Source organism: Flavobacterium sp. LC2016-13 (assembly GCF_009707955.1).
Classification (GTDB): Bacteria; Bacteroidota; Bacteroidia; order Flavobacteriales; family Flavobacteriaceae; genus Flavobacterium.
The window spans coordinates 173,015-288,357 of the sequence record NZ_WMDQ01000002.1; the positions used below are offsets into that span (position 1 = coordinate 173,015).

Annotated in this window: 114 protein-coding genes (1 of these 114 cut by a window edge); 72 read left to right on the plus strand and 42 right to left on the minus strand. The window is 33.4% G+C overall.

Annotated elements, in window-relative coordinates:
- Positions 1-279 precede the first annotated feature (279 nt).
- Together GKZ86_RS04500 and GKZ86_RS04505 are read left to right on the plus strand one after the other, a co-directional pair.
- Complete coding sequence (locus tag GKZ86_RS04500) at positions 280-1,116, plus strand: sulfite exporter TauE/SafE family protein (RefSeq protein WP_154781916.1); 837 nt, start codon at positions 280-282, stop codon at positions 1,114-1,116.
- A gap of 4 nt (positions 1,117-1,120) precedes the next feature.
- Entirely contained in the window at positions 1,121-1,510 is a 390-nt protein-coding gene (locus GKZ86_RS04505; protein ID WP_228526533.1) for a DUF1634 domain-containing protein, read from the plus strand.
- An 18-nt stretch (positions 1,511-1,528) separates the two neighbouring features.
- Here the strand turns inward: GKZ86_RS04505 and GKZ86_RS04510 are convergent, their stop codons facing one another.
- Entirely contained in the window at positions 1,529-1,894 is a 366-nt protein-coding gene (locus GKZ86_RS04510; protein ID WP_154781918.1) for a helix-turn-helix domain-containing protein, read from the minus strand.
- 115 nt (positions 1,895-2,009) lie between these two features.
- Here GKZ86_RS04510 and GKZ86_RS04515 point away from each other — a divergent pair, with 115 nt between their 5' ends.
- A complete protein-coding gene (locus GKZ86_RS04515; RefSeq protein WP_154781919.1) occupies positions 2,010-2,621 on the plus strand; it encodes an FMN-dependent NADH-azoreductase in 612 nt (203 codons plus the stop codon).
- A 77-nt stretch (positions 2,622-2,698) separates the two neighbouring features.
- Here the strand turns inward: GKZ86_RS04515 and GKZ86_RS04520 are convergent, their stop codons facing one another.
- On the minus strand, positions 2,699-3,979 hold the full coding sequence (locus tag GKZ86_RS04520) for an acetyl-CoA C-acetyltransferase (RefSeq protein ID WP_154781920.1): 1,281 nt from the start codon (positions 3,977-3,979) through the stop codon (positions 2,699-2,701).
- Between the two features lie 34 nt (positions 3,980-4,013).
- On the minus strand, positions 4,014-6,257 hold the full coding sequence (locus tag GKZ86_RS04525) for a histidine kinase dimerization/phosphoacceptor domain -containing protein (RefSeq protein WP_154781921.1): 2,244 nt from the start codon (positions 6,255-6,257) through the stop codon (positions 4,014-4,016).
- A gap of 474 nt (positions 6,258-6,731) precedes the next feature.
- On the opposite strand from GKZ86_RS04525, the gene GKZ86_RS04530 reads away from it, so the two are divergent.
- From GKZ86_RS04530 to GKZ86_RS04585, 12 genes are all read left to right on the plus strand, one after another.
- Positions 6,732-8,627, plus strand: coding sequence for an amidohydrolase (locus tag GKZ86_RS04530; RefSeq protein ID WP_154781922.1), 1,896 nt, complete (start codon positions 6,732-6,734; stop codon positions 8,625-8,627).
- A 12-nt stretch (positions 8,628-8,639) separates the two neighbouring features.
- Positions 8,640-9,068 carry a DoxX family protein gene (locus GKZ86_RS04535; protein WP_154781923.1) on the plus strand — a complete coding sequence of 143 codons (429 nt, stop codon included), beginning with the start codon at positions 8,640-8,642 and terminating at the stop codon, positions 9,066-9,068.
- A 193-nt stretch (positions 9,069-9,261) separates the two neighbouring features.
- Entirely contained in the window at positions 9,262-9,735 is a 474-nt protein-coding gene (locus GKZ86_RS04540; protein WP_154781924.1) for a Dps family protein, read from the plus strand.
- A gap of 5 nt (positions 9,736-9,740) precedes the next feature.
- Positions 9,741-10,424: a YoaK family protein gene (locus GKZ86_RS04545; RefSeq protein WP_154781925.1), complete on the plus strand. Its 684-nt coding sequence runs from the start codon at positions 9,741-9,743 to the stop codon at positions 10,422-10,424.
- Positions 10,425-10,529: 105 nt separating this feature from the next.
- Positions 10,530-11,351, plus strand: a complete 822-nt coding sequence (locus GKZ86_RS04550) for a sensor histidine kinase (RefSeq protein ID WP_194632446.1) — start codon at positions 10,530-10,532, stop codon at positions 11,349-11,351.
- Between the two features lie 7 nt (positions 11,352-11,358).
- A complete protein-coding gene (locus GKZ86_RS04555) occupies positions 11,359-12,714 on the plus strand; it encodes a sigma-54 dependent transcriptional regulator (protein ID WP_154781927.1) in 1,356 nt (451 codons plus the stop codon).
- 265 nt (positions 12,715-12,979) lie between these two features.
- Positions 12,980-13,915 (plus strand): ring-cleaving dioxygenase, encoded by a 936-nt coding sequence (locus GKZ86_RS04560; protein WP_154781928.1) that lies wholly within the window; start codon positions 12,980-12,982, stop codon positions 13,913-13,915.
- An 11-nt stretch (positions 13,916-13,926) separates the two neighbouring features.
- The gene (locus GKZ86_RS04565; RefSeq protein ID WP_154781929.1) at positions 13,927-14,217 is read left to right on the plus strand and encodes a GNAT family N-acetyltransferase; all 291 of its coding nucleotides are present in this window, start codon (positions 13,927-13,929) and stop codon (positions 14,215-14,217) included.
- A gap of 175 nt (positions 14,218-14,392) precedes the next feature.
- The gene (locus GKZ86_RS04570) at positions 14,393-15,340 is read left to right on the plus strand and encodes a ring-cleaving dioxygenase (RefSeq protein WP_154781930.1); all 948 of its coding nucleotides are present in this window, start codon (positions 14,393-14,395) and stop codon (positions 15,338-15,340) included.
- A gap of 7 nt (positions 15,341-15,347) precedes the next feature.
- Complete coding sequence (locus GKZ86_RS04575) at positions 15,348-15,962, plus strand: alpha/beta hydrolase (protein WP_154781931.1); 615 nt, start codon at positions 15,348-15,350, stop codon at positions 15,960-15,962.
- A gap of 37 nt (positions 15,963-15,999) precedes the next feature.
- On the plus strand, positions 16,000-17,571 hold the full coding sequence (locus tag GKZ86_RS04580; RefSeq protein WP_154781932.1) for a sigma-54-dependent Fis family transcriptional regulator: 1,572 nt from the start codon (positions 16,000-16,002) through the stop codon (positions 17,569-17,571).
- 196 nt (positions 17,572-17,767) lie between these two features.
- Positions 17,768-18,088 (plus strand): phosphoribosylpyrophosphate synthetase, encoded by a 321-nt coding sequence (locus tag GKZ86_RS04585; RefSeq protein WP_154781933.1) that lies wholly within the window; start codon positions 17,768-17,770, stop codon positions 18,086-18,088.
- Positions 18,089-18,106: 18 nt separating this feature from the next.
- On the opposite strand, the gene GKZ86_RS04590 is transcribed toward GKZ86_RS04585, so the two are convergent.
- Complete coding sequence (locus GKZ86_RS04590) at positions 18,107-18,472, minus strand: helix-turn-helix domain-containing protein (RefSeq protein ID WP_154781934.1); 366 nt, start codon at positions 18,470-18,472, stop codon at positions 18,107-18,109.
- A gap of 80 nt (positions 18,473-18,552) precedes the next feature.
- Between GKZ86_RS04590 and GKZ86_RS04595 the strand changes: the two genes are divergently transcribed.
- Complete coding sequence (locus GKZ86_RS04595; protein WP_154781935.1) at positions 18,553-19,431, plus strand: NAD(P)H-binding protein; 879 nt, start codon at positions 18,553-18,555, stop codon at positions 19,429-19,431.
- Between the two features lie 71 nt (positions 19,432-19,502).
- Here the strand turns inward: GKZ86_RS04595 and GKZ86_RS04600 are convergent, their stop codons facing one another.
- The 4 genes from GKZ86_RS04600 to GKZ86_RS04615 all read right to left on the minus strand — a co-directional run bounded on the left by GKZ86_RS04600 (position 19,503) and on the right by GKZ86_RS04615 (position 24,237).
- Complete coding sequence (locus GKZ86_RS04600) at positions 19,503-21,893, minus strand: mechanosensitive ion channel domain-containing protein (RefSeq protein ID WP_154781936.1); 2,391 nt, start codon at positions 21,891-21,893, stop codon at positions 19,503-19,505.
- A gap of 164 nt (positions 21,894-22,057) precedes the next feature.
- Entirely contained in the window at positions 22,058-22,444 is a 387-nt protein-coding gene (locus GKZ86_RS04605; RefSeq protein ID WP_154781937.1) for a DUF5367 family protein, read from the minus strand.
- A 10-nt stretch (positions 22,445-22,454) separates the two neighbouring features.
- Positions 22,455-23,288 (minus strand): NAD(P)H-binding protein, encoded by an 834-nt coding sequence (locus GKZ86_RS04610; RefSeq protein WP_154781938.1) that lies wholly within the window; start codon positions 23,286-23,288, stop codon positions 22,455-22,457.
- Between the two features lie 70 nt (positions 23,289-23,358).
- On the minus strand, positions 23,359-24,237 hold the full coding sequence (locus tag GKZ86_RS04615; RefSeq protein WP_154781939.1) for an AraC family transcriptional regulator: 879 nt from the start codon (positions 24,235-24,237) through the stop codon (positions 23,359-23,361).
- 414 nt (positions 24,238-24,651) lie between these two features.
- On the opposite strand from GKZ86_RS04615, the gene GKZ86_RS04620 reads away from it, so the two are divergent.
- The 4 genes from GKZ86_RS04620 (at position 24,652) to GKZ86_RS04635 (ending at position 28,473) form a co-directional block, all read left to right on the plus strand.
- Positions 24,652-24,891, plus strand: coding sequence for a hypothetical protein (locus GKZ86_RS04620; protein WP_154781940.1), 240 nt, complete (start codon positions 24,652-24,654; stop codon positions 24,889-24,891).
- 43 nt (positions 24,892-24,934) lie between these two features.
- A complete protein-coding gene (locus GKZ86_RS04625; RefSeq protein ID WP_154781941.1) occupies positions 24,935-27,304 on the plus strand; it encodes a hypothetical protein in 2,370 nt (789 codons plus the stop codon).
- Positions 27,305-27,469: 165 nt separating this feature from the next.
- The gene (locus tag GKZ86_RS04630; protein WP_154781942.1) at positions 27,470-27,682 is read left to right on the plus strand and encodes a hypothetical protein; all 213 of its coding nucleotides are present in this window, start codon (positions 27,470-27,472) and stop codon (positions 27,680-27,682) included.
- A gap of 5 nt (positions 27,683-27,687) precedes the next feature.
- Complete coding sequence (locus GKZ86_RS04635; RefSeq protein ID WP_154781943.1) at positions 27,688-28,473, plus strand: Fic family protein; 786 nt, start codon at positions 27,688-27,690, stop codon at positions 28,471-28,473.
- Positions 28,474-28,481: 8 nt separating this feature from the next.
- Here the strand turns inward: GKZ86_RS04635 and GKZ86_RS04640 are convergent, their stop codons facing one another.
- The 7 genes from GKZ86_RS04640 to GKZ86_RS04670 all read right to left on the minus strand — a co-directional run bounded on the left by GKZ86_RS04640 (position 28,482) and on the right by GKZ86_RS04670 (position 34,018).
- Positions 28,482-29,192 (minus strand): AAA family ATPase, encoded by a 711-nt coding sequence (locus GKZ86_RS04640; protein WP_154781944.1) that lies wholly within the window; start codon positions 29,190-29,192, stop codon positions 28,482-28,484.
- Between the two features lie 101 nt (positions 29,193-29,293).
- Complete coding sequence (locus GKZ86_RS04645; protein ID WP_154781945.1) at positions 29,294-29,860, minus strand: cysteine hydrolase family protein; 567 nt, start codon at positions 29,858-29,860, stop codon at positions 29,294-29,296.
- A gap of 76 nt (positions 29,861-29,936) precedes the next feature.
- Positions 29,937-30,899, minus strand: coding sequence for a GlxA family transcriptional regulator (locus GKZ86_RS04650; RefSeq protein ID WP_154781946.1), 963 nt, complete (start codon positions 30,897-30,899; stop codon positions 29,937-29,939).
- 13 nt (positions 30,900-30,912) lie between these two features.
- Positions 30,913-31,800: a dienelactone hydrolase family protein gene (locus tag GKZ86_RS04655; RefSeq protein ID WP_154781947.1), complete on the minus strand. Its 888-nt coding sequence runs from the start codon at positions 31,798-31,800 to the stop codon at positions 30,913-30,915.
- 135 nt (positions 31,801-31,935) lie between these two features.
- Positions 31,936-32,229 (minus strand): DUF3861 domain-containing protein, encoded by a 294-nt coding sequence (locus GKZ86_RS04660; RefSeq protein WP_154781948.1) that lies wholly within the window; start codon positions 32,227-32,229, stop codon positions 31,936-31,938.
- 14 nt (positions 32,230-32,243) lie between these two features.
- The gene (locus GKZ86_RS04665; RefSeq protein WP_154781949.1) at positions 32,244-32,975 is read right to left on the minus strand and encodes a LytTR family DNA-binding domain-containing protein; all 732 of its coding nucleotides are present in this window, start codon (positions 32,973-32,975) and stop codon (positions 32,244-32,246) included.
- Positions 32,975-34,018, minus strand: a complete 1,044-nt coding sequence (locus GKZ86_RS04670; protein ID WP_154781950.1) for a sensor histidine kinase — start codon at positions 34,016-34,018, stop codon at positions 32,975-32,977. Before GKZ86_RS04670 ends, GKZ86_RS04665 begins: the two co-directional genes overlap by 1 nt.
- Positions 34,019-34,282: 264 nt before the next feature.
- On the opposite strand from GKZ86_RS04670, the gene GKZ86_RS04675 reads away from it, so the two are divergent.
- The 5 genes from GKZ86_RS04675 to GKZ86_RS04695 all read left to right on the plus strand — a co-directional run bounded on the left by GKZ86_RS04675 (position 34,283) and on the right by GKZ86_RS04695 (position 42,413).
- A complete protein-coding gene (locus tag GKZ86_RS04675; RefSeq protein ID WP_154781951.1) occupies positions 34,283-35,437 on the plus strand; it encodes an efflux RND transporter periplasmic adaptor subunit in 1,155 nt (384 codons plus the stop codon).
- Positions 35,438-35,443: 6 nt separating this feature from the next.
- On the plus strand, positions 35,444-38,608 hold the full coding sequence (locus GKZ86_RS04680; RefSeq protein ID WP_154781952.1) for an efflux RND transporter permease subunit: 3,165 nt from the start codon (positions 35,444-35,446) through the stop codon (positions 38,606-38,608).
- A gap of 22 nt (positions 38,609-38,630) precedes the next feature.
- Positions 38,631-40,034: an efflux transporter outer membrane subunit gene (locus tag GKZ86_RS04685; RefSeq protein WP_154781953.1), complete on the plus strand. Its 1,404-nt coding sequence runs from the start codon at positions 38,631-38,633 to the stop codon at positions 40,032-40,034.
- Positions 40,035-40,181: 147 nt separating this feature from the next.
- On the plus strand, positions 40,182-40,658 hold the full coding sequence (locus tag GKZ86_RS04690) for a hypothetical protein (protein ID WP_154781954.1): 477 nt from the start codon (positions 40,182-40,184) through the stop codon (positions 40,656-40,658).
- Between the two features lie 153 nt (positions 40,659-40,811).
- Complete coding sequence (locus GKZ86_RS04695; RefSeq protein ID WP_154781955.1) at positions 40,812-42,413, plus strand: Na+/H+ antiporter; 1,602 nt, start codon at positions 40,812-40,814, stop codon at positions 42,411-42,413.
- A 56-nt stretch (positions 42,414-42,469) separates the two neighbouring features.
- Here GKZ86_RS04695 and GKZ86_RS04700 read toward each other — a convergent pair whose 3' ends face one another.
- Together GKZ86_RS04700 and GKZ86_RS04705 are read right to left on the minus strand one after the other, a co-directional pair.
- Positions 42,470-43,492 (minus strand): LLM class flavin-dependent oxidoreductase, encoded by a 1,023-nt coding sequence (locus GKZ86_RS04700; protein ID WP_194632464.1) that lies wholly within the window; start codon positions 43,490-43,492, stop codon positions 42,470-42,472.
- A 114-nt stretch (positions 43,493-43,606) separates the two neighbouring features.
- The gene (locus GKZ86_RS04705; RefSeq protein ID WP_154781957.1) at positions 43,607-46,531 is read right to left on the minus strand and encodes a PQQ-dependent sugar dehydrogenase; all 2,925 of its coding nucleotides are present in this window, start codon (positions 46,529-46,531) and stop codon (positions 43,607-43,609) included.
- A gap of 212 nt (positions 46,532-46,743) precedes the next feature.
- Between GKZ86_RS04705 and GKZ86_RS04710 the strand changes: the two genes are divergently transcribed.
- The 8 genes from GKZ86_RS04710 to GKZ86_RS04745 all read left to right on the plus strand — a co-directional run bounded on the left by GKZ86_RS04710 (position 46,744) and on the right by GKZ86_RS04745 (position 51,908).
- Positions 46,744-47,847, plus strand: coding sequence for a fatty acid desaturase (locus tag GKZ86_RS04710; protein ID WP_154781958.1), 1,104 nt, complete (start codon positions 46,744-46,746; stop codon positions 47,845-47,847).
- A gap of 96 nt (positions 47,848-47,943) precedes the next feature.
- Positions 47,944-48,435, plus strand: coding sequence for a GNAT family N-acetyltransferase (locus GKZ86_RS04715; RefSeq protein WP_154781959.1), 492 nt, complete (start codon positions 47,944-47,946; stop codon positions 48,433-48,435).
- 2 nt (positions 48,436-48,437) lie between these two features.
- Entirely contained in the window at positions 48,438-48,926 is a 489-nt protein-coding gene (locus GKZ86_RS04720) for a MarR family winged helix-turn-helix transcriptional regulator (protein WP_154781960.1), read from the plus strand.
- Between the two features lie 84 nt (positions 48,927-49,010).
- Positions 49,011-49,562: a hypothetical protein gene (locus GKZ86_RS04725; RefSeq protein WP_228526534.1), complete on the plus strand. Its 552-nt coding sequence runs from the start codon at positions 49,011-49,013 to the stop codon at positions 49,560-49,562.
- A gap of 54 nt (positions 49,563-49,616) precedes the next feature.
- Positions 49,617-49,787 (plus strand): hypothetical protein, encoded by a 171-nt coding sequence (locus GKZ86_RS04730; RefSeq protein WP_154781961.1) that lies wholly within the window; start codon positions 49,617-49,619, stop codon positions 49,785-49,787.
- A 188-nt stretch (positions 49,788-49,975) separates the two neighbouring features.
- The gene (locus GKZ86_RS04735; RefSeq protein WP_154781962.1) at positions 49,976-50,404 is read left to right on the plus strand and encodes an SRPBCC domain-containing protein; all 429 of its coding nucleotides are present in this window, start codon (positions 49,976-49,978) and stop codon (positions 50,402-50,404) included.
- Position 50,405: 1 nt separating this feature from the next.
- The gene (locus GKZ86_RS04740) at positions 50,406-50,732 is read left to right on the plus strand and encodes a helix-turn-helix transcriptional regulator (protein WP_154781963.1); all 327 of its coding nucleotides are present in this window, start codon (positions 50,406-50,408) and stop codon (positions 50,730-50,732) included.
- A 204-nt stretch (positions 50,733-50,936) separates the two neighbouring features.
- Positions 50,937-51,908 carry a hydrogen peroxide-inducible genes activator gene (locus GKZ86_RS04745; RefSeq protein ID WP_154781964.1) on the plus strand — a complete coding sequence of 324 codons (972 nt, stop codon included), beginning with the start codon at positions 50,937-50,939 and terminating at the stop codon, positions 51,906-51,908.
- 77 nt (positions 51,909-51,985) lie between these two features.
- Here the strand turns inward: GKZ86_RS04745 and GKZ86_RS04750 are convergent, their stop codons facing one another.
- Entirely contained in the window at positions 51,986-52,753 is a 768-nt protein-coding gene (locus tag GKZ86_RS04750; protein WP_154781965.1) for an alpha/beta hydrolase, read from the minus strand.
- Positions 52,754-52,981: 228 nt separating this feature from the next.
- Positions 52,982-53,398, minus strand: coding sequence for an OsmC family protein (locus GKZ86_RS04755; protein WP_154781966.1), 417 nt, complete (start codon positions 53,396-53,398; stop codon positions 52,982-52,984).
- Positions 53,399-53,633: 235 nt separating this feature from the next.
- Here GKZ86_RS04755 and GKZ86_RS04760 point away from each other — a divergent pair, with 235 nt between their 5' ends.
- Complete coding sequence (locus tag GKZ86_RS04760; RefSeq protein WP_154781967.1) at positions 53,634-54,365, plus strand: SH3 domain-containing protein; 732 nt, start codon at positions 53,634-53,636, stop codon at positions 54,363-54,365.
- 9 nt (positions 54,366-54,374) lie between these two features.
- Here GKZ86_RS04760 and GKZ86_RS04765 read toward each other — a convergent pair whose 3' ends face one another.
- The 3 genes from GKZ86_RS04765 to GKZ86_RS04775 are packed head-to-tail and all read right to left on the minus strand — an operon-like array spanning position 54,375 to position 58,324.
- On the minus strand, positions 54,375-54,638 hold the full coding sequence (locus tag GKZ86_RS04765; protein ID WP_154781968.1) for a hypothetical protein: 264 nt from the start codon (positions 54,636-54,638) through the stop codon (positions 54,375-54,377).
- A 21-nt stretch (positions 54,639-54,659) separates the two neighbouring features.
- The gene (locus tag GKZ86_RS04770; RefSeq protein ID WP_154781969.1) at positions 54,660-55,919 is read right to left on the minus strand and encodes an McrC family protein; all 1,260 of its coding nucleotides are present in this window, start codon (positions 55,917-55,919) and stop codon (positions 54,660-54,662) included.
- Between the two features lie 2 nt (positions 55,920-55,921).
- On the minus strand, positions 55,922-58,324 hold the full coding sequence (locus GKZ86_RS04775) for an McrB family protein (RefSeq protein WP_154781970.1): 2,403 nt from the start codon (positions 58,322-58,324) through the stop codon (positions 55,922-55,924).
- A gap of 346 nt (positions 58,325-58,670) precedes the next feature.
- On the opposite strand from GKZ86_RS04775, the gene GKZ86_RS04780 reads away from it, so the two are divergent.
- Genes GKZ86_RS04780 through GKZ86_RS04805 form a run of 6 tightly spaced genes read left to right on the plus strand, consistent with a single transcriptional unit; the run spans position 58,671 to position 65,749 of the window.
- Positions 58,671-60,233: a type I restriction-modification system subunit M gene (locus tag GKZ86_RS04780; protein WP_154781971.1), complete on the plus strand. Its 1,563-nt coding sequence runs from the start codon at positions 58,671-58,673 to the stop codon at positions 60,231-60,233.
- Positions 60,233-61,387 (plus strand): restriction endonuclease subunit S, encoded by a 1,155-nt coding sequence (locus GKZ86_RS04785; RefSeq protein WP_154781972.1) that lies wholly within the window; start codon positions 60,233-60,235, stop codon positions 61,385-61,387. Before GKZ86_RS04780 ends, GKZ86_RS04785 begins: the two co-directional genes overlap by 1 nt.
- Positions 61,388-61,430: 43 nt before the next feature.
- The gene (locus tag GKZ86_RS04790; RefSeq protein WP_154781973.1) at positions 61,431-61,949 is read left to right on the plus strand and encodes an ACP phosphodiesterase; all 519 of its coding nucleotides are present in this window, start codon (positions 61,431-61,433) and stop codon (positions 61,947-61,949) included.
- Complete coding sequence (locus GKZ86_RS04795; RefSeq protein ID WP_154781974.1) at positions 61,939-62,409, plus strand: helix-turn-helix domain-containing protein; 471 nt, start codon at positions 61,939-61,941, stop codon at positions 62,407-62,409. The genes GKZ86_RS04790 and GKZ86_RS04795 overlap by 11 nt, the downstream gene beginning before the upstream one ends.
- On the plus strand, positions 62,409-62,840 hold the full coding sequence (locus GKZ86_RS04800) for a hypothetical protein (protein WP_154781975.1): 432 nt from the start codon (positions 62,409-62,411) through the stop codon (positions 62,838-62,840). Before GKZ86_RS04795 ends, GKZ86_RS04800 begins: the two co-directional genes overlap by 1 nt.
- Before the next feature lie 29 nt (positions 62,841-62,869).
- Positions 62,870-65,749: a type I restriction endonuclease subunit R gene (locus tag GKZ86_RS04805; protein WP_154781976.1), complete on the plus strand. Its 2,880-nt coding sequence runs from the start codon at positions 62,870-62,872 to the stop codon at positions 65,747-65,749.
- A 70-nt stretch (positions 65,750-65,819) separates the two neighbouring features.
- Here the strand turns inward: GKZ86_RS04805 and GKZ86_RS04810 are convergent, their stop codons facing one another.
- The 6 genes from GKZ86_RS04810 to GKZ86_RS04835 form a co-directional block, all read right to left on the minus strand.
- A complete protein-coding gene (locus tag GKZ86_RS04810) occupies positions 65,820-66,632 on the minus strand; it encodes an SDR family NAD(P)-dependent oxidoreductase (protein ID WP_154781977.1) in 813 nt (270 codons plus the stop codon).
- A 92-nt stretch (positions 66,633-66,724) separates the two neighbouring features.
- Positions 66,725-67,312: a TetR/AcrR family transcriptional regulator gene (locus GKZ86_RS04815; protein ID WP_154781978.1), complete on the minus strand. Its 588-nt coding sequence runs from the start codon at positions 67,310-67,312 to the stop codon at positions 66,725-66,727.
- Between the two features lie 230 nt (positions 67,313-67,542).
- Positions 67,543-69,093: a DHA2 family efflux MFS transporter permease subunit gene (locus GKZ86_RS04820; RefSeq protein ID WP_154781979.1), complete on the minus strand. Its 1,551-nt coding sequence runs from the start codon at positions 69,091-69,093 to the stop codon at positions 67,543-67,545.
- A 58-nt stretch (positions 69,094-69,151) separates the two neighbouring features.
- Entirely contained in the window at positions 69,152-69,601 is a 450-nt protein-coding gene (locus GKZ86_RS04825) for a PaaI family thioesterase (protein WP_154781980.1), read from the minus strand.
- A 123-nt stretch (positions 69,602-69,724) separates the two neighbouring features.
- Positions 69,725-70,315 (minus strand): TetR/AcrR family transcriptional regulator, encoded by a 591-nt coding sequence (locus GKZ86_RS04830; RefSeq protein ID WP_154781981.1) that lies wholly within the window; start codon positions 70,313-70,315, stop codon positions 69,725-69,727.
- A gap of 87 nt (positions 70,316-70,402) precedes the next feature.
- On the minus strand, positions 70,403-70,747 hold the full coding sequence (locus GKZ86_RS04835; protein ID WP_154781982.1) for a helix-turn-helix domain-containing protein: 345 nt from the start codon (positions 70,745-70,747) through the stop codon (positions 70,403-70,405).
- Positions 70,748-71,005: 258 nt separating this feature from the next.
- Between GKZ86_RS04835 and GKZ86_RS04840 the strand changes: the two genes are divergently transcribed.
- The 14 genes from GKZ86_RS04840 to GKZ86_RS04905 all read left to right on the plus strand — a co-directional run bounded on the left by GKZ86_RS04840 (position 71,006) and on the right by GKZ86_RS04905 (position 83,595).
- On the plus strand, positions 71,006-71,749 hold the full coding sequence (locus GKZ86_RS04840) for an SDR family NAD(P)-dependent oxidoreductase (RefSeq protein WP_154781983.1): 744 nt from the start codon (positions 71,006-71,008) through the stop codon (positions 71,747-71,749).
- Between the two features lie 326 nt (positions 71,750-72,075).
- Positions 72,076-72,648, plus strand: a complete 573-nt coding sequence (locus tag GKZ86_RS04845; protein ID WP_154781984.1) for a Crp/Fnr family transcriptional regulator — start codon at positions 72,076-72,078, stop codon at positions 72,646-72,648.
- Positions 72,649-73,251: 603 nt separating this feature from the next.
- Positions 73,252-73,806 (plus strand): YceI family protein, encoded by a 555-nt coding sequence (locus GKZ86_RS04850; RefSeq protein WP_154781985.1) that lies wholly within the window; start codon positions 73,252-73,254, stop codon positions 73,804-73,806.
- 4 nt (positions 73,807-73,810) lie between these two features.
- The gene (locus GKZ86_RS04855; RefSeq protein ID WP_042564553.1) at positions 73,811-74,029 is read left to right on the plus strand and encodes a 4-oxalocrotonate tautomerase family protein; all 219 of its coding nucleotides are present in this window, start codon (positions 73,811-73,813) and stop codon (positions 74,027-74,029) included.
- A 5-nt stretch (positions 74,030-74,034) separates the two neighbouring features.
- Positions 74,035-74,769, plus strand: coding sequence for an SDR family NAD(P)-dependent oxidoreductase (locus GKZ86_RS04860; protein ID WP_154781986.1), 735 nt, complete (start codon positions 74,035-74,037; stop codon positions 74,767-74,769).
- A gap of 1 nt (position 74,770) precedes the next feature.
- Entirely contained in the window at positions 74,771-75,220 is a 450-nt protein-coding gene (locus GKZ86_RS04865) for a nuclear transport factor 2 family protein (RefSeq protein WP_194632447.1), read from the plus strand.
- An 18-nt stretch (positions 75,221-75,238) separates the two neighbouring features.
- Positions 75,239-76,324, plus strand: a complete 1,086-nt coding sequence (locus tag GKZ86_RS04870; RefSeq protein WP_154781987.1) for a nitronate monooxygenase family protein — start codon at positions 75,239-75,241, stop codon at positions 76,322-76,324.
- Positions 76,325-76,728: 404 nt separating this feature from the next.
- Positions 76,729-78,027, plus strand: coding sequence for an epoxide hydrolase family protein (locus GKZ86_RS04875; protein ID WP_154781988.1), 1,299 nt, complete (start codon positions 76,729-76,731; stop codon positions 78,025-78,027).
- Between the two features lie 178 nt (positions 78,028-78,205).
- The gene (locus GKZ86_RS04880) at positions 78,206-78,616 is read left to right on the plus strand and encodes a cupin domain-containing protein (protein ID WP_154781989.1); all 411 of its coding nucleotides are present in this window, start codon (positions 78,206-78,208) and stop codon (positions 78,614-78,616) included.
- 146 nt (positions 78,617-78,762) lie between these two features.
- Entirely contained in the window at positions 78,763-79,779 is a 1,017-nt protein-coding gene (locus tag GKZ86_RS04885) for an alpha/beta fold hydrolase (RefSeq protein WP_154781990.1), read from the plus strand.
- Between the two features lie 86 nt (positions 79,780-79,865).
- Positions 79,866-80,276 (plus strand): organic hydroperoxide resistance protein, encoded by a 411-nt coding sequence (locus tag GKZ86_RS04890; protein WP_154781991.1) that lies wholly within the window; start codon positions 79,866-79,868, stop codon positions 80,274-80,276.
- Positions 80,277-80,417: 141 nt separating this feature from the next.
- A complete protein-coding gene (locus GKZ86_RS04895) occupies positions 80,418-81,191 on the plus strand; it encodes a thioredoxin family protein (RefSeq protein WP_154781992.1) in 774 nt (257 codons plus the stop codon).
- Positions 81,192-81,830: 639 nt separating this feature from the next.
- Positions 81,831-82,847, plus strand: coding sequence for a sensor histidine kinase (locus GKZ86_RS04900; RefSeq protein ID WP_154781993.1), 1,017 nt, complete (start codon positions 81,831-81,833; stop codon positions 82,845-82,847).
- The gene (locus tag GKZ86_RS04905) at positions 82,828-83,595 is read left to right on the plus strand and encodes a LytTR family DNA-binding domain-containing protein (protein ID WP_154781994.1); all 768 of its coding nucleotides are present in this window, start codon (positions 82,828-82,830) and stop codon (positions 83,593-83,595) included. Before GKZ86_RS04900 ends, GKZ86_RS04905 begins: the two co-directional genes overlap by 20 nt.
- A 48-nt stretch (positions 83,596-83,643) precedes the next feature.
- Here GKZ86_RS04905 and GKZ86_RS04910 read toward each other — a convergent pair whose 3' ends face one another.
- Positions 83,644-84,552, minus strand: a complete 909-nt coding sequence (locus GKZ86_RS04910; protein WP_154781995.1) for a thioredoxin family protein — start codon at positions 84,550-84,552, stop codon at positions 83,644-83,646.
- Between the two features lie 106 nt (positions 84,553-84,658).
- Between GKZ86_RS04910 and GKZ86_RS04915 the strand changes: the two genes are divergently transcribed.
- Complete coding sequence (locus GKZ86_RS04915; protein WP_154781996.1) at positions 84,659-85,462, plus strand: SDR family oxidoreductase; 804 nt, start codon at positions 84,659-84,661, stop codon at positions 85,460-85,462.
- A 119-nt stretch (positions 85,463-85,581) separates the two neighbouring features.
- Here GKZ86_RS04915 and GKZ86_RS04920 read toward each other — a convergent pair whose 3' ends face one another.
- From GKZ86_RS04920 to GKZ86_RS04930, 3 genes are all read right to left on the minus strand, one after another.
- Complete coding sequence (locus GKZ86_RS04920) at positions 85,582-86,394, minus strand: AraC family transcriptional regulator (protein WP_154781997.1); 813 nt, start codon at positions 86,392-86,394, stop codon at positions 85,582-85,584.
- A 253-nt stretch (positions 86,395-86,647) separates the two neighbouring features.
- Positions 86,648-87,526, minus strand: coding sequence for an oxidoreductase (locus tag GKZ86_RS04925; RefSeq protein WP_154781998.1), 879 nt, complete (start codon positions 87,524-87,526; stop codon positions 86,648-86,650).
- A 344-nt stretch (positions 87,527-87,870) separates the two neighbouring features.
- The gene (locus GKZ86_RS04930) at positions 87,871-88,266 is read right to left on the minus strand and encodes a DoxX family protein (protein WP_154781999.1); all 396 of its coding nucleotides are present in this window, start codon (positions 88,264-88,266) and stop codon (positions 87,871-87,873) included.
- A 261-nt stretch (positions 88,267-88,527) separates the two neighbouring features.
- Between GKZ86_RS04930 and GKZ86_RS04935 the strand changes: the two genes are divergently transcribed.
- The 12 genes from GKZ86_RS04935 to GKZ86_RS04990 all read left to right on the plus strand — a co-directional run bounded on the left by GKZ86_RS04935 (position 88,528) and on the right by GKZ86_RS04990 (position 102,164).
- Positions 88,528-89,010, plus strand: coding sequence for a TlpA family protein disulfide reductase (locus GKZ86_RS04935; protein ID WP_154782000.1), 483 nt, complete (start codon positions 88,528-88,530; stop codon positions 89,008-89,010).
- Between the two features lie 3 nt (positions 89,011-89,013).
- Entirely contained in the window at positions 89,014-89,622 is a 609-nt protein-coding gene (locus tag GKZ86_RS04940; RefSeq protein WP_154782001.1) for a thioredoxin family protein, read from the plus strand.
- 229 nt (positions 89,623-89,851) lie between these two features.
- Positions 89,852-90,478 (plus strand): response regulator transcription factor, encoded by a 627-nt coding sequence (locus tag GKZ86_RS04945; RefSeq protein WP_154782002.1) that lies wholly within the window; start codon positions 89,852-89,854, stop codon positions 90,476-90,478.
- Between the two features lie 172 nt (positions 90,479-90,650).
- The gene (locus GKZ86_RS04950) at positions 90,651-92,183 is read left to right on the plus strand and encodes an aspartate aminotransferase family protein (RefSeq protein ID WP_154782003.1); all 1,533 of its coding nucleotides are present in this window, start codon (positions 90,651-90,653) and stop codon (positions 92,181-92,183) included.
- A 6-nt stretch (positions 92,184-92,189) separates the two neighbouring features.
- Entirely contained in the window at positions 92,190-93,521 is a 1,332-nt protein-coding gene (locus GKZ86_RS04955) for a lysine N(6)-hydroxylase/L-ornithine N(5)-oxygenase family protein (RefSeq protein ID WP_154782004.1), read from the plus strand.
- A gap of 4 nt (positions 93,522-93,525) precedes the next feature.
- The gene (locus tag GKZ86_RS04960) at positions 93,526-94,665 is read left to right on the plus strand and encodes a heparan-alpha-glucosaminide N-acetyltransferase domain-containing protein (RefSeq protein WP_154782005.1); all 1,140 of its coding nucleotides are present in this window, start codon (positions 93,526-93,528) and stop codon (positions 94,663-94,665) included.
- A 13-nt stretch (positions 94,666-94,678) separates the two neighbouring features.
- Positions 94,679-97,057, plus strand: coding sequence for a GNAT family N-acetyltransferase (locus GKZ86_RS04965; RefSeq protein WP_154782006.1), 2,379 nt, complete (start codon positions 94,679-94,681; stop codon positions 97,055-97,057).
- Between the two features lie 10 nt (positions 97,058-97,067).
- Complete coding sequence (locus tag GKZ86_RS04970; protein WP_154782007.1) at positions 97,068-97,664, plus strand: GNAT family N-acetyltransferase; 597 nt, start codon at positions 97,068-97,070, stop codon at positions 97,662-97,664.
- 10 nt (positions 97,665-97,674) lie between these two features.
- Entirely contained in the window at positions 97,675-99,468 is a 1,794-nt protein-coding gene (locus tag GKZ86_RS04975; RefSeq protein ID WP_154782008.1) for an IucA/IucC family siderophore biosynthesis protein, read from the plus strand.
- 129 nt (positions 99,469-99,597) lie between these two features.
- Positions 99,598-100,986, plus strand: coding sequence for an MATE family efflux transporter (locus GKZ86_RS04980; RefSeq protein WP_154782009.1), 1,389 nt, complete (start codon positions 99,598-99,600; stop codon positions 100,984-100,986).
- Between the two features lie 59 nt (positions 100,987-101,045).
- Positions 101,046-101,510, plus strand: a complete 465-nt coding sequence (locus GKZ86_RS04985; protein WP_154782010.1) for a plasmid maintenance system antidote protein — start codon at positions 101,046-101,048, stop codon at positions 101,508-101,510.
- Positions 101,511-101,513: 3 nt separating this feature from the next.
- Entirely contained in the window at positions 101,514-102,164 is a 651-nt protein-coding gene (locus tag GKZ86_RS04990; RefSeq protein WP_154782011.1) for a nucleotidyl transferase AbiEii/AbiGii toxin family protein, read from the plus strand.
- Positions 102,165-102,169: 5 nt separating this feature from the next.
- Here GKZ86_RS04990 and GKZ86_RS04995 read toward each other — a convergent pair whose 3' ends face one another.
- Positions 102,170-102,418 (minus strand): hypothetical protein, encoded by a 249-nt coding sequence (locus tag GKZ86_RS04995; RefSeq protein ID WP_154782012.1) that lies wholly within the window; start codon positions 102,416-102,418, stop codon positions 102,170-102,172.
- Positions 102,419-102,811: 393 nt separating this feature from the next.
- Here GKZ86_RS04995 and GKZ86_RS05000 point away from each other — a divergent pair, with 393 nt between their 5' ends.
- Together GKZ86_RS05000 and GKZ86_RS05005 are read left to right on the plus strand one after the other, a co-directional pair.
- Positions 102,812-103,192, plus strand: coding sequence for a nuclear transport factor 2 family protein (locus tag GKZ86_RS05000; protein WP_154782013.1), 381 nt, complete (start codon positions 102,812-102,814; stop codon positions 103,190-103,192).
- 71 nt (positions 103,193-103,263) lie between these two features.
- A complete protein-coding gene (locus GKZ86_RS05005) occupies positions 103,264-103,836 on the plus strand; it encodes a Crp/Fnr family transcriptional regulator (protein ID WP_154782014.1) in 573 nt (190 codons plus the stop codon).
- 27 nt (positions 103,837-103,863) lie between these two features.
- Here GKZ86_RS05005 and GKZ86_RS05010 read toward each other — a convergent pair whose 3' ends face one another.
- From GKZ86_RS05010 to GKZ86_RS05030, 5 genes are all read right to left on the minus strand, one after another.
- Entirely contained in the window at positions 103,864-104,253 is a 390-nt protein-coding gene (locus tag GKZ86_RS05010; protein WP_154782441.1) for a RidA family protein, read from the minus strand.
- 329 nt (positions 104,254-104,582) lie between these two features.
- Positions 104,583-105,146, minus strand: a complete 564-nt coding sequence (locus GKZ86_RS05015; RefSeq protein WP_154782015.1) for a Crp/Fnr family transcriptional regulator — start codon at positions 105,144-105,146, stop codon at positions 104,583-104,585.
- A 25-nt stretch (positions 105,147-105,171) separates the two neighbouring features.
- Positions 105,172-105,735, minus strand: coding sequence for a hypothetical protein (locus tag GKZ86_RS05020; RefSeq protein WP_154782016.1), 564 nt, complete (start codon positions 105,733-105,735; stop codon positions 105,172-105,174).
- 80 nt (positions 105,736-105,815) lie between these two features.
- Positions 105,816-106,148: a hypothetical protein gene (locus tag GKZ86_RS05025; RefSeq protein WP_154782017.1), complete on the minus strand. Its 333-nt coding sequence runs from the start codon at positions 106,146-106,148 to the stop codon at positions 105,816-105,818.
- Positions 106,149-106,260: 112 nt separating this feature from the next.
- On the minus strand, positions 106,261-106,710 hold the full coding sequence (locus GKZ86_RS05030) for a hypothetical protein (RefSeq protein WP_154782018.1): 450 nt from the start codon (positions 106,708-106,710) through the stop codon (positions 106,261-106,263).
- Positions 106,711-106,933: 223 nt separating this feature from the next.
- Here GKZ86_RS05030 and GKZ86_RS05035 point away from each other — a divergent pair, with 223 nt between their 5' ends.
- Positions 106,934-107,335, plus strand: a complete 402-nt coding sequence (locus GKZ86_RS05035; RefSeq protein ID WP_154782019.1) for a helix-turn-helix domain-containing protein — start codon at positions 106,934-106,936, stop codon at positions 107,333-107,335.
- 201 nt (positions 107,336-107,536) lie between these two features.
- Here GKZ86_RS05035 and GKZ86_RS05040 read toward each other — a convergent pair whose 3' ends face one another.
- The 3 genes from GKZ86_RS05040 to GKZ86_RS05050 form a co-directional block, all read right to left on the minus strand.
- Positions 107,537-108,403: a hypothetical protein gene (locus GKZ86_RS05040; protein WP_154782020.1), complete on the minus strand. Its 867-nt coding sequence runs from the start codon at positions 108,401-108,403 to the stop codon at positions 107,537-107,539.
- Between the two features lie 110 nt (positions 108,404-108,513).
- Positions 108,514-109,062, minus strand: a complete 549-nt coding sequence (locus GKZ86_RS05045) for a transposase (protein ID WP_154782021.1) — start codon at positions 109,060-109,062, stop codon at positions 108,514-108,516.
- Between the two features lie 111 nt (positions 109,063-109,173).
- Complete coding sequence (locus GKZ86_RS05050; protein WP_154782022.1) at positions 109,174-110,973, minus strand: hypothetical protein; 1,800 nt, start codon at positions 110,971-110,973, stop codon at positions 109,174-109,176.
- Positions 110,974-111,449: 476 nt separating this feature from the next.
- On the opposite strand from GKZ86_RS05050, the gene GKZ86_RS05055 reads away from it, so the two are divergent.
- Complete coding sequence (locus GKZ86_RS05055; protein WP_154782023.1) at positions 111,450-112,040, plus strand: biliverdin-producing heme oxygenase; 591 nt, start codon at positions 111,450-111,452, stop codon at positions 112,038-112,040.
- On the plus strand, positions 112,041-114,209 hold the full coding sequence (locus GKZ86_RS05060; protein ID WP_228526535.1) for a GAF domain-containing protein: 2,169 nt from the start codon (positions 112,041-112,043) through the stop codon (positions 114,207-114,209).
- Positions 114,210-114,526: 317 nt separating this feature from the next.
- Here GKZ86_RS05060 and GKZ86_RS05065 read toward each other — a convergent pair whose 3' ends face one another.
- On the minus strand, positions 114,527-115,343 hold the 3' portion of the coding sequence (locus GKZ86_RS05065; RefSeq protein WP_154782024.1) for an acyltransferase. Its footprint extends 332 nt past the window's final position; only the last 817 of its 1,149 coding nucleotides appear in the window; its start codon lies beyond the right edge, outside the window; it ends in the stop codon at positions 114,527-114,529.

Here is a 115,343-nt window from a genome sequence, read left to right on the forward strand (position 1 = left end):
GCCTTTAAACAGGCTAATTCCGGTGAATCAATTCATCTAAAAGTATAAACGAATTCCGGAATGAGACTTTCAAAAATGATATTTCTGAAAGCGATATTGTTGTCTAAATAAATTTACATTTTTTATACTAAAGCATTTTTAAGTTCTTTTTAAGATTGGTTTATAATGCTGTAAAATAGTTAGTTATATCGGTATAATACGTTTTTTAAAAGATGTATGAAAATAAAAGTAATCCCGTGCCAATATTCATTCGTAAATTAGTAGCCAAATAAATACCATATGACAGTACTTACATTTACCCTAATTATGATTTTGGGCGCTTTTTTAGCAGGATTTATTGGTTCATTATCAGGATTAGGCGGCGGAATCATTATTATACCGCTTTTAACGGTCGTTCTTGGAGTTGATATTCATTATGCCATTGGAGCAGCTTTAGTTTCAGTAATCGCAACTTCTTCAGGTTCTGCGGCAGCTTATGTAAAAGAAGGAATTACCAATATGCGTCTGGGGATTTTCCTCGAAATTGCCACAACAATTGGCGCCGTTGGCGGAGCATTACTTTCTGCGATTGCACCAACTTCATTTATAGCCGTTTTATTCGGGTTAACATTAATTTTCTCAGCCATTAATTCCCTAAGAAAAAAAGAAGAACATATTGTTTTAGAATCAAGTTCGCTAGCAAAAAAACTAAAATTACAAGGAACGTATCCTACACACGATGGTGAAGTAGTGCATTACGGAACTAAAAATGTAATTGGCGGATTCAGCATGATGGGACTTGCCGGAATGATGTCCGGATTATTAGGAATTGGTTCCGGAGCTTTTAAAGTAATTGCGATGGATAATATCATGAGAATTCCGTTTAAGGTTTCTACCACAACCAGTAATTTTATGATGGGCGTTACCGCAATGGCAAGTTCTGTAATCTATATTCAAAAAGGATATATCGAACCCGGAATATGCATGCCTGTTGTTATTGGTGTATTATTTGGCGCTATGGCCGGAGCTAAAATATTGGTACGAACAAACCCTAAAAAACTTCGAATCTTTTTTGCCTGCTTAATTTTTGTGCTGGCATTAAATATGATTTATAACGGAATTAATGGAAAAATCTAAAACTATGTCACAAGAAAAATTCGGAGAAAAAGATTTTCAAACTATTATAGGAAACTTATTGCGTTACGGCGTATGGATTTCATTATCAGTAGCTTTTATTGGCGGAATCATTTATTTAATGCACCACGGAAAAGACATCGAGGATTATTCTGTATTTAAAGAAAATGACAGAAATATTTTTGAAGTTATCACTGCTGTTTACAACGGCGTTATTCAGGGCAGGGGAGAATCGATTATATTTTTTGGCGTAATACTTTTATTTCTAACGCCTGTATTTCGTGTATTACTTTCGTTATTTTCTTTCCTTTTAGAGAAAGATTATTTGTATGTAGCCATTACAACAATTGTTATCGGAATTATTATACTGAGTATTTCATTCGGTTTCTCTCATTAAAAAACATTAGAAGAGCAATTATTTTCCAATAATTTCTCTTCTGTGTAATGTTCCCCAATCTTTTAATGCCATAATAACATCAGATAATGTTTCACTGTGTTTTGTTCTGGCATACTCAACCGTTGGCGGAAAAGTATCATAAACCGTTCTCGTTACAAGTTTGTTTATTTCCATATCTTTAAGTTCTTTCGAAAGCATTTTATCGGTAATGCCGTTAATGTCTTTAGAAATCTCTTTAAATCGTTTTGGTCTGTCTGATAAAGCAATCAAAATAGGCAATTTCCATCTTCCGCTCAAAACCTCCAAAGCATCTCTTACCGGAAGCAACGCCGCCATGCATTCTTTTGGCTCGCAACCAAATTCATCTGTTTTTTTTATTGACATACTTTACGATTTTACGTTACTATCTTCAAGGATAGCGCTATCCTTTGGGATAGTACTATAAAAGAGATAGCAAATGTAGATAAGTTTGTATCATAAACAAAATAATATAAAAGTCATGAGCAAAAAGGTGCTGAATATAGTTACAAGTATCAAAGGTGATACTTCATTTAGTAATAAATTATCGAATGCAGTTCTCGAAAAATTAGAAAAAACACATTCACAAATTCAGGTAAAAACGCTTGATCTTTCAAAAGCGCCTTCGCCATATTTAGATGAAGTAAATTTAGGTGCATTTTATTCGCCTGAAGAAACACATACTACAACACAAAAAGAAGCTGTTCAATATTCTAACGATGCCATAAATGATTTGTTAGAAGCTGATATTGTTGTAATTGGAGTTCCGCTTTACAATTTTGGAATTCCCGCAGTATTAAAAGGCTGGATCGATCAGGTTGCAAGAGCAGGAAAAACATTTAGCTACGGAGAAAGTGGACCAAAAGGTTTGGTAACCGATAAAAAAGTATATTTATCTATTGCTTCCGGCGCTATATTTTCTGACGGACCTTATAAATCTTATGATTTTTCAGAACCGTATTTGCGCGCTGTACTTGGCTTTTTAGGTATGACAGATGTCACGGTTTTCCGCGTAGAAGGAACCGCAATTCCGGATTTTGCAGAAGGAGCTTTACCAAAAGCATTGGCAAGTGTTGAGGAATTTGCCTTTTAATTGTTGATTATAAATTGTTAATGGTTAATTATAATTGATTTCAACATAATTAACCATTAACAATTCACCATTAATAATTACTTCTCAATTATCATCGTAATTCCCTGTCCGCCAGCGGCACAAATGGATATAAAACCTCTTCCTGAACCTTTTTCATTCAGTAATTTAGCCATTACACCAATAATTCTTCCGCCAGTAGCAGCAAACGGATGCGCTGCGGCCAAACTGCTTCCTTTTACATTCAGTTTATTTCTGTCGATGGCACCAAGCGGTTTTTTCAAACCAATTTCAGCACTAAGTTCGGGACTTTCCCAAATTTTTAAAGTTGCTAAAACCTGAGCCGCAAAAGCTTCGTGAATTTCATAATAATCAAAATCCTGTAATGTTAAGTTTGCTTTCTCCAACATTCTTGAAGCAGCAAATAAAGGCGCCAATAATAGATTTTGCTGATTTTTTATATATTCAATTGCAGCAACTTCTGCATGCGTGATGTAAGCTAAAATTGGTAATCCATTTTCTTTCGCCCATTCTTCGCTTGCCAATAAAATACTCGAAGCACCATCTGTAAGCGGAGTCGAGTTTCCTGCTGTAAGCGTTCCGTTTACCTTATCAAAAGCCGGAGATAATTTGGCTAATTTTTCTAAAGTACTGTCTTTTCTCAGATTATTATCTTTTTCAAGACCGTTAAAAGGCGTAATCATATCATCAAAAAAGCCTTCATCATACGCTTTTGCCATATTCAAATGACTTTTTAAAGCCAGTTGATCCTGTTCTTCTCTCGGAATCTTATAATATTTAGCCGTAATCTCCGTATGTCCACCCATCGAAAGTCCGGTTTGGGCTTCTTCGTTTCTGGGAACCAATGGAGAAAGATCTTTCGGTCTTAATTTTAAAAACAGTTTTATTTTTTCGCCAAGCGATTTTGCTTTTCTAGCATTAAGCAATATTTTTCTCAAATTTTCGCTCACGGCAATTGGCATATCACTAATAGAATCTACACCACACGCAATACCGGATTCGATTTGGCCAAGCGCAATTTTGTTGGCAATATAAATAGCACTTTCAATACCGGTATCACAAGCTTGTTGCAAATCGCAGGCAGGCGTTGCAGGATCCAGAGAAGTTCTCAATACAGATTCTCTAATCAAATTATTGTCTGACACATGTTTGATTACAGCGCCGCCAACAACTTCTCCAAGTAATTTACCTTTTAGATCATATTTCTGAATAAGACCGTCAAGTGTGGCAGTCATCATTTGTAAATTACTAACGTCTGAATAAAAAGTGTTTGCCCTTGCAAAAGGAATTCGGTTATATCCTACAATAGCAACTCTTCTAATTTTACCCTGATTTTCCATCTTGTTATTTGTTAAATTTATATTGTCTGTCTACTTATTTGGCATTAAACGTATAATTGTAAATAAAGATTACCGATACTTTTAAACCATTAGAATTTATAACGCTAAATTTACCATTTAAATCTTTACTTAAACCTTCCATCAATTGCATTCCAAGCGAATCGTATTTTTCGACCTCAATTTCTCCTTCAATTCCAATTCCGTTATCAGCAATTTCAAGCATAAAATAATCATCACGAAAATGTTTTAATGCAATCGAAATGGTTCCCTTTTTTCCATCCGTAAAAGCATATTTAATTGCATTTGTAATGGCTTCATTTAAAATTAAACCAATCGGAACTGCTTGCGAAACATGCATTTCTATATTTTCAACATCAACAACAAAGTTAAAATTTGTTTTGTAACTGTCTTTTAAATAACTGATAAGTTCCTTAACATATTCCTGCATTTTAATACACGAAAGTCCTTCTGACTGATACAATCGTTGATGAATCATAGACATCGAATTAATTCGGTTTTGACTGTCTTTTATGGCATTTACCGCAGATTCATCTTTAAGATAATTAGATTGCGTGTTCAATAAACTCATGACGACCTGCAAATTATTTTTTACCCGATGATGAATTTCCTTCAAAAGCCATTCTTTTTCCTGAATAACATTCTGGAGCAATTTATTTTTCTTCTGAATTCTATCCTGGCTAATCTGAAGGTTTTTGTTGCTTTCTTTTTTGTTTTGATATCCTCTAAAAATTAAACCTGTAATAATAAGTACCAAAATCAGAATGACTCCCGCGATAATCTTTTCGGTTTTATCCTTTTCTATTTTAGTTCTTTGCAGATCGCTTTCCTGAGTTAATAATTTAATGTCTTTGTCTTTTTTATCCGTTTCATATTTGATCTGCAAATTCGAAATCTGATACGACTTCACTTCATTAAAAAGCCTGTCTTTTGTTTTTTGATAATTTTTAAGATGTTTGATCGCGTTTAAATAATTGCCTGTTGCAGAATCTATTTTAAACTCCATTAAATGCACATTTATAAGCATATTAACATCTTTCATTACAGTTCCTAACTTTCTGTTCTCGGCCAGGTATTTTGATGCTAACGGATAATTTTTAATCTTACATAAATGATTTATTATCGTATTATTTATTTCAAGATTAGAGAATTCAGGAAAAAAATTTCTTTTTGATTTCTGAATTTCGATAAGAGACTTGCAGTATTTATCAGCCAGTGTTAGCCATCCTAATTCATCATAAAGCGTTATATGGCAAATGTTAAACCACATTTCATCCCGAAAATCTTTTATTTTTTCGTTTTTCACCGCAGTATCTAAAAAACTTATAGCTTCTTTTTTTCTTCCCAGTTTCAGTAAATCTTTTATGATGAAATTAGCGTTGTAAAAAGGATAAAATTCTGAGTATATTTTCGAACTATATTCATACGCTTTCAGATGATATTTTAATGCCAATTCATAGTTTGCCATATTATAATACGCATAACCCAAATTGGTATAATCCTCAGTCAAAAAGAAATAATCTTTAATTTTTTCACCGTATTTTATTGATATTAAGCCATATTCTATTCCTTCAGGATACAAACCCAATCTCAAATAAGTAGAAAATAACTGACTGTATAAATTTTGTAAATCAGTATAACCTATTGCTTTATAAAGAGCTTTTGCTTCATTAAATTTTTCAAGAGATTCCTTAAAATTTCCCATCATATTATAATGACCGCCATAATAGACCAGAATATCGGCAATTTGTCTTTTAGAACCTCCTTTTTCAGCCGCATCAAGTGCTTTCGCAACAATTTTTATTCTTGTATTAATGCCAGAATTATCAAACTCATAATAATTACTCAGTTCCCGATAAGCTTCGGCCTCGAGCCAGAAATTTTTATTTTCCCTCGCAATTTTAAAAGCCTTTGCAAGTTGTTTTTTTCCTTTATCAGTATGTCCGCCTTCACGATAAATTTGAGAATATAAAATATAGCTCATCCATTTTCCGCGATTGAAATTTATTTTATTCGTTAATAATTCAGCTTCTCTGGCAAAAACATAACTACTGTCCATATCAGCTTTTTCTTCGCCAACTTTTGTAACATAATATAAACTTAAAGTTTGCAGTTTCAGAACCCGAATCGTATCGTTTAGTTTTGTTTTTAATTCAATTTTTATAGCATCACTTTTTTTCTTAGACAAAGGCTGCGCCCAAACATTTAAGCTGAATTGCAGTATAAAAATTAAAAGAAATGTTCTAAATAAATGATACATAAATGGTTCAGCTGAATTTTAAAGGAAATTCATATTATTAATTCAGGAAAAGTGTTTTTAGATGAAATAAATAAGCTTTTTTAGAAGTGAAACCTAATTATTACAGGAAACAAAACTAGGTCATTTTTTCTTTAGAATTCATGCTTAAACAAGAACTTAACGATAATTATCTTTTTAATATTTCAAACGAATAAAAATAAAGTATTATTAAAAATGAAGTTAATTTTTAAATAATAAAAAATCAGAAAGCCGTATCAAAAATATTTCCTAAAATCAACGCTTTTATCAAACCTGAAAAAGATTGAATTGATCTGTTTAAATCTCTTCATTTAATAAATAACTTCAGGAATTAACGATATTTCGTAAATTGAAATCGGTTAAAAAACGATAAAATACTTGTATAATAACTACTTAAAAGTTTAGGTATCTTTATTGCTTATGCACGATCATCATTAAACAATAAATAATTTTAGTATGAAAGCAGATATTATTTTATTCAACGGGAAAGTACATTCTTTCACGGCAATTAATAAAAACGCTACGGCTGTCGCCATAAAGGATGGAAAATTTATTATTGTTGGTAATGATGCCGAAGTATTAGAATACAGCGATGCCGATACTAAAATTATAGATTTAAAGCAAAAAAGAGTTGTTCCCGGAATAAACGATTCGCATATTCATTTAATTCGTGGCGGCTTAAATTATAACCTTGAATTGCGTTGGGACGGTGTTCCTTCGTTAGCAGATGCAATGCGAATGCTGAAAGAACAAGTTGATCGAACGCCATCGCCGCAATGGGTGCGTGTAGTAGGAGGCTGGTCTGAGTTTCAGTTTGCAGAAAGACGTATGCCAACGCTCGAGGAAATTAATGCAATTGCTCCCGAAACTCCGGTTTTTATATTGCATTTGTACGATCGTGCTTTTTTAAACCGTGCTGCACTAAAAGTAATTGGTTTTACAAAAGATACGCCTGCACCACAAGGCGGAGTAATTCAAAAAGATGCAAAAGGCGAACCAACAGGTTTAATTATTGCGTCGCCAAACGCCATGATTTTGTATTCGACATTGGCAAAAGGCCCAAAACTTTCTTATGAGCATCAGATTAATTCTACGCGTCATTATATGAAAGAATTAAATCGTTTTGGAATTACAAGTGTGATTGATGCCGGAGGCGGATTTCAGAATTTTCCCGATGATTATAAAGTTGTAAATGAGCTAAATGAAAAAGAACAATTAACCGTTCGTATCGCTTATAACTTGTTTACACAACGTCCAAAACAAGAGTTTGAAGATTTTGACGAATGGATTCAGGAAGTAAAATTATATCAGGGCGATGATATGTACCGTCATAACGGAGCAGGAGAAATGTTGGTTTTTTCGGCAGCAGATTTTGAGGATTTTCTGCAACCAAGACCAGATCTTCCTGAAAACATGGAAGCTGAATTAGAAAAAGTAATTCGTTTATTGGTTGCAAATCGTTGGCCTTTCAGGCTTCATGCAACGTATAACGAAAGCATAACACGATTTTTGAATGTATTTGAAAAAGTAAACAAAGAAATTCCGTTTAACGATTTACCGTGGATATTTGACCACGCCGAAACAATTGACGAGCGCAACATGGAAAGGGTAAAAGCGCTTGGCGGCGGAATCGCAATACAAAGCAGAATGGCGTATCAGGGTGAATATTTTACAGATCGTTACGGTGCAAAAGCCGCTGAAAATACGCCACCAATCAAAAAAATGCTGGAAATGGAAATTCCTGTAGGCGGAGGTTCTGATGCTACAAGAGTTAGCAGTTACAATCCGTGGGTTTCAATGTATTGGCTTACAGTTGGTAAAACCGTTGGAGGATTGCAATTGTATAACGAAAGCCGTTTAAGCCGTGACACCGCTCTACAGCTATATACAAGAGGAAGCGCCTGGTTTTCGCAGGAACAAAATAAAAAAGGAGATATTCAAAACGGAATGCTTGCCGATCTTGCCGTTTTGGATCGTGATTATTTTTCTGTTGATGACGAAGATATCAAAAACATAGAATCAGTTCTAACCGTTGTTGACGGAAAAATCGTGTACGCAAAAGGTGATTTTTCATCGTTTTCACCGCCATCAGTTCCCATACTTCCGGATTGGTCGCCAACCAATATTTACAACGGATATTACCACGCAGAATCGCATAATAAAAGTGCGATCGACCTTCAATTAAATAAATCAAATTCGGTAATAAACAATGCTTCTGCACAAATTCATTGTTGTTCAGGAAGTTGTGACGTTCACGCTCACGATCATAATGCGGCGCGATTAAGCAATATTCCTGTAAACAATTACAATGCTTTTTGGGGCGCTTTAGGATGTTCATGTTTTGCTTTTTAAATACATAAAAAAATGGAAATAGTTAAATTATTGCTTTATTCAGATGTTGGAAGCGACATCAATAACATCGCTTTATTGGTTTTTAGGATTTTAGTTGCTGTTGAATTGTTCAGAGTGCACGGAATGAAAAAATTCAGAATCGAAAACGGAGAACGCGAACACGTGCCAAATCCGCTACATTTGCCGGAAAAACTAAACGGTTTAGTGGCCACATTTTCAGACACAGTTGTGCCTTTTTTTCTGATTTTAGGTTTAGGAACGCGATTATTCATTTTACCAACAATTGGCGTTACGGCCGTTGGTTATTTTATCGTTCACAGAAAAGATTCTCTTGAAGTTAGAGATGTTCCGTACATATACACCGTCACTTTGCTGTTTTTATTAGCATTAGGCGCAGGAACTTATTCCATAGATCATTATATTTTAACCCATTGCGTATAATTTTTAAACACATAGAAACATAGGTTTTATTGTTTGAAAAAAGAATAAAATATGAAACTAGTTTCCACACATAGCTATATGAATTAATGCAAGTGAAACGCCTTTAAACGCAAACCTGACTATGTCTCTATGTGTTTAAAAAAAGATCACAATCCCAAGTTATTTTAAATTCATTATAAAACCCCAACAAATCATGCAAACCCAAATCGGAATCAAACAAGAAAACCTTTCAAAAACTGCACATTCATTATGCAAGATATTAGCAGATGAATTTATTTTGTATACCAAAACCAGAAAAGCACACTGGAATGTAGAAGGTGATGATTTCTACAACAAACACTTATTTTTTGAAGAACAATACAATCAGGTTGATGAAATAATTGACGGAGTGGCAGAAAGAATCAGAATGTTAGGACATTACGCGCCGGCAACATTAAAAGAATTTCTTGAACTAACACACCTTTCAGAACAAGTAAAAGAAAAAAATGACAGCAAAGGATTTATAAAAGAACTTTTGATTGATCATGAAAGCATTATTATTCACTTGCGTGAAAATATTACTGTTTATGCTAATGAATATCAGGATTTAGGAACAAGCGATTATATAACAGGTTTGATGGAAACACACGAAAAAATGGCCTGGATGTTACGTTCACATTTAAAATAAAAACTATGGAGCAGCCTAAAAACATTTGGTATATTACTTTGCTACTAACTTGCATTGCAGGATATTGCGACACATTGACTTTTGTTGCGGCAGACAATTTATTCTCAGCACACGTAACGGGCAACTTTATTGTGTTTGCCTATCAAATCATTAATGGAGACGATATAAATGCGTGGGTAAAATTGCTGACGTTTCCGGTCTTCATTATTTCGGTAATGATTGGCGGCTATATCGCATCAAAATCAACAGTAAAATATAAAATATTATTTTGGGAAGGCTGTATTTTACTGCTTAGCGGAGTATTTGCAGTTGTGTTCCATTACTTACATATTACAAGTACCTGGTCGTTATATTTTACAGCCATGATAATAGTTTTTGCAATGGGTTTACAAAATGCGTTTGGCAAGCTTTTTAGCAAAGAAACGCACGGCCCAACAACCATGATGACAGGAAACGTAACGCAGGCTTCGCTTGATATTGGGATTTTACTAAAAACAAAATTTACCGATTTAAGCAGTAAAGAAAGCTTTAAAAAACAATTTGTTACCATTGGAGGTTTTTTAACCGGATGTTTTTTAGGCGCAATTGCCGGAAAAAAATGGGGTTTAATACCTGTTTTATTACCGGGAGTTATCATGGTTTTATGCTACTTAAAAAACAGCCATGTAAAAACAGAAACAAAGTTATGAGTTGAATAAATTGCTGTAACAATGTATAAAGAAGATTTTTTAAGAAAAAAATATCTGCATTTTTGGCTCGTGATTTTGTTGCTGGTCACGAACCAAAATTTCTCTATGCATAACAATGGCGTAAAATTTACTGCAAACCAAATCGTTTTATCACAAAAAGTTGTAAAACATAATTTCGTTGTAATTCTTGTGTTTCTGTTTGTAATTTTTGTGCTGTTATTTTTTTGTTATAAATCTAAAAACCGAATCAATAAGGATCTTTCATTAAAACAAGAGCAAATTAATGAGCAAAATATAAGCCTAAAAAAGTTACTTTTGGATAAAGAATGGTTATTAAAAGAACTTCATGATCGCGTAAAAAACAATTTGCAAATCGTGATTAGCCTTTTAAACACACAATCGGCCTATCTTGATAATAAAGAAGCGCTTTTGGCCATACAAAACAGCCAAAACAGAATGTATGTGATGGCTATTATTCATCAAAAATTATATCAAAATGAGAATTTGTCTACGATTGATATGAATTGGTACATTCCGGAACTGGCAAATTATTTAAAAAACGTTTTTGATACCGATAATAAAATAGCTTATAATCTGGATATCGAAAGTGTCGAATTAGATGTAGTTCAGGCCATTCCGCTAGGATTAATTTTGAATGAAGCCATAGTAAACGCGATTCAATATGCGTATCCAAAAGTAGACAGAGGAGCGATTGATATTCAGCTCAGGAAAATAAAAGAAGAAGAATATCAGTTAATAATTTCAGACCATGGAGCAGGAGTTCCTGATGATTTCGATTTTAAAAACAGAAACACATTTGGGATAAATCTAATGCAGGGTTTAATTACCCAACTCGAAGGCACATTTACGATTGAGAAGAAAAACGGACTTTCGATTATAATACATTTTAAAAAAGCAGCAAATTAAAACAAGAATGAAGGAGAAAATACTAATAGTTGAAGATGAATTTATTGTTGCGAATGATTTGAAAATGATTCTCGTAAAATCCGGTTACGAAGTTTGTGGAATCGCCGCGTCTGTTGAAGAAGCCCGAATTTTAATCGAAACAAAAAAACCAAATTGGGTATTATTAGACATTATACTGAAAGGCAATCTTACCGGAATTGACCTTGCTTGGGAATTAGAAAAAATGAAAATTCCGTTTTTATACATATCAGCAAATACAAATCATTCTATTCTAAATGCAGTAAAAGAAACCCAGCCGTATGGTTTTTTAGTAAAGCCATTTAGGGAGCGTGATTTGTTTGTGATGCTCGATATTGCCCGATATAAATACAGTGTGGAAAATGGAAATAAACTAGCGAATCTTGCTTCAAAAGGAAATAAAAATCTCGATATAATTGGTAAAAACAAGAAACTCGTCGATTTAATGCAGAAAATCGAGATTGTGGCGCCAACAGAAACTTCTGTAATGATTTTGGGAGAAAGCGGAACAGGGAAAGAAAAAATTGCCAATTTAATTCATTCTTTATCAGCTAAAAAAGCAAAACCTTTAGTCGTTGTAAATTGTGCAGCATTGCCGGAATCGCTTATAGAATCTGAGTTATTCGGACACGAAAAAGGCGCTTTTACGGGAGCTGATAATGTGCGAATAGGAAAATTTGAACAAGCCAATGGAGGAACTATTTTTCTGGATGAAATAGGCGAATTGCCGTTAGATTCACAAGTAAAATTGTTGAGAGTTTTACAGGAAAAAGAAATTGAAAGACTTGGAAGCGAAAAAACGATTAAATTAGATGTTCGAATTATTGCCGCAACAAACAGATGTCTTCCTGATGAAGTTGCCGAAGGAAGATTTAGGTTAGACTTATATTACCGATTGAATGTTTTTCCGCTGGAATTGCCCGCTTTACGCGACAGAAAAGAAGATATTGAAGATTTAGCGCATTATTTTCTGCAGAAATATGCTTTAAAATCGAAAAGGAATATTAAAAAAATATCAGCCAAAGCCTTGCAGCAATTGCAGGATTACGATTGGCCGGGAAATATTCGGGAACTCGAACATTTAGTAGAAAGAAGCGTTTTGATGGCGACAGAAAACGAAATTAAAACATTTGATATTACAAGAGATTTTCCTGCTCCAAAAAAAGAAAATGACAGCGAAATTTTGTCGCTTGCAGATATGGAAAAGGAACATATTATGAATGTGCTAAAAATAGCCGACGGAAAAGTTTTTGGTCCCGGCGGAGCAGCTGAAATACTCAAAATTTCGCCTTCGACATTGTATTCAAAAATGAAAAAACTAAATATTAAACAAGGTTATTTTTAATTATGACAGCTTTTTCACAAAGCTTGTCATCCTGACGGAGGGACGATCACACTGGAATCTCTACAAAGATAGGCGATTTTCTGTATAGAGTTTCTTGAGGGGATTCCTCCTCCGTCAGAATAACAAAAAATGCACTGGAGCATATTTAAAATAGTATTAGTTATGTGAATTTAAACAAGTAAAACGCCTTTTAACTATTTACAATAACTATGATTATGATTCTATGTGTTAAAAACAATTGCACTCAATATAAAACTATATAAAGATGAAAGAAAAAATTCAGGGATTGCACCATATCACCGCAATCGCAAGCAATGCACAAGCTAATTATGATTTCTATACCAAAGTATTGGGGTTAAGAATGGTAAAAAAAACCGTAAATTTTGATGATCCGGGAACATATCATTTTTATTACGGAGATGAACACGGAACTCCCGGAACAATTTTAACCTTTTTTCCGTGGGAAGGAATCGGAAAAGGAAAAATTGGAAACGGACAAGCAACTGAAATTGGCTACGCAGTTCCCGAAGGAAGTTTAGAATTCTGGACAGAAAGATTCAAAAAACACAATGTAAGTTTTGGAGAACAATCAGAAAGATTTGGAGAAACATTTTTGCCTTTTACAGATCCGGATGGTTTGAATATCAGTTTAATTATTCCGAAAAAAGAAGACAGCAGAATTGCTTTTGAAACCGAAGAAGTAAAGAAAAATGTTGGCACAAAAGGATTTCACAGCACCACTTTATCTTTAAAATCGATTGATAAAACAGCTAAAATTCTAACCGATATTTTTGGTTACGAATTAGTTTCGCAAGAAGCCAATAGATTTCGTTTTGCAACAAGTGCCGTAGAAAATGCTTCTATAATTGATTTGTTGGAGAGCCCAACGGGAACCAGCGGACAAAACGCTGCAGGAACGAACCATCACGTAGCGTTTAGAGTAGCTAATGAAGAGATTCAAATGGCTTTTCACGAAAGAATTATGAGCGAAAATTTAGGAATTACACCAAAAATTGATCGCGATTATTTTTATTCGCTTTATTTTCGTGAACCGGGCGGCGTTCTTTTTGAAATTGCAACAGACAATCCCGGTTTTACAGTTGATGAACCTTTGTCAGAATTAGGAACACATTTGAAACTGCCAAAACAACACGAGCCGTTAAGAGCCAGAATTGAAGAAGTTTTACCAAAATTAATTTAAATAAAGAAAAGATGCCGGAAGTAAAATTAAAACTAGACGAAAAGCAACACGGAGGTTTTCAATTAATTGAAAATGAGGAGAAAATAGGCGAAATGGTACTTAGTATTTCAGGTACAACCCTGACTGTTTACCACACAGAAGTTGATGAAAAATTCAACGGAAAAGGATATGCAAAACTACTTTTAGATGCAATGGTGGCGTATGTTCGCGAACATAAATATATGGTAAAAGCACTTTGCCCGTATGTTTTTGCCCAATTTACAAGACATCCGGATGAATATGCTGATATTTGGCAGAAGTAGTTTTCAGTCTCAGTTTTCAATAAACTTTGTCAAAATTTTAAACTTTGACAAAGCTGTTTGTCATTTTTAACACATAAAATATAGTCAACGGTTTAAACCGTTGGAACGTAATGTATTATAATAATACGTAACCCACGGTTTCAACCCTTGGAGCATATTTTTAATTAAATAAATTATGGAAAAGTTAGTTACAGGAATTCACCACGTTACCGCATTGGCAGGAAATGCTCAAAAAAACTTAGATTTCTATACCGGATTTTTGGGTTTAAGACTGATCAAGAAAACAGTCAATTTTGATGCAAATCAGATATATCATTTATATTATGGAGATGCCGAAGGAAATCCGGGAAGTGTTTTGACATTTTTTCCGTATGATGGCTTAAAAATGGGACGTCACGGAAAAGGAATGCTGAATACAACGACATTTTCTGTTCCGGCAAACTCAATTGAATTTTGGGAGAATCGGTTCAAACAATTCGGAATAAATTATAAAGATCCGCAATTGCGTTTTGAAACTGAAGTTGTAATTTATTTTGAAGATCACGACGGACTTGGTATGGAATTGATTTTTAATGATAATGATAAAAGAGTTGGGTATCATAAAGGTCCGTTTAACGAATCTAACGCTATAAGAGGTTTTCATAATGTCGAGATTTGGCACGAAGGTTACGAACAAACCGGAGGTTTATTGACCGAATATTTAGATCATGAATTAATCGCAGAAAGCAATAATAGGTTTCGTTTTGCAGCAACGAATTCATCAGGAAATTATATCGATATTTTGTGTGAACCAAATAGTTTGCGAGGTCTTGCAGGAAGCGGAACCGTGCATCATTTGGCTTTTAAAACAGCGGATAGGACTTCTCAGGAAATAATAAGAGAAAAAATAGTCGAAAGAGGATTAAATCCGACTGAAATATTAAACAGAAACTATTTTACTTCGATTTATTTTAAAGAGCCCGGAGGTGTTTTATTTGAAGTTGCAACTGCCGGTCCCGGATTTGCTGTAGATGAAGATATAAACCATCTTGGCGAAGAATTAAAATTGCCGGAATGGTTTGAAAAAGAAAGAGAAACGATCGAAAAAGCTTTGCCAAAACTTACCTTAAACGATCCTAAATAATAGTAATATGCACGAAATTCAAATAATAAAAGCTGGGAAAAGCAACGCAAATAAAGCACTTATTTTATTGCACGGAAGAGGAGCAAGCGCACACGATATTTTGTCTTTAACATCAAACTTAAATACAGATGATTTTGCTTTTTATGCGCCGCAGGCAACCAATAATAGTTGGTATCCGCAATCTTTTTTGGCAAAACCTGAAGCAAATGAACCTTGGCTTTCATCTGCATTAAATGTTGTAGGACAGGTTGTTGAGGAAATTGTAAAAGACGGAATTTCAAAAGAAAACATATACTTTCTTGGGTTTTCGCAAGGTGCTTGTTTATCTGCTGAATTTATTGCCAGAAATGCCACTAAATATGGCGGCGCGGTTATTTTTACCGGAGGATTAATTGGCGATCAGATTTATAACGAGCATTATTCAGGAAATTTTGAAGGAACTCCAATTTTCATTGGCACAAGCAATCCTGATTTTCATGTTCCTGTAGAACGAGTTTATGCGACAACAAATATCCTGAAAGAATTAGGTGCCGATGTAACCGAAAAAGTCTACAATAATATGGGGCACACTATAAATCAGGATGAAATTGATTTGGTGAATAAACTTATTTTTAAATCGTAAAGATTTTTTTTGCCACTAATTTTATTTCAATATTAATATGGACAAAACAGAAGCAATGTTAAAATCAATGCAGGAACGTGAAAGAGAACATTTTCTTTTACTTTCCCTGAGCACTTATCTTGCTAATGTTTCTGGTTACGATGAACTTTTATCGGTTGTTAATGGTGAATTAAAAGATAATTTTCTTTTTGATTATTTTGCCATCGGAACTACAAATCAGGAAGAAATGCAATACCAATTGTTTTTTCATAATGATGTAAAAATAGCCAAACAAAATGAAGGAATAAAGTATGATGTAAACGACGGGTTTTTTAATTCTGCTTTGCAATCTGCTGATCCACTTATATTTGATTGTACTTTTTTAAGCAAAAAAACGCATTCAAACTCTTTTATTACAGATACAAATTTGTTGGGAATACGTGAAATTATTGCGTTGCCATTGCAATATCACAAAAATAATCCTTCAGTATTATTTCTCTTTTTTAAAAAGCCACAAACACTCGACAGAAATGCGTTGCGATTGCTTAGGGGTTTAAAAATGGCATTAGCATTAACGGTTTCAAATATTCTTCTTTTAGAAAAAATAGAAAATATTGATGAAAATGCGTCTTCAATTTCATTTCAAACAGCTAAAAATCAAAATGGAAACGAAGATTCTGAAATTATCGGAAATAGTGACGCAATTCAAAAAGTAAAAACACTTATAAATCAGGTTGCTTCGTCTGACAGCGGCGTTTTGATTCTCGGCGAAAGCGGAACGGGAAAAGAAGTTGTGGCGCGCGAAATTCACCAAAATTCTTCCAGAAGAAAGCACCCAATGATAAAGGTTAATTGTGCTGCAATTCCTGTAAATCTAATTGAAAGTGAGCTTTTTGGACATGAAAAAGGAAGTTTTACAGGAGCTGTAGAAAAACGAATTGGTAAGTTTGAATTAGCACATAACGGTACTTTGTTTTTAGATGAAATTGGAGATCTTCCAACAGAAATGCAAACGAAATTACTTCGCGTATTGCAGGAAAAAGAATTTGAAAGAATTGGAGGAAAAAAAGCGATAAAAGTAAATGTGAGAATTATTGCGGCAACAAATCGGGATTTGCAACTCGAAATGCAGGAAGGAAGATTTAGAAAAGATCTGTTTTTTCGCTTAAATATTTTTCCTATTTTGGTTCCGCCACTTCGAAATCGTAAAGAAGATATTCCGGAATTATGCTTATTTTTTTTGAATAAATACGCCCATAATTGCAACAAGAAAAATATCGGTTTATCGGCAAATGCATTAAAATCGATACTAAATTATTCCTGGCCCGGAAATATCAGAGAATTAGAACATTGCCTGGAAAGAAGTATTCTTCTAACCAACGAATCTACCATAAATGAAGTAAGTTTTTTATCTGATAATGAAAAGATTATGGCTTCGAATAGCTTTAATGAATTTCAAATTAAGCCATTAAAAGAAATGGAAAAAGAATATATTCTTAAAGTAATAAAAATGTGCAATGGCAGAATTTCCGGTCCAAACGGAGCTGCGGTAAAATTAGAAATTCCTTCGACTACATTAATTTCTAAAATGCAAAAACTGGGTATTAAGAAGAAGCATTTTTTGGAATAAATACTCCTGGTTTGTCAGGATGACAAGATTATTGCTAAACTCAACAGTAATTCTATGATATATCGCTAAAATAGAAAATGTTATTGTTTGTAATTGATTAAATATCAGTTTTTTAAATTAAGGTACGCTATTTGGTTTCATAAATATGAGACTTAAAATAGAATAGACAATAAAACAAAAAATTAAAACTTAAAATATGGAAAACCCAAACCAACAACCCTCATTTGATACCGTTACCGAAGCTTTACTTTGGTTAAGCAATCAGGGATTTACAAAAGATTTTAATATTGCCGAAGATTGTATTGTATTCAATAACGGAAAACAATCTTTATCGCCGGATGAATTTAATATCGAATATTATTTCCGTTTTGAAGGTGATACAGATCCAGGAGATGAAGATATAGTTTACGGAATAAGTTCTGTAAAAAATGATATTAAAGGTGTTTTAATGAGTGCTTTTGGCATGTATGCTGATTCAATATCAGTTGAAATGATTAAAAAGCTGGCCGTTCATTAATTAAATTATGTGATTTAGTTAAACACTAAAAATGCCATCTTTTTCTTTAAATGCCCAAGCTGCCATTGCTTCAATAACAGGGATTAAACCGCTTCCGGCTTTACTCAATCGGTACGTTACGAATGGAGGCACAACAGGTTTTGCTTCTCTGATAACAAGACCATCTGCCTCTAATTGTTTCAAATGCTGAATAAGCATTTTCTCGGATATTGCCGGAATTGTTCTTTTTAGTTCGCTATAACGCTTATCGCCAAGCGATAAATGATAGACGATAATAGGTTTCCAATAACCGCCAATTTTTTCCATTACATACGTTACGGGACAATTATCTAAGGCATACTTCTTGTTTTCCTGAATTGTCGATGATTCTTTAATTGCTGTCATGTTACATACTTTCGGGTGAGTACTTGTATAAAAGTAAGTACAAATATACCTTTGTTTCTGTAAAATCAAAACAATTAAAGATGAAAATTATAATTACAGGTTCTTTAGGGAACATCGGAAAACCATTAACAACAAAACTTGTTGCTGCAGGACACAACGTAATGGTTATCAGCAGTAATGAAGACAGAAAAACAGCAATAGAAAATTTAGGCGCAAAAGCTGCAATTGGTTCTGTTAGTGATACTGCTTTCCTGGCACAGACTTTTGCCGGAGCTGATGCTCTTTTTGCTATGACGCCGCCAAATTTAGGAGGTTCAAATGTAATTTTGAATACGGTAAATGCAGGGAAATCTTTTGCAGAAGCAATAGAAAAAGCAGGAGTAAAGCGTGTTGTAATGCTTAGCAGTATTGGTGCTCATTTAGAAAACGGAACTGGGCCAATTAAAGGACTTTATCAAATTGAAAAATTGTATGAGAAATTAGAAAATACTGCCGTTACATTTTTACGCGCAGGATTCTTTTTCACCAATTTATACAATGATGTTCCAATGATAAAAGGAGCGGGAATAATTGGTTCTAATTATTCAGCAGATACAAAAATACCTTTTGTACATCCTGAAGATATTGCAACCGCTGTAGCCGAAGAATTGCAAAAAGAAACTTCTGGTAAAAATATTCGTTACATCATTAGTGATGTGCGCATGCCTGCAGAAGTGGCAAAAGTTTTAGGAACCGCAATTGACAAAACAGATTTACCGTGGATTGAATTTACTGATGAGCAATCGTTGCAAGGAATGGCACAAGCAGGATTACCGGAGGAGATTGCAGGTTTATATACTGAAATGGGTTCAGGATTACGAAGCGGAAAAATTGCAGAAGATTTCTTTAAAACTAATGCTTCTGTTGATGGAAAAATAAAACTGGAAGATTTTGCAAAAGAATTTACAGCAAAATTCTAATAGTATGTTTCAAAAAAAAAGCCGTCAAATTAATATCTGACGGCTTTTTGATTTTAAGAAGAATCCTTTTTCTATGATGAAAAAGTTAATCCTTTAGCTTTAAAATTGCTAAACATAACTTGTCTTGCACTACTAACGGTTTCTTCGGTACGGTAAATACTGCACCAGAATTTAATCAGGATTTTATATTTTCCGTCAGAAATGGCAGTATAATAAATTTGCGAAGCTTTTGTATTATTTACTAACGGAAGACTTTCTAACGATTCGTTTATAATTACATTAATATCTTCAGGATTAATATCTCCGGTAACTTCAATTGAAATTTCTACTAATTTAAAATTGTCAGTATACGTCCAGTTTGTAATGTTTTGCGATAATAAATTTCCATTCGGAATAATGATTTCTGCACCATTTGGAGCATTGATTTTAGTCGTACGAAGTCCCATCGATTTTACACGGCCAGATTCAGAACTAATATCAATTACATCTCCAATTTGAATAGGTTTATCAAAAATCAAAATAATACCCGAAACAAAGTTGTTTACCACATTTTGCAATCCAAGTCCAACACCCACACCTAAAGCTCCTAAAAGTATACTCAATTTATCCAAAGGCATTCCAGAAGCGGCAACGGCCAAAAGATAACCAACAATTAAGACCACCAATCGGGTAATTAACAATTTAGAATGTTGTCTTTTATTGATGTTTTCTTCGTTTTCATCATCAATTTCACCAAAAAAGTACGCTACATATTTCTGCAATAAATGCGCTGTCCAGATAATAATAAAAAACAGCACAATATTTCCTAAAGTAAAAGTTATGCTTCCTATTGTATTAGGATGGCTCAGAACTGATCCTAATGAAGTTCGTAAAGATTCCCAAATATTTAAATTTGAAGCAATTACCACAAGCCACATATAACTGATAACAATTATAAAGGGTTTTTTAAGCGTATCTGATAAACTTTCGTGATCAAAAAGCTTTTCGATATCACGTTTAAGGCGAGTTGTATATATCTGTAAAATAATGATTTCCAGAATTATTTTCAATAAAACACTAAGCGCAACAATTTGAGTAAGCGATATAAAAGCCGTTAAGCTAAGCATATTTGAAAGCGAAACGCGTCCAAAAAGATTGTAAAGTATAGATAAACCATTTAAACCAATAAAAATAATACTGGCCCATTTAAAGAAACCTTTAATATACAATTCATCTTTAATGCTCTTGATTTGCACCAAACCATAACGAATTCCGAAAACATTAATGGCAATAAAACAACAACGTTGAAACAAGCCAACTCCAATAAATAAATCAAGGAAACAAAGCGCCAGGAATAATCCTAAAAGCAGCAGCCAGTTTCGCATTGATTTTCCGGACCATTTATTCTTGAAAAGGAGCGTAAGAGCACCAAGTAAAATAAGATGAAGCAATTCTATAAAAAATGCCGGAGCGTACAAATTACCAACAATAGCAATGTTTAAACCAATTACAATAACCGGAATAATTACACCTCTGTTAAGATATTTAAAATTAAAAGAAGCAAGTTTTTCGGTATGTCCATTATCCTTTAAGTAGTTTAGATTACGTCTGATATACCAACCCAGAATTCCCATTAAAAAAGCCAAAGTGATTAATCCGCCCGCACGATAACTTAAATAATAAGCCGCGACGCTTTCTTCTATAATGACTTTTGCTTTGATATTTTGGGCAACTTGTTTTTTGGTAACAGAATCGTTGATGCTCCATAAAAAAGGATATTCTTTTTTAAGCATACTAATTCCGGACTTTTCAAGCTTATTTTCTACAGTAATCAAAGCATTTGAAACTGCAATTTTTCGCTGAACCGTTAATCGCTTATTCGTATTTAAAATGCCCTGATTTTTAGTCATTAAACTATCAGTAGCTTTGTATCTTTTTCTAAGATTTCCAAATTCTTTTTTAAACTGTTTACGTTTTATAGTGTCTTTTATAAGACTCATTAAGGTATTATCCTTACGAAGTTCGATAAAACGGCTTTTGATTTTTTCAAGATTCTGATTGCGTAAATTAATCGCATTGTTTTGATCGTCAAGTTCCTGCTGGATTTCTTTCAGTACAATACGATACATTTGCTGGTTACGCACGTTTGGGTTTGCGCCGCTCAAACTGTTTAAGATTAAATCAAGTTTGCTTTGCGTTCTTTTAATTTCTCCAAATAAATGGTGACTTGCTCCATCAAAATCGGCATCGTTGTAAGCAGATTCCATAACAGCACCGGCTTTTTCAATAGCCATCAAATAATCGCTATCTGTTGTGGTTTCTTCAAATAATTTGGATTTGCTGACTGTTTTAGAACTTTTAGCTTTTATGCTATCCGTTTTTAAACTATCTGTTTTCGCAGCAGCAGTTTGCGAGTAGGAATGTGATGCAAAAAGCAACACGGTAAGTAAGGCGAATAAAATAGAATTTTTCTTTTGCGTCATAATTTTAAGAATGAGTTTTGGGTGCTCAAATTTAATTTTTTTTTAGATGACTTTAGATAGCATAACAGTAAGTTTATAATAATAAAAGGTAAAAAAGTCCAATTAAATAAAATTGAACTTTTTTATGAATCTTCTTAAGAAGTTCTTTTGATGTAATTGATGTTTCAACGATTGTTTCTAACTTGATTTCTCCAATAAAAATAAACGGTCAAAATATTTAAAGAAACCAATATCCAAAGCACCGGATTACTGAAAAAATGATGATAACTTCTCCCATTTGGAATTTCAAAAAACGGCACTGTTATTATAATATCTAACAACAAAACTATTATAGACATAGTTATACCAATAACAAAGCCGTGAATTTTAGATCCGCTTTTATAATAAATTTTGGCACTTTCGTTAGCATAAAAAATAATCAAAAGCATCACCAATGCGGCTTGCAGCGGGAACGAACTATTTACCAACGGAACAAAACTTAAGATATAAAACGAAATGCTTACAGCAATCCAGACTAATATGCCAGGCAAAAGAATTTTTACATAATTCATAACTATAAGATTAAACGGTTATCGTATTCCAGATTCCCGTTTCGGCAGTTTCCTTTGCATAAGCTGCAAAATCAGTTGGTTTTCTGCCCAGTACTTTTTCAATATCATTTGTAATATGAGAATTTCGTCCGTCTAAAACCTGTTCAAAAAGATAATTGACAAGCCAGATATGATCTTCGGGAATTTGATATTCTCGCAGCATTTGTTTGTATTCTTCTAAAGTTAATGCCTGAAACTGAATCTCTTTATGAGTTACTTTTGCAATTTCTGCAACAGCTTCAGGAAAAGTTAACAATCTTGGTCCGGTAAGTTCGTAAGTCTGATTGTTATGATCGTGCAAAAGACATTCTGTAACCACATCGGCAATATCATTGGCATCGGTAAAAGGTTCGAGTGCTTCAGCTCTTGGCAAAGCGACAAAACCGGCTAAAATGGGTTCGAGAAAAAAGCTTTCGCTAAAGTTTTGGTTAAACCAGCTCGCTCTTACAATTGTCCAGTTTTTTGCTGTATTTTTTATAATTTCTTCACAAATCTGGGCTTCTTTTTCGCCTCTTCCGGATAATAAAACCATCTTTTGCACACCAAGTTTTGTGGCAAGAACAACAAATTGCTGAATAATTTCTGCAGCGGCAGGAACAGCTAAATCCGGTTGAAAAGTAATGTAAACAGAATCGATATCTTGTAAAACAGCCGACCAGGTTTCAGGATTTTCCCAATCAAAAGGTTGAGCTGTACTTCTGGAGCCAATTCTAATTTCTACTTCGTTTATTTTTTGCAAACGTTCAACGACTCTGCTTCCTGTTTTTCCGTTAGCACCAAGTACTAAAATTTTCTGGTTATTCATATCAATATTTTTTAGTTAATACTGATACAAAGGTGTTTAGGAATAAATTAAATCATTTGTCGCAAAAGAATTACGATTTGTTTGAAAAGCTTTTTTGTTTGATTTCAATAGGTCTTGCTCCAAATTTTTTATAAAAAGCATTCGAAAAAGAACCAAGACTTTCATAACCAACTTCCCAGGCGGCTTCCTGAACTGTTTTATCGCTGTTTTGCAACAATTCATAAGCTTTGTTAAGACGTTCTTCCTGTATATATTTAAAAACCGGAATTCCGAACAACTCTTTAAAGTTCTTTTTTAGTTTGCTGCTATTGAGTCCAACCATTTTAGAAAGCTGTGTAATCGATGGCGGCTGCGAAAAGTTATGAGACACTATTTCTTTGGCCTTAAAAAGCTTGTTTTTATCTTTTTCTGAAAAGAATTCTTTTTGCTCGCTTGCCAACAATCCAAAAAAATGAGCTAAAAGTTCATTGATCTGACTTTTTAGAAACATTAATCTCGTATTGCCGGTATAATTGGTGTTGAAAATTTTATGAACCGCAAGTTGCATATCCAGCGTCATATAAAAAGAAGGTCCTTTTACAAAATGTTCCTGAGGATTTAATAATTGAGGTAAATATTTTTCGAAAATTTCCTTTTCTGCCTGCGATAGCAAATGCATGTTTTTTAATTTAGAAAAAATACTAATCGACTGTAGTGGTTTTCCGGGTTCGATTTTGTGAGAAAATTCTACTTTCTGATTTCCAAAAAAACAAATAGCCAAACCGGTTGTATTGGTTAAATATTTTGTTTGCTGGTTATGTTTTATTTCTAATTCGACATTGCCAGAACCATAAAAAGCAAATCCCACAGCATCACCATCTATTTCACATTTCTGAGTAAATGTTTTTGATGCATTCGATTGTTCGATTAAAACAATAAAGTGGTTTAATTCGAGTATATCGGTTGTCATGCTTACTAAGTTTATGATTTAAATAAAACACAAATTAGGTAAAAAAATGATCTTTAATTTTCAAGCATGCATCATTAAAAAAGGCTTCAAAAATGCTTAATCGAAAATTGTTGGATGAATATTTTCCGGCTCTCTAAATATTGTTTTTTAGAAGCCAAAACGCTTTTAATCATGCTAATGTATAAATTTTTTTGAAACGAAAAGTTTTTAAAAATAAAAATTTTTCATGTTTTCATGTTTCAAAATAGCGCAATTGATGTTTCATTTTATCGCATGAAACATGTTTGCAGGATATTATTGCGCACTTATTCCTAATTTAGATTCATCAAATTATAGCTTTCCGATTTGTTGTGTAGTATTTGTATTGTTTTAGCTTAAAGACCACTAAATTTTTAATACAAAAAATCCATTTTTATGTCTCTTCCAAACGAATTATACAATGCAAAATTTGCAGAATATCTCGATTCTCTTAAGATTTTATATTTAGTAGATGATAAGTTTAAGGAAATCTGTGATGAATATTGTAAGAGTAAAAATAGTGCTGAAAAATATAAGAAAAAATTTGAAAAAGACTTTCGGCACAAATTAGAATATGAAAATTTATCCAAAGAATTAGAAGAAGAAATATTGATTTACCTGATACGAAAAGAGTGAAGAATCGAGCGAAGTAAAACCTTAAAAAGAAATAAATTAAATTATGAAAAAGATACTCTCAAGCATAATATTTAGTGTTGTTTTACTATTTTTCTCCTGTAAAAAGGATAATAAAGATGAAAATCTAGCCGATTTAACAAAGAAATCAATTGCTGATTCTACTGCCACAACCGATATTGGCTGGCCTCGGGAAGTAAACAACAATGGCTCAAAACTGATTTATTATCAGCCTCAAGTCGATCAATGGAGAGATTTTAAACAATTAACGGCAGATATTGCATTTTCTTTGACTCCAAAAGACGGAAAAGAAGTTTTAGGCGTTGCTTCTTTGCAGGTAGAAACTTTGGTTGATAAAGATTCTCATAATGTATTTTTTAAAAATGTAGAAGTTACTGATATAAGATTTCCTGCTCTTGACGAGAAACAAACACCTCAGATGGAGAAATTATTTAAAGAATTAATGCCAAAAAGTGGAAATCCGATTGCTTTAGATCGTGTTATGGCTGGCTTAAGCCGAAGTCATACTCCTGCAAAAGGTGTGGCTGTTAAAAATGATCCTCCAACAATTTTTTATAGTGCAAGTCCGTCAATTTTATTAATTGTTCAGGGCGAACCGGTTTTGGCTCCAATAGAAAAAACAAGTTTGAGTTATGTTGTGAATACCAATTGGGATTTGTTTTTTGATAAGCCTTCAAAAAAGTACTATTTATTGGCAGAAAATGTGTGGCTTACGGCTACAGATTTAAACGGAAAATGGACAAAAACTCAAAATTTACCAAAAGAAATGAACAATTTGCCATCCGGACAAAATTTTGATGATGTCAAAAAAATGGTTCCGGCTCAAGCTATTAATGTAGATTTGCAGGTTTTCTTTAGTAATAAACCGGCAGAACTTATTTCAGTAAACGGAGCTCCTAAATTTTTAAAAATTCCAGGAACAGAATTAATGTATATCGATAATACTGATAATGACGTTTTTGCCGATGAAAAAGACGGACAATATTATGTATTGCTTTCCGGCAGATGGTTTAAGTCTAAAGAATTGACGGGACCGTGGAGTTATGCTACTACCAGTTTACCTGCAGATTTTGCAAAGATTCCTAAAAATTCACCTCGTGCGAGTGTTTTAGCTTCTGTTCCGGGAACGGAAGAAGCGAGTGATGCAGTAATGCTTGCGCAGGTGCCTACAACTGCAGTGATAAAAAAAGCTGATGCCGAAGCTAAAGCAAAGGTAAATTATGATGGAACACCGCAATTTAAACCAATTGAAGGAACCTCACTTCAGTATGCGAGCAATACACAAGAGAAAGTAATAAAAGTTGGTGATATGTATTATTTGTGTTTTCAGGCAGTTTGGTTTATGTCGACTACACCAAACGGACCGTGGAAAGTAACTACTTCTGTACCTAAAGAAATTTATTCTATTCCGCCGAGTTCACCTGTTTATAATGTAACTTATGTAACGCAAACAAATGTTACCGATACAACGGTAGAAAGTAGTACTACAGCAGGCTATTTTGGGGCTTTTATTGCAGGTGCAATAATTGGTTCAGTACTTACGTATGGAACTGGATTTTATTATCCACCTTATTTTTATTACGGTCCAATGTATCCTATTTATCGTCCCTGGCCTTGTACGTATGGTGTTGGAGCTGTTTATAATCCTTGGACAGGCGGCTGGGCTGCCGGAAGAGCGGTTTATGGACCTTACGGATCAGCAGGAACTTCGGCATGGTATAATCCTGCGACAGGAAGATATGGCCGTTCTGCAAGTGTTCAGGGTTGGTATGGCGGACGCACGGTTGCTCATTCGTACAATCCGTGGACTGGAAATTATGCAGCTACAGCACAAGGACATAACGCATACGCACAATGGGGACATTCGGCAGCGACAAATGGTCGTGATTGGGTTCAGACAGGGCATGTAACTACAAGACAGGGAACTGCAATTGGGTATAAAACTTCGGGTGGAAATGAAGGTGTAATTACGCATCATAGAGGCGGAGGAACTACCATTCATACTAATGATAATTTGTATGCAGGACATGACGGACACGTTTATAAAAAGGATGCTAATGGAAATTGGAGCCATTATAATAATGGTAACGGTGGCTGGACTCAGGCGGGAACATTAGGTTCTGCACAAAATTCCGGAGAAAAAATCCAGCGTCCGGCAGATAAAATTCAAAATAATAATCTGGATTTACAAAAATCAGACAGAGTTTTAGGTTCGCCTGATAAACCACTCGGAGAACCGGGTCGTGCCAACACAATTGACGGTCTTAATAAATCTGATTTTGCAAGGGACAGAGGAGAAACGCAAACTAGAAATTTTCAAAACTTTCAACGAAGTGGCGGATTAGGTAGCGGCGGTGGTCTTAGAGGCGGCGGAGGCGGCTTTAGACGCCGATAAAAATCATTTTTACTTTATTTTGTTTTACAGCGTTTAGAAATTTTCTAAACGCTGTATTTTTTTATTTATTCAAAAACTCCAATTCTTCAATAATTTGCTTTTATTACGGGTTGAATTTTATATTGATCATGTTAGACTTATTAAAGTATTTAATACCTTTGCAATATGTTAGTTACTAGACAAGACATAATTGCATTAAGAAATTTATCAACGACAAAAGATCTTGTTGCTGTTGATACGATTCCGAGTACTTTTAAAAAAGATTTCCAGTTATTCTTCTTTGGAAAAACTTTTTTAAAAAAAGACAATGCTTTATTTGCATACCCTCACGATATTAAAAATTGGACACGTTTTATGTTTAATAAATATAACGGATAGTATTTATGCTTCCAGATTATTTAATAAACTTCAATACTGCACTTTTAAAATTTCAAGAAAAATTTCCCAGAGAAAATTGGTCAGAAGAATTTAAAGATTCTTTAATCAATGATTATTCTTTTTATTCTGCCAGAGTTGAAGATTCTAAACTTCAATACGGTGATACTATTCGTTTTCTTAATAATGAAAGTGTACGCGGCATTAATCTGGATTCATTGCTAGGTATTTCAGAACATCAATTAGTTTTAAAAAATCTTTTGCAAAACTTGGACAATTTTGAATTTACAGAAGAAACAATAAAGAATGTACATGCTTCTTTAATGAGTTCTCCATTATCTTGGGAAACGGATTTTAAACTTGAGTTGGTTGGTAATTATCGTAATGTTCCCACAGTTGGATCCAGAGAGCCTTTTTTTGAAAATAAAGAGTACGCTCCTCATTACAATCTTGAAATAATTATGGCAAGTTATTTAAATCTGTTTAATTCCAGATTGAATGATATAGATAATTTAGATTTCCAAAAACATTTACTAACAGGAATAGCTTACTTTCATAACAAATTTTTAAACGAGATTCATCCATTTGCAGATGGTAATGGCAGAGTTTGCAGAATAATGATTGGTGCTATCTTAATGTCACATAATTGTCCTCCAATTTTTCCTGAAATAAATAGTCAGGAACAACAAATTGAATACATATCAAAAATTGTTCAATGTGAAAATGAAAAGAGCGATCTCCCTCTAATTGAGTATTTCGCAAATGGGATGACTCATTATCTAAATCGTATTTAATCTAGTTTTTACCGATTCAAAAGCTCCAATTCTTCAATAATTTGCTTTTTCATTATAGTATGAATATAATCTTTTGCCTCTGCATAAGAAATAGCATATTTACGTGGAATATTTTGTAAATGAGCCGGAAAAGTATTTAATATTTTATCATAATAAACGTCTAGTTCTTTTTCGTTTGGCATTTCAAATTTTAATCGTATTTGAAACCTTCTCAATAAAGCGATGTCAATACTGTGATAATGATTTGTGGCGCAAATAAGTAAGCTTTCATTGGGCAAATAATCAATCAATTGAATAATAGTGTTTACTAGACGTCGCATTTCGCCAACATCTTTATCGTCGCTGTCACGGCTTTTTCCTATTTGGTCAAATTCATCTAAAAATAAAACTGCTTTTTCGCGAATTGCCTTGTCAAAAAGAGCTTTTATATTTTTGGAAGTTTCACCAATTCGGGCATTAATTAAAGTACTTAAATTGATGATTACAATATTTTTATCTAAAGCCGTTGCAATAGCTTTTGCAGTTGTTGTTTTGCCACAGCCGGAATGTCCGTGCAGTAAAATTTTATGATCTACTTTAAGATTGTACTTTTTTAATTCCTCAATATATTGATGCTCTTTGATCGTTTGTGCTAAAGCAGATTTATTTTCATCACTAAAAAGCACATCACTCAATGCTATTTTTTCGGTATCGTTTACGGTAAGTTCGTACAGATTCATCTGAGTTTTTATTTGCTGCAAAATTAGATTTTATTCCGCAATATTCTCGGTAGAAATTTGCTTTCCCAAAACCGATTTCAAAAAACAGATATTTTAATTCTTTATAGCAATTCAAAAAGTTTTTCTGTAGTAATTACTTCTGCAAATTCATTGTTTAAACTGGCTAAACTGGTTTGATGAATTAATTCTGAATCAAATTTTTCACCATTAATTCCAATTCTGTCAAATGTAGCCGTGGCATCTGCGATTAATAAGTTTTCATAACCGTAATTTCCTGCCATTCGGGTTGTAGTAGAAACGCAATGATTTGTAGTTAACCCAACAATAACAAGATTTGTTATTCCTTGTGTGTCAAGTCTTTCTTTTAAATCTGTTCCGATAAAAGCACTGTTTACGTTTTTTGAAATGATTGGTTCTCCGTCAATTGGTTTTACTTCGTCTTTGATTTCAAAACCTGGATTTGAGGCATGTAATTTTGAATTTGGATGTACAGAACTGTGAACAATATGAAAAATAGGCAATTGAAGTGTTCTCCATTTTTCAAGAATTTGAGCCATTTTTGCTTCAGCATCTTTGTTATTTCGGTTTCCGCCCCAAAAATCTTCTTCGTTAAAACCTTTTTGAACGTCAATTATAATTAAAGCCGGATTTTTTTCTCTTAGTTTCATTTGTATCTCTTTTTGATTATTAGATTACAAATGTAGTTTGGTACTTATTGTTGAAAAAGGACAAACAATAGTCGTTTTAAGCCAGTATGTTTTTAATCGTTGTTGGCAATGCATAAACATGCTGATCCAGAACAACTCTTAATTGTTTAGAGGTTTTATAACCGCATAAATGAGCGATATGTTCTATTTTATAATCTGAATTGGCGAGCAGGCTTTTAGCCTTTTCAATTCTCAATTTAGTTCGGTATTCGGCGATTGTAATTCCCGTTTCTTTCTTAAAAATACGGGTTAGATTTCTTGGACTTATGAAAACTAAATCAGCTAAAAATTCAATATTCGAAGTCTTTTCTAAATTATAAATAATCCAATCCTGAATCGTATGAATTTTTTCGTCACGATGATTTCTGTTTTGCAAATACACGCTTTCCTGTTCGTCGCTTCCGTTTCTTCGTTTATAAACTACAAGCTCTTTGGCAATGGCAGTTGCAGCTTCTTTTCCGTGTCTTTCTTCTATTATAAACAAAGCCAAATCGATTCCGGTTACAATTCCAGCGCTGGTATATACGTTATCAGATTTGGTATATAAAGTGTTGGTTTGAACTTTTAAAAGCGGAAAATCTTTCTTCAGTTTTTCAACAAGTTTCCAATGCGTCGTACATTCTTTATGGTCTAAAAGTCCTGATTTTGCAAGCAAAAATGCTCCCGTACAAACACTGCAAATTGTTGCTTGATTTTTGTTTGCATCTTGCAGCCATTCAAAAAAAGAAGGTTCTTCAGCAAGTTTTGCTAATTGATGTGTACTAAATCCCGAAACAAAAATAATATCATTTTTTTGAGGATTTGTTTCCGTAAATTGCGTTAAAGAAGAAAGCTCTAAACCTGAATTAGAATTCATGGAAGTTTGACTGCTCACGAATTTCAACTGATAATTGAAAACCAGATTATTAGCTTCCTGAAATACTTCTACAACACCGCTTAAATCAAGTAATGAAACATGTTTAGGAATGTAAAAATAAACCGTTGATTTTAATTTTGTCATTTAAAAGAAAGTTCTATTTTAGTTTTTCCTTAAAAAAAGCAATAGTTCTCGTCCATGATAAAGTGGCGGAAGCTTCGTCATATCTTGGTGTTGTATTATTGTGAAAACCATGATTTACGTTTGGATAAAAGTAAGCGGTATTTTCTACTTTATTTTTGTTAAGCACTTCCTGATAAGCCGGCCAGCCTTCGTTTACACGAGTGTCTAAACCTGCATAATGCAATAACAAAGGCGTTTTTATGTGTTCGGCTTCTTCTTTGGTCGGTTGTCCGCCGTAATAAGGAACGGCTGCGGCCAAAGTAGGTATTTTAACGGCCATCATATTAGAAATCCATCCACCAAAACAAAATCCTACTACGCCAATGTGACCGTTGCAATCTTTGTGTACTTTTAAGTATTCATAAGCGGCAATAAAATCCTCGAGCATTTCTTCTTTGGTTCGCTTTTTTTGCAATTCACGTCCGTCATCGTCATTGCCGGGATAGCCACCTAAAGGCGATAAAGCATCGGGAGCAAGTGTTATGAAACCTTCGATTGCAGCACGTCGACCAACATCTTCAATATACGGATTAAGGCCTCGGTTTTCGTGTACAACGATTATTCCGGGTAATTTCTTTTTGGTTTCAGAAGGTTGGGAGAGAAGCCCTTTAATACTGCCGCCGCCTTTTGGAGAGTTGTAATTTATATAACCCGTTTTTAATCTTGGATCTGTTGGAGGAACCAAAATGCTGTCGACATAATTGGGTGTCATAAAACTTAAAAGCGAAGGCAACGTAACGGCTCCTACAGCAAATATGGAGAGTTTTTCGACAAATTGTCTTCTGTTGATTTTATTATGAGCGTAATCATCATATAAATCAAATACTTCCTGACTGATATCTTCTTTGGTTAGCTTTTCCATAATTATTTAATTTTTGAAACTAAATTATGAAATAAAACGCATTATAATGATGATTATTTTTTTGCTACGAATTTCACGAATTTCCACTAATTTTTTTAAAATTTTATTCGTGGAAATTCGTGGCAAACTTTCTTCTTATAAACTTTTTAGTTTTTTCATGAAGACAGGAAATACGTCATTCAATTCTTCAAATAAAGGATTTTTGCGATGTTTTAGTTTGATTTCGCTGAACAATTTTAAACCAAGTGCAAATTGTGTTGCTTCAGATTCACTGTCGAATATATTTTTGTCTTTTATTCTTTCAATGATATCAAATATTTCGTCGTGATTATCAAATTCAATTCCCAGTTCTTTTGCCGGATGTGTATCGCCGTTTGCATATTGCTTTAGACTCAGTGTTAAGTGATATTTGTTTGATCTTTTTTCCATGGTATTTTAATTTTTTATTTGATCCATTTTTCAACAATAGCTTTAAAAGTCTCTTTGTATTGTTCACCAACGGTTATTTCTGCTTTATCAATAAATATGGAGTTTTTACTGATTGCACTAATTTTATCAAGAGAAACAATATAAGAACGATGTACTCTCATAAATTTTGAAGAAGGCAGTTTTTCTTCTAAAGCTTTTAGTGAAATTAGCGAAAGGACTGCTTTTTGAGAATCGTCGAGATGTACTTTTACGTAATCTTTTAAACTTTCGATATAAGAAATATCTTTAAGAGAAATTCTAACCCATTGATATTCTACTTTTAAGAAAATAAATTCATCATCTGCCGTAATAGACTGAAAGTGGTTAGAAGTATCTTCTGCTATTTGCAAAACCTTATTGGCTGCGCGCAAAAACTCTTCATAACTAAAAGGTTTTAAAAGATAATCAACAGCATTAACTCTGTAACCTTCAATTGCATAATGATTGTAAGCCGTAGTAAAAACAATTTTAGGTATTGTTCCCGGTTGCTCCTGCAAAAGCCTGGCCAATTCCATTCCCGTTAAGTTTGGCATATTAATGTCAAGAAAAACAACATCAGGCTGTTTCTCACGAATTAAAGTCAAGGCTTCTACAGCATTATCGCAACTCGCACACAATTCTAAAAAAGGCGTTTGTTCAATAAAAGTTTGCACCAATTTTAATGCGAGAGGTTCATCATCGACTGCTATACATTTTAATATTGTCATTATTCTAAAGTTATTTGCAGTTTTACATTATACATTCCATTTTTAGCAATTCCGGCTATTAACGAATGTTTATTTGGATAAATTAAATGCAGTCTGCGTTTTGTATTTGTTAACCCAATACCGCCTTCATCAGATGTTGAAGATTTTTCGAAATAAGTATTTTCTACTTCAAATTCGAGATTGCTTCCATGCTGCGTAAGCGAAATATGAATTTCGCTTTTATCAGTGGCATGCACACCATGTTTAAAAGCATTTTCTACTAAAGGTAGTAATAACATTGGAACAATTGGGTAATCATGAAGTTTTTGTGGAATGTCTGTAGTAATCGTTAATTTGCTGTTGGCACGAAGTTTCATCAAAGCAATAAAATCCTTCATAAAGGCGGCTTCTTTTAGCAATGTTGTCGTTTCTTCAGTACTGTAAAGCAAATATCGCATCATGCGGCTCAACGTATGCAATGCATTTCTAGAATCCTCAATATCAGTATAAGTCAGCGAATAAATGCTATTTAAGGAATTGAAGAAAAAATGTGGATTAATCTGCGCTTTTAGCATCGCCAATTCGGCCATTGTTTTATCCTGTTCCAGTTTTTGCTTGTGTTGTGCAGCTTTCTGCCAATGCTGTAACATTGCCCAACTTGTACTGATTCCTAAAACCAGTAAAGTAAGCATAAGCACATAATTGTCGAAATAAGGATTTCTGTATTTTTTAAATCCTAAAACGAGACTGATTTTATTGTGAAGATCTGTTTGAGAAGTATAAAAATAGGCAATAAACTGCATGGCAATAATGGCAAGAAAAGCCCAAATTAAATAGGGCGAAGTATTGTCTTTTATTATTGTTTTTGGAACTATGATTTTGGCATTAGAATAGAAAATAATAATTAATAAAACCAATATAATCATCTGCCAAAGCCAAAAAACAGACGGAAGCACTACATTCCATGTTATTGGAATGTAAAACAGCATAATAAACCCCAATAATAACCAGCCGAAAATGTGTATTCCGGCAAATAAATAAGGTCTTGAAATGTTTATTGACATTATAATTTATATTTTTTTTGACAATATTACATTTTATTTGAATGCAATTTGGAACCAATCGCTAAATAGAGATTTACAGTCCATAAAAACCATTTTAGAACCGACGAGTTTTAAAATTAAACACTTGTTTAGTTTTGAAGAAAATCCATCGGTTCTAAGGTTATCTCTATCGATTGTGTCAGGCTCTTCGTCTATTCGATATTTTTTGCGTATCTTAATTCTTTTATTTTGATATCGTAAATATAGAAATCACACATTTATCCAATGAATAAGCAATCTTTTTTAAGCATTTTAGCAGCATCAGTTATCATCGCCTCGTGTGGTAATAAAGACGACAAATCGGCTCAGGCCGGAGGTGCACCACAAGTTAAAGAATATAAAACACTGACTTTACAGCCAGAATCAGCAACTCTAAACACTGATTATCCGGCAAGTATACAAGGACAACAAAATATAGAAATCCGTCCGCGTGTTGAAGGATATATCGAAAAGATATATGTTGATGAAGGTGCGGTCGTAAAAGCCGGACAACCTTTGTTTAAAATTAATGCTCCTGAATATGAGCAACAAGTTCGTACGGCATCTGCCAGTATCAAAAGCGCTCAGGCAGCGGTAAGTACAGCAAAATTAGCTGTAAATAAAGTAAAACCGCTTGTTGAAAAAGAAATCATCAGTAAATATGATCTTGAATCGGCACAATATAATTACGAATCAGCTTTAGCAACCTTAGCACAGGCAAATGCAGCTTTGGTTAATGCAAAAGTAAATTTGGGTTATACAACCGTAACCAGTCCGGTTGATGGTGTTGTAGGTTCAATTCCGTTTCGTTTAGGAAGTTTGGTAAGTTCTAATAATGCAGAAGCTTTAACCACAGTTTCAAGTATTGGAAACGTTTATGCGTATTTTGCCATGAACGAAAAAGTACTTTTAAACTTTACACAAAGTACAGGTACGCTGGCTCAAAAAATCAAAGAATTTCCTCAGGTTTCCTTATTACTTTCAGACGGATCAACTTATGGAGAAAAAGGAAGAATTGAAACTGTAAACGGTTTAATTAATACAGAAACCGGTACGGTAAATATCAGAGCTCGTTTTCCAAATCCAAGAGGAGTTATCAGAAGCGGAAGCAGCACAACAGTTAGAATTCCAAACGAAGTAAAAGAAGGATTAATTATTCCGCAAAGCGCAACATTTGAGCTTCAGGATAAAATTTTCGCAGTAACTGTTGGAAAAGACGGAAAAACAAAAAATACAAATATTACGATTTTAGACAATAAAGCCGGAAATTATTATGTAGTAACAAGTGGTTTAAAGGCCGGAGATCAAATTGTTTTAGAGGGAGTTGCGACGCTTAAAGACGGAACTGAGATTAAACCTCAAAATCAAAATGCCGAAACTGTATACGCCGATTTAAAATAAGAAAAAATGTTTAAAATATTCATACAAAGACCTGTCCTCTCGACGGTAATATCTGTTATTATTGTCATTCTGGGTGTTTTAGGACTGGTAGCGCTTCCTATTTCTCAATATCCGGATATTGCTCCTCCAACGGTAAACGTTTCAGCGAGTTATACCGGTGCTAATGCAGATGTGGTACTAAAAAGTATCGTAATTCCGCTTGAAGAGCAAATTAATGGTGTAGAAAACATGACATACATGACTTCTACAGCAACAAACGACGGAAATGCTTCTATAAAAATCTTCTTTAAAGTAGGAACAAATCCTGATTTAGCGGCGGTAAACGTGCAAAACAGGGTTTCTAGAGCCACCAGTTTATTGCCTGTTGAAGTTACTCAGGCCGGAGTTACCGTAACTAAAAGCCAGAGTAGTAACTTATTGATTTTCTCTTTATACAGTGATGATAAAGCGTACGATCAGACTTTCCTTCAAAATTATGCAAAAATCAACCTTGTTCCTCAAATTCAGCGTGTGGTTGGAGTAGGAGACGTAACGGTTTTTGGAGCAAAAGATTATTCGATGAGAATCTGGCTGAAACCGGATATCATGCAGCAATATAAACTGATTCCGAGTGATATTTCGGCAGCTTTGGCAGAACAAAATATTGAAGCTGCTCCGGGTAAATTTGGTGAAAACGGAAATCAGGCATTTCAATATGTAATTAAATATAAAGGACGTTTAACGAGCGCTCAGGAATTTGGAGATATCGTTATAAAATCTGTTGGAAACGGACAAATGCTTCGTTTGAAAGATGTTGCCAAAGTAGAGTTAGGATCTCTAAGTTATTCGGCAACGATTAAAACAAACGGTGTAGAATCTGCAGCAATGGCCATTAGCCAGACTCCGGGATCAAATGCGCGTGATGTAATTAATAATTCTAAAAAACTGATTGAAGAAGCGGCAAAAAACTTCCCAAAAGGAGTAAAATATACGCTTCTAGTAGATGTTAACGAGAATCTGGATGCTTCTATTGAAAAAGTAATTCATACTTTGATCGAAGCTTTTATACTGGTTTTTATCGTAGTATTTATTTTCCTTCAGGATTTTAGATCGACATTAATTCCGGCCATTGCGGTTCCGGTAGCGATTGTAGGAACGTTTTTCTTCCTGAATTTATTCGGATTTACGATTAACTTATTAACGCTTTTTGCAATGGTACTTGCGATTGGTATTGTCGTCGATGATGCCATTGTCGTCGTCGAGGCGGTGCATGCCAAATTAGACCACGGTTATAAATCGTCTAAAAAAGCCACAATCGATGCGATGGATGAAATTTCCGGAGCGATTATTTCGATTACGCTGGTAATGGCGGCCGTATTTATTCCGGTAACATTTATTACAGGTTCAACAGGGGTTTTCTACAAACAATTTGGTATTACATTAGCGGTTGCGATTATTCTTTCGGCAATTAATGCCTTGACTTTAAGTCCGGCTTTGTGTGCTTTACTTTTAAAACCGCATGCTGACGATCATAAACATAAAAGTTTTATTCAAAGATTTTATACATCGTTTAACGTTGCATTTGATAATGTAACAGAAAGATACAAACGTTCTGTTAGTTTTCTTTCAGTCAAAAAATGGATTGTTCTTGCAGCTATTCTTATTGCTGGTGCAGCATTATTTTATATGATGAAAACGACGCCGTCAGCTTTCGTTCCTGCTGAAGATCAGGGAACTGTTTTTGCTAATATTAGTTTGCCGCCATCAGCTTCGATGGAACGTTCTGATATTATAGCGAAAAAAGTAGACAGTATTGCCAAGACAATTCCGGGTGTTAAAAACACGCTTCGTATTGTAGGGCAAAACTTTACAGCGGGAGCGGGAAGTGCTTACAGTATGGTTATTGTAAAACTGGAAACGTGGGACAAACGTGATTTAAGTGTTAATGACGTAATTGGTCAGCTTTTTGCTAAAACAAGCGGCATTCGTGAAGCCAATATCTTCTTTATTTCTCCACCAACAATTCAGGGATTTGGACAAAGTGGTGGATTTGAATTCCAACTTCAGGATAAAGGAGGTCATACAACGGCAGAATTCTTTAAAGTGAATACTGAGTTTTTGGAAAAATTATCAAAACGTCCTGAAATTCAATATGCAACAACACCATTTAATCCAGGTTTTCCTCAATATATGATGGATATTAATCTGGCAAAAGCGAAAGATGCAGGCGTTTCTGTAAATACGATTTTGTCAACCATGCAAGGATATTATGGAGGTTTATATGCTTCGAATTTTAATAAATTCGGGAAACAATACCGTGTCATGATTCAGGCTTCTCCTGAGTTTCGTACAAATACTGAAGGACTGAATAAAATTTTCGTTAGAAACAGTTCAGGAACGATGGCTCCAATTACAGAATTTGTGAAAATGACAAGGGTTTTTGGTCCGGAATCTATTTCAAGATTTAACCTTTTTACCTCTATTTCGATTACAGGTGCACCAAATCCGGGTTTCAGTTCCGGAGATGCTATTAAAGCAATTCAGGAAGTGGCGGCAGAAAATCTTCCGGCAGGTTATGGTTATGAATTTTCAGGTTTAACACGTGAGGAATTAGCATCAGGAAGTGAAACTATTTTCATCTTCATTTTGTGTTTGGTTTTCGTTTATTTCTTGTTAAGTGCACAATACGAAAGTTATATTTTGCCTTTTGCGGTATTATTCTCGATTCCGTTTGGATTGGCGGGAGCCTATTTATTCTCGATTATATTCAAACTAAACAGTAATATTTACTTGCAGATTTCATTAATCATGCTGATTGGATTGCTTGCCAAGAATGGTATTTTGATTGTTGAATTTGCTTTGGAAAGAAGAAGAAAAGGTCTGCCAATTGTTCAGTCTGCAATTGAAGGAGCTGTAGCGCGTTTACGTCCAATTTTAATGACATCTTTTGCCTTTATTTTAGGACTTGTTCCTTTAATGTTTGCTTCCGGAGCAGGAGCTGTTGGTAACAAATCGATTGGTACAGGTGCAGTTGGCGGAATGTTGATTGGAACCGTTTTAGGAGTATTTGTTATTCCGGTATTGTTTATCGTTTTCCAGACTTTACAGGAAAAAGTTAGCGGTCCTGCAAAAGACGGTTATGATGAAGATGACGACGAGGAAGTACAACTATTAGAAACTCCTAAAGAGTAATAATTTAATTAAGAAAACAAAGATGACTCATAGTTCAAATAAATATATTTTAATGGTAATTGCAGCCACTCTTTTGAGTGCCTGCGTTACCAAAAAATACGAAAGTCCCAAGACAGTTTCGACGGAAAAGTTGTTCCGAGACCAGGCTGCTGCGGATTCTACAACTATTGCGAATATGCCTTGGCAAAGTGTTTTTAAAGATGCTAAACTGAATGCTTTAATTCAAAAAGGTTTAGACCAGAATCTGAATCTTAAAAATGCTATCGAAAACATCGTTCAGGCGCGTGCGACTTTGCGTCAGAGCAAATTGGCATATTATCCAACGTTGAATATCGATGCCAATGTAACACGTACAAAGCAATCAGAAGCGGGATTGAATTTTCCGGCAGGAATTAATATCAATACCTTAACAACGACTTACAAACTTGGTTTAAGTACTTCGTGGGAAGCTGATATCTGGGGAAAATTAAGCAGTACAAAAAGAGCTGCTTTAGCAACTTATCTTGCTACAGATGCTGCTAAACAAGCTGTTCAGACACAATTAATTTCAGATATTGCCAACAATTATTTCTTGTTATTAGCTTTTGATAAACAACTTGAAATAACAAAAGAAACCTTAGAAAGCCGTATCAAAAATGTAGAAACAATTAAGTCTTTGAAAGAAGGTGCAATTGTTACCGGAGCTGCTGTTGTGCAAAGTGAAGCCAATCGTTATGCAGCAGAAGTTTTAATTCCGGATTTAAAACAAAGTATTCGCGAAACCGAAAATGCATTGAATATTCTTTTAGGACAAGCTCCGGGTGAAATTGAAAGAGGCGTTTTGGGCGATCAGCAAATTCCTGAAAATATTGCGATAGGTTTACCTTCTCAATTGCTTCAAAATCGTCCTGATGTTCGTCAGGCTGAATTGAATTTCAGAGTTGCTTTTGAATCGACAAACTTGGCACGTACTTATTTTTATCCAAGTTTAACATTGACAGCAAGCGGTGGATTTTCGAATTTACAATTGACAGACTTTTTTACAAATTCTGTTTTTTATTCTATTATTGGAGGTTTAACGCAGCCACTTTTTAATCATGGTCTTAATAAAGCCAGATTAACAACGGCGCAATCTCAACAATTGCAGGCGTTGAATAATTTTCAACAAAGTCTTTTGGTTGCAGGACAAGAAGTTTCGAACTCTTTGTATGCGTATCAAATGGCCGTTGAAAAACAAGATTCAAGAGCAAAACAAATTGAATCATTGACAAAAGCAGTTGATTTTACGCAACAACTTTTAGAGTATAGTTCTGCTACCAATTATACAGATGTATTAACATCTCAACAAAATCTTTTGGCGGCACAATTAAGCGGGGTAAATGATAATTTACAAAAGCTACAGGCATTAGTTGATTTATATCGCGCTTTGGGCGGCGGTTGGAAATAATATTTGATATCTGTATTTTTAACATCTTGTCGGTTGTAAAAGACTATTCGTCGATTAGTTTTGTGTTTCTGTATAATGAATGCCTTAAAAGTATTTATTGGCACTACTTTCGCTTTGTTTAAATTAATTAACACTAATACCACAAAAATGAAAAAATTAGGAATTGCATTAATACTTTTAATGAGTGTTTTTGCCCATGCACAAGTTTCAGTCAATGTCAATATTGGTACACCACCAAATTGGGGTCCCGCTGGATATGACGACAGCAGATATTATTATTTGCCGGATATCGATGTTTATTATGACGTAACTCAAAGCCAGTTTATTTATGACAATAACGGTAATTGGGCGCGCGTAAACAGATTGCCTTCAAGATACAGAGGATATGATCTTTATAATGGTTACAAAGTAGTTTTAAATGATTACAGAGGAAATGCTCCTTATACGTACCACAAAAAACACATAACCAATTATCCAAAAGGATATAAAGGAAAACCTCAGAAAAACAGAGGAAACAAACCGGAGAAACAAAATAAACCGGATAAGCATAATAATGGTAATGGTAAAAATGATAATGGTCATAAAGGAAATTCCAAAGACCATAAAGATAACGGTCACCACTAATTAAACAAACATGACTTTAAAACGCCTCAAGTAATTGAGGCGTTTTTTTGTTTTAGAGTAAAAAAAATTAGCATAAAATACTATATTAGTACCATCAATTTAGAAACAATTACAATCAATAAAAATCTGGTAACACCAAACAGAATCAATTAAATGGAAAATATCACAGTCATTATTATGTTGTTGTTCGGGGTGGCATTCCTGAGCCTTTTAAGTAAAAAATATAATTTTCCTGTTCCAATTGTGCTTGTACTTTGTGGTGTAATTATCAGTATTATTCCCGGACTTCCCGTAATTGCACTAAATCCCGAAGTAGTTTTTATTATCTTTTTACCACCGCTTTTATATCACGCAGCCTGGTACACAAGCTGGTCTGAATTTAAACAAACTATTCGTCCCATAACGCTTGCTGCTGTGGGTTTGGTTTTTTTTACAACTTTTGCAGTAGCAGTTGCCGCACATTGGCTTATTGAAGATATTTCATGGCCATTGGCATTTTTGCTTGGGGCAATCGTTTCTCCTCCCGATGCAGTTTCGGCAACAGCCATTACAAAAGGTTTAGGTTTGCATCCCAGACTTATTGCCGTTCTTGAAGGCGAAAGTTTGTTGAATGACGCGAGCGGACTTGTAGCTTATAAATATGCATTAACAGCTATTACAGCAGGAAATTTTGTGCTTTGGCAGGCAGGATTAAACTTCTTTATCATGTCGACACTTGGTATTGCAATTGGTGTAGTCGTTGGTTTTGTAATGAGTATTATTCATAAAAAGTTTGTTTGCGACGATGTTATCGAAGCTACGCTTACTTTGCTAACACCTTTTGCATCTTATTTAATAGCAGAACATTTTGAATGTTCGGGTGTTTTGGCGGTCGTAACAACAGGTTTGTATCTTTCTGCAAGATCAGGCACTATTTTTACGCATGAAAGCCGCATTATGACCAATACAATCTGGAGCGTTCTTACGAATATATTAAACGGTTTAATATTTATTTTAATCGGGCTACAGTTGCGTTCTATTATTTCTGGAATTGGTCATTATTCCGGAATGTCGTTATTTATTTGGGGAGGAACAGTAAGTTTAGTCGTGATTTTAGTTCGGTTTTTATGGGTTCTTCCTGCGACTTTGCTTCCAAGGTTTATCAGTAAAAAAATAAGGCTTAATGAAGAATTTGATTATCGAAACATGCTTGTTTTTGGATGGGCAGGAATGCGTGGCGTTGTATCTATGGCGGCTGCATTGGCGCTTCCATTAACGGTTAATGATAATGAAGAATTTCCGTTAAGAAACCTGATTATTTATCTGGTTTTTTGTGTAATACTTTCTACGTTGGTTATTCAGGGATTAACGCTTCCGTGGGTGATTAAAAAACTAAAAATACAGCCTTATTCGATATTAGCCGAAGAATATGAAATTAGGAATGTTATTGTATCTGAAACCATTGCGCATATCGAAGATAATTTTTCGTTACTGAATGATGATTTACTTCATAATATCAAAAGTAAATATGAAGTAAAGTTTAATCGTTTGCAGCGAACAGAACTTCCGGCCAATTTCTTTGGAGGAGGAAAAGTAATGGGAGGGGAGATTTTTAATGATTTTACCAGAATACAAATTGATTTGCTTAATGTAGAAAGAGCTAAATTAGAACTAATGCATAAAAAAGGTTCTGTAAACGAAGAGATTTTCAGAAAGATTGAAAAAGAACTCGATCTTGAAGAAACCCGTTTATGGATGGAAATGCATGAAGAGTAATTATTTTTTTGGATTTGATAGAGAATATCAAATCCAAAAAAATAATATTTATGCGATTAACTATTTTTAATTAACGGAATTACTTTTGTTCCGATGAATTCTATTGAACTCATTAATTGTTCATGCGTAAGTCCTGCATTATCCATTTGAAACGTAAATCTTGAGATTCCACCAAGCGCTTCACTGTGACGTAGAATTTTCTCAGCAACTTGTTCAGGGCTTCCTAAAACTAAAACGCCTTGTTTGTCGATTAAAGTATCAAATTTTTGTCTTGTTACGGGCGGCCAACCACGTTCTAAGCCTAATTTTGTCCAAAGTTCAGCATAACCAGGATAGTATTCTTCGATTGCTTTTTCATTCGTTCCTGAAACATAACCAGGAGAATGCAAACCAACTTTAAGTTCCTCAGGTTTATATCCTGCAGCCTGACCAGCTTCGCGATACAAATCGATTAGCGGACGAAAACGATGTGTTTGCCCTCCAATTACGGCAACCATCAAAGGTAAACCAAGTGATCCTGCTCTTACAAAAGATTCGGGAGTTCCGCCAACGCCTAACCAAATAGGCAGTTTTTCCTGTAATGCTCTCGGATAAACCGGAAGGTTATTAATCGCCGGACGAAATTTTCCAGACCAGTTTACAAATTCATTATCCCTAATTTGTAATAACAAGTCTAGTTTTTCTTTAAAAAGCGCATCATAATCATTCAGATTAAAACCGAAAAGAGGATAAGCTTCAATAGAAGATCCACGGCCTACGACGATTTCAGCTCTTCCTTTCGAAATTAAATCTAAAGTGGCATATTCCTGATACACCCGCACCGGATCTGCAGCGCTTAAAACATTAACGGCACTCGCCAAACGTATGTTTTTTGTTCGTGATGCAGCAGCACTAAGTATTACTGCTGTGGCCGAATCTAAAAATTCTTTTTTATGGTGTTCTCCAATTCCAAAAACATGAAGCCCAACCTGATCGGCAAGTTCAATTCTTTGAAGCAATTGCTCCATAGCGTCAACACTGCTTAAGGAGTTGTTGTCGCCATACATTGCCGAAGCAAAACTGTCTATTCCTATTTCTATCATTTAGTAAAGATATTAAAAAACTGTTTTTTTACTGGTTATTGGATATAAAAAAACGGGACAAAAAGTATTTCTACCTGTCCCGTTTTTAATTATTAATTGTAATAATAAGTTTTATTTCTTCACAATAGAAATAGCTTTATCGCCTTCATTGTTTTTAATAAAATAGATTCCCGAAGCGACTTCAGATATATTGATTACATTTCCTTTTCCTTCTTTAATTTTAATGCCCAAAGGAGAATAAATCTTCCATTCGATTTCTTTTGATAAATGAAATGTTCCCGAAGAAGGATTTGGATAAACGACAAACTTTTTAGAATCCTCCGTTGGAATTTCAACTCCAAGATTACAGTTATGAACCATATATTCAACCTCTTTTGTATTAGTTCCGGCAGTATTGGTAACTTTTAAAGAGACTGTTTTAGTTCCTTCAGTTCCATAAAGTACATTATGCGGACCAATTCCTGTTGCTGTTGCGGGTGTTGCGTCATTGCCAAAACTCCAAACATAAGTATCAATTGTGCCAATAGAACCGGATACAAAAGTAACTGCAGTATTAATACATCCCATTTGTGGACTCACTTCAAAGTCTGCAACCGGTGTTGTTGCATTTCCTGATAAAGAAAATTCAAGTTTATTGACATTAATATCTGCTTCGTCAAACCAAAGTGTAATAACATGTACACCTTGCGTTAAAGGAATATTTGGAATTGTTGCAGTTTGCCAGTTCTGAAATCCACCAGTATTGGGAATATTGAATCTGCCCGAAACATTTACGCCATCAACTTCAATGTGTAAAGCTTTGTTCGCATAAGGTGTTGAAACTCTTAATTTAATATCATAATTACCTGTAGTATTTACTTTTGAAGTGTATTTAAGCCATTCATTTTTTGCAACGTACGAAATATTAAATCCGCCTTCATTACAAACTTCGGTTCCTACGCCATCTCCGGCTCTGTATTGTGTATCTCCACCGCCATTTGAATCAAAAACGGCATTTGGGCCAATATCATAATTTTCAGCTTCAATAATTCCCGGAATCTGAGCAATTAATCCCTGATAAGGCGCACTTGGAAGCGTTGTTGCCGTATAAAATGCTGTATAAGTTATTGTTCCTGTAGCAGGAGCCTGAAACGTTTGGTTAACAGCTCCGCCCTGACCCCAATGATCAAAATCATATCTTATATTGCCAACATATTGCGGAGTTGGAGCATTTAGTGTTTGTACTTTGGCGTTTGCAACAACTTGTTTGGTAGCAGGCGCTACAACTGGTTTTTGGTTAAATTCTAAATTGAGTAATGCTGGTGAACTCGTAACTGTAACATCAACCAAATTAGGTTTTATGTCTACAAATTTTGTAGCCGTTAAGCCGTTGCTATCGGTTACTTTTACAGTAAATCGGTACCATACATTTGGTGTTTTCTCGCCTTGGTTTGATGCTACGAAAGTGCCCAATTTCACGCCTTGCGGACTTGCACCGGGATGTGAGTGTCCGGCTCCCGGAATATCTTCGTGAAATAAATCAATACTCCATGAAAAAGCACTTGCAGGTAATTCTCCATCTTCAATATCAGTTGCAGTAGCTTCAAAATTTACAACATCATCAGCATTCCATTTTAAGGAAGCCAAAGGAAATTTTAAAGTAACTGTTGGTGCATTACTAAACGGAGTTACGGTAAGTGTTGCCGAATTACTTGTTGCGTTTCCTGCTGTATTGGTGACGATAACTCGATAAGCTCCTGCATTTGCTGTCGTTACGTTTGGAATTGTATAACTCGCCGCTGTAGCGCCGTTGATATTTACATTATTAAATTGCCATTGATAGCTTTGTCCTACGCCGCTTGCCGTAACATTAAAAGTTACAGGATAAGTTGCCATAATCGTTTGTGATTGCGGATGATTTACAATAGTTGGAGCAGCGGTTTCTATATAATCAAGTTTAATTAATGAACCGTTATTGCCGTAAGCACAGTAATAAATGTAACCGTCGTTTCCTAACATCATACCAAGCGCCTGTTGTTGCGGAGCTTCATAAAATTCAGTCGAAACAGGATCAGCAACATTCGGATCAAAAGATCTTATGGCATTTCTGACATAGTCTTTAATAATGAATTTTCCCTGAAGATTAGGATAACGAGATGTTGTCGGATTGTATAATACACCATTTGTTAACGCATTTCCAATACTTCCGGTTGCGTAAGTAAATATCGGGTTGGTAAATAAATTTGTTTCCGTTTGTTTTCCGTCGCCACCTTGTGGATGCCCCCAACCGTAGTTACGAATCGTTGGATTGCTGATTTCATTTATTTCTTCCCATGAAGTTCCAACATCCAAAACAAATAATTTATTGGCTGTGGCATTAGCAATAAGTCTCCACGGATTTCTGAATCCGTACACCCAAATACTTTGCCTTTGTATAGAACCTGTTCCATAAAATGGGTTTCCCGGTGCAGGAAGTCCATTTTCGGTAAGACGCAATATTTTTCCTTTATATGTATCTAAATCTTGCGCGTTTGTGTCTTGTTGACTATCTCCAACAGTTACATATAGAAAACCATTAAAGAATTTTAAGTCACCGCCATTATGAAATCCTGCACCAATAGGTTCTAATAATAAAATTTCCTGTCTGGCTAAAACCTGATTGGCATTATTGATTTGTATTCTTTCTATTCGATGTCTGATCACAGTTCCGTCATCAATAGAATAAAATACATAAATATATCCGTTAGTTGCAAAATCAGGATGCAAGGTCAACCCAAGCAATCCTTGCTCTTTATCTGTAACAGTTGTTACCGTAAAGACAGTTGAAACAGCATTGTTTTGAAACACTTTTACAATACCGGCTCTTTCGGCAATAAATATTCTTCCGTCAGAAGATTGTTCTAATGATAAACCTTCTTTAATTACCGCAGTAGGAGCGAGGGTTTGTGTAATGTACTGGCAATTTGCCTGCCATGAAATCAGTAAAAAGAAAGCAAATAATAAAAATTGCCTTAATTGTTTCCTCTGATTTCCTCTAAAATTTAGTTCTTTTTTCATAAGTTATTTTTAGTAGATTTTATTGTGGGTAATCAAATTTAACATTTTTTTTACTACTAAACCTATTTTTGGTTTATTAAAATATTTCATTAACAAAAAGATATAAAAAGCTATTATGTATTTGATTATGTGTAAAATAAACTAAAAAATGTATTATTTTTTATAAGATTTTTTTTTAAATTTGATGTAGCAATTTCTAGCCAATAACCATTATGGAAAAATTGAAACGTCCGGTTTATCTCAAACCTGGTACGGATGATTTTTTTAAAATGCTGCAACAAGAAGTGAAAGAAACCGTTTTAAAAAATTCATCATTGTATCTGGTTAATATATTTAAGTCTTTAGGACTTTTAGTGCTCTTTTTTCTGTTTTATGCCTGCGTGCTTTTATTTGGCAACAATACGGCTTTGCTCTTTCTGTTTTATATTTTATGCGGAATGAATATGATTGTGCTTTTTATAAACGCATTTCATGACGCAGCGCACGGAGCATTGTTTAAAAAGCCATTCCACAACCAATTATTTACATATTCGCTGGAACTTTTTGGTGGTAATCACTGGCTTTGGATCCGACGGCATATTGGTCTTCATCACGCATACCCAAATGTTCCCGATTGGGATATTGACATCAAACAAAGCGACATTATCAGGATTTTCCCAACCAGTCCGTTGTTCAATTACCACAAATACCAACATATTTATATGTGGTTTATTTATCCACTTTATAGCCTGAATTGGATCTACATCAGAGATTTTAAAGATTTTTTTGGAAAGAAAGACAACTATGTAAAAAAGGTAGTTGAAAAAATTCCGAAGAAAGAAATCTACATACTTTTTGCTGCAAAAGTGCTCAATCTTTTTTATTTGTTATTTATTCCGATGTTGGTACTAAATCAGCCCTGGTATTTAGTATTAAGCGCATGGTTTGCAATGCATCTCTGCGGAAGCATGTTGGGTGTAGTAGCTCTTGTTTCTACACATGTTGATGAAGATGCACATTTTCCTGTAACAGATGATAACGGAAATCTTTCAGCAACTTGGGCATTACATCAAATGATTGTAACTAAAGATTTTAGTACGGACAGCAAACTGGCTAATTTTTTATATGGAGGATTTACACATCACGTCGCACATCATCTTTTTCCCGGTGTTGGGCATACTTATTATCCTCATATTACACCTATAATCAGACGTTATGCAGAAGTATACGATCTTCCTTATACTTCTTATCCCTTTTATCATGCGGTGCGGTCTCATTTTAGAATGCTGAAAAACCATGGAGTAAAAGAGAATATTTTAATGACCGGAGAAATATAACCTAATAAATTTTTAATAAATTAAATAACCTAATTATAAAATAAATTTGGTTTTATGTAGTTAACTACGTAGTTTTGTATTGTAAATATAAAAACTATGAAACCAGTTATTATCCCGATCGAAAATCAATATGCAAATGCAGTTATAGATTTAGTTTTAAACATTCAGCAAAAAGAATTTAATATTGCCATTACTTTACAAGATCAGCCAGATTTATTAGATATAAAGAGTTTTTACTACGCTACTGGAGGCGGATTCTGGGGCGCTTTTATAAATGATGAATTGGTTGGTACAATTGCTTTAATTAAATTTGATGATAACGCGGCAGCAATCAGAAAAATGTTTGTGAAAAAGGAGTATCGAGGAAAAGAATTCTCGATTGCTCAAAAATTATTAGAGACTTTGATTCAATATTGTAAAGAAAATGGAATCGATGATTTATATTTGGGAACAGTATCAGTATTAGAAGCTGCTTTGCGTTTTTATGAAAGAAATCATTTTGTACGCATCGAAAAAGTATTGCTTCCGGAAGCATTTCCATTAATGAGTGCAGACAACGTTTTCTGCCATTTAAACCTAAAAGTATAAGAATGAATATTATAGATGAATCAGGAATTTTAGCCATTTCAACACGATTACAACGCTTGAGCGAGCAATTGCGCAAAGACGGCGCATTGCTTTATAAAGAATACGGAATTGACTTTGAGCCGAAATGGTTTCCTGTAATTTATACTTTATATCATAAAGAGGTTTTAAGTGTTGTTGAAATTGCAAATGAAATTGGCTATACACATCCTTCGACTATCAGTTTATTAAAAGAATTAGAAAAGCAAAAACTCATTCGGTCTAAAAAAGACAAAATCGATGAACGAAAACGGCTTTTGCAGCTTACGGCAAAAGGGCAGGAACTTATTTTAAAAATGAAGCCGGTCTGGGCTGTAATGACAAGTGTTCTAAGTGATATTGCCGACAATCAAAACAATTTACTTCAGGCGATTAATGAAGCCGAAAACAAAATTATGCATCAGAGTTTTTTACAGCGTGCTTTGCAATTGAAGAGCGAAGAAAAGAATTTGTAACGATTGATTTCAGATTTTTTTGTTTTAAATATTGTAAAAATAATATTACGAAATATTATAAAGATTAGTAAAAATTTAATATCATTGCAAAAAAAAGACTTGACAAACATTGATATTTATGAAACGAGTTTATCAATAGAAAATTCTATTGTTCAATATCTTTTCGAAAGCGCAGGCGATAAAAAAATCATTAAAGCAGTTCAATATTCTCGTTTTGAAACTCAAAATGGTGTGGCTATTTATAATTTAGGTTTTGGAGATTATAATTTTGAGACGAAAGATATTTGTGATAAGGAAAACAGCAATAATGGTGACATGAGAAATGTATTTAATACTGTATTGGGTACAGTGCCTAAATTCTTTGAAGATAATCCCGGTTTTCCTATCTATGTTCAAGGTAGCGATAGTTCAGAATCATTTGAAGAAGAATGTAGAAATGCATGCTCTAAAAACTGTTACGGAACCTGTAAAAATAAAAACAGAAGAATAAGAACCTATACTTATTTTGTAGATAAATATTTTAAAGAACTTTCAAAAGAGTACATTTTTTTTGGATTTGATGAAGAAGAAAATAACTTTGTGCAGTATGTTCCAAAAAATAAATACATTGCGGTGCTGGTTTATAAGAAAAAATAGATAATTTTGTAAAACAATTGGCGTTTATATTAATAGCAATTAAATATGAGGGTTATGGAAAAAGATAAAAAAATGGAGAACACAACAAACATCATTTCAATGTCTAATGCAACTAAGAAAAAGATTTCTAAAGTAGCAGATGAAATAAATGGTAAAAATTTGTTTACGGAGAAAATTGAACTGGCAAAAAAAACATTGCAAAATTTAAAATCCTTACCGATTTAAATTTGCAACTAATTATATAACGAAAAGCGATCTTAATAGATCGCTTTTTTTGTATCGGGTATTATCTTAATTTCTAAAAGAAGATTTTATAAAAATAGACAAGTATTTGATTTTGTGTATTTTTTGATAAAAGAATTGTGTAACTCAAAAGTTACTTATATATTTGTGTAACTTAAAAGTTACTCATTATGGAAAGAATAATCAAACACAACTATTTTTTTGCCCATTCTCCGGAAAAAGTGTGGCATTATCTAACCAACTCCGATTTGATGGAGCTTTGGCTAATGAAAAATAATTTTCAACCCGTTGTTGGAACTGACTTTCAGTTTAGGACCAATCCGGTTGCAGATTTGAATTTTGATGGAATTTTTTATTGTACCGTTTTAGAAGTTGAACCTTTTAAAAAGCTTTCTTACAGTTGGAAAAGCGGGCCCGGTGACGGTAAAATTACATTAGATTCTGTAGTAGTTTGGAAGCTTGAAGCAACTACAGAAGGAACAAAAGTTTACTTAGAACACAGTGGCTTTGATAAAGAAGAAAATCTTGGAATATACGATGCACTGAACAATGGCTGGCCAGGAAAATTTGTAAAAATAGAAAACTTAATAAACGCATAAAATGGCAACACCAACTCTTGACATATTTCAGGTTATTGGAGACTCCAGCAGAAGAAAAATGCTGTTATTGCTTAGTGAAGACCGACTAACAATTAACTCGCTTGCACATCATTTCGAAATGAGCCGTCCAGCGGTTTCTAAACACGTTAAGATTTTGCATAATGCCGGTTTTATTTCGATAGAAGATAGTGGGAGAGAACGTTATTGCAGCCTGAAAAAAGATGGTTTTGAAGAACTGAAAACCTGGATTTCTTATTTTGATGAATTCTGGGGTTCAAAACTGAAAAAATTAGAATCTTTGATGGATGATACTAAATTGACGAATTAAAGATGAGCAGCTTTGATATTTTACCGCAAAGTGCGCAATGATTTTTAATTTTTGGTGCTTTGTAAAAAACGCAAAGTTCACAAAGCTTCCTGAATAAAACTTTGTGAACTTTGCGTAATCCTTCGCGAACTTTGCGGTTAAACCTTTATAGTTTTATAAAATAAAATTGATATTTACTTATCTTTATAAAATAAAATTATAAGGATGACTATTCAGCAATTAAAATATATCGTAGCTTTAGACGAAGAACGCCATTTTGCAAGAGCGGCTGAAGTTTGTATGGTTACGCAGCCCGGACTTACGATTCAGTTAAAAAATCTTGAGGAAGAAATTGGAATCAAAATTTTTGATCGCAATAAAGTGCCGCTAACGCCAACTTTGCTTGGAACGGAGATTATCAATAAAGCAAAAAAAATTCTTCGTGAAGCTGATGAAATTCGGGATTTTGTGGTCAATGAAAAAAACCTGTTGGAAGGGGAGTTAAAGCTTGGAATTATTTCAACTTTATCACCTTATCTTATTCCGTTGTTTATTAAGGCAATGAAAGAAGCGACTCCAAAAGTACATTTCATTATCAGAGAAGCCAATACGGGACAATTAATGAAAGATTTAGAAACCGGCGCACTCGATGTTGTTATTATGGCAACGCCAACCGGAAATCCCAATTTAATTGAACATCCTATTTTTAAAGAACCTTTTGTGGCGTATTTGAATGAATTTCATCCAATGGCTAATGAAGAATTTTATGAAATGCAACCCGGCGATAAAACCGAATTGTTATTGCTTCATCATGAATTTTGCTATAATGCACAGCTTTTAGACATCTGTGGCTTAAAAAGTTCCGATAAAATAAAAGAACAATTTACGTACGATATCAGTTCGATTGAAACCTTAAAAAACTTAGTTCGTGCGCATTTAGGATTTGCAATAATTCCGCAGCTTTCTATTATGAACGAGGCAAAATCGGGGCTTTTTAAACCTTTTAAAGAACCAATACCCGTAAGAGAAATAAGTTTGGTGGTTTCAGATTCGTTTTCAAAGAAATTATTGCTCGAAAAAATGAACGAAGCCATTTGGAATTGCCTTCCCGAATCGCTTAAAAAAGATTTTGCGTACCGAAAAATACGCTGGAATGATTCGCCTTATTTTGTAAAAGCTGTTAGTAAGTTTATGTAGAAGTTTAAATTTCCAATAAAAAAATTCCAATACTTACTTAAAAGTATTGGAATTTGGAATTTAAAAATATTTGGAATTTATTTCTTAGATGCAGCAATAATCACTTTCGCAACAGCTTCAGGTTGTGAAATAAAAACTACATGGCTTCCTTTTATTTCTGTAATTTTCGTGTTAGAACGTTTGTACATCGCACGTTCAATATCAGGATTGATGCTTTTGTCTTCAGTCGCTACGATTCCGTAAGCAGGTTTAGTTCTCCAGGCTGCTTTTGTTATTGGAGTTCCAAAACCTTTAGCATAAAAAGCACCTTGTGAAGCGAACATAAAATCAGCATCTTCTTTACTTAAATCACCTGCAAAACCAGCGTGAAATTTAGCTTTGTCATAATAAGCGATTCCTTTATCATCCGGAGCCAATACACCATTTTCCGGAGCCGGAGGCGCAGTTTGTAACCATTGAATAGAGTTTTCGCCATTATCTGGCTGTAATGCAGCGATGTAAACCAATGCAGCTACTTTTGGGTGATTTCCGGCTTCTGTAATTACAGTTCCTCCCCATGAATGTCCAACCAAAATTGTTGGTCCGTCTTGTTTGTCTAAAGCTAAGTTTGTTGCTCTCACATCATCTTCAAGAGAGCTTAACGGATTTTGAACTATCGTTACATTATAGCCTTTTTTAGTCAAAATCTGGTATAATCCTTTATATCCTGAACCGTCTGCAAAAGCACCGTGAACCAATACTACATTTTTAATTTGAGGTGTTGTTTGTGCGTTTACATTTGCAGTTGTAAATACTAAACTTAATATGAATGCCGCGAATGCGAAATAGCGATTAAATGTTTTCATAATTGTAAATTTTAAATTGTTGTGTTATTTTTAAATGAAATTCCAGTTTTGAAATTCTAAATTCCAACGCAATTTTGTCATTTCGACGGAGGAGAAGTGCTTCGTACAGAATGCCGCCAATCTTTGTCGATTTTCTTGTGTGATTCTTCTCCCGAAGCTTCGGGATCAGAATGACAAGATTGCGTTGACTTTGTATTGAAAGTAGTTGGAATTTTTAATTATTGGAAATTAATTCAATGTTACAGTTAAAGTAATTTCAGTATTCAATAATTTAGAAATTGGACAAATTTCTTTTGCTTTTTGTGCTGCTTGCTGAAAATCTTCGGCTGAAATACCAGGAACTTTTCCGGTCAATTCTAATTGAATCAAAGTAATAGTTCCGTCTTCAAAAGTTACTTTGGCAACTGTGTCTAAATCTTCAGGAACGAATCCGGCTTCAGAAAGTAAAAAGCTTAATTGCATGGTAAAACAGCCAGAATGTGCCGCAGCAATTAATTCTTCAGGATTAGTTCCTACACCTTGCTCAAAACGGGTTTTAAAAGATAATTGAGCTTCGTTTAGTGTTGTGCTTTGAGTACTAATAGTACCTTTTCCTTCCATTCCTGTACCTTTCCAATTTGCGTTTGCTCTTCTTGTAAATTTCATGATTTCTATTTTTTAAAGTTGTTTTTAAATTTCTCAAATCAGTTGTTTGATTTTGATAGGACAAATTTATGGCGAAGGTGTTTATTAATCAAATTAATAATTTTTTACACTTATAAAAATAATTTATAATCATGATTTATATTTAACAAATTCCCTTATTATAGAAGTGATTAAGGATAGGTTCGATTACATTTGTGTTGCTGAAAAAAAACAGCATTACCAAAAATAATAGTATATGAAATTCATCATCGCCTTCTTTTTTTGCATTTCTGTTCAGGCAATTTATAGTATTGGTTCATACAAAAAAGGAGATATTTTATATAATTGTAGTGGAGAAGAAGTAAAACTATATGCTGATTCAAATACTAAAAGCAAAATTGTAACGGTTTTAAACGCTGCAGAAGATTGTATTGTTATTGATGATAATATAAAGAAAACAGCCCACACAGTTATAGAAATTAAGCCCAAGAAAGATGCAGAAGATGATTTTAAAGGATTCTCTTTATCTGGTTTTTGGGTAAAAGTAAAAACTAAAGACGGAAAAACAGGTTATGTTTTCGATGCTTATTTATCTAAAACAAAACCAGGGTTTGAATTGAGTAAATCTTATTTCGATCAGGAGTTTAAACTGATGAAATCAAAAGCTAAAAAACCAGATCCTAAAAAAGACAATGCTTATTCCAGTTCTTACATTTATAAAAACGGAGCATCAATTACAGAAAACGGAAGCGATTATGATAGTCACACTACTTATTTTATTCCGAATTTAACTTTAGAAGAAGCCTATTTTCTTCTTAAAACTTCTGATCGTATTCCTTCCTCAAAAGATTCCGGTGCTTACGGAATTTCAATTCAGTTTGATGGTACTGAGTTGAGTTTTTCTTCGATTTCTGAAAGTACGAGTATTAAGAAGGTTGATGGGAAAATGGGGAAGGGGATTGAGATTTTGTTTGAGGCTGCGGATTAGGTTTATTACTTATTCTTCAATGTAGAACTCATCATCTTCATGAAATGAAGATCCTCCAATTCTAATATATAAATCTGTAAGCTTTGAAGCAATATCATTTAAAAATTTATTATCAAGTTCTCGAAATTCTATTATTACTTTTTTAGAATTGAGTAAATCATCATAAAAAGAAGAAAGTGTTTTGGTATCATAAATACTTGTATACTTTAAGATACTTATAAACTTGATTCTAAAATCTTTATTGTCGGCTCCTAGTAATTCAATATGATGCATGATTTATTTTAAGTTGTATTTTTATAATGTACTTTCATTTAAAAAACAATCTATAATTTCATCTCCAATTTTATCGTTTAGAGAATCTTTATCTAATTTGAAAATAGAAACTTTCCCTAAACAACATTTATGTTGTTTGAATTTTTGCTCATTATCAATTATGTATGCATGAACATGATGGTTCTGAAATTGAACAAAAGAACTAAAGTTTGTTGTATTTGATGGATACAAAAGCATTGCTTTATCAGATTTCCAATAATCATTATAAACATACATTTGGCGTAAGTCCTGCGTTGAAGGTTTGCTGTAAGAAATGTTTTTCCATTTAGTATCTATAATGAATTTCATTTTATCTTTTTCGATAACAATATCTGGTCGAATTGAAATCCCATTCCAAAAATGTGTCGATTGCTGCCCATAAACAGTTACCTCTCTATCTGATTGTTTTAATCTGGCTAAAATATATTCTTCCCATAAATTATTCATATCGAATAATAAGGCTAACATGTTTTCTGAGCCACTAGAAATATTTGGAGCAAAATTTAATATAATGAATTTTGAAATTGCCAAAGCAGTTTCATAAGGAGCTATTTTTCTGGTTTTAGGAATTTTTGTAAACGTGGCTTCAGTAACTGAAATGTTTTTTACTTCAGGAAAATCTAGTTGTACCGTTTTACATTTGGAATATAAATAATTGCCTTTAGTGCATTTTTCTACAATATTTAAAGCTTTAGAAAGTATTTGATGAATAAGATGATCTTTGTCATAAACTTGATGAGTAGTGTAAAAATGCTCTTTATGAACTAAATTTTTGCTAATATGCCCTGCAAATTCTAATTTACCTTTTAAAGCTTTAACATTATTAGTTTCTTTATAATATTGTTTTATTAATCCCTGATGAATTAATAATTGAACTTCATTTAAAAACCATTCAAAGTAAATATCTAAAAGATGAATATTTTGTTTGTTAACATTTGCATTATTAACATTCTGAATTTTAAGTTTTTTAGTGACACGAAGCATTTCAATTAATGCTTTTTGCCACACATTAGTACTCTTACCATCATTATCGATTTTTGGCAAGATCTCAATTGTTAAACCGTCAACTTGAATAACACCAACAAATTGTTTAAACACTACACCATTGTGTTTTAAATCAAAATACTGATAATTATGTAGAGCATTTAATTTGGAAAGAGCAACAAAATGGCGTTGTTCGAACTTTCCTTTAATCGGAAGAAAGCTATGTTCAAAAACTTGTATTGTATTTTCTTTTAACATACTTAAATTAACAAAGTTTCTATAGCAGCTTTAAAATCAATTTCATTGAAAGGAATTAATTCGTACGATTTAATTATATCAATATCATTTCTAGTATCAAAATCTGCAAATATAGATGCATTATTATTTTTTGAAATTTCTTTTTCTCTTACAAATCCTCTTCCTAAGACCAAGCCTATTTTTCCGCAATCATTATAGAAATATTCTTGTAGTAGAGGAATAATCTCATTTTTAAAAGAATTTTCAAAATCTTCTTTTATAAAATAAGAATGGCCTAAAGTGTAGTTACGATCTAATAGTAATTCAACTCGTTGATTAATCTTTTCCATAATTAAAACTCGATCTTTAAAGTTCTTCTTTTGAACTATCGATGAATCTGGCATCATTTCAACAAAACAAAAACGTCTTCTTAAAGCTGTATCTAATGCTTCTACACTTCTGTCTGCAGTATTCATTGTGCCTACAATATATAAATTTGACGGAACTCCAAATTCTCTTTTAGAGTAAGGCAATTTTATTTTAAGTTCATTAGTGGCACCAAGCCTTTTGTCTTCTTCAATTAAAGTAATCAATTCACCAAAAATTGCAGAAACATTCCCTCTATTGATTTCATCAATAAAGATGGCATAATTACTACCTGGATCTGCTTCAGCTTTTAAACATAGTTTTTTAAATATTCCATCCTTAATTTCAAAACTTAGTTCTGTTTCGCCGTCTTCTAATTTAGGTTTTATTCCTTCTATAAAATCTTCGTAACTAAATGATTGATGAAATGTAACAAAATCGTAGTTTTTAATAATTATTCCTTCACTTCCATTAAAATTCTGAATCGAACTTAAAATATCAAACGCTTCAGGATAATATTGGTTTAATAACTCATTGTCTATAGTCCAATTTGATTCTTTATTTTTACTAAAATATAACGGTTCCGATCTTTCTCTTGCATTCACGTTAGGGCAATCTAGAATAGTATGTCTTTGTAATTGGCCCCAGATAGTATGTCTTACTGTTATTGATGAAGATAACTTTTCTTTGATTTTAATTACTTCATGATTATATATTTCTTTAACATTTGCAATTTTTAAATCTAATAGTGCAATACTAATTACTTGCCACCAGCTCAATTCTGAAATTAAATTTTCAAGAAATTGATCTCTTGATATAGATGATTCTTTAAGTGTAAATTTTTCAAAAAACTCATTTTGTAATTTATATGTTTTTCCAGTTCCTGGTGGACCATATAGAATTTGGTTTAACGAACTTTCAGTGTTATTATTCATAATAGAAGATGTTGTTGAATTGTTATTTGAAGATATTGAGATAATATCTGGTTCGGATATTATTGGAGTTAAATTGTCTTGTCTTGGATAAGAGTAATCTTTATAAACTTCAAATTTATTCGCTGGTATTTTATTAATTTTGTAAAAATTCTTTGCAAGAAAAACAATACTTGCGGACTTATTACCATCTACATATTGATTAAAGTCATTTTGGTACCAAGCTATTTTTTTAAATTTTGAGACCCAGTTTTTTTGCTTTAATTGATCATCATTTTGTGCAAAATCAATTATCTCAGCAACATATTGAATGTTACCGTGAACCGAATAGAATAGCTTAAAATAGCCATCGTCATTGATCTTGTTACGTAACATTTTTAATGTTTTATCTGTACCGGTTGGTGTTTTGGAATTCCATAATATGGTATAATCATCCCCATCCATATCATTTATAAGATTATCTTTCCATAAGGTATTATCAGCAGCCATTAATCCAATGACATCATCCAGCCATTCTTTTTTGATAGAATAAATAATACAAGAAAGTAAATAAGTGTAGTTTTTATTATTAACTACAGTAATTTGGTAAGAAGAAAAATATTCTTTTAAATCGGTAATGAAATTTTTAGGGTCATATTCTTTTTCAAATAATGCTTTTGAAATCATTGTTCTATGATTTTCACTTAAAATAGTAGCATTATTTGTTGGATCAAGAAGATAATTTATTGCATTTCCAATAGAACCAACAGGAACATTCTTTGGATTAAATTTGAAGGTTATTAATTTTTCAACCCAATGATTCATTCTTACATAAGCCATTGCTAAAGTTCTATTATCATCGTATTGATTGAAATAATCCTTGCTTTTTGCTTTGCTATCACAATATGAAATAATTTCAAATAATAAGTTGAGTATTTCATTGATGGTTTGCCTTTTAATAGCTAGTTTTTGCAAACCTTCATAATCAGCAGCTAATTTTTCTAAATCGGATTTGTCTTCATTATTTATGGATAGATTCATCCATTTTTGTAATGCATCTTGACCTTTTTGAAAAAAGAAATCTTGAGTATTAATTATTCTTTCAGTAAATTGATTTGTTAAATATTGTTCTATTCTATCTTTTATCATTTTTAATTAATTTTCTAATATTACTTATATATCCAACAAAGTTTCCAACATTAATCTAAATCACATATTTTCTTCCTAAGGATTAGACTAAATGTTTATTTAAAAACAAATGTCAGTATTTAGTAATTATCATCTTTACGGAAAACCATAACAAATCTTTGTTTTTTTAGGCAAGTATACTACTAAATAAAAATTAAACAGTAGGTATTAGTACTTGTTTTAATAAAAAAATAGTTCATACAAACATATTTATAGACTTTATGGTTTTCCTCTTTACACTTCCATATATAATCGATAATTTAGCACTCAATAATATCAGATTTAATTTAAAAATAATACTTGCTTAATGGCAGCCGAACACAAACAAAAATTAGAACAACAACTCTGGAATATCGCTAACACCCTTCGTGGAAAAATGGATGCCGATGATTTCAGAGACTATATATTAGGTTTTATCTTCTACAAATACTTGAGTACAAAAATGGATTTGTATGCTAACAAAAGTTTAAAACCGGATGGTCTGACTTATCAGGAAATAGAAGCGCATCCAAACGAAGCTATATTAATGCAGGAACTAAAACCTATGGCAATTGAAGCTTTGGGTTTTTTCTTAGAACCGTCTGAATTGTTTTCGGAGTTGGCTAGAAGAGGAAACGCAGGTGGAAAAAATAATTTTATTCTGGGAGATTTAGCCAAAGTACTGACGCACATTGAGCAAAGTACTATGGGCTCTGAAAGTGAAGAAGATTTTGGAAATCTATTTTCTGATTTAGATTTAACTTCTCATAAACTTGGAAAATCAGAAGCTGACAAAAACGAATTGATTGTAAAAGTTCTTGTTCATTTGGATGAAATTGATTTTGATTTAGAAAATACCGATAGCGATGTTCTCGGTGATGCTTACGAATACTTAATTGGTAAGTTTGCCAGTGGTGCCGGTAAAAAAGCAGGAGAATTTTATACTCCACAACAAGTGAGTAGTATTTTGGCACAATTGGTAACCGTTGGTAAAGACAAACTTAAAAGTGTTTATGATCCAACCTGTGGTTCCGGTTCTTTATTATTGCGCGTTGCTAAAGAAGTAAAAACTGTAAATGTTTTTTACGGACAGGAAATGAATCCTACGACCTACAATTTATGTCGTATGAACATGATTATGCACGATGTGCATTACAAACGTTTTGATATTAAAAACGAAGATACTTTAGAACGCCCGCAACATTATGATATGCGTTTTGAAGCTATTGTTGCAAATCCTCCATTTTCTGCAAATTGGAGCGCAAGTCCTTTGTTTATGAATGACGAGCGTTTCTCTGCTTATGGAAAACTTGCTCCCAGTAGTAAAGCTGATTTTGCTTTTGTACAACATATGGTGCACCAACTTGAGGATAACGGAACTATGGCGGTTGTCTTGCCTCACGGTGTTTTGTTTCGTGGCGGTGCAGAAGGGCATATTCGTGAATATCTAATAAAAGAAAAAAATTATCTGGATGCCGTAATTGGTTTACCAGCCAATATCTTTTACGGAACAAGTATACCAACGTGTATTTTGGTTTTGAAGAAAAAGAGAGAAAATCTTAATGACATTTTATTTATCGATGCTAGCCAGCATTTTGAAAAAGTAAAAACTCAAAACGTGTTACGTACGGAAGATATTGATAAAATTATTAGTACTTATCAAAATCGTATGGGAGAACCAAAATATAGTCATGTTGCTCTTTTGAGTGAAGTAACAACTAACGATTATAACCTGAACATTCCTCGTTATGTAGACACTTTTGAAGAAGAAGATGCGATAGATTTAAAAGCTATAACTGCTGAATTAAGAGAATTAGCAATTCTTGGTAAAGCGACCGATGCTACTATTGCTGAATTTTGTGCTGAATTAGGAATTGAAAGACCATTTTAATGAGCACGGTAATTTTAGATATAGAAAAGAAAAAAATACTTATTCCAAAATTGAGATTTCAAGAATTTAGAGAAGAATGGAAAAATAAGTCAATGAGAGATTTAACAAAAATTAATCAGGGACTTCAAATTCCAATTTCAGAAAGATTCTATGAAAAAACAGATGATAATTATTTTTATATAACAAATGAGTTTTTAAGAAAAGATTCTTCCAAAAGTTATTTTATTAAAAACCCTTCAGAATCTGTAATTTGTTATGAAGATGATATTTTAATGACTCGTACAGGTAATACTGGTCAAGTTGTTACTGGTGTTCATGGAGCTTTTCATAACAATTTTTTTAAGATTAAATATGATGAAACTTGTAATAAATGGTTTTTATATTTTTTCTTAACTTCTCATAAAACTCAACATGATATTCTAAAATTAGCTGGAACATCAACAATTCCAGATTTAAATCATGGTGATTTTTATAAAATAAAAATAAATATTCCAACATTTGATGAACAACAAAAAATTGCTTCTTTTTTAAGTGCAGTCGATGAAAAAACACAGCAGCTTTCTCGCAAAAAAGAATTATTAGAACAATACAAAAAAGGAGTAATGCAACAATTGTTCTCTGGTAAATTGCGATTTAAAGATGAGAATGGGGAGGATTATCCAAACTGGGAGGAGAAAAAATTGGGAGAGGTTTTTAAAATTGGAAGTGGAAAAGATTATAAGCATTTAGAAAATGGTACTATTCCTGTTTTTGGAACAGGTGGTTATATGCGATCTGTAAATAAATATCTTTATAGTGGAGAAACAGTATTTATTGGTCGAAAAGGAACAATAGATAAGCCATTTTATTTCAATGGTGAATTTTGGACTGTTGATACATTGTTTTATACTCATAGTTTTAAAAATGCTATTCCAAAATTTATTTATTGTGTATTTCAACAAATAAATTGGAAATTGCATAACGAAGCTTCAGGAGTGCCTAGTTTATCAAAATCAACCATTGAGAAATTAAAATTCAATTTTCCTTGTATAGAGGAACAGCAAAAAATCGCTAAATCCCTATCAAGTATTGATTCAAAAATAAAAAGTACTAATCAACAAATCGTGCAAACGCAAATGTTTAAAAAAGGTTTGTTACAACAGATGTTTGTCTAAAAAGTTATAAAACAATAATAAAGTAAACCTATAAGTTGATTAAATGAAAATAGTTGATATATTTGCACCAGCATTATTTTCTTTTCACTATGATGGTGAAGTTGATAATGAATATGATCGACTAATGGATAATTGGACAGATGTTAACTATCTTAGAAAATATGCAAAAAGCAATGGAATAGAAAATGTAAATCAATTTGTGAGAGAAAGGCTAAAAGATGCTGAACAAATACAAGATTTATTAGAAGAAATCATAACAAACAAACAGCCTTTAGAATTTTATTTCAGAACACTTTTCGATACAGAATCAGGTATTAAAACACTTTCTTTACAAAAAGGAAAAATTGATAAAAATGGAATTAGAATCTATGCTATTAAAATTGATAAGGACTGTTTTGTTATTACAGGAGGAGCAATAAAAATGAGTCAGACGATGCAAGGTCATCCCGATTCTAATAACGAATTAATGAAAATTAAGGATGCAAAAAATTATTTACAAGAAAACTCAGTTATTGATGAAGATTCTTTTTACGAACTTATAAACGAACAAAATGAACAATAAAGAAAAATTTTTAGCTCTGGTTTCTAAGGAAAAAACGAATACTATAGCCAAAAATAGAGACAGGATAAAAAACAGGGAAATGTTGAGAGAATCTCAAAAAATTGCTCTGAAAGTATTAGATAAGTTAGAAAAAATAAGATGGTCTCAGAAAAAATTGGCGGCTGAAATGGGAGTAAGCCCTCAACAAATTACCAAAATTGTAAAAGGACAAGAGAATCTTACCTTAGAAACTCAAATTAAGCTGCAACGTGTTTTAGATATTCCAATTTTAGCTTCGTATTACGATGATATTGTAGAGCAAAAAAGTAATTCAGAGTTAGTTATAAAAACAACTCAGCCCTACACTGCTCCAAAAAGTAAATTTATCCAGGAAGATAAAATTTTATTGAACAAAAAAGAAATTAAAATGGATTACGATATTGTTACCAATCAGTATAACTATTTTGAATTAATTGCATAATGGAAAACGAATCTGCAGGTTTTGCTTTAATTGCTATTAAAACAGAACAATTTGCTTTATTTGAAGAAAATTACTCATCAAAAAAAGAAATGAATGTTACTACTTCATTAGAATTCAAAATTAATGAAGGAGAAAAAAGAATTGGTGTTTTTGCGACTTTTACATTTGATCAAACAAAAAAAACTTTTGTTAAAACACAAGTAAGCTGTCATTTTGTAATAGATCCTAATTCCTGGAAATCATTTATTAAAGAGAATGTGATTATATTTCCTAAAAGGTTTATTGGTCATTTAACAATGTTAACAATAGGAACTGCAAGAGGTGTATTACACGCTAAAACAGAAGGTACAGAATTTAATAAATTTATTCTTCCTGTTATTAATGTCAATGAGTTAGTAGACAAAGATGCTGAATTTACAATAAGCATTTAGAAATAATTTTTCAGCAACTATTTGTATAAATGAGCCATCAATCTGAAGCAGTTTTAGAAAATAACTTAATCAAACAATTGGTTGGTTTAAAATATACATCTGTGAAAATTTCGGATGGTGATGCTTTGGTTTCTAACCTTAAAAGCCAACTCGAAGTTTTTAACGAAACTACTTTTACTGTTAAAGAATTTGATGCTATTTTAAATCATTTGTCTAAAGGCAATGTTTTTGAAAAAGCCAAAACACTAAGAGACTATTATAATTTAATCAAAGAAGACGGAACGTCATTTTATGTTCGTTTTTTCAATACCGAAGATAATAGCCAAAATCTATTTCAGGTTACCAACCAAATAAGTTTGGAAGGAAGTTACAAAAATCGTTTTGATGTAACGCTTTTAGTAAACGGTTTGCCTTTGGTTCAAATAGAAATCAAACGCTCCGGCATTGAAATCAAAGAAGCTTTCAATCAAATCAATCGCTACCAAATGCATTCTTTTTGGAGCAATCACGGTTTGTTTCAATACGTACAAATGTTTGTTATTAGCAATGGTGTAAATACCAAATATTTGGCGAATAACAAATTGCAATCTGTTAAGCAAACTTTCTTTTGGGCAGATTCCAAAAATAAAAATATCACCGATATAACGGCGTTTGCTGCTAACTTTTTAAACCGTGATCATTTAGGTAAAATGATATCTCATTATATCGTGATAAACGAGACTCACAAAGTAATGATGATATTGCGACCTTACCAATTTTTTGCCACAGAAGCGATTATCCATCAAGTCAAAAACTCTAATGATAATGCCTATATCTGGCATACAACAGGTTCCGGTAAAACGTTGACATCTTTTAAAGCAAGCCAAATTTTGATGGAATTGCCAGATGTTTACAAAGTCGTTTTTGTAGTGGACAGAAAAGATCTGGATTATCAAACGATGAACGAATTCAATGCTTTCAAAAAAGACAGTGTTGATGTTACAGATAATACGCAATCTTTAATTAGGCAATTAACGGATAATACAAAATTGGTTTTAACCACCATTCAGAAATTGAACAATGCGGTTTCGGAACGATTTAAAGGTAATATTGAACCTTTACGATATAAGAAAATTGTTTTTATTTTTGATGAATGTCATCGATCTCAGTTTGGTGAAACGCATGAACGTATTACAAAATTCTTCGAGAAAAGTCAGTTAATCGGCTTTACAGGAACGCCCATATTTGCAGAAAACGCTTCTAAAAATGATTTAGGAAAACGAACCACCAAAGATTTGTTTGGTAACTGTTTGCATAAATACGTGATTACAGATGCTATTAGGGATCAAAATGTGTTACGTTTTGGAATCGAATATGTGGGGAAATATAAAAACAAAAGCAATACTTTTATTGATATTGAAGTTGAGGATATTGATAAACAAGAAGTTTTAGATTCTCACAAAAGAATAGATAAAATCGTTGATTATATCATTGCTTATCACAATCAAAAAACCTTTAACAGAGATTATTCAGCACTTTTAGCAGTAAGCAGTATTAATAATGTGATTCAGTATTATGATCTTTTTCAGCAAAAGAAACAAGCGGGAGAACACGATTTGCGTATTGCTACTATTTTTACATACGGCACAAATGAAGATTCAGACGAAGCTCAGGATTTTCTTCCTGCTGATGAAGTAGATTTTGATGTTTTGGCAGAACCAAGAACTCTTTATGAATCTAGTCATACAAGAGATAAACTTGAAAAATACATCGGACATTATAACGCGATGTTTGGTACGAGTTTTACAAACAAAGACAACTCTTCGTTTGAAAAATATTTTCAAAATATAAGTAAACGATTAAAAAATCGTGAAAAGGAAAATTTCAACAATGAGCAAGATCGTTTAGATATTGTGATTGTTGTCAATATGATGCTAACTGGTTTTGATGCTAAAAAAGTGAATACACTTTATGTAGATAAAAGTCTAAAACAACATGGCTTAATACAAGCTTATTCAAGAACAAATAGAATTCTAGGAGAACAAAAATCACAAGGAAATATTCTATCATTCAGAAATCTTAAAAAAGCGACTGATGATGCCATTACTTTATTTTCAAATGAAGAGGCAATCGAAGTTGTTACAATGCCAGATTATGAAAAGATAGCGGAGAAATTAGATGAAGCATTAAAACTCTTACGAGAGATAACGCCAACTTACCAAAGTGTAGATAATTTAGAAAGCGAAGAAGACGAAGCAAAATTTGTACAAGCTTTTAGAAAGTTGATGCGAGCAATGAATGTCCTACAATCCTACACTGATTTTGATTGGGAAGATTTACCAATTGATGAGCAGGAATTTGAAGACTACAAAAGCAAGTATCTGGATTTATATGAAAAAGTAAAACAAGACAATAAAAAACAAAAAACTTCTATACTTGATGATATTGATTTTGAATTAGAATTAATTCACAGAGATCAAATTAATGTCGCTTATATTCTGAAATTATTAGCACAATTAAAAGGAGCTAAAACTCCTAGTACGGCCGCTACTCAAAGAAAAATCATTATAGATTTATTGGGTGGTGATATTCAATTGAGAAGTAAAAGAGAATTAATTCAGAAATTCATTGATGAAAATATGCCACAGATAAAAGACGGCGATTCTATTGAAGATGAATTTGAAAAATTCTGGCAAGATCAAAAAGTTTTAGCATTAGGAAAACTATGCGAAGAAGAACATTTAGACAAAGCGCAATTTAAAGCTTTAATTGACGCATATATTTACAGCGGTCGTGAACCTATAAAGGATGAAGTTTTTCAATGTTTGGATAATAGACCAAGTATCCTGCAAGCGCGAGTTATTGGTGATCGAATTATTACCAAAATGAAGGAGTTTGTGGAGGTTTATGTAAAAGGAATGATGGCTTAAAAAAACGAGACCATTTCTTCTTAAAAAGAAACAGTCCCGTTTTCAATCAACTTAAAAAAAGAGAAATAAATTATCCGTGAGCGGCTACAGACACGTCAGACCATTCTTCCCACGTTTTTAGTTTTTGTTCATAAGTTTGTTTTGCGAATGGTAAAGCTACTTTTCCTAAGAATAGGCGTAGAGGAGGGTTTTCTGCTTCAACCAATTTAATGATGGCTGGTACAGTAGCGCTTGTTTTTCCGAAAGTATCAGGATCATGTCCTTCTGCAATTGCTTTTCTGATTCCATCATAAGCGTCGATGCTTTCACTATTGAATCCGTTACCCCAAATGTCTGTGAAATAACCGTTTGGCTCCACCAAAGTAACATTAATTCCGAATTGTTTTACTTCTGTAGCTAAAGTTTCAGTAAGACCTTCTACCGCAAATTTTGAAGCGTTGTAAAGTCCTAAATTTGGTAAAGTTGCGATTCCTAAAATAGAAGAAACCTGAATAATATGACCGCTTTTTTGGTTTCTCATAATTGGTAAAACCGCTTGTGTTAACCAAAGAGTTCCAAAGAAATTAGTTTCAAATTGTGCTCTCGCTTCTTTTTCGCTCGCTTCTTCAACTGCTCCGTTTAAAGCATAACCTGCATTGTTGATCAGGATATCAATTTTTCCGAAATGTTGTTGTATTTTTTCTACCACTGCAATTGATTCTTCGCGATTGTTTACGTCTAATTTTAGTGGTAAAATGGCATCGCCATATTTTGCTTTTAAATCGTTTAGTGTATCAATATTTCTGGCTGTTGCAGCTACCTGATATCCTTTTTCTAAAAATGCTTCTGTCCAGGCTTTTCCGAATCCTTTTGACGCTCCTGAAATTAAAATTGTTTTTGACATGTTTTCTACTTTTTAATTGTTAATTGTGAATGTTGTTTAATCGTTTATTTGTTTTAAATATGACCTTTCGGTCATTTTTTTGATAAAAAAAATTAGAGAGTGTTTTCCTCTATTAAATTTTTTAGGGTTTTGGTAATGATTTTCATCTTGTCGTTATTGCCGGACATTCTGGAGATTAAGTGACCGCCTTCCATCATCGCAAACATAACTACTGCAAATTCTTCGGCATTCCAGTCAGGTTTAAACTCTCCGTTGACGATTCCTTTATTGACACTTCCGGCCAACAATTGTTGATTAGCATTACAACCTCTATTTATTTTCTCTTTTACAATAGGGTTGGTGTCATCTGCTTCTGTTCCAAAATTCAATAACGGACAACCTCCTGTTAAAGGCGGATTTACAGCATTACTGAAGAAATCGATATAAGTAAATAATTCGCCTTTTGCCGTTTTGCTTTTACTGATTTCAGAAACAAGTTTGTCGCCTAATATTTTCATATTATGATCAACCGCTGCGCAAGCCAGGACATCTTTATTTTCAAAATGAACGTACATGCTTCCTTTAGACAATTTGGTAGCTTCCATAATATCACTCATAGCCGTTGCAGCAATCCCTTTTGTATTAAAAATCGGAGCTGCTTTTTCTATGATGAATTGTCTGGTTTCTTCTCCCTTTGTCATGATAGTTTCTATTTAACACTGCAAATATATGACCGATTGGTCATATATGCAAATTTATTTTGATTTATTTTTGGGAGGTGTTGTTTTTAACACACAAAAGCATGGATTTATGCACTAAGAATGAAACATGGACAACGGTTTAAACCGTTGGAAAGCAATAAAAGTTCACGATCGGCATCCCGTGGTTGAAACCACGGGCTATAATTAATTATTGTAGAACCAAATTTGGATTAATGATCAGACAAAATTATATTCGTTTTGGGCTTCTTTGATTTATTCATTACCAGTAATAATAGAGGCAAAGTAACTGCGAAAAATAATCCTACCAGAAAAAAAGCATCGCGATAACTTAACAGCGAAGACTGTTTGGTTACAATATTTTCCATGAGTTTAAGCGCTTTTGCTCTCGCTTCGTTATAAGCAAAACCTCTGTGCTGAAAATAATTGATATAAGCATTAATTCGGTCCATTGCTTTTACATTATCCAAAGTAACATTCGAAATCAATACATTTCTGTGTGCCGCAAATCGATGTGCGATGTAAGTATTGATGATCGACACACCAAAAGATCCGCCCAATTGTCGCATCATATTGTTTAAAGCCGCGCCTTGTCCAACATCTTTATCATCAAGAGATGAAACAGCTAGCATAGTAAGCGGAACCGTTAAAAGAGCCAGTCCAAGCGCTCTGAAAATAAGTGCTGTAGAAACTTCTAAGGCGCTGGTATCTAATGATATTTGAGACATTCTCCAATTAAAATAAATAAACAATAGAAATCCGGATGCTATAATAATAACCGGAGAAACGCCTTTTTGCAATAAAGTACCACATAGTTTTAAAGCTACTAAAGCAAATAATGCCCCAGGAAGCAAGAGTAAACCAGTCTGATAAGGCGAAAAACTCAAAAGGCGTTGTGCCACAACCGGACTTATATAAATAGAAATAAACATGCCGAATCCGGTAACAAAGGTTAAAATTGCCGCTATACTCAGCGATTTACTTTTAAGCACGCGAAGATTTACAACAGGTTTATCGATTTTTAATTCCCAATAAATAAAAGCAAGCAATGTTATGGTTGCAATAACAGTTAATACTACAATATATCGGGTTTCGAACCAATCTTCGACTTCGCCTCTTTCTAAAACAGTTTGCAGTGCACCAACTCCAATCGCCAATAGAGCAATTCCTGTCCAGTCTACTTTTGTAATTTCGGGCTTTACGGGTGGTTCTTTCAATAGAAAATAACAGGAAATAGCGACCATGATTCCAATCGGAATATTAATTAAAAAGATCCAGGGCCAATCGTAGTTTTCAGTAATATATCCGCCAAGAGTTGGTCCGATCGTTGGTCCAATAAAAATTCCGGCTCCAAATAAAGCGCCCGCAGTTGATTGTTTATCTTTTGGAAAAAGCTCAAATACAATAACCTGTGATATTGACAACAAAGCGCCACCGCCAATTCCCTGCAAGAATCTAAAAAAGACCAACATCCAGATATTAGATGCATGTCCGCACATAAAAGAACAGAAAGTAAACAAGATTATAGAACCAATATAATAATTGCGTCGCCCGAGATTGGCACTCAAAAAACTTGTTATCGGAATAATGATAACATTGGCAATCGCATAAGCGGTAATAACCCAGGAAGTATCCTCGAGCGTTGCGCCAAGGTTTCCGCTCATGTGAGAAAGCGCTACATTGACAATAGAAATATCAATAAGTTCCATAATCGCGGCCAAAATGACCGTGATTATTAAAAGTTTGCGTTGTAAAGGATTCATAATATTTTATTATACCGATTGGTATATTTTTAATTAAAAAAATAGCGAAATTGAAATTTTATAACTGCTGCTTTACAACATTAGTTTTAAAGAGGTTCGAGTATGCTGTAGCAATTAATCTCGTTTGGGCTTCATTCCAAATTTCGCATTGTGCGTTTACAAATTGTCTTCCTTTTTTAATGATCGATGTTCTTGCCAAAATAATATCGCCAACTTTAGCCGGAGCAAAATAATCAACATTGAGATTTATCGTTGTATAGAAATTTTCTTCATTCAATGAAAACATCGTTGCGCCAATACAATCATCAGCAATTGCTGCAATAACACCTCCATGAAGTGATTTAACAGGATTTGACATTTCTTCTCTAACTAAATATTGAAAGGTGACACTTCCATCTTCGGCCGCTAATACTATTGGTCGCATCCAAAGCATAAAAGGCGATGGAGAAGCAGTAAACTCTCTGTCAATATGATCTTGTAATACTTGTAATCTTGTTTTTATTTCCATTTTATATTTTGTTTCAGGTTTAAAGTTTCAGGTTGATGCCGTTTTATAATTAACAATTGATAATTAAATAATACCGTTTGGTATATTTTTATTTGTAAAAAAAGCAATATAATTTACTATTGCTTATTCTAAGTCTTCTATAATTTTATTTACGGAAAGCATTACACTCGACAAAACTTTTAAATCTGCGGTTAACTTGCTCATCATAACAGATCCTTCAATTAAAGCGATTATAGTTAATGCTGTTCGTTCTGTATCAATTGATTTTGCTTTAAATTCTCCGGCAAGAATTCCCTGATCGATAAAGTACATTATTTTTTCCTTCCAATAATTAAGCGTTCTTTCGGCATTCTTCTTTAATATTGGATGTGTATCATCAGATTCAGTTGCGGTATTCAAAATTGGACAGCCGCCTTTCGTAACTTTCAAATTAGCGTATTCAGAATAGAGTCGGGGATAAACCAATAATTTGTCTTTATAAGTAGTCTGTATGTCGATTTCTCTTGAAAAAGCATCCTGCAGTTTCTTTACATTAAACTTAAAAGCAGCAATTGCAACCTCATCTTTATTTTCAAAATTGCCATAAATACTTCCTTTTGTAAGTCCGGTTGCATCTGTAATATCGCTCATAGAAGTACCGCTGTAACCTTTCATATTAAAGATTGGCGCAGTTTGTTCTATAATAAATTGCTTTGTTCTTTCTGCCTTGCTCATGATCGCAAATGATTTAAGACTGCAAATATATACCAATCGGTATAATTTAGCAATCTTTTTTGATTTTATTTATTTTGATGACAGATTTTATAGTGATTTTTCTTTATTTCTGATATGATTTCGATGTGAGATTCCCCATTTGATCATCTCTAAAATTATAGGTCCAAAAGATTGGCAATACGGTGTAGATTCGTAAAGTATAGGCACTTTTGCGTCGCGATCTTCAGTTCGTTTGACAAGATTATTCAATTCCATATCCTTCAATTCCTTCGAAAGCATTCTTGAAGTAATACCGGGAATACTTTGCTGAATTTCTTTAAATCTGTTATTTCCATTACAGATTGAATTGATAATAGGCAGTTTCCATTTTCCACCCAAAACATATATCGTATCCTGAAGCGCCTGAAACTCTTCTTTCTGATTTCTTGCCATTGCGAATAATTTTAGACTAAGGTATAAAAACATTTTTTTTCTACCATATAAGTGATATAAGTTCATTTAATTAGAAACGCCGACAAAGCTTGCCTTCAACGCCTTTTGGCAAAAAAAATCATTAAACTAACCATCCAGCTTTATTGAACTTATATTACTTATATGGTGAAAATTTAATTCGGTATACTCAATGATACTGCTGAAAAAGCAATATGTTTTGAGATTTAACTTTGTCCCGTTAATTTAAAAACATAAAAAATGGACAATTTAAAAAATAAAGTTGCAGTCATTACAGGCGGAAACAGCGGTATCGGATACGCAACAGCAAAACAATTAAAAGAACAAGGCGCAACCGTTATCATTACCGGAAGAAGAAAAGAAGCGATAGATAAAGCCGCACAAGAATTAGGCGTAACAGCTATTGTTGCAGATCAGTCAAATATTACTGATATTGAAAATCTGGCTTCAAAAGTAAAAGAAGATTTTGGTTCCGTTGATATTCTGTTTATTAATGCCGGAATTACTGGAGCAACAACAATTGAGCAAGCAACCGAAGATTTATTTGATAGTATAATCAATATTAATTTTAAAGGCGCTTATTTTACCTTAAGCAAATTTATTCCTGTTTTGAAAGATGGCGCATCCGTTGTATTTCTTTCGTCTAATACAGCAAGTATGAGTTACGCAGGCACATCTATTTATTCGTCGAGTAAAACTGCTCTTAATGCAGTTATGAAAATTGCTGCATTAGAATTAGCTCCAAGAAAAATCAGAGTCAATTCAGTTAGTCCGGGTCCAACAGAAACAGAAATAATGAAAAAAATAGGCTTAAATGAAGCAGAAGTTAAAACCCTGATGAATACTATTGTCGATAAAATTCCACTAAAACAAATGGGAACTTCAGAGGATGTTGCCAAAATGGTTGCCTACTTAAGCAGCGATGCCTCAAAATTCATCACCGGAGCTGATTTCCTTATGGATGGTGGGATGGTTTTAGCTTAATATTTTTTTAAAGTTACTAAGGTTCTAAGGAGCTAAGGGACTGAGTTTTTTTCTTTATTGTGATTCTGTCCCGAGGTTTCGTGAGAAGGCTTTTGAAGATTGAAATCAATTTTCATTAGGAGCTATTTCCTGCTGTCCTTCCAAATCTTTTGTATCCGCCGCCGCGGATACAAAAGGATTTTCCCTCCCATCAGGGCTATGAAACTCATTTTCAAAAGAAAAAACAAAGATCAAACCTAAGAACCTTAGGACCTTTAAAAAAAAACTTTTACACCTTAAGAAAACCTTAGAAACTTAGTACCTTAGCAACTCAGAACCTTCAAAAAATGACTTCCAAAGAAATACTACAACAACACATCTCCAAAACGGCTTCATTGACCGAAGAAGAATTCGATTATTTCTTTTCTCATTTTAAAACACAGACTTTCAAAAAAGGGCAAACTATTATTAGTGAAGGAGATAAAGTTGATTGCGAGTATTTTGTAATCTCAGGTTGTTTAAAGGCTTTTTTTATCAATGATGAAGTTAAAATGTACATATTGCAGTTTGCAATGCCAACATGGTGGACATCTGATTACACGGCTTTATACAATAATACGCCTGCAACAATAAATGTTGATTGTATTTCTGATGTCGAATTGCTTTGTCTTTCTAATGCTGATCGCGAAAAACTTTGCAATGAATTTCATCAGGTAGAACATTTTTTCCGTTGGAGAACCAACAAAGGATATATTGCCTCTCAAAAAAGGCTTTTATCTTTTATGAATAATAATGTCAAAACACGCTACGAAGAACTTTTAGCGCTGTATCCTCAACTTTATAATTTAGTTCCAAAACACTTAATTGCTGCTTATTTAGGCGTTTCAAGAGAAACCTTAAGCAGGCTTTATAATTCGTAATTTTTTTGCCACAGATAAAAAAGATTTTTGTTTCACGCAGATTTAAAAAGGATTTAAGCAAATACACGCAGATAATCGTTTAGCTTTATAAATTAAATCTGCTCTATCTACAAAATCTGCGAGAACATACTTTTACTTCGTGCCACAAATTTCACAGATTAAAAAGATTCTTGTTTCACGCAGATTTAAAAAAGATTTAAGCAAATACACGCAGATAATCGTTTAGCTTTATAAATTAAATCTGCTCTATCTGCAAAATCTGCGAGAATATACTTTTATTCATGCCACAGATGAAAAAGGATTAAACGATTTTTTTTCACGCAGATCTGGCAGATCTGGCAGATTTTTATTTAATTCCTGTTTTTTATGTAGTTTGTAATCCCTCGTTCCTTGGGATGACAAACTAAACGTGAATAAAAAATAATCATAGTATAAAAATAATCAGCGTCAATCTGCTAAATCCTTTTAAAATCTGCGTGAAACAAAACTCCAGCATTTCATTAATTCAAGCGTAAATCAGAATGTGATCTACATCACGTAACCAATCTCCATACTCGCCGTTCCTTTGCCTTGTACTTTTAAACACAATTAAATACAATAAAAATGGAAACAACAAATTTTAAAATCGTAAGCACAAATAGCAAAATCGATTGGACTGGTAGAAAAGTTACTGGAGCACATAATGGTACAATTGGTATCAAAGAAGGTAATTTCATCTTTAATGATGGAAAAGTAAATGGTGGTAACATTATCATTGACACAACTGCAATCGAAATACTGGACGTAACTGATCCGGCAACAAACGCACAATTTGCCGGTCATTTGGCTTCGGATGATTTTTTCTCAAGCGAAAAATTCCCTACTGCAACATTTGATATTCTTTCAGTAAAAGAAGTTTCAAACCAGAGTTATTATCTTGAAGGTAATCTTACTATAAAAAATATTACACATCTTGTTGGTTTTGAAGCTCAGGTAGCGAATGATGGAAATACTATTTCTCTTTCAGGAAAACTGGTAATTGACCGTACTAAATACGATATCAAATTCCGTTCAGGTAATTTCTTCGTGAATTTAGGAGACACTTTAATCTACAACGACTTTGATTTAGACTTTAAAATCACTGCCGAAGCTACATTTTCAGGACAATCTAAAAACTAAGACCATGCCTTACGTAAAAATCGAATTGACCCGCGAAGGAGTTACTCGCGAGCAAAAACAGGAACTAATAAGCGGTATTACAAATTTAATTACCGACGTATTAAACAAAGATCCACATTTAACTCACGTAGTAATTCAGGAAATAGAGTTAGACGATTGGGGCTATGCAGGAGAACAAGTATCAGTTTTAAGAGAAAAAGGCATTACAGCCGATAAAAAATAAATATCATGAAAAAACAAACCATAATCGTTACCGGAGCAGCTTCAGGTATCGGAAAAGGAATCGCTAAATACTTTTTAGACAGAGGCGATAATGTAGTTATCAATTCAGTAACACCAGCTTCATTAGAAAGCACTTTTAATGAATTTGGAGCAGGAGAAAACCTTGCCATGTTTGCCGGAGATGTAAGCAATAAAAAAACAGGAGAACAATTGGTGAAAATTGCCTTAGAAAAATTCGGTTCTGTAGATGTATTGGTTAACAATGCCGGAATCTTTGACAGCAAACCATTCTTAGAAGTTGACGAAGCTTATTTGGATAAATTTTTGACAACAAACCTAAAAGGAACTTATTTTACTACACAAGCCGTTGTTCCGCAAATGCTGAAACAAAAAGACGGCGTTGTAATTAATATCGGAACTCCACTTGTAAACCATGGTTTAGGCGGATGGCCAGCTACTGCACCAATCGCGAGCAAAGGCGCAATTCACGCTATAACAGTACAATTGGCAGCAGAATTCGGAAAACAAAATATCAGATTTAATACCGTTGCACCAGGCGTAATTCGTACACCAATGCACGGAGACAAAGCAGATTTAAGCGCAGGTTTACATTTGTTAAACAGAGTAGGAGAAATCGACGATGTTGCAGAAATGGTTTATACTGTTGCAAAAAGTACTTTTATCACCGGCGCAATCATCAATGTTGACGGAGGTAAAGCAGCCGGACATAATTTAAACTAAGGTGAAAACTATTTTATTAACTGCTATTATGCTCTGGAGTTTTCAGGGCATAAAAGCACAATATAAAGGTAAAATGGAAAATCAAGCAGAAATAGCAGCAATTACAGATGTCGTTGAAAATTATTATTTCAAAGGTATTTATGAAGGAGATGTAATACGTCTAGGAAGTATTTTTGAGTCAGGAACATTTGTTTACGGAGATATAAATGAACAGCCTTATTTTAAAACGGCAGAACTTTATTTAGATGGCGTAAAAAACAGACAAAGTCCAAAAGATTCAGGAAAACCTTTTAAAGGCGAAATTTTGGAAATAAAAGTCGTAAATTCAATTGCCATAGCAGAAGTTAATGTAAAGATGTACGATTTTAATTATCGTGATTTTTTATCTTTCCATAAGATTAACGGAAAATGGCTTATCGTCAATAAAATGTTGACTGATGTAAGTGAATAAACTTTAAAAGGAGAAATAATGTGGTACAATACAAAAGCTACAGAATTATTGGGTATTCAATATCCAATTCTGCAAGGACCATTTGGAGGTAATTTATCAACGGTAGAACTAACGGCTACAGTATCAAACGCTGGCGGACTTGGCGGTTACGGAGCGTACACAATGTCTCCTCAGGAAATTTTTGATGTAGACAAGCAAATAAAAGCAGCAACAGATAAACCTTATAACATCAACCTTTGGGTTTCAGATCATGATATTCCTGAATCTGGGTTAACCGATGAAAAATACAATCAGGCGAAGGCATTATATAAACCTTATTTTGATGAAGTTGGACTTCCGTTACCGGAAAAGCCAATTCCATTTCAATCAAGATTTGAAAATCAACTGGAAGTAATTTTAGACATACGTCCCAAAGTATTCAGTTTTATGTTTGGAGTTCCTTCTGCCGATATTTTAGAACAATGTCGCAAATTAGGAATTGTCACCGTTGGCGCAGCAACTACTTTAGATGAAGCCATTTTTCTGGAAGCGGCAGGAGTTGATATGATTATCGCATCTGGTTTTGAAGCCGGCGGACACAGACCTTCATTTTTGGCTTCGGCAGAATCATCTGTAACAGGAAGTTTTGTATTACTGCAATTGATTCGCGAAAAAGTAAAAATCCCCGTTATTGCCGCTGGAGGAATTGCTAACGGAAAAGGCGTTGCAGCAGCATTAGCGCTGGGAGCAGATGCAGCTCAAATTGGAACCGCATTTCTGGCAACCGATGAATCAAATGCATTGCCTATTCACAGAGAAATGTTATTTTCTGATGCTGCAAAGTATACAACACTATCTCGTGCTTACACAGGAAGACTCGGACGTGGAATTACAAGCAGAATTGCCAAAGAGGTTTTAGGAAAGGAAGAAAGCATTTTACCATTTCCGTTGCAAACCACACTTATGGCACCATTGCGAAAAGCAGCTCTTGATCAACAAAAATGGGATATGATTTTATTTTGGGGCGGACAAATAGCTCCAATTTTAAAACACACAAAAGCAAAAGAGTTAATGCATTCTTTAATAGAAGAAACATCAACGTATTTCGGCGATCTGAAAGCTTAATTTAAGTTGTTAAACACAGATTGTTTAAAAAGAACCTCATAGCAGGTTCTTTTTTTGTTTTATAAATAACGTGAGATATTTAATCACAAAATAATAAAAAAGACACGTTAAGTTCTGATTATCAGATATTCAATGTTGTTAATGTTTAAATTTACATGATTATAATTCGATTCTTAGAAGTATCACCTACAGGTAGTTAACCTACTAATTCCTTTCTCTTCCATCAATTTGACTGTATGAAATTTGTATGTTCCTCAGCATATAAAATTTTCAGGTTTATGTATGTCCGTTTCAGGATACACTTCGTCCGTTTAGGCTATTTCGTGATTGTAACAGCGCTGTTGCCATTATACTTTTGACGAAGAAATTAACTGATAAACATATAATTTAAAAAATCAAAAACAATGGAAACAATTAAAAACAAACGCAGTTTTCTGAATGCAATTGCAGCAGGAACTTTTATGTTGATCGCAGCGACAGGCTTCGCACAACAAAAACAAACTAAAGCCGATTCAGATGCAATTCGTCCGTATCATATTAGCATTTCTCAGGAAGCGATAACAGAATTACGCAATCGTGTAAACGCTACAAGATGGCCGGATAAAGAAACCGTTACAGATCAATCACAAGGCGTTAAACTGCAACAAATTCAAAATCTTGTAAAATATTGGGGAACGGATTATGACTGGCATAAAACAGAAACAAAACTAAATGCTTTGCCTCAGTTTGTAACTAATATCGACGGATTGGATATTCAGTTCATTCAAATAAAATCAAAACATAAAAATGCATTTCCGTTAATTATTACTCACGGTTGGCCTGGATCTTTCTTTGAACTTCTTAAAGTGATTGGTCCATTAACAGATCCAACTGCTTATGGAGGAAAAGCCGAAGACGCTTTCGATCTTGTAATTCCGTCAATGCCGGGTTACGGTTTCTCAGAAAAACCAACAGGAACAGGTTGGGGGCCGGAAAAAATTGGAAAAGCCTGGAATGTTTTAATGAAACGTTTAGGCTACAAACATTATGTTTCTCAAGGTGGAGACTGGGGATCTGTAATTGCAGATGCGATGGCACGCCAGGCTCCTGAAGGGTTATTGGGAATTCACTTAAATATGCCCGCAACAGTTCCCGCAGATATTTCAAAAGCTTTACAAAACGGAAATCCCGCACCTGCAGGATTATCAGTAAAAGAAAAAGCAGCTTTCAATTCGCTTAATAAATTATATACCAAAGGTGCAGGTTATGCCGGAATGATGGTAACACGTCCGCAAACTTTAGGTTACGGACTTACAGATTCTCCGGTTGGTTTGGCTTCATTTTTCTTAGATAAATTCAACGATTGGACTTATAGCGGAGGAAATGCCGAAAAATCACTTACAAAAGACGAAATTCTTGACGACATCTCATTATACTGGTTTACAAACACAGCAAATTCATCAGCACAATTGTATTGGGAAAACAATACCAACAATTTCAATGTTGTAGAACAAAGAACTAATGAAATTAAAATTCCGGTTGCGATTACCGTTTTCCCGGGAGAAATTTATCAGGCACCAAAAAGCTGGGCTGAAAAAGCATATAAAAACCTGATTTATTTTAACGAAGTAAACAAAGGCGGACATTTTGCTTCTTGGGAAGAACCACAACTTTTTACAATTGAACTTCGTGCTGCTTTTAAATCATTGAGGAAAAACAATTAAAAATTAGAAATTAAAAATTAAAGTCAATTCAAAGATTAAGCATTAAACAGATTAAAAATAAAATCTGCAAAATCTGCAAAATCTGCGAGAAAAAACATCTAACACATAGATTTAGCCTAAAAATCAACACAAAATCTATGTGTTTAAACACACACACAACAATTCAAATCAAACAAATATGAAAACAAATAAAAAATACAGTTTATATACTATTGCTGTTCTAAGTTTTATGGCATTATTCATTTCAAATAATGTTTCGGCGCAAAAATCGGGCATTACAAGAACAGATTTACAAAAACACGACATAAGTGTCGCTGGACATGAAACTGTTCAATCACGAATCGATTTTGAGCCTCATACAGCTTTTGGGAAACATTCTCATCCCGGCGAAGAAGTTATTTATGTACTTGAAGGTTCTCTGGAATATCAAATTGAAGATAAAACGCCAATAACATTAAAAGCAGGAGAAGTACTCTTTATTCCCGCAGGTCAGGTTCATTCAGCGAAAAACAATACAAATGCCAAAGCTTCAGAACTGGCAACTTATATTGTCGAGAAAGGAAAACCTATTCTGGTACTAAGTAAATAAAACATTCTTAAAACCTCAGGTTTTTGTCTGTCCGTTTCAACCTTTACTTTGTCCGTTTGAGCTATTTTCTGATTGTAAAACGAGCATTGTCAGAATACCTTTGACGAAGAAATTAACTAATAATCAAACTATTAAAATTAATACTAATGAAAACAATACAAAAAAACAAAAGCAGCTTCACAAACAGAATAGCTTCTAAAATAGTTTTAATTGCTGCTTTATTTTTCACAATGGCATCAATCAATGCACAATCAGAAAAACCAACAACAAGTTCTCTTGGAACGTTAAAACAAATTAATGCCGGACTTTTGAATGTTGGTTATGCCGAAGCCGGACCTTCAACAGGAAAAGCGGTAATTTTACTTCACGGCTGGCCTTACGATATTCACAGTTACAATGAAGTAGTGCCAATATTAGTCGCAAAAGGCTACAGAGTGATTACACCTTATTTAAGAGGATCGGGAACAACAACGTTTCTTTCAAAAGATACTTTTAGAAACGGACAACAAGCAGCATTGGCAAGTGATATTATCGCTTTGATGGATGCACTTAAAATTGATAAAGCGATTATTGGCGGTTTCGATTGGGGAGCAAGAACAGCAGTGGTTATGGCAGCACTTTGGCCGGAACGTTTAACCGGACTGGTATCTGTAAGTGGTTACTTGGTTGTAAATCTTGAAGCAAACCTAAAACCATTGCCTCCAACAGCAGAGCTAGGATGGTGGTACCAGTATTATTTTGCTACAGAAAGAGGAAAATTAGGTTACACACAAAACACGTATGAATTTAATAAACTGATCTGGAAAATTGCTTCTCCGTTATGGAATTTCGATAAAGCAACTTACGATCAAACCGCACAATCTTTTGATAATCCGGATCACGTTGCAATTGTAATTCACAATTACAGATGGAGACAATCGCTTGAAACAGGAGAATCTAAATACGATGCGTTAGAGAAAAAATTGGCGTCAAGACCTGAAATTAAAGTTCCAACCATTACGATAGGAAGTGATTTCGACGGCGCAAACGCAGACGGAAAAGCATACGCAAGTAAATTTACAGGTAAATACACTCACAGAATTCTAAAAGGAATTGGCCACAATGTACCTCAAGAAGATCCAAAGGCATTTGCACAAGCAATTATTGATGTTGCTAATGATTAATTACTTTTTGCATCTCACATTTTAGAAATCAATATCAAGCATATAAAATTCACAATTAATAATTCACAATTCACAATTAAAAAGTTATGGAAACAAAAGTTTTATACACAGGAAAAACACACACAACAGGCGGTCGCGAAGGAGCATCTCAAAGTTCAGATGATCAATTAAACATTAAACTTAGCTCACCGGGAACTTCACGTCCGGGAACAAATCCGGAGCAGCTTTTTGCAGCAGGATGGTCAGCTTGCTTTATTGGCGCAATGGGAATCGCAGCTTCAGGATTAGGCATTAAACTTCCTGCAGATACAGTCGTAGATGCTGAGGTCGATTTATGCAACACAGATGGCGCTTATTCTTTACAGGCACGTCTTAATATCACTCTACCGGGTTTAGACGCTGAAACAGCAAGAAAAGTGGCTGATTTGGCACATCAAACCTGTCCTTACTCTAAAGCAACAAGAGGAAATATTAATGTTGAAATTAATATTCTGTAATAATCTGTTTAATCTTTCTAACCTGCAAGGTTTTCAAAACCTTGTAGGTTTAAACAGTATCAGCAAGATATTTTTCTCAGCTTTTACAAATCATGCATACAAGGTTTTCAAAACCTTGCAGGAAACCCAAAGAAGATAATCATGAAAAAAATAAAAATAATACCAGCGTTTTTTATCACACTAATACAGCTAATTGCTATGACAGCTTTTGGACAAAATACTACAGAGAAAAAAGCCGTAAAGGGATTTGCGCTTTTAGAATTATATACTTCAGAAGGCTGTTCGAGTTGTCCGCCTGCGGATGAATTGATGGGAAGAATTCAAAATGAATACAAAGACGAAAATGTCTATATTTTGGCATATCATGTTGATTATTGGGACAGACAAGGCTGGAAGGATGTTTTTGGCAATGCAGATTTCACCAAAAGACAATACGAATATGCAACTTTTTTAGGAAAACAACAAGTCTATACGCCACAAGTAATCGTTAACGGAAAAGCTGATTATATTGCTTCTCAGGAAACGATTGTGAGAAATGCTATTAAGCAAGCACTTTCGAAACCTGCCGCTTCCAATTTATCTTTACAGGCGAATCAAAATAATAATAATCTAAACGTAAATTATACTGTTGAAGGAGTTTCAAAAAACAGCAATTTGTTAATTGCGATTGTTCAAAAATATGCAAAAAGTAATGTGAAAAGAGGAGAGAATGCAAATCGTATTTTATCCCATTATCAAATTGTTCATCATTTACAAATTGTTGATTTAGCCAAAGAAAAAAAAGGAACAACATCCATTCATTTACCTAAAAATTTTGATGCAAAAGAGTTCGAAATAATCGGTTTTGTGCAGGATATGAAAACCGGAAGTATTTTGGGCGTCACCAAAGCAATTTTACAACAATCATCATTATAAAATATTGTTGATTAAATAAACACAATTATAGTCTCTAAACAGAGGCTTTTTTGTGTATGAAAAATATATTTTATATTTAAAGTAAAAATAAATATAAAGTTAGTTAAAATATTTAATATCAATAAATAAGTGTTTTATTTTTATGAATTTAAAGTATTTGTTTTTTGTTAAATTTAAAAACCCTTTTTATCAAAGATTTAGACTGTTTTGAAGTCGTTTTTATACTGTTTCAGGGTATTAAAAAGGTTGGTTTTGATCCTGATTTTTATGAATTTATTGTTTTTTAAAATAAATTCAATTTACAGTAGTAGAATAGTGGATTTTTTGCAAAATTTTAAATGTCAGAAATCAAAGAAAACAGAAGTCATTTTTTAGATTTTAAAATAGACAAATTTCATCATAATAAACGTTAAAATGGTCATTTTTAGCGTTATGACGAAATGGCAGTCGGTATGATTTTAAATTTATAACTAATAGATAACCAGTTACTTTAGTTGAAATAATTAAAGTTGTTATTAAATATTGTTTTGAGCACTATTTTTCTGCCATCTAAAAATCAGAATTCATTTTTATGGGCTAAAAATACCTCTAAAATATGCTATCTTTGACGAAGCAGGATTAAAAAAACAGACTAAAATTATGGAAAAAATAAAACGCTTTCAGGTTTCCCGAAAGGTCATTTGGGGAAGTTCTATAGCACTGGCAATTCTTGCTTCAATACCCAAATTATTTGATGGAGATTCGACGGTTGGCGATATCATAATCAACTCATCGATTACGCTGTTATTTTCTATTTTTATATGGTATTATAATATTTATAGTCTGCCTAAATTTTCGGCACAACGAACTCATACCAGTTTATTCAACTGGAAACTTTTATTGAGCGTCATAATGGGTATTTTGGTAATGGTTTTGATTGTAATTGGACATCAGGAACTTTTTCAGATTTCTAAAATGGACGCTCCAATTATGTTCGAATTGCGAGGCATTTTAATCAATTTGATTGTTTATATGTTCCTGCATTTGCTTTTTCAAAACTATCAAACCCAACAAATGAGTGTAGAATTGGAAATTACCAAAGCCGTAAATCTGGGCGCACAATACGAACTTTTAAAGCAACAAGTCAATCCGCATTTCCTATTCAACAGTTTAAATACATTAAAATCGATGGTTGATATTCAGGATCCTCAAAGTTCTGATTTTATTTTGAAACTATCTGATTTTTACCGATTTACATTAGAAAGCCGAAAGTTAGACTTGATATCGCTTCGGGAAGAACTTCAAATCCTGGATTCGTATGTTTATTTACTGAAAGCCCGTTTTGAAGACGGTTTTGTTTTGAATAATAACGTCGATCAAAAACAATACGATTCTGCAATTCCGCCTTTTACTTTACAATTGCTAATCGAGAATTGCATCAAACATAACGTTGTTTCGCTCGATAAACCGCTGCAAATCGATTTATATACAGAAGACGACTTTCTGGTTATAGAAAACCAAATTCAGCTTAAAAGAGGCGTATTATCGACCGGAGTAGGTTTAGATAATATCAACCAGCGTTTTATCCATTTGGTTCATAAAGAAATTGAAATTGATAAAAATGAAACTACTTTTAAAGTAAAAATACCACTGATTTATGACTATCGTAATAATTGAAGATGAAGTAAAAACGGCCAAAGCACTTGGCCAGCTTATTTTGAGCATCAGGCCAGATGCGCAAATCCTGTCGTATATTCAAAGTATTGACGGAGCGGTTAGTTATCTTTCAGAAAATGATCAACCGGATCTTATCTTTATGGATATTCAGCTTGCAGACGGTTTATGCTTTGAGATTTTTAAAAATGTTGAGGTTCTGTCACCTGTGATATTCTGTACAGCTTTTGATGATTATGCGATTGAAGCATTCAAATCAAACGGAATCGATTATGTATTGAAACCTTTTTCAAGAGAAAGCATTGCGCAGGCCATTAAAAAAGCGGGAGAATTGAAGAATTTCTTTCAAAGAAATAAAAAAGCAATGCCTGATTTTGAGTATTTATTAACCAGAACCGGCGAAAATACAGGAAAAAGCAGCTTCCTGGTTTTTAAAAACAATAAATACCAAACCGTTCTAACAGAGAATATTGCATTTTTTTATATCAAAAACGAAACGCCAACGATTATGTCGTTTGATAAAACAGAATATCAGCTTACACAATCGTTAGATGAAATTCATAAACTCTTATCACCAACACAATTCTTTAGAATCAACAGGCAATATTTGGTTAATTTTTCAGCAATAAGAGAAGCAGAGCATTATTTTTCACGCAAATTAATCATCAAACTAACCGTTCCAACCGAAGAAAAACTATTGGTAGGAAAAGAGAAAGCTACTGCGTTTTTGAGTTGGTTAGAAAACAGATAATTATCTTTTAAAAATTCCACATAGATTAAAACAACAAAAGCTGATTTATTAATTTAAATCAGCTTTTGTTGTTTTGTAGATTTTTCCTGTAATTGTATTTTGTATAAAACCTATTAATTGCCAGTCTGTTGCGTTAAAATTTTTAGGTTTAGATATAGTAAGATTCCCTTCTTTTGCACCGAGAGTATAACTTTTTAGCTCTTTTACAATCTGAACATGATTTAATGTATTTCCTTTATTTTCACCACGTTGTACTTTTGAAATTCCTTTTCGCAATATTGTTGCAATAAATAATTTTGTGTCTTTCTGAACTGAATTTGTCTTAAAATGAATCGTTATTGAATCTTTGTCAGGATGGGCGATAAGTTCCAGTTTCTCAGTTTGCTTAGTTTTTAAAGCATCAGTGATTTTTTGAGAAAGTGCAGTTTCATTATAGCCTGCAAATTCAGCAGTTCCGTTAATAATAAACTGAGGCGTATACATCACATACAAATTAAGCCAGTCCTGATATTGTTGTTGGCGGTTTGTAAATTCAGCCGAACTAAATTGATCCTTCCAGCCTAAACGATCCCAATAATCAACATGATACGCCAGGAAATAGATATTCATGCCTTTGGTATCACGTTGTAATTTTGCCATTAATTCATCGGCAGGCGGACAACTGGAACATCCTTCAGAAGTAAAAAGTTCTACTATCGCAAAACCATTATTATTCGTTGTTTTTATTTCCGTTTTTGCTGTTTTCCTTTCAGATAATTCCATTTCAGGAAACATAAAGCAATTCAGGAAAAAGAGTCCTGAAAGCACAATTGCCAGAAAGAGGAAGATACTATTTTTCATAATTTTTGATTTTAAATCGAATTGAAATTCTGTTATTTCTCTCAAAGGTAGAATCGTAATCCCTGATTTATAAGCGAATAATGGCGAACCGTCCAAATTAGCAGTTGAATAGTCCATTTAGTGCTTTAGATAAAACTGAACGTTACAGCAATTGAAGTTGAACGCTATAACAATGTTGATTTCTAGGGTTATAATGAACTTTGCCAATATAAATACGATACTTATGAAAACAATTTTTATTACAGGAACTTCAAGCGGTTTGGGAAAAGCTGCGGTTCATTTATTTCACAGCAAAGGCTGGAATGTTATTGCAACTATGCGTAATGTTGACAAAGCCGATTTTGAAGCTTTAGAGCGAGTAACAGTTTTGCCACTTGATATTACAGAGCCAGAACAAATTAAAACTGCCGTAAACAAAGCAATTTCATTAGGTAATATAGATGTTGTTTTAAATAATGCAGCTTATGGTGCAATTGGCCCGTTAGAAAGTGTTTCTGAAGATGTTCTGTTAAAACAGGTCAACACCAATTTGCTTGGCGCTATTCGTGTTACACAAGCTTTTATTCCGCATTTTAGAGAAAAACAAAGCGGACTTTTCATTAATATTACTTCTATTGCCGGATTAATTACTTTTCCGCTTGATAGTTTATATCACGCTGTAAAATGGGGTCTGCACGGCTGGAGTGAAGGAATGAGTTATGAATTAGCTCATTTTGGAATCGGAATCAAAACGGTTGCTCCGGGATTTATCAGAACGGAATTTAGTTCAAACATAGTTATTACATCTTCAGAACCTTATCAGGAATTGATGGATGGTTATCTAAAAACCGTAAACGATATGATGGATCCTCAAAGCAGCGGTTCTACGGCCGAAGAAATTGCACAAGTGGTTTACGAAGCTGTTACCGATGGAAAAGATCAGATACATTATACAGCCGGAGCTGATTCTAAACAAATGTCTGACAGACGTTTAGAAGTTGGGGCAGAAGCGTCGCGTAGAGAAATGTCGGCTCTGTTTTTAGGGTAATTAATTTAGTTTTTTTGGTTTCAGGTTTCAAGTTTCAAGTTTCAAGTTTCAAGTTTTCATTAACTTTGAGAAGTTTGGTATTCAAAGCAATATAAACCTGAAACAAATTAAACCTGAAACTATATTTTCGAAGGCGATAATCCAAATTGTTTCTTAAACGCAAACGAAAAATGCGAGAGATCCTCAAAACCTACCTCTAAATATACTTCAGAAGGGGTTTTTCCTTTTTCTTTTATCTGATAATAAGCTTCCTGCAATCTCTTTTGCAATAACCAACGGCTTGGAGAATTATCAAAGATTCGTTGAAAATCTCTTTTAAAAGTAGCTAAACTGCGCCCTGTGAGATACGCAAAACGATCTAATTGCACATTAAAATGGAAATTCTTCTTCATAAAAGCTTCCAGATCTATTTTTCCCGGTTCGTTAAAGTCAAATAAAATATCTTTTAATTCCGGATGGCATTGCAATAAAATAGTAATCGCTTCATTTACTTTTAAAGTCTGAAGATTTTCGTTAATCAATTGATCATCATTGATATATGGAATCAACGAATTCATAAAGCTTTTAAGTAACGGCTCATCCTTTAGTTGAAAAACAGTTTCTGTTTCCGGACTTTTAATCAAATTGGTTTTCTGGCTGTATTGTATAGAGAAATCCCGCAGCGCGCTCTGATAGAGATAAATAGAAATAGACTGAAAGCCGATATTCGGATCAGGTTGTTTCATGAACTTAATAAGCTGATTTCTTCTAATAAACCGAAAATCACCGGGTTTAAAAATATATTCCTTAGTACCGTTATTCAAAACAAGCTCTCCCGAAATTTGAAAACTCAAAACATGTTCTGCAGCAAATTGCTCGCCTTCCCGATTTTGGGTATAATAGCAAGAATAGGCAATAGGCGATGTTTTTTGATTTATTTTAGAATCGTTCATATCACAAATTTATAAAAAAAGCAATCAGCATCGAATAAGTTTTACCCGATACTGATTTTGTTGTTAATTGGATGTTTTTTAAACACATAGAAACATAGACTATATTAAAATAAAAGATGTTTAAAAAAATCTAGATTTTCACACATAGCTATGTTTGTTCCAACAAGTGAAACGCCTTTCAGGACAAAGGAGAACTATGTTTCTATGTGTTTAAATAAAATTATGCGTTATACTAAGAAATTGACATTGAAATTTACTTTTTACCAGTATACAATTTACCCAATGTTGTATTTAGAAAACTTTCAGAATCATCGTGATCTGTCGATAAACTTACATTCATCCATTTTTCCATTTCTTCTTCTCGGGCCTGATCGGCACTTTTTAAGATTCCAATGGCCTCACTTCCTAACACAAGATGCATCGGCGGATTTGGATGTGATGCTAAATCTACCATTACTTTAGCCGCTTTTTCAGGGTCTCCAACAGGAACAAAATTTCCACCTTTAAAGAAATCCGTACGTTGTTTTACCATTTCATAACCTTCAATATCATCTGCATAAGTCATTGATGCGCCCGCCCAATCCGTACGAAATCCGCCTGGTTCTACGCTGGTTACGAATATTCCAAGAGGAGCAACTTCTTTTGCCAAAGCTTCAGTAAAACCTCCTAAACCAAATTTTGCTGCCTGATACATCGTTAAACCCGGATTTCCAACACGTCCGCCAACAGAACTAATCTGCAAAATGCGACCTGATTTCTGTTTGCGCATATAAGGCAATACAGCGCGTGTAATTTCGATTGGCGCGTATAAATTAGTTTCTAACTGACTACGAACCTGTTCGTTTGTAAAAGCTTCAGCAGCACCAATGATTCCGAATCCGGCGTTGTTTACCAATACATCAATGCGTCCAAAATGTTCAACAGCTTCGCTAACCGCTTCGTGAACCTGATCGTAATTGGTGACATCTAATTTAATTGGCAAAATTTGATCTTTAAACTTCTCTTTTAAATCATTTAACTGATTAATGTCTCGTGCAGTTGCAGCAACTTTGTCACCACTTTCTAAAACCGCTTCAGTAAGGTTACGTCCTAATCCTCGAGAACTTCCTGTAATAAACCATATCTTATTCATTGTAATTGAGTTTTAAATTCATTACAAATTTACGATGGAAGCAAGGGTAGTTATTTTGTTGAAAAGCTCAATTTCATTTGTTATAAAGATCATTTAAAAATAAAGTGTATAAATACAATAAGATTAGTCGCGAAGCCTCAAAGAAATTAAACTTTGCGGTTTCGCGACTTTGCGAATTAAATGTAAGCTTGGTTTTTAAAGTCACAGATTAAAATGGATTTTTTTTCTCGCAGATTTTGCAGATTAAGCAGATCATTTTTTCGTCACAAATCAAGAGGATTTTTTTTGGATTTAGTTCTAATCCGCTTAATCTGCAAAATCTGCGAGAGAAAACATTAAAAAGCTTACTCTAAAGTTTTAACGGCATATGTTGCAGCATATAATTTTCTAAACATAATATAAGTCACGCTAACCATTATAAAGGCAATAATTGCATCAATTGTCGCAGGAAAACCTAATACAGCCACTTTTGAGAAAAAGGCAAAAGTAATATCGAAAAAGATTCCTGCAAATACCCATTCTTTTAATCGAAGCAATTTGTTCGGAATCAATAAAGTAATTACGCCCAATACTTTCAAAACACCAAGCAAGTAAATAAAATGAGGCGGATAACCTAATAATACTGTAATATCCCAAACAATTTTATTGGTTGTAAGTTCAAAAAATCCGCTGGCACCAAACCATAAAGAAGTTAATACAATTCCTGTCCAATAAATGATTTTTGTTGTTTTTGCATTCATGATTTTAATTATTTTAAGTTGTTAAACAGGACAAAATTGCGGGATTGACGTTCGTTTTCAAATTCAAATTTTGCCGAAACGGACAATTTAAACTTTAAAATAGACAATCTGAAGTTTGATCTGAATTTCTAAATCTCAAATCATAGTAATAGTCACTTTTGAAGGATATTTATTAACAATAAATTACAATTTTTAAAATTGCATTAGTTTTATATTTGTAATTAACAATTGCCCAATTCAACGGAAATACCATATAATTGTATGAAAGAAATAAAAACTTTTAAGATTTTTCTTTTTGTTTGCTTAGCGTTTACATTAACAGCTCAAAGTCAGAAAGTAAAGCTGATAAACGTAGATCAGCTTCAGGAAAGAATCAAAAACGGAAAAGACAGTACTTATGTCGTAAACTTCTGGGCAACCTGGTGCGCGCCATGTATTAAAGAATTACCCAATTTTGAGAAGCTTGGAGCAGAATATAAATCACAAAAAGTAGCCGTATTATTGGTTAGTGTTGATTTTAAATCGAAACTGGCTTCTAACGTGGTTCCATTTGTAAAAAGAAAGAATCTTAAAAATGAGGTTTTCCTTTTAAATGAAAGCAATCCGCAAGAATATATAGATCGTATTGATCCTTCATGGTCGGGAAGTATTCCGGCAACAATCTTCATCAAAAACGATAAAAGAAAATTTATCGAAAGCGAACTGACTTACGAACAATTACTTACTGAATATAAAAACCTATAAATTATGAAAAAGTACATCTCCCTAATGTTATTTTTAAGTGCCATTATCGCACAGGCACAAGCTCCAACGCTTAAAGCCGGACAAACCGCACCGGATTTTAAGCTTAAAAATGTAGATAATAAAGAAGTTTCATTTGCCAGTTATCCAGACGCAAAAGGTTTTATTGTTGTATTTACTTGTAATACATGCCCGTATGCAAAAGCTTATGAGCAAAGAATTATCGATCTTGACAAAAAGTTCAAACCACAAGGTTATCCGGTAATCGCGATTAATCCAAACGATCCGGAAGCATCAAAAGCAGATACTTTTGATAAAATGCAGGAATTGGCAAAAGAGAAAAAATACTCATTTCCATACTTATTTGATAAAGGACAAGTCGTTACAGATCAATACGGAGCGAAACATACACCACATCTTTTTGTAGTATCTAAAACATCAAAAGGAACTGTTGTAGAATATACGGGAGCAATTGATAATGATCCGGAAGGAACTAAGGCAGAAAAAACGAAATATGTTGAAGATGTAATTGCATCGCTAAAAAGCGATAAAAAGCCAGCTATAACGGAAACAAAAGAAATTGGCTGTACTGTAAAAAGAAAAGCTAAAGCATAATTATTTTTAAAGTAATTTTTAAAACGCCTCAGTTTATGAGGCGTTTTTTTTGGCTTAATTCAGATGTTACTTCATTTTTGAAAGAAATACAGATTATTGAAGATCTTATTGTCATTATAACCTTTCTTGCTATACCTGAGGATTATAAGAAAATAACTATTTTTTGATAATTAATTATTCTACAATACAATTTAATTAGTAATTTTGTTTAGAATAAATCTAAATAGTGATGAAAAATTTCCTTTTGGCCGATTCCGAAAACCTACACATAATTGGATTGAGGCACACACTTAAAAAGTTGGTAAAAACACCCAACCTAAAAGAGGCAAATTCAAGAGAAGAATTGTTTAAGTGTTTGGATAAAAACGATATAGAATGCCTGATTATTGATCCCAATAATATTTTTTTGTTTTATGATGATGATCTTAAGATTATTAAAACAAACTATCCCAAATGCAAAATCATAATCCTTTCTTATTTTAAGAATAAACAAACCATTAATAGTTTCTTAAAAGACAATATAAATGGCTTTATATCAAAAGATTGTGAGGAACAAACCATTTATGATGCTTTGTATAAAATTCAGCACGGAGAACGCTATTTATGCCCCAAAACCTTAAATGCACTTATTGATGTTTTTGCCTTACCAACAGCCGAAAGTGATGAAAAGCTTACTTTAAGAGAGTTTGAAATTCTCAAACAAATTGCACAGGGAAATAACGGAAAAAGTATAGCATCGCAGCTTTTTATCAGCATTCATACTTTCAGGACGCATCGAAAAAACATCATGAAAAAAACAGGCAGACATACGACTTCTGAGTTGATACTCTATGCTTTAGAGAAAAAAATAAAGTAATTTTCGTATAATTTAAGGGTATTTTATGCTTTAATTCCTACTATAATTGAGGTATTTTGACTACCTCAATTATAGAAATGATTTTCACTTTTTTATGGTATTGATTTAATTTTCGTACAAATCTACATTTGTGAAAATTATTCTTTAGAATCAATCTAAATAAATACCACAAATGGAGGCACAAGAAAAATTAGGAACAATACTGCAAGAAGTCGTAATTGATAATGCGCATGATAAACATGTTTTTTCTAACAATAATAAATCAATCGGGATTTATAAGAAAAGCATGAAAAAGGCCATTAAAACAATTGGAAATCATTTAAAAGAAAGAGATACGCCATTTACCGGAACCAGTATTTCGACGATTAAGCAAAAAATCGACAACATTTATCTGGAAGAAAATAAAAAAGGAAAAAGCCTGGATTATGTTTTGGATGAATTAAAAGACATTTATTTAGATGATTGTATTCACTTTCATAATCCCAAATACATAGCGCATCTTAATTGCCCAATTCTAACGCCAACACTTGTGGCCGAGGCTTTTATATCATCTTTAAATTCTTCGATGGATACGTACGATCAAAGCACGGGAGCGACTTTTATCGAATTGAAATTGGTAGAATGGACGCTAGATAAATTAGGTTATCCTGAAAACGCTGACGGAATTTTTACCAGTGGCGGAACACAGTCTAACATGATGGGATTGCTTTTAGCAAGAGATCATTATATCAAAAAACATTACGGAATTGATCCAAAAATGGACGGATTGCCTCCTGAAGCTTCAAAATTCAGGGTTTTGTGTTCAGAAGTAAGCCATTTTAGTTTAAAGAAAAACCTAAGTCTTTTAGGTTTAGGACAAAATGCCGTAATTCCTGTTGCTGTAGATCCTGATTTTAAGATGAATATAAGCGCTTTGAAAAAAGTAATTCAGCAGCAAAAAGACTTAGGAAATATTCCAATTGCGATTGTGGGAACTGCCGGAACAACTGATTTTGGTTCAATAGATCCGTTGACCGAAATTGCTTCAGTTGCCAGTGAAAATGATATTTGGTTTCACGTAGATGCGGCTTACGGCGGTGGTTTATTAATCAGCAATCTTCACAAAGAAAAATTGAGTGGAATCGAATTATCAGATTCAGTTACAATCGATTATCACAAAACTTTTTATCAGCCGGTAAGTTCAAGCGGGTTTTTTATGAGAGATAAATCATTTGTAGATTATATCAAGTACCATGCTGATTATCTGAATTCTAAAGAACAGGAAGACGAAGGAATTCCAAACATGGTAAAAAAATCAATCCAGACAACACGTCGTTTTGATGCCTTAAAATTGTGGTTTACATTGAGAATGATCGGAACAGAAGGTTTGAGTTCTTATATGGAAAAAGCGATTGCCAATGCTCAATTTACGGCAGATTTACTGAGAAACAGAGACGATTTCGAAATCATTCATAAACCTGAAATTAGTGCGATTGTCTTTCGTTATACACCATTTACCGGAAACGGAAATTCGTACTGTGGTATCAACAGTTACATTCGTAAAGCCATTTTTAATGAAGGTAAAGCCATCATTACCAGTACAAAAGTCTACAACGAAGTATTCCTGAAATTTACTTTATTAAACCCGTTAACAACCCAAAAAGACATTGAAGAAATCATTGATTTGATCGTATTTCACGGAAATGAATATTCATTAAAAAATTAAAATAAAATGCAAAATAAAATATACGATTTCATTGCAGTTGGAGTAGGACCTTTCAATTTAAGTCTGGCATGTTTAACAGCTCCAATTGAAAACCTTGACGGATTATTTTTCGATAAAAATGAATCTTTCAACTGGCATCCGGGAATGTTGTTGCAAGACACGACATTACAAATTCCGTTTATGGCAGATTTAGTGACTTTAGCAGATCCAACAAGTCCGTTTAGTTTTTTGAATTACATCAAAGAACAAGGAAAAATGTATTCGTTTTACATTCGCGAAAACTTCTTATTATTAAGAAATGAATACAATCAATATTGCCAATGGGCGATTAGAAAGCTACCGAATATCTATTTTAATACAGAAGTTACAGCGATCGAATACGATGAAAATGAGGAACTTTATATCGTAAAAACACTTTGTACCAAAACAGATGTTACGACGATTTACAAAACCAAAAAGATCGTTTTAGGAACCGGAACCGCTCCGCATATTCCAAAATCTTGTCAGTCTTTAAAAGGAAAAGCGATTCATTCGTCAGCTTATATTCAGAATAAAGCTTCACTTCAAAAACAAAAATCGATTACGGTTTTAGGAAGCGGACAAAGCGCAGCCGAAGTTTTTAATGATTTATTGCAGGAAATTGATGTTTACGGCTATCAGTTAAACTGGATTACAAGATCGTCAAGATTTTTCCCAATGGATTACAGCAAGTTAACGCTAGAAATGACTTCTCCTGAATATGTAGATTATTTCTATAATCTGCCTTCAGACAAAAGAGATCATTTGTTGAAGAATCAGAAATTATTGTACAAAGGAATCAATAAGGACTTGATTGCGACAATTTTCGATACCATTTACAACAAAAAAGTAATTACGGAGATTGATGTGAATTTAAGAACCAATGCGGCTTGTACCAAAGGAACTTATGACGAAACGAATCAGTCTTTTGAATTAGAATTACATCAGGTTGAACAAGATAAAAGATACCGTCACAAAACCGATGCATTGGTTTTAGCAACGGGTTATGGTTATAAACTGCCTCAGTTTTTAGAAGGAATTGCAAACCGAATTCAATGGGACGAAAAAGGTCGTTTTGCCACAAACAGAAATTACTCAATTGATAATAACGCAAGCGAAGTTTTCGTGCAAAACGCTGAATTACATACACATGGTTTTGTAACGCCAGATTTAGGAATGGCTTGTTACCGCAACTCCTATATCATTAAAGAAATTATCGGAGTTGAACATTATGCTGTAGAAACAAAAATTGCGTTTCAGGAATTTGGAGTTCCCGCAGCAGAAGTGATTGAATCTCCGGCATTTGAAACTATTGCATAAAATTATGGAAGCAGTACAACAAAAAAAGAGAGTTTTGGCAATAGATTTTGCCAGAGGAACAAGTGTGATTTTGATGATGATGGTGCACACCATGCTTATTTATGGTACAATTGCCACACAAACCACTACGGTTTTAGGAGAAATTATTTTATGGTTAGGCCGCGGAACAACTATGTTTTTGGTAAGTATGGGAATTTCTTTTGTATTATCAAGAAGACAAACTTTTACAGCGGTTTGCAAAAGAGCTTTATACATTTTAGCCGTTGGTTACGGAATGAATATTTTGAAATTTCTGGTTCCTGAGTTCCTTTTTGGAGGACTTCCCGAGGCTTTTATTTCGGCTTATGGTTTACAATCAGGCACATTACAAACTGGAATCTTCTTTTTGCTTTTGGGCGATATTTTGCAATTGGCCGGAATTACTTTGTTTATTATGGGACTTATTAATCATTTTAGCAAAAGTAAATATGTTCCGTTAATCGTGGCTTTAGCAATCATTTCTATTTCTAAGGAACTCAGCGGTTTCAGAGTCGGAATTGTTGGTTTAGATTATATCTGTGATTTACTTTTCAGCAATCAGTTTAATGTTTATTTCCCTGTTTTTCCGTGGAGCGCTTTCATTTTAATTGGAATGTTTTTGGGAAGATGGTATAAAGAATTAAACGAAAATCAGGAAGTCTTTTTTAAGAAAATGTTATTCGTTGGCTTGGCTTTTATTGCTGTTGGCGGAATTTTGAATTTCTCGAATCCAGAATATCATTTTGGAGATTATTACCATTTAGGACCTGGCGGAAGTATTTTATTATTGGGAACAAATCTCGTTTTATATTGGTTTGTGAACATCGTTGTAAAGCTATTTAACAAAAATAATCCAGTGTTTAATTTATTGACTTTTTGCAGTAAACACGTAACAAGTTTATACGTAATTCAGTGGGTTTTGATCAATTGGGGAATGTATGTTTTAGGTTTCTGGGAATATGATCAATGGATTGTTTTAGGATTATTTCCGGTTGTAATTGCTTCAAGTCTTAGCATTCAGCTTGCTTACAATGAAATCAAAATAGTCCTAAGTCAAAAGCCAAAAGTCCAAAGTCTAAGAAATCTTATGTCTAAGAAGTCTAACAATCTAAAATCAACAATCTAAAATCTAAAATCAAATGAAACCTATATACAGCACAACGATTCCGGATTTCGGGACTATAGATTTCCGTCCGTTGCAATTACCGACAGATGCTGCAATAATTCATGATTGGGTTAATCGTGATTATGCACAATATTGGGGCATGCAGGGAAAAAATCTCGAAGAAGTTCGTTTAGAATATGAAAAAATAACCAAAGAATCGGATGTTTTTATCGGACTTGTAAATGAAGAAATTTCGTTTTTATTAGAACGTTACAACCCAAAACAAGATATAATCGGGAATTATTATACGGTTCAGGATTACGATTGCGGCATTCACATTATTGTCGCGCCGTCAACAAAACCGGTGCATCAGTTTACGTGGCATATTTTTTCGAGCATCATGAAATTTATTTTCAGAGATCTTACCATCGAAAGAATCCTTGTTGAGCCGGACATTAGTAACAAAAAAATGTTCGATATCTGCCATCGTGTAGGTTTTGAAGATGCGGATGTGGTCAATTTACCACACAAAACAGCATTATTAGCCTTTTGTACAAGAGAGCAATTCATTAAAAAAATAGATTCATTTAACCTCAATTATACCGAAATGAATAACGAAAATCAATTAGAATTTCCTGAAAAAGCCATCACACATATTCAGCCCGAAGTTTGGGAAAAAGCCAATCGTTTGTTGGTAAAAAAAGCTATTTGTGAGTTCTCGCACGAACTTTTAATAAAACCAACATTAGAATCTGGAAATAAATATTCGCTGCTTTCTGATGATAATTCGGTTAAATATACTTTTGAAGCAGAATTACTTGCCATGAATCATTTGAATATTGAAGTAAATTCGATTTCAAAATTTAAAAATGATGCGTTAATTCCTTTAGATGCCGTTGATTTTATTCAGGAATTCAAAACCAGTTTAGGAATTTCAGAACAACTAATTCCTTCTTATTTAGAAGAAATTATCAGCACACTTTACGGAAGCTGTTACAAATTATTAAAGGAAAATTCAACTTCAAAATCGCTTGCTAATTCTGATTTTCAAACCATAGAACAAGCCATGATGGAAGGCCATCCGGGGTTTGTTGCCAATAACGGTAGAATTGGTTACAACAGCATGGATTATAAAGCCTACGCGCCCGAAGCCGGAAATCCGTTCAGGATTTTATGGCTTGCCGGACATCGCGACAGAACCGTTTATGCAGGAACTCAAAAACTGGATTATGACACTTTGATTCAACAAGAATTAGGATCAGAAACCATCGCAAAATTCAATGCCACAATTTCAGAAAAAGGGCAAAATCCAAACGATTATTTCTTTATTCCCGTGCATCCGTGGCAATGGTTTAATAAACTAGCTAATTTGTTTTCGCCAGAAATTGCCAAACAAAAACTGATTTGTGTAGGTTACGGCCCAGATTTATATCAAGCACAGCAATCCATTAGAACGTTATTCAACTTAAGCAATCCTAAAAAATTATATACTAAAACATCTCTTTCCATCCTGAACATGGGCTTTATGAGAGGTTTACCGGTTTTTTATTTAGGAACGGCTCCAGAAATGGCAGAATGGCTGGATCAATTGTTAAGTGGAGATCAATATCTTCAAAAAGTAGGTTTCGGTATGTTGGGCGAGGTCGCTTCTGTAAGTTACATCAATCCGTATTTTGAAAGTTTCGGAAAACACAATCCGTACAATAAAATGATTGCTTCATTGTGGAGAGAAAGTCCCGTAGCAAAACTCAAAAATGACGAACAATTAATGACAATGGCAGCATTTTTACATTTGGATAAAGAAGGAAATTCGTTGTTATCTGAAATTATAAAAGCATCGTCATTATCAATAGACAATTGGCTTGCCGAATATTTTAAGGTTTATTTGAGTCCGTTATTGCATTGTTTTTATCAATATGATTTGGTTTTTATGCCGCATGGTGAAAATCTTATTTTGGGATTAGAAAATCACGTTCCGGTTCGTTCTTTCATGAAAGATATTACCGAAGAAGCCGTTATTTTAAATCCTGATGTTGTGGTTCCTAAAAACATTGACAGAATTTATGCTGAAGTTCCTGAAGACGTAAAATTACTTTCGATTTTCATAGATGTTTTTGATGGATTTTTCCGTTTTATGTCGGCTATTTTGGTTTCGAGTGATAATTATTCTGAAGATCGTTATTGGGAATTAGTGGCAGAATGTATCTCTGATTATCAGGAACAAAATCCGCATTTGGAAGCTAAATTTGAACAATATGATTTATTTGCCAATGAATTTCAATTGTCTTGCCTGAACCGTTTGCAATTGAATAATAACAAAACCATGATCGATCTGGATGATCCTGTGGCGTTGTTACAATTTCAGGGAAAACTGCAAAACCCAATTGCTCCGTATAAAAAAATAATAGCTTAATTCCTTAAAGATGAATAGTATAATAACTCATCCTGAAAATGATGTTGCAAACGACGTTGTTTTTGTAAAAACAATTCCCGGTTTAGGGGTTTTTGAGCTGCGTCCGCTTGATATGGAATTAGATATTCCGTTGATTCACAATTGGGTAAACCGTGATTACGCCGTTTATTGGGAAATGAATGGATTTTCTCAAGAAGAAGTAAAAAATACCTACTATAATATTCAGGAAAAAGCGCAGGTTTATATTGGCAAATTCAATAACAATGTCGCTTTTCTATTAGAATGTTATAATCCTGAAGATGATATTGTGGGTAAATATTACGAATCGCAAAAAGGCGATAAAGGCATGCACATACTGGTTGCGCCTTCAGAAAAACCAATTCCGAATTTCACCTGGAATATTTTTACGGTAATTCTTGATTTTATTTTTAGTGACGGTAAAAACCAAAGAATTGTGGTTGAGCCCGATGCGAGAAATCATAAAATTCATTTACTAAATAAAAGAGCGGGATTTGTTTTTCAGCGTGTTCTCGATTTGCCGCACAAACAAGCGCACTTGGAATTTTGCACACGTGAGGATTATTACAAGGCATTACAACAGGTTTAAATTGAAACAAATGAAAATACCAACCCAAAATATACAGCATTTAACGAAGGAGAATTGGGACAAAGCCAATGCCATTTTGCTAAAGAAAACCTTAAGTGAATTTGCACACGAATTATTGATTGTTCCGATAAAAAGCGATTCTAATTCCTATCATATTTTTTCTCCCGATGAAAAAGCAGTCTATACTTTTAAAGCCACAATTTTGGCATTAAATCACTGGTCTATTGCTGTAGATTCTATACAAAAGACAATCGAAGGAAAAAATTCGCCTTTGCGTTTATTAGAATTTATTATCGAATTTAAAGATACTTTAGGAATTAGTGAAAGCTTATTGCCAACGTATTTAGAAGAAATTACAAGTACATTATACAGCACGGCATATAAAATCGCGAACGAAAAATATACGTCGAAAGATTTACTGGAATTAGATTATCAAAAAATAGAGCACGCCATGACCGAAGGGCATCCGTGTTTTGTAGCGAACAGCGGAAAAAATGGTTTTAATATTGATGATTTCGCCACTTTTTCTCCAGAAGCCAATGCGCCCGTAAGATTATTATGGATTGCCGGACATAGGAGCAAAGCCACTTTTACAGCTATTGAAACATTAGATTATCAAAAAGTATTGCAACAGGAATTATCTGCAGAAAACATTGCATTGTTCGAAAATGTATTAAAATCTCAGGATTTAAATGTTGATGATTATTATTTCTTTCCCGTACATCCGTGGCAATGGTTTAATAAACTGGCTTTGATTTTTGCACCTGATATTGCCGAAAATCATCTGGTTTGCCTTGGTTATGGCGATGATGAATATTCTGCACAACAATCGATTCGCACTTTTTTTAATACTTCTTCACCGGAGAAATTTTATGCAAAAACGGCACTTTCGGTAATCAATATGGGATTCATGCGCGGACTTTCTCCATATTATATGGAAAGTACGCCTGCAATTACTCAATGGGTTGCAGACTTGGTTGAAAACGATTCGTATTTACAGCAAAAAGGCTTTACACTTTTGGGAGAAGTTGCCACAATTGGTTATCGAAATTTCTTGTATGAACCTTTAGGCAGAAGCATTCCGCATAATAAAATGCTGGCCACTTTATGGCGCGAAAGCCCGATTCCGAAATTATCGAAAGGACAGCATATTATGACAATGGCAGCTTTATTGCATGTTGATCAATCCGGAAATGCTTTTGTATCAGAATTGATTCAAAAGTCAGGAATCACTGCAAAAGCTTGGATTAGTCATTATTTAGATGCTTATCTTTCGCCTTTATTGCATTGTTTTTATGAGCATGAAATGGTTTTTATGCCACATGGTGAAAACCTGATTTTAGTCTTAGAAAATCATATTCCGGTAAAAGCTATTATGAAAGACATTACCGAAGAAGTGATGGTTTTTAATGGAGAAATTCCGCTGCCCGAAAAAGTAAAACGCATTCATATTGACATGAAAGAACCGTTGAAAATCCTTTGTATTTTTAATGATGTTTTTCAGTTTTATTTCCGTTTCCTTTCTGCTATTTTATCCGAAACCAAAACACTTTCCGAAGAAGATTTCTGGTCTGCCGTTGCCGATTGTATTCACGAATATCAATCAGCTCAGCCGCATTTGCAGGAACAATTTAAAAAATACAATTTGTTTGTTCCTAAATTTGATTCGTGCTGCCTGAACCGTTTGCAATTGCGAAACAACAAACAAATGCTTGATTTAGCTGATCCTATTGACAGTCTTCAATTTGTTGGTAAATTGACAAATCCTGTTGCTGTTTTCAGTCAACAAGAAACTACAATTTAAAAGATCAAAATATTTTTTCCGCCACGAATTCACGAATTTTTTTTTTATAATTCGTGAATTCGTGGCGAATAATAATCTGCGTAAAACAAAAACTTTGCGCCCTAGCGCCTTTGTGGCAATAAAAAAATTATGTTCAAACGTTTAAATAAAATAATGCAATATGCAGAATCATTCGATTTCACCAAAGGAAGTATTAGAAAAGGAATTCTGATTCTCTCCATTCCGATGGTTTTAGAAATGGCAATGGAATCTGTTTTTGCTTTGGTTGATTTGTATTTTGTCGGACATTTAAAAGAAAGTAATTATGCGATTCAGGTTGTTGGTTTAACCGAATCTGTTTTTGCGATTATTTACTCGATTGCCATCGGAATCAGTATTGCAACAACGGCGATTGTCGCGCGGCGTATTGGCGAAAAAGAAACGCAAGAAGCTGCAAAATCTGGCGTACAAGCTATTATAATTGCAATTGCCATAAATGTATTCATTACTTTGGAAGGTTTTGTTTTTGCAAAAGAAATTCTCATGTTAATGGGCGCTTCTGCATCTGCGGTAGTTTATGGCGTAAATTATACGAGAATCATGATGGCAGGAAGTGTTTTCGTAATGCTGATTTTCCTGATTAACGGAATTTTCAGAGGTGCAGGAAATGCCATAATCGCGATGAAAAGTTTATGGATTGCCAATATTTCGAATATTATTTTATGTCCAATTCTCATTAACGGATTTTGGTTTGTTCCCGCAATGGGCGTTACAGGCGCTGCCATTGCAACAACTATCGGAAGAGGAATTGGCGTTTTATATCAATGTTATTTCCTTTTTTACGGACAGGGAATTTTAAAAATCAAATGGAGTTACTTTCTTCCTAATTACAAATTAATTCAGGGCATTATAAAATTGGCAACGCCCGGAGTTTTACAATATGTAATTGCTTCCTGCAGCTGGATTTTCCTGGCTAATCTGGTTGCTGTAACTGGTGGAGATTATGCTTCATCAGGTTATCAAACGGCAATTCGAATTATGATGTTTTTCATTCTTCCGGCTTGGGGATTAAGCAATGCGGTTGCAACTTTAGTTGGACAAAATTTGGGCGCCGATGAAATTGAAAGAGCAGAAAAAGCCGTTTATAAAACCGCCAAATACAATATGATTTTTATGGGATCTATTATGTTGGTTTGCTTTTTTAGCGCGCATTTTCTGATTTCGTTTTTTACAGATGATCCCATTATTATCAGAATTGCCGTAAATGCATTGCAGATTATGAGCGTGGGTTTTATTTTCTACGGTCTAGGAATGGTTTTAAACAATACATTCAATGGAGCAGGAGATACGTGGACACCAACCTGGATCAACATTTTAGGATTCTGGATTTTTCAGGTTCCGTTTGCGTATCTTTTGGTACATTATTATGAAATGGGACCAACTGGTGTTTTTATTGCAATTCCCGTTGCTGAAACTTTGATCACGATATTAAGTGTACTTGTTTATCGACAAGGAAAATGGAAGAGGATTATGGTTTGAGAATTTAATTTAATACTATTTAACATTTTTGTGTAAACAAAATTGTTTATTTTTGTATTATGAAAACAATAATTGATACGATAAAAGGAATTCATCCTGGATTTGTTCTGGAGCGCGAATTAGACAAACGTCATATTCGTAAAGGACAATTTGCAATTTCTTTAGGAGAATTTCCGCAGACTCTTACCGCAATTACAAAAGGTAAGCGAAGAATGAATACATCTTTAGCGCTGAAGATAGAAAAGTCATTGGCGATTGAGGAAGGTTATTTTATGGTATTACAAGTTTATTATGATATTGAAAATGAGAAGAAAAAACAAGACAACAAGCTGGAAAAAAGATCTCCTGATTTGACTTTACTTCGCTCAGTAGTATTTTGGGATACAGATATAAATAAAATAGATTGGCAAAAACAAAAAAGAGCAGTTATTCAAAGAATTTTTGAACGTGGTAATGAGTCCGAAAAAGAGGAAATAATCCGTTTTTATGGAAGCGAAACAGTGAATAGTTTTTTAAATAAATAAGGTATGTCTTTGTATTTTAATACTGTTACACCATTACTTAAAAGTGTTTTAGAAAATTTAATGCAGGCAAAAGAATTTTCTTCTTTTAGACTTGTTGGCGGAACAGCGCTAAGTCTTTATTACGGGCATCGTATGTCTGTAGATATTGATTTATTTAGTGATGCCGAATATGGAAGTTTAGATTTTAATAGTATTGATGATTATCTGCGAGCAAATTATTTGTACGTAGATAGTATGGATATTACTCCTGTAGGAATGGGAAAATCATATTACGTTGGTAATAGTAATAATGATAATGTCAAAGTTGATGTCTTTTATACAGATCCCTTTATCGATGAAATGCAACAATTTGATACTTTAAGATTAGGTAGTAAAACTGAAATTGTGGCTATGAAACTGGATGTAATACAAAGAACAGGAAGAAAAAAAGATTTTTGGGATATTGATCAGCTTCTTGAGGATTTTAGTATCAATGAAATGTTCGAACTACATGACAAAAGATACCCTTTTACTCATGATAGAAAAATTTTAATAGAAAAATTTACTGATTTTACTTTAGCCGACAATGATTTTGAACCTTTATGTCTTAGAGGTAAACATTGGGAGCTTATCAAACTTGATATGATTGAGCTCATTGAAAGTTTGAAAGAGTAAATATCTTATTCCTCACAATTCACCTTTATAATATCTTTCACATTATTAATAAAAGCGTCGGTATTTTTTATTTCTTGTTGAATAGAGATATGATAATCAGATAAATTAAACTGATCGAGCATATCTTTTTTTAAATATTTAATCATTGATTCAATACTTCGCGTATCGGTTTCGTATTGTCTTTTCAATTCGCGCTGTTTGCTTTCCAGATAATCTAAGGTCTTTTTTAACCTTTGAACGTTTCTTTTTTCCAAGTTTTACTATTCTTAAAATTAAATAAAAAACGATAATCAGGAACAGAACAAACTCAATATTTTTTCCCAAAAAACGTAATAATGAATTGAACTTTATCTCATTATCAAATCTATCTCATTCCAGATTACCGTCTTTTCCTACTTACGTTCATTTTGACTATTTGGTTTTAAAAGTTTTTGATTTTTTTTAGATATTTATTAATTTATTTAGCTAAATAACTTACAATCAGTTAGTTGTATTGTTTTAAAAGTAGAATAAAGACTACTTTTTTTTCATTTGTAAGAAATAATAATAACCGTTTTAATAACATAAAAATCAGTTTATTAATTAAACTAGTTATATTTTTTCCCGAAATAGCTCCTGTATGTTTGCATAAATTAAAACACAAAATTATGATAACATCAGTAGAAAAAATGATTGAACAATATGTTTCAGCGTGGAATGAAAACAATCTTGAAGCTTATAAAAGTGAGTTTAAAAAATGTTGGGCAACAAACGCCGTTTACATAGATCCGTATTCAGAAATTAATGGTTTAGATGAATTAGCGCATTTTGCTTATAAATCTCTGGAAATTATGCCAACAAGAAAATTCAGTATTCTTGAGAAACCCGAATTTCACCACTCATTTGGAAAATATGTTTGGGAAGTAGAGATTTCAGGTAAAACCAATATTGGTTATGATTATTTTGAATTCAATAGCAATTTTGAGATTACGCGCTTGATAAGCTTTTTTAAATTAGCGGAAGATTATCCTTTAGAAAGATTAAGCTAAATTTTCAAAAAGCATTGATTTACTTTATATCATCTAAAAGAGTCCTTACATTAGCATTATAAAATAATACAATGTACGGACTCTTTTTTCAGAATATTGCCAAACATATTCAATTGAATTCTGCTGAAGAATTACAATTAAAATCGAAACTGCATTTTAAAAACGTTGCTAAAAATGAACCGCTTTTAAAGATCGGAGAACATTGCAGAACGATTTATTTTGTTGATAAAGGATGTTTACGCATTTATCAAAACCATGAAAACGGAGACGAAACCAATATTTTGTTTTGTCCTGAAAATTGGTGGGCTTGCGATATTATGAGTTTTTCTCTGGGAACGCCCGCTACTTATGCAATAGAAGCACTTGAAGATGGCGAAGTAATAGGAATTGACCTTAAAGATTTAGAAGAACTCTATATGGAGATTCCCAAGTTAGAACGCTTTTTCCGAATCTTATTTCAAAACGGATTTGCACTTTATCAAAACCGGTTAACACTCGCACTTTCAACTTCTGCAGAAATTCGGTATACACTTTTCAACAAACAATATCCTATGCTGATCAATAGAATTTCTCAAAAACATATTGCTTCTTATTTAGGCATAACACCAGTATTTTTGAGCATAATCAGAAAGAGAAAATTATAGGATCAATTGATAATTTACAATTCAGAATTATTTTACTACGGTTGCTTCGAATTCTACTTTTAAAGTTTCAAAAAGGCTTTTCACTTCCATTAGACTTGTGGCTTGTTTAACTCCGTGTTTGGCAATCCATTCCTGAATAATGTTGAAATGTGGCCAAAGAGCTGCGGTATCGGTAGTATAAATAGTCAAACGAACAATTCCGTTGGGTTCGTATCCGGCTTTGCTAATTACCTGTTCCAGATTATTTAAGGCAAGTTTTATTTGCGATTCCATATTTTCATTGCTCGAAGTTCCGTCAGCGTTTACGGCGGCTTGTCCGGAAACATATAGCGTTCCTTCCGGATTTTTAACTTCTACGGCTTGCGCATAGCTGCGTTCATTTTGCCATTCCCACGGATTGATGATTCTTTTTTCCATTTGTTTTCCTTTTTTAGTTTGTGCCAATAACGGCATCGAGGTTATTACTAATACGACTAAAAATTTTGCTGTTTTTTTCACGATTACAGTTTAAAATTGATACTGCAAAGTTGTGCATAACATTTGGAAACAGGTCTTGACATTTCTCACGATTATAAAGTGAGAAATGTCACAAAGGAAGGTTATTAATTGTTAATTATGAATTATAAATTATGAGTTATGAGTTATTAGTTATGAGTTGTGAAATCTGTAAAAGCTGTGTGAAACAATTCTAATTTTAAAGCCAACTATTAACTTAGACTGAAAAACTTAGACTGAAAACTGCAACTTTAAGATGATAATCGGCTTAAGGTTTCGCGGGAAACGCCGAGATAAGAAGCGATCAGGCTTTTTGGAACGCGCTGAATCAGAGATGGATATTGCTTTAGAAACTGTTCGTAACGTTCTTTAGAGTTCGAAGTTTGCCAGGAAATAATGCGGCGTTGCGATCCGAGAAAACCGAAATTCGATTTCTCCAGAAAAAAACGTTCCATTTTTTGTAAACCGTTGCAGAGTTTTTTATAATCTTCAAATGTGCAGCAAAGTACTTCTGTATCTTCAAGACATTCGAGCGACATTGTGGCTTCGGTTTGGGTATAAAAAGCATAATAATCACTTTCCCACCAATCTTCCATTGCGAACGAAACAATATGCGCTTTTTCTGAATGATCTGTATAAACCAGTTTTAAAAGCCCCGAAATAACAAAGTAAGAATAGACATTCGTATCGCCTTCCTGAATAAGAAATTGGTGTTTCTTAAACTTTTTAGTGGTAAAATGAGAAGCTACAAATGCAAACTCATCATCGGTAAGCGGAATTATTTTTTCGATATGTTCTCTAAGGTTTGCCTGCATAAGGCTCAAAGTTATTCAAATTATTTTATTCAGTTACAGTGATACCATATTGAATTTTAGCATTTGCAAAGATAGCTTTAAGCATATCGAATTTTTTGTCACAATATTCTCCAATAGTTAATTTCCTATCGCTTGTTCGATAACTATTGCAGCCAAAACAAATTTCAATCCATGCAATTATAATGTTGTTTTGATCCAGAAATAAGATCGCATTTCTAGGCGTATAACAACCAAACGGTGTTATTGCATAACGTTCTTTTTTATGGGTATAATTAAAAATAATATCCGTTAATTGATTTGTTTGTTCGGGAGACAAATTTGTAATTTCCTCATACAAGTTTAGAGATAATGTATCTTTTCCTATTACAATAGAGTTCATGTAATTTATAAGATCGTGCCCCAAAGGACCATCTGTTTTGCCTTTAAAAGATATAATTTTGATTTGAGAAGTATTAGAAAAAGGAAAGCGAGTTAATCTTTCTTTCTCCGAAAAATTATTTTTTCGAACGCATTGTGCATTTTTGTCATATCGAGATTGCGAAAAAGAATATTGAACTAATAAAATCGTCAGAAATAGAAATTTTCTCATAGGAGATTGCGTTTTTTGCCAGGTGAAAATACAAATTAAAATGAAATACAAGTTTGATATATTTAGTCCAGACTGTTGCGTTACTTTGTATCGAAAACTTCAACTTCAGGATTTAAAATATGAGTAGAATACCATACAGAATCATTACTTTTATTTTGAATGTTCCATAAATAATTCTTATCCGAATAACTTTTTTTCGATATAAAAATACTGTCGTTTACCACTTTAATACTTTCTCCATAATATATTAGTACAGAACTTAGTTTTATAACTTCGTCTTTATCAAAGTATTCTTCGCGCTCAATATATTGACCTTCATCAGCAACAATTTTTTTTAGTAAAACAAAGTCGTCATTCTTTTTACAAGAAAACAACATTAAAGAAGCAATAATTATAAACGTAAATTGTTTCATTGTTTTTGACTTAGTTTTTATGGGTTGAATAGTGTAGATTTGGAATCTTTCGTCGCAAAGTAAATTAAATTTTAGTGATAATATAAATTTTGTTATCCTTCCAATAAATATTCTAATATTCTGGGATATTACCTGATTTTTTTTGCAACTCTTTAAAAACATTTTTTATTTGATTTCCTGTAGCTTCTATAACATACCAATTAACAGATATTAAATAACTTATATTTTCATTAGATAAAAAATATTCAAAACCATAACAGTCTTCTAATATTGAATGAAATTTTTTAGAATTGCCAATCCTAATAACTTTTTGCTTATAAATTTCTTGATCAAAAAAGATAAAAATTGGTTCTTCGTCTAAATAATTAGAATATATTAATTCATATTCTTCGGTAAATATTTTTTCAACATTGTGTCCAATAGAAAGATGTCCAAACTTTTTATGAACATCAAATTTTTTAAACACATCATTTAAATATCTATTTGCATCTTCCTTATTTAAAATTTCACAACTTACTTTGTGAGTTTTACATGCATTCTGAATTTCTTCAAATAATTCCATATCTCTATCTTATTGCAGATAAACTAATTTACTAATAATAAGCCTCTTTTCATTACATTCACAATTTTAGTTTTTTAATCGTTCGCTGTCCGAAAAATTGTATTTTTGTTTCATCGATGTAACAATAACATTCTACTGAAACATTCGAAATTGTATCGTACAAGATACAGTTGTATTTTACAATTTAGATAATTTTTTAAAGAATTTTAAATATCTTTGAACTATGAACACAGCAACAAAACCAAGACATATAGGAAGAAATATAAGCCGAATCAGAGAGCTTAGAGGAATGAAACAAGAAGCACTTGCGCAGGCAATTGGCACAAGTCAGCAAGCTATTTCGGGTATTGAAGGAAGTGAGACAATCGATATGGAAAAGCTTTCAGAAGTTGCAAAAGCGCTTGGCGTTACAATAGAAGCTATTGAAAATTTTTCGGAAGAATCAGTTCTTAATTTTTTTAATAATTTTTACGATAATAGTGCTAATAATGGTGCTCAAGGAAGTAGCAATAACAATATTCTTAATTTTAATCCTTTGGATAAAGTGGTTGAACTTTATGAACGTTTGGTTCAGGCTGAAAAAGAAAAGGTTGAGTATTTAGAAAAATTACTTAAAGGAAAATAGTATTCTCTATATAGAGTTTCTTATAAAACAAGCGCAAATGTCTTTTGGACTTTGCGCTTGTTTTGGTTTAGGCTGGCGCGAGCGTCCCGCTCGTGACTATTTTTTAGTAATTATGGATTTTGATTGCGTTCACGAACGAGACGCTCGTGCTAGCATGAAGAGAAAGATGTTTTGTTATCAGAGACGAGTTGGCAAACTCTATCAATTTCCTAAACTCTTATCAACATCCTGAATAAAAGTTTCGTCTTTTAGATAGTAAATCATCATCCTATCCTTTTGTTGAGAGGGATCATAAAACTCGATGAAAATTTTGTTTTCACCACTTAAACGAACTTTATAAGACCAATACAAATTTAATGTATTGTCAATATGTTGTGTTTTCATGACAGAATTATTCTTAACGATATTAAATTCATCTTCTTTGGTAAAGACAATAGAAATTTCAGAAGATAAAACTTTATAATCAAGAATATTGTTAAAAAGCACTAAAACATCTTTAGAAGTCGCATCTTTAATCGTGAAAAAATGATATTGGTTATTTTGCGTGTAGTAACTGAATACTTCTGATTTTGGAAGTTCAATTATTTCGTTTGGTCTATTAATACGCTGTTGTAGTATCTTTAAAACAGATTTGGAAGGTTCCCTTTTATATATTTCGAACTGTTTGTCAGCAAAATTCGGGAGTATGTTCTTATTTAATAATGCGTTTTCAATTACTTGTAAACATCCTGAAATGTTATAGTTTCTCATGTTAAACATAATATTGATTCCGTCAACATTATCGCTATTGTCTGAAAGATTTGGCATCCAAGTTTTGATGGTAAAATTTTCTGATTGCTCCTCTAAAAAGTACAAATACACTTTATCTGAATAAAGAATTTTTTTAGCCAGCAATTCTGCGTATTTACTAATAATAAGAGATTTATTCATTTCTTCTACGTAATCTGAAGCAGTAATAACAACATGAATATTACCATAACTTTTTTGAACTATCTTATCTTTATGTGCATATAGAATTTGAAATGTAGAAAATAAAAAAAATGTGATGTATAGTTTTATTGCTTTCATAATTATTTGTTTGTTAAACTTAAGCTCACCACTTATAGCTAATACTTGAGATTACGTTCGTTATGCTGGCGCGAGCGTCTCGCTCGTGCACACAAAGATTATCAATTAAATCAATTAATATCAATTTGTAAAACAGTTTGATCATTGTCGCTATAGTTTCTTGCCGAACTGTATTTCCAATCTACCGGATTAGTTACAAAACCACTTTCGATGGGATTATTATGAATGTAGTTTAACTTTTGCTCAAAAACTTTTAATGACCAAATCTCAATAGGTTTATTGTTTTGCTGCCAAAATTGCCTGAATTTTACATTGCTGTTTTTCTTCCCAGCTCTCTCAAACATCCATAGCATCCATTCTTTTCTGCTTTCTTGCGGGTTTTCTTCAATTGCCTTAAGCATTTTTCTAGACGTAAATCCTTTAAAATCTCTTATAAGTCCGGAAGGGTCTCCATTTTCGGATCTAAAAATTAAATGAATGTGATTTGACATAATGCAATATCCATAAATCTCCATTCCTTTATTTTTTCGACAGTAATCTAAAGATTCTACAATATTTCCAAAATACTCATCTCTTATAAATACATCTATCCAGTAAACAGTTGCAAAACTTATGAAATATGCTCCAGTCTTTTCACCAAATTTATATTTTCTGCTCATTTATTATATTTTGAGCGAATGTAAGAAATACTTTGCGTTCACGAGCGGGACGCTCGCGCTAGCGGGGATGATTTAAAAATAAACTAATTTTTAAATCATCCGATAGATACCTTATGGTTTACAGCAAATATAAATTTCTGAGCCAGATTCAAAGCAACTAGAAATTAAAGATGATACAAACCAAAGAATTTGTATAACTTCATTACGCTCTGCGAAATCTTCTCCATCTTTAAGTTTTTCTAATCGATCAGCAAGTTCTGCTTTTGAAATAAAATTAATTACAACATATACTCTTTTCTTTAGATTTGCATAAGATCTTAAAGTTTTAAAATAATCTATTGTATCAGCTGAATTTGATCCTTTTCTAATTCTTTTTATATTAGTTTGAATTCCTTTTGATGAGATATAGTTTTTTGCCCAAAAAGATTCTTTTAGAGGCCATTGATTATCGGAAGGACTTAGATTTCCTAAGTTTTTTTGTGCTTGACCAATTATTTCGTGTAGATCAGAAGCCGACATAATTGAGTTGTTATATTTAGAGTGAAAAAAAGAGATACTTTGATCACTTAAACCAATATGATCAGCCCATTCTCTTCCTAAATCGTCACAAATAAAATAATCAAAATCATTAGAATAATTGTTTTCTACAAAATCAAAAATGGAATTAGAACTGAATTTTGTACTGGACGAATTGAATGTACCTTTCTCGCTAGTAACAGTTCTTAATTCGTTAAATGGAATAAAGATTTTCATAAATGCATCAATATTTCCTAAAAGTCTACTGTCTTTGAATAATTTTCTATTACAATATACCAATTCTGGATCATCGAAAGTTATAATAAAGCTTTTGTTCCAATTGAGATATTGCAATATCGGAGTTTTAGAATCATTTTCAAATTGTATATATACATTTGCCAGCTTAGTGGATTTTAAAGTTATAGATTTTAAATTTAGTGATAAATATAAATCGTTTATTATCGTGCTTTGTATTTTATATCCATTTGCTTCGATATTAACACTCAATAAGCGTTCGAAATTTTTTACAACTTTTATTAAATTAATCTCTCGTTCTTGATTCTTAATTTTTACAAAGCATCTTTCAATTTTATTTTCTTCAAAATCAGAATAAAGTTTTGATAGTACAATTAAGATTGAAATTGGAAAAAGTTGATCTTTATATTTAACGTAGTCAACTGAAGTTGCAAATGAAGATAAAAAACTTGTCCGAGGAACATAATTTATTATTCTGTCTACAATTTTATCTGACCATTTAATAAAAGTTTCAAAGTTATTTTTTGACCCAAATTTGTTAATTCGGGAAGAGTTTACAGACAAAGAAATTTTATCATCATCATTGTTAACTCTAACATTGTTTAAAATATAACCTTGTAATCCTAATGCCGGAAGATTCTCTTTTAAATCAGTGGATTCTAAACTTTTTTGTCGAATTGCATTATTTGCGATGTTCATGTTATTCATCGTTGCTTTTTCAAAGATTGTCTCATCTCCTGTGAAAATTGATGTAATAACATTATAATCCATTGGATCAAATTTATCTAGAAAATCTTTTATGCCTGAAATGTTTTTTTTTGCAATTACAACATGATTCTCAAAATCTAATATGCATATGTAAGCAAGTTTTATTTCTTCCCATCCAGCTATTTCTTCTTCAATAAAGGTTGGTTTTCTATAATATTTAAAAACTGCGATGGAATAAAAAATATCTTTGCCATCAATAATTTTATAAGGTTCTTTTACAACGTTTAAAAGAAAATGCCCTTGTTTTTCTCTAGAGGCATCCTTAAAAGCCTCATTAATATCTCTTTTAGTAATAAATCTATCATTATCTTTTATATAAAAATATGCATTTTCATTAAGAATAATGTTTTCAATTAAATCGTCATCTTCCATAGTGATTGTTTAAAATGAATAGTAGTTTTAAAATTTTCTTAAATTTTTAAGAATTGAATGATAATGAAATTTAATATTTCAAGTAAAAGGTCGTTTTTTCTCAACTGTTTTTAGCAAAGATTACTCCTTAATAATCATCAACCTTACGGAAAACCATAATCCAACCAAAATTTATTCTCAACAAGGATACCACTAAATAAAAATGCCACAACAGGTATTTATACGGGTTTTATAAAAACGATAAAATTTCTGATGAAAAAGAGTGTTCTAGCCCAGATAGGAGCGGTATCCTTTTTCTCGGCCATCGGCAGAGAAAAAGATATAGCGGATAGCTGGAAATAGCTCCTGAAAAAAATTATAAGAAAACAGCATATATTATTCCTTAAAATGACATGAAAAAGTGGGAATAAAGTATTGCAAACCTTATATTTGTGTAACTAAGAAAAATAGAACAACCTAAAAAAATAATTTCGACATTGAATACTTCTGTATCCCAGGATTTTTTAAATAATCTAAAAACACAAACTGCAGCATCGCATAAAAGGCTGGAGGAACTTCCGGTCTCATCGTATATACTTTCTCCAAACATGAAAATGGATGATTATGCCCATTATTTAAAACTTATGTACGATGTGCATTATAGCGTCGAAACAGATGTTTTTCCGTTGCTTTCTGCCGTTGTTGATGATTTGAACGAAAGGGAGAAAAAACATTTAATCGAAGATGATCTTTTGTATTTAAATTATTCAAAACCTGTTGCAAGACCCGTTTTTAATACGCAAAACATATCGATTCCGTTTGCTTTGGGCGTTTTGTACGTGGTTGAAGGTTCTTCGCTTGGCGGGAGATTTATCTTAAAAAACCTGGAAACAATTGAGGGTCTTAATGACGGAAAAGGGGTTTCGTATTTTGCAGGATATGGGAATAAAACTGGTAGTTATTGGAAAACTTTCCTACATTTGTTAACTGCATATGAAGAAAAATATAATGTTGAAAATGAAATAATTGAAGGTGCAGTTTATGCCTTCGATTGTATTCATAATCATTTCCTGCAGACCCAAAAATAAATGAAATTAAAAGATATTGTAAATCGGGATATAGTCACTTTGACCAATTGCGAACACGAACCCATACACATACCAGGAAGTATTCAGCCGCATGGTTTTTTAATTGGCGTTACGTCAGCTTGGAAAATTGATTTTTGTACGGCAAATATTTCGGCATTTGTAGACTTGGTTTATAAAGAAATTATTGGAAAAGATTTTTGTTCGGTTTTCGGAAACGACGTTAAGGAGAAAATAACGCATTATATCAATGACGATAAAATCCAGTCGGTTTTTCCGCTTGAAATAGAGCTTTTGGGCAAATATTTTCAGCTTAGTATTCACAAAAGCCATGACGTTTATGTGCTTGAAGCTGAACCGCATTTTAGAAATAAAGAACAGCTTGCGGAGCTTTATCTTCAAAACATACAGTTTATTACAGATATGAATTCGACACGAACGCTGCAGGAATTATGTGCGCTTGTGGCGAAGGGAACGCGTGAAATTACGGGTTATGATCGTGTGATGATTTACCGTTTTGATGCGGAATATAACGGTGAAGTTTTTGCCGAAAATTGCAGGGAAGATTTAGAGCCTTTTTTAGGCTTGCATTATCCGCATACGGATATTCCGGTTCAGGCGAGGGAATTGTACATGAAAAACCAGCTGCGTTTGATTGTGGATATGGATTATGAACCTGTTCCGATTTTTACGGTGGATAATCAGGAAAATAAAAACCTCGATTTGAGCCTTTCTATTTTAAGAAGCACTTCGCCAATACATGTTGAATACCTTAAAAATATGGGAGTGGGCGCAACGCTTACAATTTCTCTTATTCACCATAACCGACTTTGGGGTTTAATTGCGTGCCATCATTATTCGGCCAAAAATATTTCACCGGAAATTAGGCTTGCCGCAAAACTTCAGGGACAATTTATTAGCTCTCAAATCGATTTGCGCCAATCTACAGATGAATATCAGATTGCGCGTAAAACAGCTTTGGCGCTGGAACATTTAACGGGTTTAGAGCTTCCGTTGGATCATTTATCATTTGAAACCATTATTGCTGATCCTGAATTACTGCATGTTTGCAATGCTGCGGGCGTTTCTATTTGCGTTGGAGGCAAGATTTACAAGCACGGCATAACGCCTTCTGATGATGAAATTGATAGAATAGCGTCAGAAATTGCGCATTATGCCAAAGAAGGAATTTTTAGTACGGAGAAAATCACCGATTATTTTCCGGAGCTGAATCCTGAAGCTGATGTTGCGGGAATTATTTATCACTCGCTTGTTAATAACAACAATATTATTTGGTATCGACCGGAAACTATTTCTGAAATTAATTGGGCGGGCGATCCTGAAAAGGCAATTGTAAAAGACAGCAAAGGTTTGCATCCGAGAAATTCGTTTAATATCTGGAAACAAACGGTTAAAAACCAAAGTAGTATTTGGCTGCATCTCGAAATAAATGCTGCGGCGAGTTATGCGCACGCGCTTCACAATCAGATTATTTTGCTGATGCTGAGTGAAGAGGAAGAAAAATACCGTAACCAAAGCGAGGTTTTGAAAGAAACAAATGCGGAACTCGAAAACATAAATTGGATTAGTACGCATGATTTGCAGGAACCTTTACGTAAGATTCAGTTAATTATTTCGAAATTAATATCTGAGATCGATCGTATTCCGCCAGAATCGGTTTTTGATGCTTTGCTGCGTGTTTCGAATTCGGCCAACAGAATGCAGGTTTTACTGCAGGATATTTTGAAATATACGCGTGTAAAATATACGAAAGAAGCACTTCAAAAAGTTGATTTAAATACTATTATGGAATCGACTATCGACGAGATGAAAGAGGTTTTTAATGAAACAGGCGCCGTAATTGAATACGAAAATTTGCCTGAAATTTATGGTATTACTTTTTTGATGAAACAGCTGTTTTCTAATATTCTGCAAAATTCATTAAAATACGCTTCTCCGGATCGATTACCGATTATAAAAGTTACGGCTTCGCAAGAGCCTGAAATATACAATTACTCGAATAAAATTTATTGCCACTGGATTACTTTTACCGATAACGGTATTGGTTTTGAACAGGAATATGCGCCTTCGATTTTTAAAATATTTACCAGATTACATACGCAGGAACAATACAGTGGTTCCGGAGTTGGTTTGGCATTGTGCAAAAAATAATGCAGACTTGCGGTGGAAATATTCAGGCTGTTGGAAAACCAAATGAAGGAACAGCAATAACGATTTACTTTCCTTGCGATCATTTGAATCCGTTATTGTAATGTTTGTTTTGCATTCGATACCATTATTAAAAACATAGATTTTCAAATATAGCCCGCGGTTTCAACCGCGGGGATATACGGATTGTGATAATATGCGACCCAACGGTTGAAACCGTTGGTAATGTTTTTACAATCCAAATAAAAAATCCTCTGTAGATACAGAGGATTTTTTATTTGGATTGATTTGTTCGTTTTTTGATTGATGATTTTAGATGATTAGAGGATTTTTTTCACGCCCGGAATTAGTAAAACCAATCCTCCCAAAGCAAAACTTCCTGCGACTATCAATGGTGAAACTACCAGAAGTTTTATGGCAGGATCAACAGCCCAGTTTCTTACGGCTAATGTAAAGCCAACAATTACAACAGGATGAAAAATATAAGTGACAAAACTATAACGTGTTAATTTGTTTAGCAATACAGATGATTTATTCCAGTTTTTTCTCCCTTTGATTAATAAAACGGTTAAGATAGAAAGCCCAATCCATTGTTCCCAAACGGCATAAAGCAATTGTTGCCAATGAAAACCTCCTGCATACCATTCTACAGGCATTTTTAGCGTGATTCTGATAACGAAAAATACGGGAAAAAACAATAAACATAACCATGAAGAAAGGGTAAGACGTTTTCTTGTTTTTTCAGAAAGTGCTTCGAACCAATTGTTTTTAGAAGCCAATAATCCGATTATGAAAAAAGCAATATATTGAGGAAAATGTCCTAATTGAAATCCGAATGGTTCTAAAACCCATCCAACAGGAAATATAATTCTAACCAAAAAAGTGACAAGACCTAAAGCAATTGCAAATAAAATAATGGTTCTTGATCCGGGAACAGGCAAAGTATTTTCGAAATTGATTTTGAAAACCGTTTTTACGATTACATAAATAAAAGTAAATACAAGCAAAGCCAACACAAACCACATCACGCCAACTTCCCAGGTATCATAACCGCTCATATATTGCAAAAAGGTAATGTGATGTTCGAGCGCAAAATAATAGACCAAATAACTCGTAAATGGAGAAATTAAAAGGGCA

Excerpts from the sequence above, each read along its gene's own strand:
- GKZ86_RS04580 (WP_154781932.1), top strand. The coding sequence starts at position 16,000 with ATGGACAAAACAGAAGCAATGTTAAAATCAATGCAGGAACGTGAAAGA.
- GKZ86_RS04500 (WP_154781916.1), top strand. The coding sequence starts at position 280 with ATGACAGTACTTACATTTACCCTAATTATGATTTTGGGCGCTTTTTTA.
- GKZ86_RS04595 (WP_154781935.1), top strand. The coding sequence starts at position 18,553 with ATGAAAATTATAATTACAGGTTCTTTAGGGAACATCGGAAAACCATTA.
- GKZ86_RS04905 (WP_154781994.1), top strand. The coding sequence starts at position 82,828 with ATGACTATCGTAATAATTGAAGATGAAGTAAAAACGGCCAAAGCACTT.
- GKZ86_RS04870 (WP_154781987.1), top strand. The coding sequence starts at position 75,239 with ATGTGGTACAATACAAAAGCTACAGAATTATTGGGTATTCAATATCCA.
- GKZ86_RS04900 (WP_154781993.1), top strand. The coding sequence starts at position 81,831 with ATGGAAAAAATAAAACGCTTTCAGGTTTCCCGAAAGGTCATTTGGGGA.
- GKZ86_RS04640 (WP_154781944.1), bottom strand. The coding sequence starts at position 29,192 with ATGAATCTGTACGAACTTACCGTAAACGATACCGAAAAAATAGCATTG.
- GKZ86_RS04660 (WP_154781948.1), bottom strand. The coding sequence starts at position 32,229 with ATGGAAAAAAGATCAAACAAATATCACTTAACACTGAGTCTAAAGCAA.
- GKZ86_RS04605 (WP_154781937.1), bottom strand. The coding sequence starts at position 22,444 with ATGAATTATGTAAAAATTCTTTTGCCTGGCATATTAGTCTGGATTGCT.
- GKZ86_RS04730 (WP_154781961.1), top strand. The coding sequence starts at position 49,617 with ATGGAAAAAGATAAAAAAATGGAGAACACAACAAACATCATTTCAATG.
- GKZ86_RS04645 (WP_154781945.1), bottom strand. The coding sequence starts at position 29,860 with ATGAAACTAAGAGAAAAAAATCCGGCTTTAATTATAATTGACGTTCAA.
- GKZ86_RS04895 (WP_154781992.1), top strand. The coding sequence starts at position 80,418 with ATGAAAAAAATAAAAATAATACCAGCGTTTTTTATCACACTAATACAG.
- GKZ86_RS04830 (WP_154781981.1), bottom strand. The coding sequence starts at position 70,315 with ATGAGCAAGGCAGAAAGAACAAAGCAATTTATTATAGAACAAACTGCG.
- GKZ86_RS04955 (WP_154782004.1), top strand. The coding sequence starts at position 92,190 with ATGCAAAATAAAATATACGATTTCATTGCAGTTGGAGTAGGACCTTTC.
- GKZ86_RS04985 (WP_154782010.1), top strand. The coding sequence starts at position 101,046 with ATGAAAACAATAATTGATACGATAAAAGGAATTCATCCTGGATTTGTT.
- GKZ86_RS04980 (WP_154782009.1), top strand. The coding sequence starts at position 99,598 with ATGTTCAAACGTTTAAATAAAATAATGCAATATGCAGAATCATTCGAT.
- GKZ86_RS04770 (WP_154781969.1), bottom strand. The coding sequence starts at position 55,919 with ATGTTAAAAGAAAATACAATACAAGTTTTTGAACATAGCTTTCTTCCG.
- GKZ86_RS04800 (WP_154781975.1), top strand. The coding sequence starts at position 62,409 with ATGGAAAACGAATCTGCAGGTTTTGCTTTAATTGCTATTAAAACAGAA.
- GKZ86_RS04745 (WP_154781964.1), top strand. The coding sequence starts at position 50,937 with ATGACTATTCAGCAATTAAAATATATCGTAGCTTTAGACGAAGAACGC.
- GKZ86_RS04705 (WP_154781957.1), bottom strand. The coding sequence starts at position 46,531 with ATGAAAAAAGAACTAAATTTTAGAGGAAATCAGAGGAAACAATTAAGG.
- GKZ86_RS04740 (WP_154781963.1), top strand. The coding sequence starts at position 50,406 with ATGGCAACACCAACTCTTGACATATTTCAGGTTATTGGAGACTCCAGC.
- GKZ86_RS05040 (WP_154782020.1), bottom strand. The coding sequence starts at position 108,403 with ATGAAAGCAATAAAACTATACATCACATTTTTTTTATTTTCTACATTT.
- GKZ86_RS05005 (WP_154782014.1), top strand. The coding sequence starts at position 103,264 with ATGTACGGACTCTTTTTTCAGAATATTGCCAAACATATTCAATTGAAT.
- GKZ86_RS04515 (WP_154781919.1), top strand. The coding sequence starts at position 2,010 with ATGAGCAAAAAGGTGCTGAATATAGTTACAAGTATCAAAGGTGATACT.
- GKZ86_RS04760 (WP_154781967.1), top strand. The coding sequence starts at position 53,634 with ATGAAATTCATCATCGCCTTCTTTTTTTGCATTTCTGTTCAGGCAATT.
- GKZ86_RS04575 (WP_154781931.1), top strand. The coding sequence starts at position 15,348 with ATGCACGAAATTCAAATAATAAAAGCTGGGAAAAGCAACGCAAATAAA.
- GKZ86_RS04690 (WP_154781954.1), top strand. The coding sequence starts at position 40,182 with ATGAAAAAATTAGGAATTGCATTAATACTTTTAATGAGTGTTTTTGCC.
- GKZ86_RS04825 (WP_154781980.1), bottom strand. The coding sequence starts at position 69,601 with ATGGAAATAAAAACAAGATTACAAGTATTACAAGATCATATTGACAGA.
- GKZ86_RS04625 (WP_154781941.1), top strand. The coding sequence starts at position 24,935 with ATGAAAAAGATACTCTCAAGCATAATATTTAGTGTTGTTTTACTATTT.
- GKZ86_RS04600 (WP_154781936.1), bottom strand. The coding sequence starts at position 21,893 with ATGACGCAAAAGAAAAATTCTATTTTATTCGCCTTACTTACCGTGTTG.
- GKZ86_RS04560 (WP_154781928.1), top strand. The coding sequence starts at position 12,980 with ATGAAAGAAAAAATTCAGGGATTGCACCATATCACCGCAATCGCAAGC.
- GKZ86_RS04930 (WP_154781999.1), bottom strand. The coding sequence starts at position 88,266 with ATGAATGCAAAAACAACAAAAATCATTTATTGGACAGGAATTGTATTA.
- GKZ86_RS04720 (WP_154781960.1), top strand. The coding sequence starts at position 48,438 with ATGAATATTATAGATGAATCAGGAATTTTAGCCATTTCAACACGATTA.
- GKZ86_RS05010 (WP_154782441.1), bottom strand. The coding sequence starts at position 104,253 with ATGGAAAAAAGAATCATCAATCCGTGGGAATGGCAAAATGAACGCAGC.
- GKZ86_RS04620 (WP_154781940.1), top strand. The coding sequence starts at position 24,652 with ATGTCTCTTCCAAACGAATTATACAATGCAAAATTTGCAGAATATCTC.
- GKZ86_RS04630 (WP_154781942.1), top strand. The coding sequence starts at position 27,470 with ATGTTAGTTACTAGACAAGACATAATTGCATTAAGAAATTTATCAACG.
- GKZ86_RS05025 (WP_154782017.1), bottom strand. The coding sequence starts at position 106,148 with ATGAAACAATTTACGTTTATAATTATTGCTTCTTTAATGTTGTTTTCT.
- GKZ86_RS04970 (WP_154782007.1), top strand. The coding sequence starts at position 97,068 with ATGAATAGTATAATAACTCATCCTGAAAATGATGTTGCAAACGACGTT.
- GKZ86_RS04755 (WP_154781966.1), bottom strand. The coding sequence starts at position 53,398 with ATGAAATTTACAAGAAGAGCAAACGCAAATTGGAAAGGTACAGGAATG.
- GKZ86_RS04545 (WP_154781925.1), top strand. The coding sequence starts at position 9,741 with ATGGAGCAGCCTAAAAACATTTGGTATATTACTTTGCTACTAACTTGC.
- GKZ86_RS04975 (WP_154782008.1), top strand. The coding sequence starts at position 97,675 with ATGAAAATACCAACCCAAAATATACAGCATTTAACGAAGGAGAATTGG.
- GKZ86_RS04535 (WP_154781923.1), top strand. The coding sequence starts at position 8,640 with ATGGAAATAGTTAAATTATTGCTTTATTCAGATGTTGGAAGCGACATC.
- GKZ86_RS05050 (WP_154782022.1), bottom strand. The coding sequence starts at position 110,973 with ATGGAAGATGACGATTTAATTGAAAACATTATTCTTAATGAAAATGCA.
- GKZ86_RS04540 (WP_154781924.1), top strand. The coding sequence starts at position 9,262 with ATGCAAACCCAAATCGGAATCAAACAAGAAAACCTTTCAAAAACTGCA.
- GKZ86_RS05045 (WP_154782021.1), bottom strand. The coding sequence starts at position 109,062 with ATGAGCAGAAAATATAAATTTGGTGAAAAGACTGGAGCATATTTCATA.
- GKZ86_RS04510 (WP_154781918.1), bottom strand. The coding sequence starts at position 1,894 with ATGTCAATAAAAAAAACAGATGAATTTGGTTGCGAGCCAAAAGAATGC.
- GKZ86_RS04845 (WP_154781984.1), top strand. The coding sequence starts at position 72,076 with ATGACTTCCAAAGAAATACTACAACAACACATCTCCAAAACGGCTTCA.
- GKZ86_RS04790 (WP_154781973.1), top strand. The coding sequence starts at position 61,431 with ATGAAAATAGTTGATATATTTGCACCAGCATTATTTTCTTTTCACTAT.
- GKZ86_RS04590 (WP_154781934.1), bottom strand. The coding sequence starts at position 18,472 with ATGACAGCAATTAAAGAATCATCGACAATTCAGGAAAACAAGAAGTAT.
- GKZ86_RS05030 (WP_154782018.1), bottom strand. The coding sequence starts at position 106,710 with ATGGAATTATTTGAAGAAATTCAGAATGCATGTAAAACTCACAAAGTA.
- GKZ86_RS04570 (WP_154781930.1), top strand. The coding sequence starts at position 14,393 with ATGGAAAAGTTAGTTACAGGAATTCACCACGTTACCGCATTGGCAGGA.
- GKZ86_RS04520 (WP_154781920.1), bottom strand. The coding sequence starts at position 3,979 with ATGGAAAATCAGGGTAAAATTAGAAGAGTTGCTATTGTAGGATATAAC.
- GKZ86_RS04765 (WP_154781968.1), bottom strand. The coding sequence starts at position 54,638 with ATGCATCATATTGAATTACTAGGAGCCGACAATAAAGATTTTAGAATC.
- GKZ86_RS04940 (WP_154782001.1), top strand. The coding sequence starts at position 89,014 with ATGAAAAAGTACATCTCCCTAATGTTATTTTTAAGTGCCATTATCGCA.
- GKZ86_RS04675 (WP_154781951.1), top strand. The coding sequence starts at position 34,283 with ATGAATAAGCAATCTTTTTTAAGCATTTTAGCAGCATCAGTTATCATC.
- GKZ86_RS04715 (WP_154781959.1), top strand. The coding sequence starts at position 47,944 with ATGAAACCAGTTATTATCCCGATCGAAAATCAATATGCAAATGCAGTT.
- GKZ86_RS05015 (WP_154782015.1), bottom strand. The coding sequence starts at position 105,146 with ATGCAGGCAAACCTTAGAGAACATATCGAAAAAATAATTCCGCTTACC.
- GKZ86_RS04815 (WP_154781978.1), bottom strand. The coding sequence starts at position 67,312 with ATGACAAAGGGAGAAGAAACCAGACAATTCATCATAGAAAAAGCAGCT.
- GKZ86_RS04960 (WP_154782005.1), top strand. The coding sequence starts at position 93,526 with ATGGAAGCAGTACAACAAAAAAAGAGAGTTTTGGCAATAGATTTTGCC.
- GKZ86_RS04935 (WP_154782000.1), top strand. The coding sequence starts at position 88,528 with ATGAAAGAAATAAAAACTTTTAAGATTTTTCTTTTTGTTTGCTTAGCG.
- GKZ86_RS04850 (WP_154781985.1), top strand. The coding sequence starts at position 73,252 with ATGGAAACAACAAATTTTAAAATCGTAAGCACAAATAGCAAAATCGAT.
- GKZ86_RS04785 (WP_154781972.1), top strand. The coding sequence starts at position 60,233 with ATGAGCACGGTAATTTTAGATATAGAAAAGAAAAAAATACTTATTCCA.
- GKZ86_RS04775 (WP_154781970.1), bottom strand. The coding sequence starts at position 58,324 with ATGATAAAAGATAGAATAGAACAATATTTAACAAATCAATTTACTGAA.
- GKZ86_RS04945 (WP_154782002.1), top strand. The coding sequence starts at position 89,852 with ATGAAAAATTTCCTTTTGGCCGATTCCGAAAACCTACACATAATTGGA.
- GKZ86_RS04505 (WP_228526533.1), top strand. The coding sequence starts at position 1,121 with ATGTCACAAGAAAAATTCGGAGAAAAAGATTTTCAAACTATTATAGGA.
- GKZ86_RS04655 (WP_154781947.1), bottom strand. The coding sequence starts at position 31,800 with ATGGAAAAGCTAACCAAAGAAGATATCAGTCAGGAAGTATTTGATTTA.
- GKZ86_RS04735 (WP_154781962.1), top strand. The coding sequence starts at position 49,976 with ATGGAAAGAATAATCAAACACAACTATTTTTTTGCCCATTCTCCGGAA.
- GKZ86_RS04780 (WP_154781971.1), top strand. The coding sequence starts at position 58,671 with ATGGCAGCCGAACACAAACAAAAATTAGAACAACAACTCTGGAATATC.
- GKZ86_RS04805 (WP_154781976.1), top strand. The coding sequence starts at position 62,870 with ATGAGCCATCAATCTGAAGCAGTTTTAGAAAATAACTTAATCAAACAA.
- GKZ86_RS04650 (WP_154781946.1), bottom strand. The coding sequence starts at position 30,899 with ATGACAAAATTAAAATCAACGGTTTATTTTTACATTCCTAAACATGTT.
- GKZ86_RS04525 (WP_154781921.1), bottom strand. The coding sequence starts at position 6,257 with ATGTATCATTTATTTAGAACATTTCTTTTAATTTTTATACTGCAATTC.
- GKZ86_RS04890 (WP_154781991.1), top strand. The coding sequence starts at position 79,866 with ATGGAAACAAAAGTTTTATACACAGGAAAAACACACACAACAGGCGGT.
- GKZ86_RS04585 (WP_154781933.1), top strand. The coding sequence starts at position 17,768 with ATGGAAAACCCAAACCAACAACCCTCATTTGATACCGTTACCGAAGCT.
- GKZ86_RS04875 (WP_154781988.1), top strand. The coding sequence starts at position 76,729 with ATGGAAACAATTAAAAACAAACGCAGTTTTCTGAATGCAATTGCAGCA.
- GKZ86_RS04950 (WP_154782003.1), top strand. The coding sequence starts at position 90,651 with ATGGAGGCACAAGAAAAATTAGGAACAATACTGCAAGAAGTCGTAATT.
- GKZ86_RS04910 (WP_154781995.1), bottom strand. The coding sequence starts at position 84,552 with ATGGACTATTCAACTGCTAATTTGGACGGTTCGCCATTATTCGCTTAT.
- GKZ86_RS04710 (WP_154781958.1), top strand. The coding sequence starts at position 46,744 with ATGGAAAAATTGAAACGTCCGGTTTATCTCAAACCTGGTACGGATGAT.
- GKZ86_RS04795 (WP_154781974.1), top strand. The coding sequence starts at position 61,939 with ATGAACAATAAAGAAAAATTTTTAGCTCTGGTTTCTAAGGAAAAAACG.
- GKZ86_RS04550 (WP_194632446.1), top strand. The coding sequence starts at position 10,530 with ATGCATAACAATGGCGTAAAATTTACTGCAAACCAAATCGTTTTATCA.
- GKZ86_RS04810 (WP_154781977.1), bottom strand. The coding sequence starts at position 66,632 with ATGTCAAAAACAATTTTAATTTCAGGAGCGTCAAAAGGATTCGGAAAA.
- GKZ86_RS04965 (WP_154782006.1), top strand. The coding sequence starts at position 94,679 with ATGAAACCTATATACAGCACAACGATTCCGGATTTCGGGACTATAGAT.
- GKZ86_RS04920 (WP_154781997.1), bottom strand. The coding sequence starts at position 86,394 with ATGAACGATTCTAAAATAAATCAAAAAACATCGCCTATTGCCTATTCT.
- GKZ86_RS05035 (WP_154782019.1), top strand. The coding sequence starts at position 106,934 with ATGAACACAGCAACAAAACCAAGACATATAGGAAGAAATATAAGCCGA.
- GKZ86_RS04915 (WP_154781996.1), top strand. The coding sequence starts at position 84,659 with ATGAAAACAATTTTTATTACAGGAACTTCAAGCGGTTTGGGAAAAGCT.
- GKZ86_RS04610 (WP_154781938.1), bottom strand. The coding sequence starts at position 23,288 with ATGAATAACCAGAAAATTTTAGTACTTGGTGCTAACGGAAAAACAGGA.
- GKZ86_RS05060 (WP_228526535.1), top strand. The coding sequence starts at position 112,041 with ATGAAATTAAAAGATATTGTAAATCGGGATATAGTCACTTTGACCAAT.
- GKZ86_RS04635 (WP_154781943.1), top strand. The coding sequence starts at position 27,688 with ATGCTTCCAGATTATTTAATAAACTTCAATACTGCACTTTTAAAATTT.
- GKZ86_RS04530 (WP_154781922.1), top strand. The coding sequence starts at position 6,732 with ATGAAAGCAGATATTATTTTATTCAACGGGAAAGTACATTCTTTCACG.
- GKZ86_RS04840 (WP_154781983.1), top strand. The coding sequence starts at position 71,006 with ATGGACAATTTAAAAAATAAAGTTGCAGTCATTACAGGCGGAAACAGC.
- GKZ86_RS04880 (WP_154781989.1), top strand. The coding sequence starts at position 78,206 with ATGAAAACAAATAAAAAATACAGTTTATATACTATTGCTGTTCTAAGT.
- GKZ86_RS04750 (WP_154781965.1), bottom strand. The coding sequence starts at position 52,753 with ATGAAAACATTTAATCGCTATTTCGCATTCGCGGCATTCATATTAAGT.
- GKZ86_RS04670 (WP_154781950.1), bottom strand. The coding sequence starts at position 34,018 with ATGTCAATAAACATTTCAAGACCTTATTTATTTGCCGGAATACACATT.
- GKZ86_RS05000 (WP_154782013.1), top strand. The coding sequence starts at position 102,812 with ATGATAACATCAGTAGAAAAAATGATTGAACAATATGTTTCAGCGTGG.
- GKZ86_RS04855 (WP_042564553.1), top strand. The coding sequence starts at position 73,811 with ATGCCTTACGTAAAAATCGAATTGACCCGCGAAGGAGTTACTCGCGAG.
- GKZ86_RS04665 (WP_154781949.1), bottom strand. The coding sequence starts at position 32,975 with ATGACAATATTAAAATGTATAGCAGTCGATGATGAACCTCTCGCATTA.
- GKZ86_RS04860 (WP_154781986.1), top strand. The coding sequence starts at position 74,035 with ATGAAAAAACAAACCATAATCGTTACCGGAGCAGCTTCAGGTATCGGA.
- GKZ86_RS05020 (WP_154782016.1), bottom strand. The coding sequence starts at position 105,735 with ATGAGAAAATTTCTATTTCTGACGATTTTATTAGTTCAATATTCTTTT.
- GKZ86_RS04680 (WP_154781952.1), top strand. The coding sequence starts at position 35,444 with ATGTTTAAAATATTCATACAAAGACCTGTCCTCTCGACGGTAATATCT.
- GKZ86_RS04685 (WP_154781953.1), top strand. The coding sequence starts at position 38,631 with ATGACTCATAGTTCAAATAAATATATTTTAATGGTAATTGCAGCCACT.
- GKZ86_RS04835 (WP_154781982.1), bottom strand. The coding sequence starts at position 70,747 with ATGGCAAGAAATCAGAAAGAAGAGTTTCAGGCGCTTCAGGATACGATA.
- GKZ86_RS04695 (WP_154781955.1), top strand. The coding sequence starts at position 40,812 with ATGGAAAATATCACAGTCATTATTATGTTGTTGTTCGGGGTGGCATTC.
- GKZ86_RS04885 (WP_154781990.1), top strand. The coding sequence starts at position 78,763 with ATGAAAACAATACAAAAAAACAAAAGCAGCTTCACAAACAGAATAGCT.
- GKZ86_RS04820 (WP_154781979.1), bottom strand. The coding sequence starts at position 69,093 with ATGAATCCTTTACAACGCAAACTTTTAATAATCACGGTCATTTTGGCC.
- GKZ86_RS04565 (WP_154781929.1), top strand. The coding sequence starts at position 13,927 with ATGCCGGAAGTAAAATTAAAACTAGACGAAAAGCAACACGGAGGTTTT.
- GKZ86_RS04925 (WP_154781998.1), bottom strand. The coding sequence starts at position 87,526 with ATGAATAAGATATGGTTTATTACAGGAAGTTCTCGAGGATTAGGACGT.
- GKZ86_RS04615 (WP_154781939.1), bottom strand. The coding sequence starts at position 24,237 with ATGACAACCGATATACTCGAATTAAACCACTTTATTGTTTTAATCGAA.
- GKZ86_RS04555 (WP_154781927.1), top strand. The coding sequence starts at position 11,359 with ATGAAGGAGAAAATACTAATAGTTGAAGATGAATTTATTGTTGCGAAT.
- GKZ86_RS04990 (WP_154782011.1), top strand. The coding sequence starts at position 101,514 with ATGTCTTTGTATTTTAATACTGTTACACCATTACTTAAAAGTGTTTTA.